The 111208-nt window shown below is 73.1% G+C and carries 108 protein-coding genes, 4 tRNA genes and 2 riboswitches (1 of these 114 cut by a window edge); of the genes, 51 read left to right on the top strand and 61 right to left on the bottom strand.

Annotation, left to right across the window (positions count from 1 at the left end; translation table 11 throughout):
- Positions 1–755 carry the 3' portion of an ABC transporter ATP-binding protein gene (locus tag AC1DWH_RS16155; RefSeq protein ID WP_477094530.1) on the top strand. 46 nt of this gene lie to the left of the window's left edge, so the window shows 755 of its 801 coding nt (coding positions 47–801); the start codon falls outside the window, past its left edge; it ends in the stop codon at positions 753–755.
- Here AC1DWH_RS16155 and AC1DWH_RS16150 read toward each other — a convergent pair.
- The gene (locus tag AC1DWH_RS16150; RefSeq protein ID WP_477094529.1) at positions 752–1555 is read right to left on the bottom strand and encodes a DNA/RNA non-specific endonuclease; all 804 of its coding nucleotides are present in this window, start codon (positions 1553–1555) and stop codon (positions 752–754) included. The genes AC1DWH_RS16155 and AC1DWH_RS16150 overlap by 4 nt on opposite strands.
- On the opposite strand from AC1DWH_RS16150, the gene AC1DWH_RS16145 reads away from it, so the two are divergent.
- Positions 1556–3013 carry an amidohydrolase gene (locus AC1DWH_RS16145; protein ID WP_477094528.1) on the top strand — a complete coding sequence of 486 codons (1458 nt, stop codon included), beginning with the start codon at positions 1556–1558 and terminating at the stop codon, positions 3011–3013.
- Positions 3014–3070: 57 nt separating this feature from the next.
- On the top strand, positions 3071–4105 hold the full coding sequence (locus AC1DWH_RS16140; RefSeq protein ID WP_477094527.1) for a zinc-binding dehydrogenase: 1035 nt from the start codon (positions 3071–3073) through the stop codon (positions 4103–4105).
- 181 nt (positions 4106–4286) lie between these two features.
- Here AC1DWH_RS16140 and AC1DWH_RS16135 read toward each other — a convergent pair whose 3' ends face one another.
- Positions 4287–5333 (bottom strand): DMT family transporter, encoded by a 1047-nt coding sequence (locus tag AC1DWH_RS16135; RefSeq protein WP_477094526.1) that lies wholly within the window; start codon positions 5331–5333, stop codon positions 4287–4289.
- Between the two features lie 283 nt (positions 5334–5616).
- Positions 5617–6981, bottom strand: coding sequence for an HNH endonuclease signature motif containing protein (locus tag AC1DWH_RS16130; RefSeq protein ID WP_477094525.1), 1365 nt, complete (start codon positions 6979–6981; stop codon positions 5617–5619).
- Between the two features lie 770 nt (positions 6982–7751).
- Between AC1DWH_RS16130 and purS the strand changes: the two genes are divergently transcribed.
- The 6 genes from purS to AC1DWH_RS16100 all read left to right on the top strand — a co-directional run bounded on the left by purS (position 7752) and on the right by AC1DWH_RS16100 (position 13140).
- The gene (gene purS, locus AC1DWH_RS16125; protein ID WP_477094524.1) at positions 7752–8015 is read left to right on the top strand and encodes a phosphoribosylformylglycinamidine synthase subunit PurS; all 264 of its coding nucleotides are present in this window, start codon (positions 7752–7754) and stop codon (positions 8013–8015) included.
- Complete coding sequence (purQ, locus tag AC1DWH_RS16120) at positions 8012–8707, top strand: phosphoribosylformylglycinamidine synthase subunit PurQ (protein WP_477094523.1); 696 nt, start codon at positions 8012–8014, stop codon at positions 8705–8707. The genes purS and purQ overlap by 4 nt, the downstream gene beginning before the upstream one ends.
- Positions 8707–9684, top strand: a complete 978-nt coding sequence (locus AC1DWH_RS16115) for a GNAT family N-acetyltransferase (protein ID WP_477094522.1) — start codon at positions 8707–8709, stop codon at positions 9682–9684. The genes purQ and AC1DWH_RS16115 overlap by 1 nt, the downstream gene beginning before the upstream one ends.
- Before the next feature lie 181 nt (positions 9685–9865).
- On the top strand, positions 9866–10957 hold the full coding sequence (locus AC1DWH_RS16110; protein WP_477094521.1) for an LLM class flavin-dependent oxidoreductase: 1092 nt from the start codon (positions 9866–9868) through the stop codon (positions 10955–10957).
- Between the two features lie 9 nt (positions 10958–10966).
- A complete protein-coding gene (locus tag AC1DWH_RS16105) occupies positions 10967–12343 on the top strand; it encodes an NtaA/DmoA family FMN-dependent monooxygenase (RefSeq protein WP_477094520.1) in 1377 nt (458 codons plus the stop codon).
- Positions 12343–13140: a DUF1684 domain-containing protein gene (locus AC1DWH_RS16100; protein ID WP_477094519.1), complete on the top strand. Its 798-nt coding sequence runs from the start codon at positions 12343–12345 to the stop codon at positions 13138–13140. Before AC1DWH_RS16105 ends, AC1DWH_RS16100 begins: the two co-directional genes overlap by 1 nt.
- On the opposite strand, the gene AC1DWH_RS16095 is transcribed toward AC1DWH_RS16100, so the two are convergent.
- On the bottom strand, positions 13137–13454 hold the full coding sequence (locus tag AC1DWH_RS16095) for a hypothetical protein (RefSeq protein ID WP_456844602.1): 318 nt from the start codon (positions 13452–13454) through the stop codon (positions 13137–13139). The genes AC1DWH_RS16100 and AC1DWH_RS16095 overlap by 4 nt on opposite strands.
- A gap of 111 nt (positions 13455–13565) precedes the next feature.
- On the opposite strand from AC1DWH_RS16095, the gene AC1DWH_RS16090 reads away from it, so the two are divergent.
- Entirely contained in the window at positions 13566–14048 is a 483-nt protein-coding gene (locus AC1DWH_RS16090) for a pyridoxamine 5'-phosphate oxidase family protein (RefSeq protein WP_477094518.1), read from the top strand.
- Positions 14049–14052: 4 nt separating this feature from the next.
- On the opposite strand, the gene AC1DWH_RS16085 is transcribed toward AC1DWH_RS16090, so the two are convergent.
- From AC1DWH_RS16085 to AC1DWH_RS16075, 3 genes are read right to left on the bottom strand one after another with little or no spacing between them, the layout of a single operon-like run.
- Positions 14053–14664 carry a DUF1345 domain-containing protein gene (locus AC1DWH_RS16085; RefSeq protein ID WP_477094517.1) on the bottom strand — a complete coding sequence of 204 codons (612 nt, stop codon included), beginning with the start codon at positions 14662–14664 and terminating at the stop codon, positions 14053–14055.
- A gap of 42 nt (positions 14665–14706) precedes the next feature.
- Entirely contained in the window at positions 14707–15903 is a 1197-nt protein-coding gene (locus tag AC1DWH_RS16080; RefSeq protein ID WP_477094609.1) for an O-succinylhomoserine sulfhydrylase, read from the bottom strand.
- Positions 15904–15962: 59 nt separating this feature from the next.
- Entirely contained in the window at positions 15963–16376 is a 414-nt protein-coding gene (locus AC1DWH_RS16075; RefSeq protein ID WP_477094516.1) for a rhodanese-like domain-containing protein, read from the bottom strand.
- A 10-nt stretch (positions 16377–16386) separates the two neighbouring features.
- Positions 16387–16487: riboswitch (SAM riboswitch) on the bottom strand.
- Positions 16488–16605: 118 nt separating this feature from the next.
- Positions 16606–16720: riboswitch (SAM riboswitch) on the top strand.
- 42 nt (positions 16721–16762) lie between these two features.
- On the opposite strand from AC1DWH_RS16075, the gene AC1DWH_RS16070 reads away from it, so the two are divergent.
- The 3 genes from AC1DWH_RS16070 to AC1DWH_RS16060 all read left to right on the top strand — a co-directional run bounded on the left by AC1DWH_RS16070 (position 16763) and on the right by AC1DWH_RS16060 (position 19569).
- Positions 16763–18157 carry an aminotransferase class V-fold PLP-dependent enzyme gene (locus tag AC1DWH_RS16070; RefSeq protein ID WP_477094515.1) on the top strand — a complete coding sequence of 465 codons (1395 nt, stop codon included), beginning with the start codon at positions 16763–16765 and terminating at the stop codon, positions 18155–18157.
- Between the two features lie 160 nt (positions 18158–18317).
- Complete coding sequence (locus tag AC1DWH_RS16065) at positions 18318–18692, top strand: YrdB family protein (RefSeq protein WP_477094514.1); 375 nt, start codon at positions 18318–18320, stop codon at positions 18690–18692.
- Positions 18693–18921: 229 nt separating this feature from the next.
- Complete coding sequence (locus AC1DWH_RS16060; protein ID WP_477094513.1) at positions 18922–19569, top strand: fasciclin domain-containing protein; 648 nt, start codon at positions 18922–18924, stop codon at positions 19567–19569.
- A gap of 8 nt (positions 19570–19577) precedes the next feature.
- Here the strand turns inward: AC1DWH_RS16060 and AC1DWH_RS16055 are convergent, their stop codons facing one another.
- Genes AC1DWH_RS16055 through AC1DWH_RS16045 form a run of 3 tightly spaced genes read right to left on the bottom strand, consistent with a single transcriptional unit; the run spans position 19578 to position 23124 of the window.
- Positions 19578–20456: a MaoC family dehydratase gene (locus AC1DWH_RS16055; protein ID WP_477094512.1), complete on the bottom strand. Its 879-nt coding sequence runs from the start codon at positions 20454–20456 to the stop codon at positions 19578–19580.
- On the bottom strand, positions 20453–21796 hold the full coding sequence (locus AC1DWH_RS16050; RefSeq protein WP_477094511.1) for a 3-oxoacyl-ACP reductase: 1344 nt from the start codon (positions 21794–21796) through the stop codon (positions 20453–20455). The genes AC1DWH_RS16055 and AC1DWH_RS16050 overlap by 4 nt, the downstream gene beginning before the upstream one ends.
- 2 nt (positions 21797–21798) lie before the next feature.
- Complete coding sequence (locus AC1DWH_RS16045; protein WP_477094510.1) at positions 21799–23124, bottom strand: acetyl-CoA C-acetyltransferase; 1326 nt, start codon at positions 23122–23124, stop codon at positions 21799–21801.
- Between the two features lie 98 nt (positions 23125–23222).
- Here AC1DWH_RS16045 and AC1DWH_RS16040 point away from each other — a divergent pair, with 98 nt between their 5' ends.
- Both AC1DWH_RS16040 and AC1DWH_RS16035 read left to right on the top strand, forming a co-directional pair.
- On the top strand, positions 23223–24080 hold the full coding sequence (locus tag AC1DWH_RS16040; protein ID WP_477094509.1) for a TetR/AcrR family transcriptional regulator: 858 nt from the start codon (positions 23223–23225) through the stop codon (positions 24078–24080).
- The gene (locus AC1DWH_RS16035; RefSeq protein ID WP_477094508.1) at positions 24077–26149 is read left to right on the top strand and encodes an acyl-CoA dehydrogenase family protein; all 2073 of its coding nucleotides are present in this window, start codon (positions 24077–24079) and stop codon (positions 26147–26149) included. Before AC1DWH_RS16040 ends, AC1DWH_RS16035 begins: the two co-directional genes overlap by 4 nt.
- Positions 26150–26168: 19 nt before the next feature.
- On the opposite strand, the gene AC1DWH_RS16030 is transcribed toward AC1DWH_RS16035, so the two are convergent.
- From AC1DWH_RS16030 to AC1DWH_RS15990, 9 genes are read right to left on the bottom strand one after another with little or no spacing between them, the layout of a single operon-like run.
- The gene (locus AC1DWH_RS16030) at positions 26169–27197 is read right to left on the bottom strand and encodes a hypothetical protein (RefSeq protein WP_477094507.1); all 1029 of its coding nucleotides are present in this window, start codon (positions 27195–27197) and stop codon (positions 26169–26171) included.
- Positions 27198–27232: 35 nt separating this feature from the next.
- Positions 27233–27976, bottom strand: a complete 744-nt coding sequence (locus tag AC1DWH_RS16025) for a DUF2599 domain-containing protein (RefSeq protein ID WP_477094506.1) — start codon at positions 27974–27976, stop codon at positions 27233–27235.
- Positions 27973–29451, bottom strand: a complete 1479-nt coding sequence (locus AC1DWH_RS16020) for an alpha-amylase family glycosyl hydrolase (RefSeq protein ID WP_477094505.1) — start codon at positions 29449–29451, stop codon at positions 27973–27975. Before AC1DWH_RS16020 ends, AC1DWH_RS16025 begins: the two co-directional genes overlap by 4 nt.
- Positions 29448–31247, bottom strand: coding sequence for a GH39 family glycosyl hydrolase (locus AC1DWH_RS16015; RefSeq protein ID WP_477094504.1), 1800 nt, complete (start codon positions 31245–31247; stop codon positions 29448–29450). Before AC1DWH_RS16015 ends, AC1DWH_RS16020 begins: the two co-directional genes overlap by 4 nt.
- Positions 31244–32797, bottom strand: coding sequence for a glucoamylase family protein (locus tag AC1DWH_RS16010; protein WP_477094503.1), 1554 nt, complete (start codon positions 32795–32797; stop codon positions 31244–31246). Before AC1DWH_RS16010 ends, AC1DWH_RS16015 begins: the two co-directional genes overlap by 4 nt.
- 11 nt (positions 32798–32808) lie before the next feature.
- A complete protein-coding gene (locus AC1DWH_RS16005; RefSeq protein ID WP_456844214.1) occupies positions 32809–33693 on the bottom strand; it encodes a carbohydrate ABC transporter permease in 885 nt (294 codons plus the stop codon).
- Complete coding sequence (locus AC1DWH_RS16000) at positions 33690–34706, bottom strand: carbohydrate ABC transporter permease (protein ID WP_477094502.1); 1017 nt, start codon at positions 34704–34706, stop codon at positions 33690–33692. The genes AC1DWH_RS16005 and AC1DWH_RS16000 overlap by 4 nt, the downstream gene beginning before the upstream one ends.
- Before the next feature lie 4 nt (positions 34707–34710).
- Complete coding sequence (locus AC1DWH_RS15995; protein ID WP_477094501.1) at positions 34711–35985, bottom strand: sugar ABC transporter substrate-binding protein; 1275 nt, start codon at positions 35983–35985, stop codon at positions 34711–34713.
- A gap of 42 nt (positions 35986–36027) precedes the next feature.
- Entirely contained in the window at positions 36028–37059 is a 1032-nt protein-coding gene (locus AC1DWH_RS15990) for a LacI family DNA-binding transcriptional regulator (RefSeq protein WP_477094500.1), read from the bottom strand.
- A 298-nt stretch (positions 37060–37357) separates the two neighbouring features.
- Between AC1DWH_RS15990 and purL the strand changes: the two genes are divergently transcribed.
- Both purL and rsgA read left to right on the top strand, forming a co-directional pair.
- Positions 37358–39721 carry a phosphoribosylformylglycinamidine synthase subunit PurL gene (purL, locus tag AC1DWH_RS15985; protein ID WP_477094499.1) on the top strand — a complete coding sequence of 788 codons (2364 nt, stop codon included), beginning with the start codon at positions 37358–37360 and terminating at the stop codon, positions 39719–39721.
- A gap of 155 nt (positions 39722–39876) precedes the next feature.
- The gene (rsgA, locus tag AC1DWH_RS15980) at positions 39877–40914 is read left to right on the top strand and encodes a ribosome small subunit-dependent GTPase A (protein ID WP_477094498.1); all 1038 of its coding nucleotides are present in this window, start codon (positions 39877–39879) and stop codon (positions 40912–40914) included.
- Here rsgA and AC1DWH_RS15975 read toward each other — a convergent pair whose 3' ends face one another.
- Positions 40915–41817: a hypothetical protein gene (locus AC1DWH_RS15975; RefSeq protein WP_456844220.1), complete on the bottom strand. Its 903-nt coding sequence runs from the start codon at positions 41815–41817 to the stop codon at positions 40915–40917. It lies immediately after the preceding gene.
- Between the two features lies 1 nt (position 41818).
- The gene (locus AC1DWH_RS15970; RefSeq protein ID WP_456844221.1) at positions 41819–42430 is read right to left on the bottom strand and encodes a hypothetical protein; all 612 of its coding nucleotides are present in this window, start codon (positions 42428–42430) and stop codon (positions 41819–41821) included.
- A gap of 215 nt (positions 42431–42645) precedes the next feature.
- Between AC1DWH_RS15970 and AC1DWH_RS15965 the strand changes: the two genes are divergently transcribed.
- On the top strand, positions 42646–44013 hold the full coding sequence (locus AC1DWH_RS15965) for a glycoside hydrolase family 6 protein (protein WP_477094497.1): 1368 nt from the start codon (positions 42646–42648) through the stop codon (positions 44011–44013).
- A gap of 1 nt (position 44014) precedes the next feature.
- Here the strand turns inward: AC1DWH_RS15965 and trpS are convergent, their stop codons facing one another.
- Positions 44015–44989 (bottom strand): tryptophan--tRNA ligase, encoded by a 975-nt coding sequence (gene trpS, locus AC1DWH_RS15960; RefSeq protein WP_477094496.1) that lies wholly within the window; start codon positions 44987–44989, stop codon positions 44015–44017.
- Positions 44990–45194: 205 nt separating this feature from the next.
- On the opposite strand from trpS, the gene AC1DWH_RS15955 reads away from it, so the two are divergent.
- The 4 genes from AC1DWH_RS15955 to purM are packed head-to-tail and all read left to right on the top strand — an operon-like array spanning position 45195 to position 48763.
- The gene (locus AC1DWH_RS15955; protein ID WP_477094495.1) at positions 45195–45575 is read left to right on the top strand and encodes a sterol carrier family protein; all 381 of its coding nucleotides are present in this window, start codon (positions 45195–45197) and stop codon (positions 45573–45575) included.
- 25 nt (positions 45576–45600) lie between these two features.
- Positions 45601–46038 (top strand): histidine kinase, encoded by a 438-nt coding sequence (locus AC1DWH_RS15950; RefSeq protein ID WP_477094494.1) that lies wholly within the window; start codon positions 45601–45603, stop codon positions 46036–46038.
- A gap of 50 nt (positions 46039–46088) precedes the next feature.
- Positions 46089–47636 (top strand): amidophosphoribosyltransferase, encoded by a 1548-nt coding sequence (purF, locus tag AC1DWH_RS15945; protein WP_456844226.1) that lies wholly within the window; start codon positions 46089–46091, stop codon positions 47634–47636.
- Positions 47633–48763: a phosphoribosylformylglycinamidine cyclo-ligase gene (gene purM / locus AC1DWH_RS15940; RefSeq protein WP_456844227.1), complete on the top strand. Its 1131-nt coding sequence runs from the start codon at positions 47633–47635 to the stop codon at positions 48761–48763. The genes purF and purM overlap by 4 nt, the downstream gene beginning before the upstream one ends.
- Here purM and AC1DWH_RS15935 read toward each other — a convergent pair.
- Positions 48760–48897, bottom strand: coding sequence for a hypothetical protein (locus tag AC1DWH_RS15935; RefSeq protein ID WP_477094493.1), 138 nt, complete (start codon positions 48895–48897; stop codon positions 48760–48762). The genes purM and AC1DWH_RS15935 overlap by 4 nt on opposite strands.
- A gap of 8 nt (positions 48898–48905) precedes the next feature.
- Positions 48906–49118, bottom strand: a complete 213-nt coding sequence (locus tag AC1DWH_RS15930) for a DUF3073 domain-containing protein (protein ID WP_370502777.1) — start codon at positions 49116–49118, stop codon at positions 48906–48908.
- A gap of 511 nt (positions 49119–49629) precedes the next feature.
- On the opposite strand from AC1DWH_RS15930, the gene AC1DWH_RS15925 reads away from it, so the two are divergent.
- Entirely contained in the window at positions 49630–49839 is a 210-nt protein-coding gene (locus AC1DWH_RS15925; protein ID WP_477094492.1) for a BldC family transcriptional regulator, read from the top strand.
- Between the two features lie 152 nt (positions 49840–49991).
- Here the strand turns inward: AC1DWH_RS15925 and AC1DWH_RS15920 are convergent, their stop codons facing one another.
- The 4 genes from AC1DWH_RS15920 to AC1DWH_RS15905 all read right to left on the bottom strand — a co-directional run bounded on the left by AC1DWH_RS15920 (position 49992) and on the right by AC1DWH_RS15905 (position 52340).
- Entirely contained in the window at positions 49992–50321 is a 330-nt protein-coding gene (locus AC1DWH_RS15920; protein WP_477094491.1) for a DUF3618 domain-containing protein, read from the bottom strand.
- Positions 50318–50728, bottom strand: coding sequence for a phage holin family protein (locus AC1DWH_RS15915; protein WP_477094490.1), 411 nt, complete (start codon positions 50726–50728; stop codon positions 50318–50320). Before AC1DWH_RS15915 ends, AC1DWH_RS15920 begins: the two co-directional genes overlap by 4 nt.
- A 95-nt stretch (positions 50729–50823) precedes the next feature.
- Positions 50824–51264: a phage holin family protein gene (locus AC1DWH_RS15910; RefSeq protein WP_456844232.1), complete on the bottom strand. Its 441-nt coding sequence runs from the start codon at positions 51262–51264 to the stop codon at positions 50824–50826.
- Positions 51265–51314: 50 nt separating this feature from the next.
- The gene (locus tag AC1DWH_RS15905; protein WP_477094489.1) at positions 51315–52340 is read right to left on the bottom strand and encodes a DUF389 domain-containing protein; all 1026 of its coding nucleotides are present in this window, start codon (positions 52338–52340) and stop codon (positions 51315–51317) included.
- Between the two features lie 166 nt (positions 52341–52506).
- Here AC1DWH_RS15905 and AC1DWH_RS15900 point away from each other — a divergent pair, with 166 nt between their 5' ends.
- Both AC1DWH_RS15900 and AC1DWH_RS15895 read left to right on the top strand, forming a co-directional pair.
- On the top strand, positions 52507–52953 hold the full coding sequence (locus tag AC1DWH_RS15900; protein WP_456844234.1) for a DUF6325 family protein: 447 nt from the start codon (positions 52507–52509) through the stop codon (positions 52951–52953).
- Entirely contained in the window at positions 52953–53318 is a 366-nt protein-coding gene (locus tag AC1DWH_RS15895) for an SHOCT domain-containing protein (RefSeq protein ID WP_477094488.1), read from the top strand. The genes AC1DWH_RS15900 and AC1DWH_RS15895 overlap by 1 nt, the downstream gene beginning before the upstream one ends.
- A 52-nt stretch (positions 53319–53370) precedes the next feature.
- Here AC1DWH_RS15895 and AC1DWH_RS15890 read toward each other — a convergent pair.
- The 3 genes from AC1DWH_RS15890 to AC1DWH_RS15880 form a co-directional block, all read right to left on the bottom strand.
- Positions 53371–53443, bottom strand: a tRNA-Phe gene (locus AC1DWH_RS15890).
- 12 nt (positions 53444–53455) lie between these two features.
- Positions 53456–53529: transfer RNA gene (locus AC1DWH_RS15885), tRNA-Asp, on the bottom strand.
- Positions 53530–53568: 39 nt separating this feature from the next.
- Positions 53569–53641: transfer RNA gene (locus tag AC1DWH_RS15880), tRNA-Glu, on the bottom strand.
- Between the two features lie 138 nt (positions 53642–53779).
- On the opposite strand from AC1DWH_RS15880, the gene AC1DWH_RS15875 reads away from it, so the two are divergent.
- From AC1DWH_RS15875 to AC1DWH_RS15865, 3 genes are read left to right on the top strand one after another with little or no spacing between them, the layout of a single operon-like run.
- Positions 53780–54133: a metallopeptidase family protein gene (locus AC1DWH_RS15875; RefSeq protein ID WP_477094608.1), complete on the top strand. Its 354-nt coding sequence runs from the start codon at positions 53780–53782 to the stop codon at positions 54131–54133.
- Between the two features lie 2 nt (positions 54134–54135).
- Positions 54136–55047, top strand: a complete 912-nt coding sequence (locus AC1DWH_RS15870; RefSeq protein WP_456847672.1) for a cation diffusion facilitator family transporter — start codon at positions 54136–54138, stop codon at positions 55045–55047.
- A gap of 20 nt (positions 55048–55067) precedes the next feature.
- Positions 55068–55979: an LLM class flavin-dependent oxidoreductase gene (locus AC1DWH_RS15865; protein ID WP_477094487.1), complete on the top strand. Its 912-nt coding sequence runs from the start codon at positions 55068–55070 to the stop codon at positions 55977–55979.
- Positions 55980–56031: 52 nt separating this feature from the next.
- On the opposite strand, the gene galE is transcribed toward AC1DWH_RS15865, so the two are convergent.
- The gene (gene galE / locus AC1DWH_RS15860; RefSeq protein WP_477094486.1) at positions 56032–56991 is read right to left on the bottom strand and encodes a UDP-glucose 4-epimerase GalE; all 960 of its coding nucleotides are present in this window, start codon (positions 56989–56991) and stop codon (positions 56032–56034) included.
- A 217-nt stretch (positions 56992–57208) separates the two neighbouring features.
- On the opposite strand from galE, the gene AC1DWH_RS15855 reads away from it, so the two are divergent.
- From AC1DWH_RS15855 to AC1DWH_RS15825, 7 genes are read left to right on the top strand one after another with little or no spacing between them, the layout of a single operon-like run.
- Positions 57209–58330, top strand: a complete 1122-nt coding sequence (locus AC1DWH_RS15855) for a polyprenyl synthetase family protein (RefSeq protein WP_477094485.1) — start codon at positions 57209–57211, stop codon at positions 58328–58330.
- A gap of 15 nt (positions 58331–58345) precedes the next feature.
- On the top strand, positions 58346–59245 hold the full coding sequence (locus tag AC1DWH_RS15850) for a phytoene/squalene synthase family protein (RefSeq protein ID WP_477094484.1): 900 nt from the start codon (positions 58346–58348) through the stop codon (positions 59243–59245).
- Complete coding sequence (crtI, locus tag AC1DWH_RS15845) at positions 59242–60873, top strand: phytoene desaturase family protein (protein WP_477094483.1); 1632 nt, start codon at positions 59242–59244, stop codon at positions 60871–60873. The genes AC1DWH_RS15850 and crtI overlap by 4 nt, the downstream gene beginning before the upstream one ends.
- Entirely contained in the window at positions 60870–61235 is a 366-nt protein-coding gene (locus AC1DWH_RS15840) for a lycopene cyclase domain-containing protein (protein ID WP_477094482.1), read from the top strand. The genes crtI and AC1DWH_RS15840 overlap by 4 nt, the downstream gene beginning before the upstream one ends.
- Complete coding sequence (locus tag AC1DWH_RS15835) at positions 61232–61534, top strand: lycopene cyclase domain-containing protein (RefSeq protein WP_456845783.1); 303 nt, start codon at positions 61232–61234, stop codon at positions 61532–61534. Before AC1DWH_RS15840 ends, AC1DWH_RS15835 begins: the two co-directional genes overlap by 4 nt.
- The gene (locus AC1DWH_RS15830; protein ID WP_477094481.1) at positions 61531–62403 is read left to right on the top strand and encodes a prenyltransferase; all 873 of its coding nucleotides are present in this window, start codon (positions 61531–61533) and stop codon (positions 62401–62403) included. Before AC1DWH_RS15835 ends, AC1DWH_RS15830 begins: the two co-directional genes overlap by 4 nt.
- Positions 62404–62461: 58 nt before the next feature.
- Complete coding sequence (locus tag AC1DWH_RS15825) at positions 62462–63520, top strand: hypothetical protein (protein ID WP_477094480.1); 1059 nt, start codon at positions 62462–62464, stop codon at positions 63518–63520.
- Here AC1DWH_RS15825 and AC1DWH_RS15820 read toward each other — a convergent pair.
- The 6 genes from AC1DWH_RS15820 to AC1DWH_RS15795 form a co-directional block, all read right to left on the bottom strand.
- Positions 63490–63960 (bottom strand): hypothetical protein, encoded by a 471-nt coding sequence (locus AC1DWH_RS15820; protein WP_477094479.1) that lies wholly within the window; start codon positions 63958–63960, stop codon positions 63490–63492. The genes AC1DWH_RS15825 and AC1DWH_RS15820 overlap by 31 nt on opposite strands.
- 109 nt (positions 63961–64069) lie before the next feature.
- Positions 64070–65767 (bottom strand): ABC transporter ATP-binding protein, encoded by a 1698-nt coding sequence (locus AC1DWH_RS15815; RefSeq protein ID WP_456845779.1) that lies wholly within the window; start codon positions 65765–65767, stop codon positions 64070–64072.
- Entirely contained in the window at positions 65764–66852 is a 1089-nt protein-coding gene (locus tag AC1DWH_RS15810; protein WP_477094478.1) for an ABC transporter permease, read from the bottom strand. The genes AC1DWH_RS15815 and AC1DWH_RS15810 overlap by 4 nt, the downstream gene beginning before the upstream one ends.
- Positions 66852–67967 carry an ABC transporter permease gene (locus AC1DWH_RS15805; RefSeq protein ID WP_477094477.1) on the bottom strand — a complete coding sequence of 372 codons (1116 nt, stop codon included), beginning with the start codon at positions 67965–67967 and terminating at the stop codon, positions 66852–66854. Before AC1DWH_RS15805 ends, AC1DWH_RS15810 begins: the two co-directional genes overlap by 1 nt.
- Positions 67968–68055: 88 nt before the next feature.
- Positions 68056–69708, bottom strand: coding sequence for an ABC transporter substrate-binding protein (locus AC1DWH_RS15800; protein ID WP_456845776.1), 1653 nt, complete (start codon positions 69706–69708; stop codon positions 68056–68058).
- A 140-nt stretch (positions 69709–69848) separates the two neighbouring features.
- Positions 69849–71072, bottom strand: a complete 1224-nt coding sequence (locus AC1DWH_RS15795; RefSeq protein ID WP_477094476.1) for a cation:proton antiporter — start codon at positions 71070–71072, stop codon at positions 69849–69851.
- 76 nt (positions 71073–71148) lie between these two features.
- Here AC1DWH_RS15795 and AC1DWH_RS15790 point away from each other — a divergent pair, with 76 nt between their 5' ends.
- Both AC1DWH_RS15790 and AC1DWH_RS15785 read left to right on the top strand, forming a co-directional pair.
- Entirely contained in the window at positions 71149–71313 is a 165-nt protein-coding gene (locus tag AC1DWH_RS15790) for a hypothetical protein (RefSeq protein WP_456845774.1), read from the top strand.
- Entirely contained in the window at positions 71310–72323 is a 1014-nt protein-coding gene (locus AC1DWH_RS15785) for a UbiA prenyltransferase family protein (RefSeq protein ID WP_477094475.1), read from the top strand. The genes AC1DWH_RS15790 and AC1DWH_RS15785 overlap by 4 nt, the downstream gene beginning before the upstream one ends.
- A gap of 3 nt (positions 72324–72326) precedes the next feature.
- Here the strand turns inward: AC1DWH_RS15785 and AC1DWH_RS15780 are convergent, their stop codons facing one another.
- A complete protein-coding gene (locus tag AC1DWH_RS15780) occupies positions 72327–72890 on the bottom strand; it encodes an N-acetyltransferase family protein (RefSeq protein ID WP_477094474.1) in 564 nt (187 codons plus the stop codon).
- Between the two features lie 79 nt (positions 72891–72969).
- Between AC1DWH_RS15780 and AC1DWH_RS15775 the strand changes: the two genes are divergently transcribed.
- Both AC1DWH_RS15775 and AC1DWH_RS15770 read left to right on the top strand, forming a co-directional pair.
- Entirely contained in the window at positions 72970–73899 is a 930-nt protein-coding gene (locus AC1DWH_RS15775; protein ID WP_477094607.1) for an SDR family oxidoreductase, read from the top strand.
- A 111-nt stretch (positions 73900–74010) separates the two neighbouring features.
- On the top strand, positions 74011–76086 hold the full coding sequence (locus tag AC1DWH_RS15770; RefSeq protein ID WP_477094473.1) for an RCC1 domain-containing protein: 2076 nt from the start codon (positions 74011–74013) through the stop codon (positions 76084–76086).
- 21 nt (positions 76087–76107) lie between these two features.
- On the opposite strand, the gene AC1DWH_RS15765 is transcribed toward AC1DWH_RS15770, so the two are convergent.
- From AC1DWH_RS15765 to AC1DWH_RS15745, 5 genes are all read right to left on the bottom strand, one after another.
- The gene (locus AC1DWH_RS15765) at positions 76108–76344 is read right to left on the bottom strand and encodes a DUF7455 domain-containing protein (RefSeq protein WP_477094472.1); all 237 of its coding nucleotides are present in this window, start codon (positions 76342–76344) and stop codon (positions 76108–76110) included.
- Between the two features lie 150 nt (positions 76345–76494).
- A tRNA-Lys gene (locus AC1DWH_RS15760) sits at positions 76495–76567 on the bottom strand.
- A gap of 143 nt (positions 76568–76710) precedes the next feature.
- Complete coding sequence (locus tag AC1DWH_RS15755) at positions 76711–78216, bottom strand: outer membrane protein assembly factor BamB family protein (protein WP_477094471.1); 1506 nt, start codon at positions 78214–78216, stop codon at positions 76711–76713.
- A gap of 139 nt (positions 78217–78355) precedes the next feature.
- Positions 78356–79555 carry an MFS transporter gene (locus AC1DWH_RS15750; protein ID WP_477094470.1) on the bottom strand — a complete coding sequence of 400 codons (1200 nt, stop codon included), beginning with the start codon at positions 79553–79555 and terminating at the stop codon, positions 78356–78358.
- A 29-nt stretch (positions 79556–79584) separates the two neighbouring features.
- Positions 79585–80607, bottom strand: coding sequence for a zinc-dependent alcohol dehydrogenase family protein (locus AC1DWH_RS15745; protein WP_477094469.1), 1023 nt, complete (start codon positions 80605–80607; stop codon positions 79585–79587).
- Between the two features lie 131 nt (positions 80608–80738).
- On the opposite strand from AC1DWH_RS15745, the gene AC1DWH_RS15740 reads away from it, so the two are divergent.
- Positions 80739–81620, top strand: coding sequence for a helix-turn-helix transcriptional regulator (locus tag AC1DWH_RS15740; protein ID WP_477094468.1), 882 nt, complete (start codon positions 80739–80741; stop codon positions 81618–81620).
- Positions 81621–81681: 61 nt separating this feature from the next.
- On the opposite strand, the gene AC1DWH_RS15735 is transcribed toward AC1DWH_RS15740, so the two are convergent.
- The 9 genes from AC1DWH_RS15735 to AC1DWH_RS15695 form a co-directional block, all read right to left on the bottom strand.
- Positions 81682–82182: a DUF2231 domain-containing protein gene (locus AC1DWH_RS15735; RefSeq protein ID WP_456846398.1), complete on the bottom strand. Its 501-nt coding sequence runs from the start codon at positions 82180–82182 to the stop codon at positions 81682–81684.
- A 99-nt stretch (positions 82183–82281) separates the two neighbouring features.
- The gene (locus AC1DWH_RS15730; RefSeq protein ID WP_477094467.1) at positions 82282–83601 is read right to left on the bottom strand and encodes a glycosyltransferase; all 1320 of its coding nucleotides are present in this window, start codon (positions 83599–83601) and stop codon (positions 82282–82284) included.
- A 118-nt stretch (positions 83602–83719) separates the two neighbouring features.
- The gene (locus AC1DWH_RS15725; protein ID WP_477094466.1) at positions 83720–84313 is read right to left on the bottom strand and encodes a histone deacetylase; all 594 of its coding nucleotides are present in this window, start codon (positions 84311–84313) and stop codon (positions 83720–83722) included.
- Positions 84310–85851 (bottom strand): peptide ligase PGM1-related protein, encoded by a 1542-nt coding sequence (locus AC1DWH_RS15720; protein WP_477094465.1) that lies wholly within the window; start codon positions 85849–85851, stop codon positions 84310–84312. Before AC1DWH_RS15720 ends, AC1DWH_RS15725 begins: the two co-directional genes overlap by 4 nt.
- On the bottom strand, positions 85848–86975 hold the full coding sequence (locus AC1DWH_RS15715; RefSeq protein WP_477094464.1) for an adenylate/guanylate cyclase domain-containing protein: 1128 nt from the start codon (positions 86973–86975) through the stop codon (positions 85848–85850). Before AC1DWH_RS15715 ends, AC1DWH_RS15720 begins: the two co-directional genes overlap by 4 nt.
- The gene (locus tag AC1DWH_RS15710) at positions 86968–87354 is read right to left on the bottom strand and encodes a response regulator (RefSeq protein WP_477094463.1); all 387 of its coding nucleotides are present in this window, start codon (positions 87352–87354) and stop codon (positions 86968–86970) included. The genes AC1DWH_RS15715 and AC1DWH_RS15710 overlap by 8 nt, the downstream gene beginning before the upstream one ends.
- A complete protein-coding gene (locus AC1DWH_RS15705) occupies positions 87351–89603 on the bottom strand; it encodes a GAF domain-containing protein (protein ID WP_477094462.1) in 2253 nt (750 codons plus the stop codon). Before AC1DWH_RS15705 ends, AC1DWH_RS15710 begins: the two co-directional genes overlap by 4 nt.
- Positions 89604–89706: 103 nt before the next feature.
- The gene (locus tag AC1DWH_RS15700; RefSeq protein ID WP_477094461.1) at positions 89707–90723 is read right to left on the bottom strand and encodes an aldo/keto reductase; all 1017 of its coding nucleotides are present in this window, start codon (positions 90721–90723) and stop codon (positions 89707–89709) included.
- A gap of 27 nt (positions 90724–90750) precedes the next feature.
- Positions 90751–91638 carry an aldo/keto reductase gene (locus AC1DWH_RS15695; RefSeq protein WP_477094460.1) on the bottom strand — a complete coding sequence of 296 codons (888 nt, stop codon included), beginning with the start codon at positions 91636–91638 and terminating at the stop codon, positions 90751–90753.
- 103 nt (positions 91639–91741) lie between these two features.
- On the opposite strand from AC1DWH_RS15695, the gene AC1DWH_RS15690 reads away from it, so the two are divergent.
- The 4 genes from AC1DWH_RS15690 to AC1DWH_RS15675 all read left to right on the top strand — a co-directional run bounded on the left by AC1DWH_RS15690 (position 91742) and on the right by AC1DWH_RS15675 (position 94157).
- Entirely contained in the window at positions 91742–92668 is a 927-nt protein-coding gene (locus tag AC1DWH_RS15690; RefSeq protein WP_477094459.1) for a helix-turn-helix transcriptional regulator, read from the top strand.
- A gap of 51 nt (positions 92669–92719) precedes the next feature.
- Positions 92720–92920, top strand: coding sequence for a DUF2510 domain-containing protein (locus tag AC1DWH_RS15685; protein ID WP_456845811.1), 201 nt, complete (start codon positions 92720–92722; stop codon positions 92918–92920).
- Positions 92921–92943: 23 nt separating this feature from the next.
- Positions 92944–93417, top strand: a complete 474-nt coding sequence (locus AC1DWH_RS15680; RefSeq protein ID WP_477094458.1) for a hypothetical protein — start codon at positions 92944–92946, stop codon at positions 93415–93417.
- A gap of 104 nt (positions 93418–93521) precedes the next feature.
- Positions 93522–94157: a cysteine hydrolase family protein gene (locus AC1DWH_RS15675; RefSeq protein ID WP_477094457.1), complete on the top strand. Its 636-nt coding sequence runs from the start codon at positions 93522–93524 to the stop codon at positions 94155–94157.
- 45 nt (positions 94158–94202) lie between these two features.
- Here the strand turns inward: AC1DWH_RS15675 and AC1DWH_RS15670 are convergent, their stop codons facing one another.
- From AC1DWH_RS15670 to AC1DWH_RS15660, 3 genes are all read right to left on the bottom strand, one after another.
- Entirely contained in the window at positions 94203–94808 is a 606-nt protein-coding gene (locus AC1DWH_RS15670; protein WP_477094456.1) for a DUF2510 domain-containing protein, read from the bottom strand.
- A gap of 69 nt (positions 94809–94877) precedes the next feature.
- Complete coding sequence (locus tag AC1DWH_RS15665; protein WP_477094455.1) at positions 94878–95774, bottom strand: GNAT family N-acetyltransferase; 897 nt, start codon at positions 95772–95774, stop codon at positions 94878–94880.
- Complete coding sequence (locus AC1DWH_RS15660) at positions 95771–97042, bottom strand: alpha-hydroxy-acid oxidizing protein (RefSeq protein WP_477094454.1); 1272 nt, start codon at positions 97040–97042, stop codon at positions 95771–95773. The genes AC1DWH_RS15665 and AC1DWH_RS15660 overlap by 4 nt, the downstream gene beginning before the upstream one ends.
- A gap of 74 nt (positions 97043–97116) precedes the next feature.
- On the opposite strand from AC1DWH_RS15660, the gene AC1DWH_RS15655 reads away from it, so the two are divergent.
- Positions 97117–98106 carry an aldo/keto reductase gene (locus AC1DWH_RS15655; protein WP_477094453.1) on the top strand — a complete coding sequence of 330 codons (990 nt, stop codon included), beginning with the start codon at positions 97117–97119 and terminating at the stop codon, positions 98104–98106.
- 1 nt (position 98107) lies between these two features.
- Here AC1DWH_RS15655 and AC1DWH_RS15650 read toward each other — a convergent pair whose 3' ends face one another.
- Complete coding sequence (locus AC1DWH_RS15650; RefSeq protein WP_477094452.1) at positions 98108–99208, bottom strand: DNA glycosylase AlkZ-like family protein; 1101 nt, start codon at positions 99206–99208, stop codon at positions 98108–98110.
- 53 nt (positions 99209–99261) lie between these two features.
- Between AC1DWH_RS15650 and AC1DWH_RS15645 the strand changes: the two genes are divergently transcribed.
- Both AC1DWH_RS15645 and AC1DWH_RS15640 read left to right on the top strand, forming a co-directional pair.
- Complete coding sequence (locus AC1DWH_RS15645; protein WP_477094451.1) at positions 99262–100368, top strand: AAA family ATPase; 1107 nt, start codon at positions 99262–99264, stop codon at positions 100366–100368.
- Positions 100369–100545: 177 nt separating this feature from the next.
- Complete coding sequence (locus AC1DWH_RS15640) at positions 100546–102285, top strand: APC family permease (RefSeq protein WP_477094450.1); 1740 nt, start codon at positions 100546–100548, stop codon at positions 102283–102285.
- Here the strand turns inward: AC1DWH_RS15640 and AC1DWH_RS15635 are convergent.
- From AC1DWH_RS15635 to AC1DWH_RS15620, 4 genes are all read right to left on the bottom strand, one after another.
- Positions 102282–102677: an SHOCT domain-containing protein gene (locus AC1DWH_RS15635; protein WP_477094449.1), complete on the bottom strand. Its 396-nt coding sequence runs from the start codon at positions 102675–102677 to the stop codon at positions 102282–102284. The genes AC1DWH_RS15640 and AC1DWH_RS15635 overlap by 4 nt on opposite strands.
- A gap of 14 nt (positions 102678–102691) precedes the next feature.
- Positions 102692–104314 (bottom strand): hypothetical protein, encoded by a 1623-nt coding sequence (locus AC1DWH_RS15630; RefSeq protein WP_477094448.1) that lies wholly within the window; start codon positions 104312–104314, stop codon positions 102692–102694.
- Between the two features lie 94 nt (positions 104315–104408).
- Complete coding sequence (locus tag AC1DWH_RS15625; RefSeq protein WP_477094447.1) at positions 104409–105878, bottom strand: hypothetical protein; 1470 nt, start codon at positions 105876–105878, stop codon at positions 104409–104411.
- Positions 105875–106441, bottom strand: a complete 567-nt coding sequence (locus AC1DWH_RS15620) for a sigma-70 family RNA polymerase sigma factor (RefSeq protein WP_477094446.1) — start codon at positions 106439–106441, stop codon at positions 105875–105877. The genes AC1DWH_RS15625 and AC1DWH_RS15620 overlap by 4 nt, the downstream gene beginning before the upstream one ends.
- A 220-nt stretch (positions 106442–106661) precedes the next feature.
- On the opposite strand from AC1DWH_RS15620, the gene AC1DWH_RS15615 reads away from it, so the two are divergent.
- Genes AC1DWH_RS15615 through AC1DWH_RS15600 form a run of 4 tightly spaced genes read left to right on the top strand, consistent with a single transcriptional unit; the run spans position 106662 to position 111091 of the window.
- Positions 106662–107879 carry a toxic anion resistance protein gene (locus AC1DWH_RS15615; RefSeq protein WP_477094445.1) on the top strand — a complete coding sequence of 406 codons (1218 nt, stop codon included), beginning with the start codon at positions 106662–106664 and terminating at the stop codon, positions 107877–107879.
- Positions 107880–107907: 28 nt separating this feature from the next.
- A complete protein-coding gene (locus AC1DWH_RS15610; RefSeq protein WP_477094444.1) occupies positions 107908–108432 on the top strand; it encodes a hypothetical protein in 525 nt (174 codons plus the stop codon).
- Positions 108429–109808: an AAA family ATPase gene (locus AC1DWH_RS15605; protein ID WP_477094443.1), complete on the top strand. Its 1380-nt coding sequence runs from the start codon at positions 108429–108431 to the stop codon at positions 109806–109808. The genes AC1DWH_RS15610 and AC1DWH_RS15605 overlap by 4 nt, the downstream gene beginning before the upstream one ends.
- On the top strand, positions 109805–111091 hold the full coding sequence (locus tag AC1DWH_RS15600) for a hypothetical protein (RefSeq protein WP_477094442.1): 1287 nt from the start codon (positions 109805–109807) through the stop codon (positions 111089–111091). Before AC1DWH_RS15605 ends, AC1DWH_RS15600 begins: the two co-directional genes overlap by 4 nt.
- The last annotated feature ends 117 nt before the right edge of the window (positions 111092–111208 follow it).

Genomic DNA, 111208 nt, shown 5'->3' with positions numbered 1-111208 from the left:
ACCAGCTCGTCGTCGCCACCGACCTGTCGGTGCAGATCCCGCCGTCCTCGTTCACGGTGATCATCGGCCCGAACGGCTGCGGCAAGTCCACGCTCCTGCGCGCCCTCGGCCGCACCCTCAAGCCGCGCGCGGGTCAGGTCCTGCTCGACGGCGTGCCGATCGCGTCGCTGAAGAGCAAGGACGTGGCCCGCCGGCTGGCCCTGCTCCCGCAGAGCCCGATCGCGCCGGAGGCGATCACGGTCGGCGACCTGGTGGCCCGCGGCCGGTACCCGCACCAGGGGCTCCTCCGGCAGTGGTCCGCGGCCGACGCGGTCGCCGTCGCCGACGCGCTCGCCGCCACCGAGGTGGCCGACCTGCGTGACCGGTTCGTCTCCGACCTCTCCGGGGGCCAGCGGCAGCGCGTGTGGCTGGCCATGGCCCTCGCGCAGCAGACCGACCTGCTGCTGCTCGACGAGCCGACGACGTTCCTCGACATCGCCCACCAGTTCGAGGTCATGGACCTCTGCGCGCGGCTGCACGAGCAGGGGCGGACGCTCGTCGCGGTGCTGCACGACCTCAACCAGGCGGCCCGGTACGCCACCCACCTCATCGCGATGAAGGCCGGTGTGGTCGTCGCCGAGGGGCCGCCGGCGTCGGTCGTCACCGAGCCGCTGGTCCGCGAGGTCTTCGGGCTCGCCTGCCGCGTGGTGCCCGACCCGGAGACCGGGACGCCGATGGTGGTGCCGGCCCGCCGCGACGCGCACGTGCGTCACTAGAGCGTCAGCTGCTCCAGGGCGGTCAGCTCGACCCAGCGCGCGCGCTCGCCCTGGGCGCCCACGGGTTCCAGGACGTCCGCGGCGGCGAGCGGCCCGAGGTCGAGTCCCGTGAGCTCCTCGACGTCGGTGACGGGCACCTGGAACGTGCGGAACGGCCCGAGCGGCGGCACCTCGTCGGCGGACTGGATCCCCGCCACCAGCGACGTCTGGTCGAGCACGAACGCCGTCGAGCGCAGCTGCCCGGCCGCGGTCGACCACGCGGCGACCTTCCAGAACAGCCGCGGGATGCCGACGCCGCGGTAGACGGGGTCGTCGTCGGCGAGCACCGGTCCCGTGAACACCGACAGCCGGCTCCGGTGGGTCTTCGCGTACGTCAGCACGTGGTCCTCGAGGCCCACCCAGAGCAGCTCGCCCTGGTTGAACGCCGACGCCTGCGGGGCGGCGTTGGGGTAGGCGAACGTGTCGAAGTTCGCCTGGCGCGCGACGGCGAGGTCGCCCCAGACGGGATCCCTGCGCCGCACCAGGTGGCCGCGGTCGAGGTCGTTGCGCACGTAGAGCTCGGGACCGGCCTGCTCGTTCGCGGGCACGCGCGGGTCGAGGTGCCAGTCGTCGCCGCGCTCGAGGTCCACCAGCTGGGCCCCGTCGATGTTCACCGCGGTCGCCGCCGCGAGTCGGCGCGCCGGGTCGAGCAGAACGGTGAAGTGCGTCGACGGGAGGACGCGCACGATCTGCGACGGCACCGGGAGCGGCACGCGTGGACCAAGGAACGTCGGGTCGTATCCCACCTCTACCGTGCTCACATGGGGACCGTACCGACGTCGTGGCTCCTCCGCTCCGCGCGGCTGGTGGGTGCGGCCGAGCCCGTCGACGTCCTCCTTCGCGACGGGCGCGTCGCCGCGGTCGGCCCGGCACTGTCCGTCCCCGACGTCGCGCACGTGTCGCTCGACGGTCGGTGGCTCATGACCGGCCTCTGGGACGCGCACGTGCACCTCACGCAGTGGGCGCTGGCCCGGCGCCGGCTGGACGTCTCGTCGGCGACCTCGGCGGCGCACGCCGCGGCGCTCGCGGCCGCCGCGCCCCCACCGGCCCCGGGTACGGCGCTCGTCGGCTTCGGCTTCCGCGACGGGCTCTGGCCCGACGTACCGACCGCCGCCCTGCTGGACGCCGCCGTGGGCGACGTGCCCGTCGTGCTCGTCTCCGGCGACCTGCACTGCGCGTGGGCCTCGACCGCCGGGCTGCGGTTCCTCGGCGTGCAGTCCCACCCCACCGGCCTGCTCCGCGAGTCCGAGTGGCTCCCCCTGTCGGGTGCCGTGGACCACGTTCCCGACGACGTCGCCGACGCCCTGGTCGACGACGCGTCCGTCGCGGCCGCGGCCCGCGGGGTGGTCGGCGTCGTCGACCTCGAGATCGCCGACAACGTCTCCGTCTGGCGTCGGCGCGCCGCGGCCCGGCCCGGTCGGCACCAGGTGCGGGCGGGGGTCTGGGAGGAGTTCCTCGACCGCGTCGTGCGCGAGGACCTGCACTCGGGGGACACCATCGCCGGCCTGGTCACGCAGGGGCCGCTCAAGGTCATCACCGACGGCTCGCTGAACACCCGCACCGCCTACTGCCACGACCCGTACCCGGGGCTGACCGGCCCGAACGCCCGCGGGATCCTCGCCGTCCCGCCCTCCCGGCTCGCACCCCTGATGGGTCACGCGCACCGGCACGGGCTGCGCTGCGCGATCCACGCGATCGGCGACGCCGCCAACGAGCTGGCCCTGGATGCGTTCGCCTCCTCCGGCGCCGCCGGGTCGATCGAGCACGCCCAGCTGGTGTCGTGGTCCGACGTCGAGCGGTTCGCCTCGCTCGGCGTCGTCGCCAGCATCCAGCCCGAGCACGCGATGGACGACCGCGACGTCGCCGACCGGCACTGGGCGGGCCGCACCGACCGGGCCTTCGCGTTCGGCTCGCTGCACCGGGCCGGCGTCCGGCTGGCACTCGGCTCGGACGCGCCGGTCGCGCCCCTGGATCCGTGGATCGCGCTGGACGCCGCGGTCACCCGGTCCCGCGACGGGCGCGACCCGTGGCACCCCGAGCAGGCGCTGGAGCGGTGGGTCGCGTTGGAGTCGTCGGTCGACGGGCGCGGGCTGGTGCCCGTCGTCGGAGCGCCCGCGGACCTCGTCGTGCTCGACGCCGACCCGTTGTCCGCGCCGCTGCGGGACATGCCGGTGTCGGGCACGCTCGTCGCGGGAGGCTGGACGCACCTCGCGTTCTGAGGTGGCCTTTCGCGTTGCTGTCTAGGCCTCGGTCCCACGTCCGCGAGGATGGGCGCCATGCGTGCCGTGGTGATCGACGAGTTCGGCGTCCCTCCGACCCTGCGCGAGGTCCCGGCGCCGACGTGCCCCGCGGACGGCGTCGTCCTGCGGGTCACGGCCACCGGGGTGTGCCGGTCGGACTGGCACGGCTGGCAGGGTCACGACGACGACATCACGCTCCCGCACGTCCCGGGCCACGAGCTGGCCGGCGTCGTCGTCGCGGCGGGGCCCTATGTGTCGTCGTGGGCCCCTGGGGACGAGGTCACCGTGCCGTTCGTGTGCGCCTGCGGCGCGTGCGCGGCGTGCCTCGCCGGCGAGCACCAGGTGTGCGAGAGGCAGCGGCAGCCGGGGTTCACCGACGACGGCTCGTTCGCCGAGCTCGTCGCCCTCCACCACGCCGACGTGAACCTCGTGCGGCTCCCGGCCGGCATGTCACCCGTCACGGCCGCGGGGCTCGGCTGCCGGTTCGCGACCGCCTATCGCGCCGTCACGGTCCACGGCCGGCCCGGTCCCGGCGACTGGGTGGCGGTGCACGGCTGCGGCGGCGTCGGGCTGTCCGCGGTGATGATCGCGGCCGCCGCCGGGGCGAAGGTGATCGCCGTCGACGTCTCTCCCGCCGCCCGCTCGGCGGCCCTCGACATGGGCGCGTCCGTGGTCCTCGACGGGTCCGGTGACGTCGGTGCGCAGATCCATGCCGTCACCGGCGGGGGAGCGGCCGTGTCGATCGACGCCCTCGGCAGCCGCGAGACCGCCGCCGCCTCGATCCTGTCCCTGCGCCGCCGCGGCCGGCACGTGCAGGTCGGCCTCCTGCTGGGCGCGGACGCCGCCCCGCCCCTCCCGATCGGCCGCGTCATCGGGTGGGAGCTCGAGCTCTACGGCAGCCACGGCATGGCGGCGCACGAGTACCCCGCGATGCTCGCCCGGATCGCCTCCGGCGAGCTCGACCCGTCCCGACTGGTGGGCCGCACGATCGGCCTCGCCGACGCCCCGACGGCCCTCGCCGCGCTTGGCTCCGGCACTGGCGGCCCGGGCATGACGGTCATCGTGCCCTGACGCCGCCGTCTTGGCCGGGCGCCGACGGCGGTCGCCGCCGGTGCGAATCGCGGCGCGGCTCGCGCGTGCCGACGGTCCCCCGGCGCCCAGGGGAGTGACGCCCAGGGCGGCGCCCAGCCGCGATCACCGAGGCCAGCCGTCGCGCCCGGAGGCCCGGACGCAGACGACGACCACGGAGCCGTTACCGCCGCGGTGGCCCGCTGGCGCTCGGCTCGCTCGACCTCAGGTCAGCAGGGACCTCGTCGCCGATCGGCTCCTCGATGCTCGCCGCGGCGGGCATTCCGGCCGCGTCCAGCGTGTCCGGTGTGGGTTCTGTCGTCGCGGCCGCCGCCGCTGAACGACGCCGGGCCGCCCCCCACTGCGTCAGCGCGACACCGGCGAGAACCACGGCCCCACCGACCGGCTCGTACCAGTGAAGGCCCTCGTGCAGGACGAGCACGCCGAGCGTCGTGGAGACGAGCGGGATCACGTAGGTGACGCTCGCCGTCACGGTGGCGCCGGCGATGGCGAGAACCCGCCAGAACAGCACGTACGCCAACCCGGTCCCGCCGAGCCCGAGAGCCAGCAGCGCCAGAGCCGGTGCGGGCGCGAGCGGACCGGCCAGCGGCGTCGAGACCGCGAACGGCAGGATCACCAGGGCTCCGACGGCCAGCTGGATCGCCGGGAGCGCCACGTTCGACAGGCCGGTGCTCGTCAGCCGTCGCCGGCTCCACGCGTTGCCCAGCCCGTAGCAGAACGTGGCCCCGAGCAGCATCAACCCGCCGGCCAGGTCGATGGCCCCCGAGTCCCACACCCCCAGCAGAACCGCGATGCCGCCGAACCCGATGATCAGCCCGCCGACCTGCACCCGGTCCGGCCGCTCCGCCGGAAGCAGCAGCGCGACGAACACCGCCGTGAACAGGGGAGTCGTCGCATTCACGAGCCCGGCGAGCACGGAGCTGACCCGCTGCTCCGCCAGCGCGAACAGCACGAAGGGGATCGCCGTCATGACCGCGCCCACCACGACGAAGTCGCCGATCCGTCGCCGCTCGACCCTGACCCTCTCCCGCCTGACCAGGAGGATCAGCCCGAGCATGGCGAAGCCGACGACGATGCGCCCGAAGGCGACCTGGGTCGGCGCGAACGTCTGCAATGCCGTCGCGATGAACAAGAAGCTGCAACCCCACAGGGCGGCGAGCAGCAGGTACGGGCCGATCCAGCCGCGTGTTGAGGGGGCCGGAGAACTCATGCGCGCATCATCCCCCGCGCCACCGACATCCACGTCCACCAGCGTCGGCGGCGACGTGAGCGGAGCGCCAACCGCGGCATCGGGGATAGCCGGCGCGCGGCTAGGCGTGTTCGCTGGGTGATTGGCCGAATTCGGACCACCAGTCCGGGCGCGCTGATCGCCGAGCCCGTCTGGCGGGTTTGCCCATGCGATCGGTGGGCGTCGCGCTCCGGTCCGACGGGCGGGTCGCTGATGTCGAGTGCGCGGGCGGGAAGGGCGGGGGTCCCTGGGTCGGGCGGGCCGGTCAGAAGGGTGGGTCGCCGAGGTCGACGGGTGGCGGTGGTGGTGGTCGGTGGGTGAAGAGGTCGGGGGTGGTGTAGATGCGGGCGGGGTGGCGGGCGTAGGTCAGCCCGTGCCGGTCGGTCCAGGTCGAGACCCCGGTGGCCCGGTCGTAGGTCACCTGCCACCAGCCCTCGGTCTTGGCCTGGTGGTGGTGCTTGCACAGGGCGTCCAGGTTCGCCTCGCACGTCTGCGGCTCGGCCCCGGGCGGGTGGTCGTGGTTGTCGGGGCTGCGGTCGTGGTCGTCGGGGGTGCGGTGGTCGATTTCGCAGCGGGTGGCGGGTTGTCGGCAGCCGGGGAAGGTGCAGGTCACGTCCCGGGCTTGCACGGTGCGGGTCAGGTCCGCCCCCGGCCGATACGCCTGGGTGCCGACCGCGCAGACCTGCCCGGTGTCCGGGTCGGTCAGGACGCGGCGCCAGGTGCCGTCCTGGGCCAGCTCGCGGGCCACCTGCGCGGGGACCGGCCCGTAGGAGCCCAGGAACCCGGGCGCGTCGTCCAGCCCGAGCAACGTGGTGGCGGCCACGGAGAGCTGCACGGCGACGCGTTGCCCGTGCTTGCGGGGCAGCGGGGTGCCGTCCGGGGTGGCTTGCCGGTCCAGGATGCCGGCGAACACGTCCGCGAACGCGTCCGCCCGCCGCTGATCGATGCTCCGGGTGTCCCCGTCCACCGCGGCGTGGCCGGCCAGGGCGTCGATCGCGGTGAACGCCGCCGTCGCCTCCGCCGCCGGCAGGTACGCGATCAACCGCGCCATCGCATCCGGAGCCAGCACCAGCTCCACGCCGCGGCGCTCCCGTTCGGCGACCCGCCGTTGTTCGACCTGGTCGGGGTTCAGCGCGATCAGGGTGGCGCGCACGTGCCGGGTCAGCTGCGGTGCGGTCAGCTCCCCAGCGCGCTGCACGGCGTCGTCGACCACCGCGCGCACCGCCTCCGGGTCCAGACCGACCCCGCCCTTGGCGACCTCGTCCAGGATCACGTCGACCTTGCGCGCCTCGATCGCCCCCGCCGCCCACGCGTCCGCCAAAGCCGGGTGCTGGGCGGTGCCCCACGCGCGTAGGAACAGCATCTCCGCGGACCGCCGCGTGCACACCAGGGCGCAGGCCAGCTCGTCGGGGACGCGCCGCAACGCGTGCACAGTGCGCGCCTCGATCTCCCGCACCACGACCGCTTGGGCGGCCTGCAACATCGCCATCGCCTGCTGCATCCCGGTCACCGTGTTCACCAGGGCCACATCGGAGACCTCCGCGACCGGCACCGAAGTCAGCATCGCCACCAGCTCACCGAGATCGACCCCAGGCAGGGGGAACTCCTCGATGGCCCCCAGATCGATCACCCGTGCACCCAGCGCCGGCGCCGCACCCGGGCGTGCACCATGACCCGAGTCCGCCCACACCAACCCGGCGACCGCGGGCGCGGCCGACAAGAACGCAGACCCAAGCTCAGGTGCCGTGGCGGTGGTGGTGGACGAGGAGGTGGACGCAGCCGCGGTGGTGGGTGACGTGGCGGGCGCGGACGGGGTGGTGGCGGTGGGCGAATCGGCGGGCGCGGTGGTGGAGTGCGGATCTGCGCAGAAGTCCGGCCAAGCGTCGGCGGCGTCGGGTCGCCCGGCCGTGTGCGCAGCCGGGCCAGCAACCTCGACTCGCTCCATCACCGCCGTCACCGCGCCACCTCCAGCTGCCCGGAACCGCCCGATGCGGGGATAGAACAAGTGTACGACTGACCACTGACATTCACCTCTGACCTGCACAAACGCGACATCGCAGCGCGTCGGTGCGGTCCGCCGATCGCATGGAGCCGCCTCGGACCGTCATCGGATGGAGGCGACGATGCACCTCACCGGCGCTTCCCCAGTGGAACTCCGCTAGTCACGCAGGACAAGCGCGCGGCCGCGCGCTCTCCCGGAGCGAGGCTCGTCGGCGGAAGCGTCGCCCGGGGAACACCAACGGTCCAGCCCATCGCCGAACCCGAAGCGGCCCGCGCGCCGATCGCAAGAGAGCCCAGCCGCCCTCCCGGCCACCGACTGAACGCCTGCGCCGACCCGCCCCGCGCACTCGCTAGAATCGCCGCGACCCCCACCGCCGCGTGAACACCTGGAGCCCCCCTGTGGGACGAGTCGTCGTCGATGTCATGCCGAAGCCGGAGATCCTGGACCCGCAGGGCAAGGCCGTGGCCGGTGCGCTGCCGCGACTCGGCTTCGGCCAGTTCGCGTCCGTCCGTCAGGGCAAGCGGTTCGAGCTCGAGGTCGACGGGCCGGTGACGGAGGAGATCCTCGCGGCGGCCCGCGCGGCCGGCGAGCACGTGCTCTCCAACCCGGTGATCGAAGACGTGGTCGCGGTCTACGAAGACACGCAGGACTCACACGCATGACCCGCATCGGCGTCGTCACCTTCCCGGGGACGCTGGACGACCGGGACGCCGCGCGCGCGGTCCGCCTCGCGGGCGCCGAGGCCGTGAGCCTCTGGCACGGCGACGCGGACCTGCACGGGGTCGACGCGGTGGTGCTCCCGGGCGGCTTCTCCTACGGCGACTACCTGCGCGCGGGTGCCATCAGCCGGTTCGCGCCGGTCATGGGCGAGATCGTCGCCGCGGCGCACAAGGGTCTACCGGTCCTCGGCATCTGCAACGGCTTCCAGGTCCTCACCGAGGCGCACCTGCTGCCGGGGTCGATGATCAAGAACGACCACCTGCACTTCGTGTGCCGCGAGCAGGTCCTCTCGGTCGACAACGTCGACACCGCCTGGACCCGCGACTACACGGCGGGAGAGCACATCACGATCCCGCTGAAGAACCAGGACGGCCAGTACGTCGCCGACGAGCACACGCTGGACGAGCTCGAGGGCGAGGGTCGCGTGGTCTTCCGGTACCAGGGCTGGAACCCGAACGGCTCGCGCCGGGGCATCGCGGGCATCAGCAACGCGGCCGGCAACGTGGTCGGCCTCATGCCGCACCCCGAGCACGCCGTCGAGGAGGGCTTCGGCCCGGACGGCGCCAAGGGCCCCCGCACGGGCACCGACGGCCTGCGGTTCTTCACGTCCGTCCTCAAGGCCCTCGTCGGCTGATGGTGCTGGAGCTCGTCGACTGGGACCACCCTGACGCCGCACGGCTGCGTGACGCGCAGCAGGCCGAGCTCAAGAGCCTCTACGGCGAGGACGACATCGGCCACACGATGACCGGCGACGGCATCGCCGCGATGGTGGTGCTGCGGGTCGACGACGAACCCGTGGCCTGCGGCGCCATCCGTGACGCCTCCGACGACGACGGGCTGGGCCCCGGCGACGGCGAGCTCAAGCGCATGTACGTGGTCCCGGAGCAGCGCGGTCGGGGCCACGCGCGCGTGATCCTCGCGGAGCTCGAGCGGCTGGCGACCGAGCGGGGTTGGCGACGGCTGGTGCTGGAGACCGGGGTGCTCCAGGTCGAGGCGATCGGCATGTACCTGTCGTCGGGCTACCGGTCGATCCCGGGCTTCGGCCCGTACGCCGCCGAGACGAGCTCCCGGTGCTTCGCGAAGGACCTCGGCCCGCGCCCGGAGCGCACCAGGAGCGTCCGGACGGACCGCACCCTGACCCTGCGGCACGTGGACTGGAACCATCCCGACGCGGTCGCGCTGCGGTACGCGATGTGGCAGGACATCGAGGTGCGCTACCCCGAGATCGTCGCCGTCACCCCTGGTGGCTTCGAGGCCGACGACCCGCGGCAAGGGATCGGCGACCTGGGCACGGTGATCGCGGACCTCGACGGCGTCCCCGTCGGCTGCGCGTCGCTGCGTGCCGCCCGGGAGGGGTACCCCGAGGGCTCCGGCGAGCTGAAGAAGGTCTGGGTCGACCCGGTGGCCCGCGGGAGCGGCGCGGCCCGCGCACTTCTCCGGGCGATCGAGGACGGCGCCCGCGCGGCCGGCCTGCGCAGCGTGGTCCTGCAGACCGGGATCCGGCAGCCCGAGGCGGTCACGCTGTACCTGTCCACCGGCTACCGCCCGGTCGCGCCCTTCGGCCCGTACCGCGACGACGTCCTGTCGCTCCTGTTCGCCAAGGACCTCTAGAGAGTCTCGTATCGCGAGATTATCCGCTCGAACCCTGGTCAGGTCGTCGACCCCTTCCTACCTTGTGCGCGCCATCCCGAGCGACCGAGAGACCTGGCTCGTCGACGTCGCAGCAACCCCCCGGCCATCCGGGTGCGGGTGCTCCTGCCAGGACCGATGCGCCCGACGACCGGAAGACACGATGACCCTCCCTGACAAGCGCCCGTTCCCCGTCGCGATCGAGCTCACGGCGGCGGGCCGCCATCCGGCCGCCTGGCGGCTGAGCCCGACCGACCCCTTCTCCGCGCAGCACTGGGTCCGGCTCGCGCGCGCCGCCGAGGACGCCGGCGCGACCCTCGTGATCCTCGACGACAGCGCGGCCCCACCCGTCGAGCGGCCCGGCGTCCTCGTCGGCAGCCTGGACGCCGTCGGCGTCGCCGCCCTGCTGGGTCCGCTGACCGAGAGCGTCGGCCTCGCTCCCGTCGTCCCGGTCACGTACCGCGAGCCGTTCCACGTGGGCAAGGAGATCCAGACCGTCGACCACGTGAGCCTGGGCCGCGCCGCGGTGCAGGTCGACGTGGCCGCGCCGGCGGGGGACAGCCGGGCCGGCGCCGAGGCGCTGCGGTACGACGAGCGCGTGCCGCGGGACCTCGCCGCCCTGTGGCGGGAGGCCGACGACGTGCTCGAGGTGCTGGGCCGGCTCTGGGACAGCTGGGAGGACGACGCGATCGTCCTCGACGCGGAGAGCGACCGGTACATCGACCGTGACCGCATCCACGCCATCGAGTTCGAGGGGGAGTTCTTCTCGGTGCAGGGCGCCTCGATCACGCCCCGCTCGCCGCAGGGCCGCCCGGTCGTGATCGTCCGCGGCGACGAGCCCCACGCCCGCCGGGTCGCCGCGCGCCGCGCGGACGTCGTGCGGGTTGCCGACGAAGCCACCGTGCCGCTCGTGCGGGCGGCCGCCGCCGAGGCCGGCCGCGAGGTCATCGTCCTGCTCGACGTGGACGTCCTCCTCGGTGCGTCCGACGACGACGCGCGTGCCCGCCACGAGGCCCTCGACGCACTCGAGCCCTGGGCGACCGACGCGGTCGTCGCGGGCGTCGGGACGGCGGCGGCAGCCCTGCGCGACCTGGTCGACCGTTCGGGCGCCGACGGCCTCACGATCCGCCCGCTCGCGCTGACGAGCGACCTCCCGTTCCTGGCGGCCGCCCTCGACACCGGCGACCGAGGACAGACCCTCCGCGACTCCCTCGGTCTGCCCCGCCCCGCCAGCCGCTACGCGACCGCTCGCTAAGGACCCCCGATGACCAAGCAGATCCACCTCGCCGCGCACTTCCCGGGCGTCAACCACCACACGGTCTGGACGGACCCGAGCCACCACGCCGACACCCAGTCGTCGTTCGCGTCGTTCCAGCACCTCGCCGCCACCGCCGAGCGCGGGCTGTTCGACTTCGTCTTCCTGGCCGAGGGCCTGCGCCTGCGCGAGCACCGCGGGCAGCTGGTCGACCAGGACGTCGTCGGCCGACCGGACACCTACGCGGTCCTGGCCGCGCTGGCCGGCGTGACCACCCACGTCGGCCTCGCCGGCACCATCAACGCCACCTTCAACGACCCGTACGAGCTCGCCCGGCAGTTCGCCACGCTCGACCACCTCTCGGGCGGGCGGGCCGCGTGGAACGTCGTGACGTCGTCGGACGCGTTCCACGGCGCGAACTTCCGCCGCGGCGGCTACCTCGCCTACCCGGACCGGTACGAGCGGGCCCGCGAGGTCGTCGAGGCCGCCCGCGCGCTCTGGGACGCGTGGGCGCCGGACGCGGTCGTCGCCGACGCGGCCTCGGGCGAGTTCGTCCGGCCAGGCTCGCTGGGCACCGTCCGCACGGGCGGCCGCCTGGTCGACATCGAGGCGACACCGACCCTGCCCCGACCCCCGCAGGGCCACCCGGTGATCCTGCAGGCCGGCGACTCCGACGGCGGTCGCGAGCTCGCCGCGCAGGTGGCGGACGCGGTCTTCTCACGGCACTCCGAGCTCGCCGACGGCCAGGCGTTCTACGCCGACGTCAAGGGCCGCCTGGCCGCGTACGGCCGACGCCCCGAGGACCTGCTGATCCTGCCCGGAGCGTCGTTCGTGCTGGGCGACACCGAGGCCGAGGCCGAGGAGAAGCTGCGCGCGATCCAGCACCAGCAGGTCCGGCCCAGCGTGGCGCGGTCGTTCGTCGAGCAGGTGTGGAACCGGGACCTGTCCGAGTACGACGTCGACGGCCCGCTGCCCGCGGTCGACCCGCTGGTCGACGCCCCGTCGATCACGCAGGGCCGCGCCTCGCACTTCCGCGACCCGCTGGCGATCGCCCGTCAGTGGCGCGAGCTCTCCGAGGCGAAGGGCCTGTCCATCCGCGAGCTGGTCATCCAGGTCATCGGCCGCCACTCGTTCGTCGGCACCCCGCAGCACGTCGCCGCCGAGATCGACCGCTACGTGCAGCAGGACGCCTCCGACGGCTTCATCCTCGTGCCGCACCTGACCCCGCACGGGCTCGACGAGTTCGTCGACAAGGTGGTCCCGCTGCTGCAGGAGCGGGGCTCGTTCCGCACGTCCTACGAGGGCTCGACCCTGCGCGAGCACCTCGGACTCCCGCCGGCCGACGCCTTCGGCCGCACTCTCGACGCCGATGTGAGGGCCAGCTGATGACAACCACGACCGAGCGTTCCGCCTTCGTCGCCGACTGGGAGGACTGGCACGCGACCCGCGAGGCCTACTTCCGGCAGCCGCACGGCTGGGTGGCGATCACGGCCCTGCACTGGCTCTCGGCCGAGCCGCGACCGCTCGCGGACGTCCCCGGGCTCTGGTCGGCGGACGGCGTCGTGCGCATCGAGGCGGTTGCCGACGACGGTCTCGTCCTCCCGGACGGCACGATCGTCGACGGCGTCGCCACCCTCGACCCGGTCGAGGGAGCCCCCGGCCTGCAGGTCCGCGCCGGCGACCTCCTCCTCGAGGTGGCCCGCCGCACCGGTCACGCGATCGTCCGGGTGCACGACCCGGCGGCCCCGCAGCTCGCCGCGTTCGACGGCATCCCGGCCTACGTGCCGTCGCCGGAGTGGGTGCTGACCGGCCGGTTCGAGCCGTACGACGAGGCCCGCACGGTCACCACGGGCGCGGTCGTCGACGGCCTCGAGCACCACCACACCGCCGTCGGCACCGTGCGCTTCGAGGTGGCCGGGATCCCGCAGTCGCTGATCGTCTTCGACGGCGGCGCCCGCGGGCTCAGCGTGCTGTTCCGGGACGCGACCAGCGGCGTCACCACCTACCCCGCCTCGCGCACGCTCGCGCTCGGCCCGGTGGCCGACGACGGCACGGTGACGCTCGACCTCAACCGCGCCAGCAACCTGCCGTGCGGCCTGACGCAGTTCGCCACCTGCCCGATCCCACCGCCGGAGAACGTCCTGACGGTCGCGGTCGAGGCCGGGGAGCAGTGGGTCCGCTAGCGCTTCGAGGCTCGCACGCGCGCGATCTCCGCGAACCGCATCCACTCGTCCTCGAGCGCGGCGGGCAGCGCGACCCAGTCGTAGAACAGCCGTCCGCTGTCGCCCGGTGACCAGACCGTGACGCCGGGCAGCGCCAGCGCCTCCGCGTGCTCGGCGCTGTCCCGGCCGAGCTTGACCACCAGCCGGTCGCCGCCGACGTGCCCGGCGAACATGGTCGAGCCGACCTTGAGGATCGGGCGGCCCATCATCTGCGCGCGGGTGGCGCCGCGGGCGACCAGGTCGTCGGCGATCGCCTCGTAGTCGCTGTCCGTCATGGACCGAGCATCCCGCGCCCCTCCGACATGCGACAGCCGCGCGGCGTGCCTACGGTGGCCCGGCCGCCGCGGTCAGCAGCCCCGCGGGTGCGCGCCGCTCGAGGAGGACGCATGACGCACGACGACGACGAGGCCACGGTGGCCGGGCTGATCAAGGACGCCAAGATCGCGATGCTGACGACGGTCGGCGCCGACGGCTCGCTGGTGAGCCGGCCGATGGGTGTGCAGGACGTGGACTTCGACGGGGACCTCTGGTTCTTCGCCGACGCCGACAGCCACAAGGTGCACGAGATCGAGGCCGGCAGCCCCGCCAACGCGGCCTTCGCCGACTCCACCGCGTGGGTCTCGGTGTCCGGCCCGGCCGAGGTGGTCCGTGACGTGGCCAAGAACCGCGAGCTGTGGGGCGTGACGGCCGAGGCCTGGTTCCCCGACGGCCCGGAGACGCCCGGACTGGTCCTGGTGGTGCTTCGCGGCGAGACCGCGGAGTACTGGCACGCCAAGGGAGGCCGCCTGACCACGGCGTTCAGCCTGGTCAAGGCCAAGGTGACCGGCGAGCGCTACGACGGCGGCGAGAACGAGACGGTCCGGCTCTGAGCGGTCACATCGACGCGACCAGGTTCACCAGCAGCGCGATGATCACGGTGCCGAACAGGTAGCTGAGCAGCGCGTGCCCGAGCGCGGTCCGCCGCATCGGGGACGAGCCGAGGTCGGTGTCGGAGATCGCGAAGCTCATCCCGACGGTCACGGCGACGTACGCGAAGTCGGTGTACCGCGGCGCCTGCTTCATGTGGAAGTCGATGCCGCCGGCGCCGTCGGTCAGGTACATCCGCGCGTACCGCAGCGCGAACACCGTGTGGATGGCGGCCCACGACGCCAGCACGCTGGCCAGCACCGCGATCGTGGGCAGCAGCTGGCCGATGTTCTTGTCCACCAGCACGACGACGACGCCGACCAGGGTGACGAGCGCCGCGAAGAGGACGACGGCGTGAGCGCCCCACCGGGTCGGCTCCTCGCGCGTCGCGTGAGACGCCGTCTCGTCGGGGTCCATCGGGGCGACCGCCGCCCACGTCCAGACGACGAAGACGGCCGCGACGGTCGCCCACCCGGCCAGCACCGCCGCGACCACGGACGTCCAGCCGACGATGATGCCGACGAGGACGCCGGCCAGCGCACCGACGATCAGCCTGACCAGCGACGACGACGCCTTCATGGCGCCAGTGTTCCGCGCGAGGTCCCCCAGGTCGGGGAGGTGTCAGCCCGCGAGTGTGTCGAGCGCCTGCGTGAGGTCGTCGATGAGGTCCGCGGGGTCCTCGAGGCCCACCGACAGCCGCACGGTCGACTCGGCGATGCCGACCGCCGCGCGACCCTCGGGGCCGAGCTTGCGGTGCGTCGTCGTCGCCGGGTGCGTGACCATCGACTTGGCGTCGCCGAGGTTGTTCGAGATGTCCACGATCCGCAGGGCGTCGAGCACGCCGAACGTGACCTTCTTGGCGACGTCGGGCTGCGCGCCGTCCGGCACCGCGAGGTTGAACGTCACGACGGTGCCGCCGCCGGACTGCTGGGCGAGTGCGAGCTCGTGCTGCGGGTGCGACGGCAGGTACGGGTAGCGGACCAGCGACACGCCCGGCTGCTGCTCGAGCCACGTGGCCACCTGCAGGGCCGACGCCGTCTGGTGCCGCACGCGCAGCGACAGCGTCTCGAGGCCCTTGAGCAGCACCCACGCGTTGAACGCCGACAGCGACGGCCCGGTGTTCCGGATGAGCGTCTGCACCGGACCGTGGATGTACTCGTCCGTGCCCAGGATCGCGCCGCCGAGCACGCGCCCCTGCCCGTCGATGTGCTTGGTCGCCGAGTACACGATCACGTCCGCGCCCAGCTCGAGCGGCCGGGACAGCACGGGTGTCGCGAAGACGTTGTCGACGATGACGGTCGCGCCGGCGGCGTGCGCGAGCCTGCTCACCGCCGCGATGTCGACCAGGTCCTGCATGGGGTTGGACGGCGTCTCGAAGAACACGACGTCCGCCGGCGTCGAGAGCGCCTCCTCCCACTGCGCGAGCTCGTGCCCGTCGACGTAGTCGGTGCGCACGCCCCACTTGGCCAGGATCTCCTCGAAGATCACGACCGTGGACCCGAACAGCGCCCGCGCGGACACGATTCGCGACCCCGACTGCACGATCGCGGCGAGGGACGTGAAGACGGCGGACATGCCGGACGCGGTGGCGTAGGCGGCCTCGGCGCCCTCGAGCAGGCGCAGGCGCTCCTCGAACGTGGACACGGTCGGGTTGCCGTAGCGCGAGTAGAGGAAGCGGTCGGCCTCGCCGGCGAACGCGGCCTCGGCCTCGGCGGCGGCGTCGTAGACGTAGCCCTGCGTGAGGAACAGCGCCTCGGAGGTCTCCTGGAACTGCGAGCGGACCAGCCCGCCGCGGACGGCGAGGGTGTCGGGCCGCAGGTCGGAGCGCGGTGTGCGGCGGTCGTCCCAGTCGGCGGGGCCGGGGACGCGCCGGGGGCTCACGCCTGCCGCCACGGCAGGCCGGCGGCGCGCCAGCCGGAGTGGCCGCGGTGGCCGTCCGGGCCGACGTCGCCCTCGAAGCCCTCGAGCACGTTGTACGCCGGGCCGAGACCCGCCGCGGTGGCGGCCTGCGCGGCGGCGATCGAGCGGACCCCGGATCGGCACAGGAACACGACGGGACGCCCCGCCGCGACGCCGGCGTCGGCCAGCTGCTTGAGGAACTGCGGGTTCGGCCGTCCCGACGGGTACGACACCCACTCGACCAGCGCCGCGCGCCCGTCGATCGGCGCGGAGTCGGGGATGCCGACATAGCGCCACTCGGCGTCGGTGCGGACGTCGACGAGCACGGCGGTCTCGTCGGAGGTCAGGAGGTCCCAGGCCTGCTGGGGGGTCAGGTCGCCGGCGTAGCTCATGCAGTTCCTCGTCTCATCGGTCCTGGCGGTAGCACCCTCGGCCGGGCACAAGGTGCCCGCGGGTTGCTGCGGCGTCGTCGAGCCAGATCTCTCGGCCGCTCTGGATGGTGCCGGTGATGCTACGCGCGGCGGTACCGTCGCTCCAACTGGTGGACAAGGCGTCCCGACATCCGAGACGAACCCCGAGGTGCGTTGACAGGCGCCCGGGCCTGCCGGGACCCTCGTTGCAGGTCATGAGCGCCAGCGACAAGCCCCGGCTCGCTGGCCGGCAACCCTCCTCCGCGGTGGGGTGCCCCGGGTGACGACCTGGCCGCGTCCCGTCCGGGACTCGGCAAGCGCGGGGTTCCACCTCCCAGGGGTCCCCCGGATCGTGTCGGAGGACCACCATGACTGCCATCGCCGAGCGCCTCTCGTGTGCCTCCGTCGACGACGTGAGCGCCCTGCTCCCCGTCGTCGGCGGCACCACCACCGTGCCGCTCGTGGACGGGTCCCAGCGGGTCTACGCGAACCTGGACTACGCCGCGAGCGCCCCCGCGCTGGAGTCGGTCGCAGCCCGGGTGACCGAGGTGCTCCCGCTCTACGCCTCCGTGCACCGCGGCGCCGGGTACCTCTCCCAGGTGTCCACCGCGCTGTACGAGTCCGCGCGTCAGACCATCGCGCGGTTCGTCGAGGCCCGTCCCGACGACGTCGCGATCATCACGCGCAACACCACGGACTCGCTCAACCTGCTGGCCGGTGTGGTGCCGGAGGGCGGCCGGGTCCTCGTGCTGGACGTCGAGCACCACGCCAACCTGCTCCCGTGGGTGCAGTCGACGGGGCGTCACGGCAACCGCACGACGATCCTGCCGATCAAGGACACGGTCGCCGCGACCCTCGATGCGCTGCGCGACGAGCTGGCCCGCCAGCCGTACGCGCTGGTCACCATCACGGGCGCGTCCAACGTGACGGGGGAGGCGCTGCCGATCGAGGAGGTCGTCGCGCTCGCCCACGCCGAGGGTGCGCGCGTGGCCGTCGACGGCGCCCAGCTGGTGCCGCACCGCGGCTTCTCGCTGGCGGCGACCGACGCCGACTACATCGCGTTCTCGGGGCACAAGACGTACGCACCGTTCGGCGCGGGGGCCCTCGTCGGCCGCCGCGACTGGCTCGACACAGGCACGCCGTACCTCGCAGGGGGAGGTGCGGTGCGCGACGTGCGGGCCGATCGGACGGTCTGGCAGCCGGCACCGGCGCGGCACGAGGCGGGCTCGCCCAACGTGCTCGGCGCGATCGCGCTGGCGGAGGCGTGCGACCAGCTGGCGGCACTCCCCGCCGGCGCCCTCGCCGCGCACGAGGAGGCTCTGCGGGCCCGCCTCGTCGAGGGGCTGTCCGGCATCGACGGCGTCGAGATCGCGCGCATCTGGCCCGACTCCGCGCCGCCGGTCGGCGTGATCACGTTCACGGTCCCGGACCACGACCCGGGCCTGGTGGCCGCGTACCTCGCCGCCGAGCACGGCATCGGCGTCCGCGACGGCCGGTTCTGCGCCCACCCGCTCCTCGCGCACCTCGGTGCGTCCGGCGGGGCCATCCGGGCGTCGGTGGGCGTGGGCACGACGAGCGAGGCGGTCGACCGCCTGGTCGTGGCGCTGACCCAGTACCTGGCCGACGGCCCGGCCGTCCGCTACGAGGTGGTCGACGGCTGCTGGGCGGTCGTCGACGACACCCGCCCGCTCCTCGCGGTCCACGGCCTGGACCACCTGGCGGCGACGGCGGCGGCAGCCTGCGGCCCGGCCCTGGACGACTGAGCACGCTCGCCGCACCCGCGATCCCCGCAGTCCGGCAGCAGATCCGCCAGCCCGAGTACGTCACTTCGCCCCCGAGAACGTCACAGTGAACTGCCGTTCTCGCGGCGACATGACGTTCTCGGCCGGACGCCGGACGCGTGACGTCGCCCATGATGGCTCCGTGAGCGAGCCCCAGCAGCCACCCGTCGTCCCTCGCGTCGGCGTGCTCGGCGTGCTCGCGTTCCTGTGCGAGCTCGTCATGGTCGCTCTGCTGGCGGTGTCCGGGTGGCGCCTCGGGACCGCCACGGCGGCGTCGGTCGCGCTCGCGGTCGGGCTTCCCCTCGTCGCGATCGCGATCTGGGCCCGCTGGATGGCTCCGGCCTCCGGTCACCGGCTCCGGCGCGGGCCGCGGGTCGCGGCGCAGACCGGACTGTTCGTCGCGGTCGGCACCGTCTGCATCGTCGCGGGTCTGACGGCCTGGGGCGTGGCCTTTGCCCTCGTCGCGTCGGCAGTGTTCGCCCTCGCGAGGGACGCCGACCCGGCACGGCGACCCTGACCGGGCCTAGACGCCACGGCCTCGACCGGCCCGATAGCAGCGCGAGGTCGTGAGTTCGCCACGAAGTCGTGAGTTGCAACTCACGACTTCATCGCAAACTCACGACCTCACGACCACGAGGTGCATCCGGCCGACGGGTACCGGGCGAAGAGGACACAGGGCGCCCACCGGTGCCCGCGCGGTGCGGCGCAGGGGCGTCGGCCGCGACCCTCGTCCGTAGGAGCCCACCATGAGGATCCGTCGCACGCTGTCCGTCCTGCTCGTCGCCGGGGTCGTCGCCGGCGGGGGGCTGGCCCTCGCGCCGGCCGCCACCGCCGCCGCCCCGCCGACGGGCACGGCGAGCCTCGCCGCCCTGCTCGCCTCGGACGGGGACACGTTCGACCACAGCTGGCGGGACTTCGACATCCTCGACCAGGCCGTCGGCGCGGTGCTGGCCGCGAAGCCGTCGAGCCCGGTCGCGGTCCTCGCGGACGGCACGGTCCCGCTGACGGCGTTCCTGCCGACGGACCGCGCGTTCCAGTACCTGGCCAAGGACCTGACGCACCGGTGGTACTTCACCGAGGAGCAGGTGTTCACGGCGCTCGCCGGCGCCGTCGGCATCGACGCCCTCGAGCAGGTGCTGCTCTACCACGTGGTCCCGGGCGCGACGATCGACTCCGGCACCGCGCTGGCCAGCGACAACGCGGTCCTGACCACCGCGCAGGGCGGCACGTTCACGGTCGACGTCATCTCGAAGCGCTTCGGCATCGTGCAGCTGCGCGACCAGGACCGCAACGACCTCAACCCGTTCCTCATCCCCGGCAGGCTGGACCTCAACGCCGGCAACGTGCAGATCGCGCACGCGATCACGTTCGTCCTGCGCCCCGCGGACCTCTGAGCCGATCCTCAGGCGAGCGGGCGGACCGTGCCCGTCAGGTGCGGTCTGCCCGAGCGGGCGTCCCAGCCGGCGAACGTGAACCCGTCGGACCGTGACCCTGCGACCCGCACGGTCACGGTCCCGGGCAGGAGCACGGGCTTCACGAACTCGACCGACCAGTCGAACGCGTCCCCCCGGCCGGCGCCGACGTCGGCCAGCGCCCGGGAGGCCGTGTACATCCCGTGCGCGATGGCCCGGGGGAACCCGAGGGCCTTCGCGGACAGGGCCGACAGGTGGATCGGGTTGCGGTCGCCGGACACCGCCGCGTACCGCCGGCCGACGTCGCCGGAGAGCGTCCAGCGGCCGGTCGGGGTCGGCGGGACGAAGGGTGTCGGCTCGTCGGCAGGCGACGCGGCGGCCTCGGCGAGGGACACCCCGCGTGCCAGGTAGGTGGACACCCCGCGCCAGGCGAGCGTGCCGTCGACGGAGACCTCGGTGACCAGGTCCACCTGCGTGCCGGAGCGGTGCGGGCGCAGGTCGGCGGCGGACGCGCGGACGTCGAGCGCGTCGGACAGCGAGAGGGGCCGCAGCTGCGTGACCCGGTTGGCCAGGTGCACCAGCCCGACGAGCGACAGCGGGAAGTCGGACCGGGCCATGAGGGCGGTCGCCACGGGGAACGCGAGCACGTGCACGAAGCCGGCGGGGAGCTGGTCCGAGGCCGACTCGCCCAGCAGGTGCTGGTAGTCGGTCAGGTGCGACGACGAGGCCCGGACTCCCCTGACCGCGTAGTCCACGGAGGGGAGCGCCGACGGCGCGGACCGGACCTTGTGCGCCACGGCGAGCCCGGCGCCGCGCGCGTACAGCCGGCCGAGCCCGGGAACCTCGGGCAGGACGACCGTCGTCGTCACTGGCCCACCATGTTCTGCCCGCACACGCGCAGCACGCGGCCCGTGATCCCGCCGGCGGCGGGGGAGGCCAGGAACGCGACGGTCTCGGCGACGTCGACGGGCTGCCCGCCCTGCTGCAGCGAGTTGAGCCGACGGGCCACCTGCCGAGTGACGGCGGGGATCCGCGCGGTCATCTCGGTCTCGATGAAACCCGGGGCGACGGCGTTGGCGGTGCCGCCGAAGGCCGCGAGCAGCGGCGCGGTCGCGCGGACCATGCCGATGACGCCGCCCTTGGACGCCGCGTAGTTGGTCTGCCCACGGTTGCCGGCGATGCCCGACGTCGACGCCAGCGACACGATGCGCGGGGCGTCCGTGAAGTCGCCGGACGTCAGCAGCGCCTCGTTGATCCGCAGCTGCGACGCGATGTTCACCGCGAGCACCGGGTCCCACGTGTCCGCGGACATGTTGGCCAGCAGCTTGTCGCGCGTGATGCCGGCGTTGTGCACCACGATGTCGAGCCGCCCGTGCCGCTGCAGCGCGTGCTCGAGGATGCGCGCACCGGCGTCGTCGGCCGTGACGTCGAGCTGCAGGGCGGTCCCGCGCACCCGGTTGGCGACGGCGACGAGCTGCTCCCCGGCGGTGGGCACGTCGACGGCCACGACCGTCGCCCCGTCGCGGGCGAGGGTGTCGGCGATCGAGGCGCCGATGCCGCGGGCCGCGCCCGTGACCACCGCGACGCGACCCGCCAGCGGCTTCTCCCAGTCCTGCGGCAGCGCGCCGGCCGACGAGTCCACGGCCAGCAGCTGCCCGTCGACGAACGCGGACCTCGTCGACAGGAAGAACCGCAGCGCGCCGAGCACGGACACGGCGGTGACGGCCACGTCGTCGGCCAGCACGACGCCGTTCCCCGTCGAGCCGCCGCGCAGCTCCTTGGCCAGCGACCGCAGGAACCCGTCGACCCCCTGGCGCGCGGCGGCGACCGCGGGAGCGTCGTCGGGTCCCGCGGCACGCGAGACGGTGACCACGCGCGCGCCGCGCGGGAGCGACTTGAGCAGCGCACCGACGGCCAGCACCGGCTCGGCCAGCTGGTCGGGGTGCGTGAGCTCGGTGAGCGCCAGGACGACTGCGCAGTAGCGCGTGCCGGGCGTCGCGTCGCGGTGCACGTCGAGGTCCCAGTCGGCGGCGAGCACCCGCGACAGGGCGTCGGCCTCGCCGCCGCGGCCCAGGAGCAGAACGGCGCCGGCGACCAGCGGCTGACCCGGCTCGTAGCGGCGCAGGGGAGCCGGCTGGGGGAGGCCGAGCTGCTTGGCCAGCTTCTTGGTGAACCCGCTGTTGACCAGGTTGAGGTAGGTGTCGGTCATGGTCAGGCCGCCTCGAGGATCGCGGTCAGGCCCAGCCCGCCGGCTGCGCAGACGGACACGAGCGCGCGCACCGGGGCGTCGGACCCGGACGCCGCCTTGCGACGGTGCAGCTCCTTGCTCACGGTCGCGATGATCCGCCCGCCGGTCGCGGCGAACGGGTGCCCCGCGGCCAGCGACGAGCCGTGCACGTTGAGCTTGGCGCGGTCGACGGTGCCGAACGCCCCGTCGAGCCCGAGCCGGGTGCGCCCGAACTCCGCCGACTCCCAGGCCGCCAGCGTGGTCAGCACGGTGGCCGCGAAGGCCTCGTGGATCTCGACGAGGTCGAAGTCCTCGAGGGTCAGGCCGTTGCGGGCGAGGAGGCGCGGCACGGCGAACGCGGGGGCCATGAGCAGCCCGTCGTCGCCGTGCACGAAGTCGACCGCGCCGGCCTCGGCGTCGACCAGCGACGCGAGCGGCACGAGGTCGTGCGCGGCGGCCCAGTCGGCGGACCCGAGCAGCACCACGGAGGCGCCGTCGGACAGCGGCGTGGAGTTGCCCGCCGTCATGGTCGGGGGCGTGTCCAGCGTGAGCCCGAAGGCGGGCTTGAGCTTCGCCAGCTTCTCCAGCGAGGAGTCGGCGCGCAGGTTGGCGTCGCGCGTCAGCCCGCGGAACGGGGTGACCAGGTCGTCGAAGAACCCGTCGTCGTAGGCGGCGGCGAGCCGCTGGTGGCTGGCCAGCGCGACCTCGTCCTGCGCGGCCTGCGTGATGCCCCACTGCGCCGTCGTGAGCGCCTGGTGCTCGCCCATCGACAGGTGCGTGCGCGGCTCGGACGTGCTGGGGGCGGACGGTGCGAGGTCCTTGGGGCGGATCTGGGCGAGCGCTGCCAGCTTCTGCTTCGTGCTGCGGGCGCGGGAGAGGTCGAGCAGCGCGCGACGCAGGCGGTTGCTCACGGCGATCGGGGCGTCCGACGTGGAGTCGACGCCGCCGGCGATCGCGGACTCGAGCTGGCCCAGCCGGATCTTGTTGCTCAGCGACACGATGGTCTCGAGCCCGGTCGCGCAGGCCTGCTGCACGTCGTACGCGGGCGTCTCGGCCGAGAGCGCGGACCCGAGGACCGACTCGCGCGTGAGGTTGAAGTCCTTGCTGTGCTTGAGCACGGCGCCCGCGGCGACCTCGCCGATGCGCTCGCCCTGCAGCCCGAAGCGGGCGACGAGACCGTCGATCGCGGCGGTCAGCATGTCCTGGTTGCTCGCACGGACGTACGGGCCGCCGGCGCGGGCGAAGGGGATCCGGTTGCCGCCCAGCACGTAGGCGGGCCTCACGGTCGGGGTGGGGGTGCGACGGGCCATGGGGGCGCGTTCCTCTCGCAGTCGGCACTGAGCGCAGGGAAGTCGAGCGAGTGCGCTCGTGGTGTCCGAAACCCACAGTACCTGATACCTTCGGTCTCGTGAGCCCTGTCACACCGGGCCCGTCGAAGGCGACGGCCCTCACCCTGTTGACCACCGAGGCCGGTCGTGCGCGACCGGCCCTTCCCGTGCCCCCCACCAACCGGCGACCGCCCGAGGACGCGTTCGCGGCCGACGGCCGGTCCACCCGGTGGGCCGACCACCGCGAGGCCCGTCGCGCCGAGCTGGTGCGCATCGCGCGCCGCACCGTGCACCACAAAGGCCCCGACGTGTCGATGGAGGAGATCGCGGCCGCCGCGGGCACCTCCAAGTCGATTGTCTACCGCTACTTCGCCGACAAGACGGGCCTGCAGATCGCCGTCGCCGAGGCCGTCGTGCTGCAGATCCAGGGGGCGCTCGAGGGCGTCCTGCGGATCGCGCCGACCCCGCGCGACGGCCTGCGGGCGATGGTCGCGGTCTACCTCGAGATGATCGAGTCGTCGCCCAACGTCTACGCGTTCGTGACCCGCAACGGCTCGGTCGAGTCCGGCGGCCCGCTGGGGCACTTCCTCGACTCGGTCACCGCGCTGGTCGCCGCGCCGTTCGCGCGGGGGCTGACCGAGGAGCACGCCGACGGCCGGCGAACGGCCCGGCGCCCCGAGGGCGGCGAGGCGGCGGACACCGACGCGCTGGCCGCCCGCGTCGCCCTGGCCGAGTCCTGGGCCGCCGGCGCCGTCGGCTTCGTCCGCGGTTCGGGCGAGTGGTGGCTGGCCCACCGCGACGACCCGGCCAGCGCGGACCGCGAAGAGATCACCGCCCAGGTCGCCGCCTGGCTCTGGGCCGGACCCGTCGGGCTGCTCGCCCGTGACCGTCACCGCACCACCCCTGACCACACGATCGCCCCGGAGGACTCTCGATGACCACCACCGCCCCCCGCCCCACGGTCGAGGCGCCCGACTCCGGCGACCCGCGCCTCGACGCCGACGTCACCAACATCGACATCGAGCACCTGCACCAGGTGCTCCTGGGGCACTACCCGGAGCTGCGCCTGGCGGCCCGCACGCTGATGCGTGACGAGCGTTTCCACCGCATCGAGGGCCAGTCGCTGGCCGACCACCGCGAGCGGGTCATCGGCCAGCTGCGGCTGCTGGCGGCCGAGGGCGACGTGCACCGCTCGTTCCCCGAGCGGTTCGGCGGCGCCGAGGACCACGGCGGCTTCCTGGCCCGGTTCGAGGAGCTCACGCACGCCGACCCGTCGCTGCAGATCAAGTCGGGCGTGCAGTGGGGCCTGTTCGCGTCGGCGATCTACCACCTGGGCACCGAGCGCAACCACGACCAGTTCCTCGCGGACGCCCTCTCGGTCAAGGTGCCGGGCGCCTTCGCGATGACGGAGACGGGCCACGGCTCGGACGTCGCGGCCATCGGCACCACGGCCACGTACGACCCCGCCACGCAGGAGTTCGTCGTCCACACGCCGTTCCGCGCGGCCTGGAAGGACTACCTCGGCAACGCCGGCCAGCACGGCACGGCCGCGACGGTGTTCGCCCGGCTGGTCACCGAGGGCGTGGACCACGGCGTGCACGCGTTCTACGTCCCGATCCGCGACGCGGACACGATGGAGTTCCTGCCGGGCGTCGGCGGCGAGGACGACGGGCTCAAGGGCGGCCTCAACGGCATCGACAACGGCCGGCTCTGGTTCGACCACGTGCGGGTCCCGCGCACCAACCTGCTCAACCGGTACGGCGACGTGGCCGAGGACGGCACCTACTCGTCGCCGATCGCCAGCCCCGGCCGCCGGTTCTTCACGATGCTGGGCACGCTGGTGCAGGGCCGCGTCTCGCTGGACGGCGCCGCGGTCACGGCCGCCCGCGTGGGCCTCACCATCGCGATCACGTACGGCAACCAGCGCCGGCAGTTCAACGCCGCGTCGCCGACGGACGAGGTCGTCATCCTCGACTATGCCGAGCACCAGCGCCGCCTGCTCCCGCTGCTCGCGGAGACGTACGCCGCCGGGTTCGCGCACGAGGACCTGCTCGCCGCGTTCGACGACGTGTTCTCGGGCCGCAACGACACCCCCGAGACCCGCGAGGACCTCGAGACGCTCGCCGCCGCGCTCAAGCCGGCGTCGACGTGGCACGCCCTGAACACCCTGCAGGTCGCCCGCGAGGCCTGCGGCGGCGCGGGCTTCCTGGCCGAGAACCGGCTCACCGGGCTGCGCGCCGACATGGACGTCTACGCGACGTTCGAGGGCGACAACACGGTCCTGCTGCAGCTCGTCGGCAAGCGCCTGCTCGCCGACTACGCGAAGGGCTTCAAGCACCTCGACGCGACCAAGGTCGCCCGGATGGTGGCCGAGCGCGCGTCCGACGCCGCCCGGTACCGCACGCCGCTGCACCGGGCCGTGCAGACGATCGCCGATGTGGGCGACCCCCGACGCTCGGCGGGTCAGCTGCGCGAGACGTCGACCCAGCGCGAGCTGCTGGTGGACCGGGTCGAGACGATGGTGGCCGAGGTCGCCCAGGCCCTGCGCCCAGCCCAGAAGGCCGACGCGGCGACGGCTGCGGCGCTGTTCAACGCCCACCAGCACGAGCTGATCGCGGCCGCGCGTGCGCACGCCGAGCTGGTCCAGTGGGAGTCGTTCACGGCGGCCCTCGAGCGCGTGACCGACCCGGGCACGAAGCAGATCCTCACGTGGGTGCGTGACCTGTTCGGGCTGACGGTGGTCGAGCGGAACCTCACCTGGTACCTGCTCAACGGCCGGCTCTCGGCAGGTCGCGCCCGCACAGTCACGTCGTACATCGACCGCCTGCTGGCCCGGCTGCGCCCGCACGCGCAGAGCCTGGTCGACGCGTTCGGCTACGAGCAGGCGCACCTGCGCGCGCCGATCGCGTCAGGTGCCGAGCAGGAGCGGCAGGACGAGGCCCGCGCCTACTACCGGGCGCAGCGTGCGTCCGGCGAGGCTCCCCGCCCGGAGAAGCACACGCGCTGACGCGCCCCGAGCCCCACCTCTACGGCGCGCGATGCGCCGGGAGGTGGGGCTCGGTCGTCGCGGCGGCGGACGGGTTGGTGCGGAGCAGCACCGCGAGTGCGGCGAGCGCGACGAGCCAGCCGTACAGCAGGCCCCACAGCGCGTTGGTCGGCAGGGTCGCGGCGAGCACGTTGAGCACGACGCCGAGCGACCAGTCGTCGCCCGTGCCGACGACGTAGCCCAGGGCGGTCACGACGGGGCCGACGGAGGCGGCGAGCACCGACCCGAGCCACACGGCCAGCACGAAGGGCGTCCGCGCCGAGGCCACGTCGACGGACCGCGCCGCCACCCGCGCGACGACGCCGGCGACGACGCCGACCGTCACGGTGGCCACCACGAACGCCACGACCGGCGCGGCACCCGGGGCGTCGAGGTAGTCGGTCGAGGTGTTGGACAGCAGGATCGACAGGGGCCGGGTCTGGGCCGCGCCCCGGTGCAGCAGGCCGGTGAACGCCCAGCCGAGTCCCGCGACGAAGCCGGCTGTCAGGGCCGCGTCACCTGCGCGGACGCCCGCGGGCGAGGGCAGGGTGACGCCGGCCCGACGCAGGACCGCCACGGCGACCAGGCCCACCGACCACCCGTAGAGCACCCCCCAGTACGGGCCGCCCCACAGGGCCGAGGGCAGGTCGTACCCGACGACTGGCCAGCCGCTGCCCTGCACGAGCAGCCCGGCGACCAGTTGGCCGAGCACGCTGCCGGCCACCGCGGCGAACCAGCAGGCGAGCACGGCGGTCGGCCTACCGGCGCCGCCGGTGCGCAGCGCGACGAGGGTCACCAGCCCGGTCACGGCGCCGACGACGAGCGCGCCGACCAGGCCGGCGAGCACCAGCGGCGGCACGGTGCTGTGCACGAGGGAGCCGCCCGTCGTCGGCACCAGGAGCTCGACCAGCGCGCCCGAGCTCCAGGTCGACCCGGCCAAGGAGGCGCGGACGGCACCACTGAGCAGCCACCCGATCGCGGCGACCAGGGCCGCCGCACCGGATGCGCGGTTCGTCGGGTTCCGGCGCATGCGCGCGACCGTAGCAGCGGCCGGGCCCGGGCCGCTCACTCCGGGTTGCAGCGGTCCTTGATCATCTCGAGCGAGTCCACCACCGGCCGCCACGGCTCGAGGTTCCAGGTCTCCTTGTCGGGTGCGCCGAGCTCGTGGCACTCGAGCTGCGCCTGCATGCCGGGGGTGTCGGCGTCCGGGGCGTGGCTCACCACCTGCGCCCACAACCCCTCCTGCGCGGCCAGGCTGCCGACGCGCGCCCACCCGCTCGGGGAGACCGCCAGCGACCGACCGCCCTCGGCCTGGCCCCAGACTGCGCTGTCCACGGCGACGGACGTGAACCAGGCCCCGGTCGGACTGGTGGTGTCGTCGGCGGACGTCAGCCGGACGACCTCGGGGCCCACCTGCACCAGCCGGGCGCCCCACGGTTCGATGGTCAGCCCGGCCACGAAGGTGCCGCTGCCGTCGCGGACCACGCCCGAGCCGTCCGGCAGCGCCGTGACGGTCATGCCCTCGGGCGCCGCGAGCCGGGCGTCGCCACCGGGGACGGCGAGGTGGGTCGAGCCGTCGGGGTCGGGGGTCACCACCATGGCGGGCGTGGCGACGGTCATGGTCACCGTCCCCGAGGTCAGGGGGGCGCCGGTCGCGCGCACCACCACCGGGTCGTCCGGGTTCGTGGCGACGGTCGGTGCCGGGGTCGCGACCGGGCTCGCGGGTGCGGGCGGCTCGGCGTGGCCCGGGGTGCAGGCCGCGAGCGCGAGGACGAGGAGAGTCGTCGCCAGAGCCCCCCGTGCAGTCACCCTCGGAAACGTACCGGTCCGACGCGCAGCCAGACACACTCCGATGGGGTGACGATCGACGCATCGGCGGACGGGTTGCTCCGCGCGACCACGACTCCCGGGGTCAGCCGCTCCAGCGGCCACGGTCGCGACGACGCGTTGAGCACCACGACGGCGTCGCCGCGACGGGCGACGAGCACCCCGCGCGGGGCGTCCTGCCAGCGGAGGTCCTCCGACTCCCACAGGTCCGACCGGACCACGAGGGCGCCGTGCAGGACGGACCACGACGACGTGGGGTCGGCCTCCTGGCGGTCGCGCGCGTAGTCCGCCCACCCGGCGGGGATCGGGAGCCAGGGCTCGCCCGTGGTGAACCCGACGCCGGCGCCGGAGGTCCAGGGCAGGGGGACGCGGGCGCCGTCGCGGTTGGGCAGCCGGCCGCCGGACCGCAGCGACTGCGGGTCCTGCCACGCCTCGGGCGGCACGTCGGCGTCGGGCAGCCCGAGCTCGTCACCGGCGTAGAGGTAGAACGCCCCCGGCAGCGCGAGCAGGAACAGGTGCAGCGCGAGAGCACGCTCAGGTCCGAGGCGGGTGGCGACGCGGGCGATGTCGTGGTTGCCCGCCACCCACGCGGGCAGCGCGCCGACCGCGCGGTGGGCCGCCAGCTGGGCGTCGACGGTCCGGCGCAGCGCGGCCGCCGACCAGGGCGTGCGCAGGACGTCGAACGCGAACGCCTGGCCCAGCTCGTCGGGCCGGGCGAACGCGGCGGTGCGCTCGGGCGGCCCCCACGCCTCGGCGACCGCGAGGACGCCGGGCCCCAGCACCTCGCGCCACGAGCGGTAGATCTCGTGCACCTCGGCCCGGTCCCAGTGCGGGTGGTCGGCACCGCGCCGGACCTCGTCGTAGGACGGGTCCTTGGCCAGCCCACCCGCGACGTCCACGCGGAACCCGTCCACCCCGCGCGCCAGCCAGAACCGCAGCGTCTGCGCGAAGTCCTCCTGCACCCGCGGGTGGGACCAGTTGAGGTCCGGCTGCTCGGGCGCGAACAGGTGCAGGTACCAGGCGCCGTCGGGCAGCGGGGACCAGGCGGAGCCGCCGAACATCGACCGCCACCCGGTGGGCTCCGGGCGCACGTGGAAGAGGGCGCGCTCGGGGCCGCCGGCGCGGGCGGCGACGAACCAGGGGTGCTGGTCGGACACGTGGTTGGGCACCAGGTCCATCACCACGCCGAGCCCCCGCTCGTGGGCCGCGGCGACGAGGGCGTCGAAGTCGGCGAGGTCCCCGAACAGCGGGTCGATGTCGCGGTGGTCCGCCACGTCGTACCCGTGGTCGGCCTGTGGCGAGCGGTAGACGGGCGTCAGCCACACGGCGTCGACCCCCAGGCGCGCGACGGCGTCGAGACCCGCGGTCAGTCCCGCGAGGTCACCGACGCCGTCGCCGTCCGCGTCCCGGAAGGAGCGGACGTAGACCTGGTAGACGACGGCCGTGCGAGAGATCAAGCCGGCCGCACCAGCTCGACCAGCACGATCGAGGGGTTCGGCAGCTCGACGGTCACGTCGGTGCCGTCCCACGGCCGCTCGGTCACCGACAGCACGTCCGCGGCGCGCAGGGCGGACCACTGCTCGTCGGTGGGCCAGTCGGCACCGCCCGACATCGACGCCCAGACGGCGGCGATGTTCGAGTGGTCCGCGTCGACCCGCGACTCGCGCACGACCCAGGAGCCGTCCGGCACCCCGTCGAGCACGACGCGCGCGGTGCGGGCGAGCTCGGCCGACCCGTCGACCTTGGTCTGGTCGAGCGTGCCGTTCCAGAGCGCGACCGCCACGCGGTCGTCGTCCCGCGACGCCCACGCCTCGACCAGGCTGTCCGCGCCGTCACCGGTGACGGTCGCCGCGACCTCGTCCACGCCGAGCTGCTCGAGCAGCCACAGCGCCCACCAGCGGGGCTTGCGTAGCTCACCCACGGTCCGCAGGCCGAACCCGCCGTGCAGCAGCCGCGGCGGACGGCCCAGCTCCTCGAACTGGTCCGAGACCACCCAGTAGGACAGGGCGTGGATCCGCCCCGCCGCCGAGCGCATCCCGCGCGCCAGGAACGCCGCGGAGAACACGCCGTCGTTGGCGTTGCCGAAGTGCGTCGGGCTGACGCCCCACTCGGTCCACCAGATCTGGGCGTCCTGGCGGTCGTGGCGCGCGAGCGTCGCCCGCAGGTCCAGGGGCGCGTTGCCGTAGGTGTGCGTCGAGACGAAGTCGACGGGCGCACCCGAGCCGGCGACGTGCTCGAGCAGGCCGTCGACCCACCCCGCGGCGGCCGTGGAGGGACCGCCCACGACGAGCTCGTCGTCGACCGCCCGGACCGCGCGGACCGTCACGTCGTAGAGCCGCCAGAACTCCTCGCGCGTGCCGGACCAGAACACCTCGAGGTTGGGCTCGTTCCACACCTCGAACGACCACTGCGAGCGGACCTCCTCGAGCCCGTAGCGGTCGACCAGGTGCTGGGTGAGCGCCGTGATCAAGGACGCCCAGCGGTCCCAGTCCTTCGGCGGCGACACGATCGCGGCGTAGTCGAACACCGTCACGGACGGGTCCGCGGCCAGGTCCCGCGGCATGTACGACAGCTCGACGACCGGCCGCAGGCCGAGCGCGAGCAGCGCGTCGTACGTGGCGTCGATGCCGGAGAAGTCGTGCACCGGCTCGCCGTCGATCTCGCGGTACACGCCGAGGTCGTCGCAGAGGATCGCGTGCGCCCGGACCGTGGAGACCCCGAGCTCGTCGTGCGCCGCGCGCAGCGCGCCGGTGAGGTCGGCGGCGATGCTCTGACCGCCCACCGTCTCGTCGCTGAGCAGCAGGCTCAGGTGCTCCGAGCCGATCATCGGCCGCCACGGGCGCGGCAGGTCGCGCACGACCGACTGCAGGTCCACCAGCACCTCGACCTCGGCCGGGGCGTCGGCCGGCAGCGAGGCCGCGACGACCTCGCTCCCGGCCGGCCCGGTCACATCGACGTCGGTGACCGTGGCCACCGCGTACCGGTGGGGCACGCCGGGCTCGCCCGTCGTGTCGGCGTACGGCCCGTGCGGCACGGCGAGCACGTCGCCGCCGTGGTGGTCCAGCGGGACGCCGTCCCGGAGCACCTGGTAGCCGACCGCGCCGTCGACCGGGTCCCAGTGCAGGGTGACCTGGCCGACGCCCGGCGCCGCGTAGACGCCCGAGGGCGGGGCGAGCACCGGGATCTCCCCGGCGGCCACCGTGTCCGACCGACGCCCGATCCGGGCCTCCCAGTCCGTGCGGGCCCCGGTCACTTGGTCACCAGCCCGGCAGAGAACTCCTCCTGGCCGATGAGCGGGCGCAGGACCTTCTCCACGTCCTTGGTGCCGAACGAGCGGTGCAGCACGTCGTTGCCCAGCAGGTTGCCGACGGCGCCCAGGACCATGCCCTGGTCGAGCGACAGGTACCGCTTGGCCTGCGTGTTCGACCGCACCGCGACCGAGTCGTAGAAGCCGCCGTCCCCGTAGGCGCCGAGCGTGGTCTCGATGTTGCGCAGGTTGTCGACGGCCTCCCGGGGCGCGTACGGCAGTGCGAGGAACGAGGCGTGCGGGGTGACGACGCCGTCGCCGAACGTCGGCGTCGGGTTCGTCGCCGGGCGGCAGCCGTCGTAGCCCGCGTCGACGTTGGTCGCCTCGTGGTCGGACGGGTAGCCCTCGGGGCTCATGCCGATGGCGTCGACGCCGTACACGTTGTACTCGGCGAACGGGTCGCTGGCGGGCGAGAAGCCCCAGTAGCCGTAGCCGGCCTCGTCGAGGCCGTGCTCGATCTGCGCGCGGACGGCCAGCGGGTGGTTGACGCCCCAGCTCTTCGGGGCCCAGGTGGACTCGGGCACCAGCAGGTCGGGCATGAGCTCCTCGAACATGTCGCCGCCCCACGTCGGGACGATGTGCATGCCGCGGTAGGTGAAGGCGCCCTCGAACACGTCGATGCCCTCGTACGTCCGCGTGACGCCGACCGGCCGCTGCTCGAGCCACGACCAGTCACAGCTGGCCGGGAACGTGCGGTTGGTCGCGAAGTAGTGCGCGGGCGGGATCTGGCCGCGCGCGATGCCGATGTAGCTGGCGATCCGCGGCTCGGAGTTGGTGATGTCGTAGTGGTTCTTGGTGAAGTACACGGGCGACCCCGCGACCTTGCCCGGGTCGGTCTCGACGTTGGGCGCGTCGGCCCAGAAGCCGCCGCGCATCATGCCGGGCCTGGTGCCGCCGAACTGGTTCGCGTCGTAGAACGCCGCGAAGTTCATCGGGTCCAGCAGCACGTCGACCTGCTTGCGCAGCGACGGCTCGGCGGTGCGGACCACCATGAGCGCGGCCGCGAACCAGCCGTTGTCCACGGTCGAGAGGAACGGGTACACCGTGTCGCCGCTGGGGAACGCGGTGAGCTTGGCGCCCGTGTGCTCGTCGTACCAGTTGTAGAACATGCCGCTCGGCTCGTGGCGCTCCATCGTCGCGAGCGTGGTCAGCGTCTGCGTGAGGCGCTGCCGGGCCTCGCGCTTGCCGATGATCCCGAGCTCCTCGGCGGAGACGGTGGACCACATGTAGGCGCCGATGTTCGTCGGCGACGTGTAGCCCGAGCGGGTGGCGGGGTCGAGCGAGGCCTCGATGTTGTCGGCGGGCAGCCCGGTGGTCTCGTCCGTCATGGCGACGAACGAGGTCCAGGTGTCGGTGGCCCAGCGGCGCAGGTCGGCGCGGTCCTGGCGGGTCAGCGTGCCGTCGTCGTGGTGGTGGCCGCCCGCGGAGGCGGTCGTCGCCCCGGTGACGAGGAGTGCGGCGGCCGCTGCTGCAGCCGCGAGGGGTCGGAGTCTCATCGTTGAGCCCTTCATGATTTGAGGCCAGTGGTCGCCAGACCCTGGACGAAGTGCTTCTGCAGGGCGAAGAACACGATCAGGATCGGGACGACGATGACCATGGCTCCGGCCAGCAGCAGCCCGTACTGCGTCGAGTTCTGCCCGACGCTGACCAGCGCCAGCGCGACCGGCAGGGTGTACATGTGCTCGGTGCTGGACACGACCAGCGGCCACAGGAAGTTGTTCCAGGACCCGAGGAACGTGAGGATCGCGAGCGTCGCCAGGGCGGGCTTGCACAGCGGCATGACCACCCGCGCGAAGATCCGCAGCTCGCCGGCGCCGTCGACGCGCGCGGCGTCGATCAGCTCGTCGGGGATGCCCTGCATGAACTGCCGCATGAGGAACACCCCGAACGGCCCGGCCAGGAACGGCAGGATCAGCCCGAAGTAGGTGTTCACCATGCCCAGGTTGCTGACCAGCACGAACAGCGGGACCAGCGTGACCATCCCGGGGACCATCAGCGTGGCCAGCACGAGCCGGAACAGCCAGGTGCGCCCCCAGAAGTCGATCTTGGCGAACGCGTACCCGAGCATCGAGCAGAACACCAGGTTGCCGAGCGTCACCGCGATCGCGACGAACGTCGAGTTGGCGAAGAACTGCGGGAAGTCGAGCTGCGTGAACAGCTCGCGGAAGTTGTCGAGCGACGGGTTGTGCGGGAACCACGTGGGCGGGTTGGCGCGCAGCTCGCCCTCGGTCATCAGCGAGCCGAGCAGCATCCACACGAAGGGCGTGACCACGAGCACCAGGCCGATGCCCAGCACCACGTAGAGCCAGGGCCTGGCCTGCGGCTCGCCGATGTGCGACCCCTCGGTGCCCCGGGGCTTGGTCACTGTGGGTCGATCAGCAACGGTCGTCATGCGGACGCACCTCCCGAGCGACGGAACCAGCGGCGGGTCGGGCCGGCCGCGTCGTCGCGCTCACCCAGCACCTTGAACTGCACGATCGTCAGGAGGACGACCGCGGCGAACAGCACGTAGCTCATGGCCGCGGCGACGCCGTAGTTGCCGAACCCGAACGTGTTGTAGACGAGGTAGGCGACCGAGAGCGTGCTGTTCAGCGGTCCGCCCTGGGTCATCACGAACGGCTCCTCGAAGAACTGCAGGAAGCCGATGCCGGTGATCACGCCGGCGAAGAGCATGGTCGGGCGGATCGTGGGGATGGTGATCCGGCGGAGTCGCTGCCACGCGTTGGCGCCGTCGAGCGCGGCCGCCTCGTGCAGGGCCTTGGGCACCGACTGCAGGCCGGCCAGGAAGATCACGACGAGCGTGCCCAGCGAGCGCCAGACGGACATGGCGATCAGGGACGGCATCGCCCACGTCGTGCTGCCCAGCCAGTCGGGACCGGTGATGCCGACCCAGCTGAGCACCTCGTTGATGAGGCCGTTCTCGGGCCGCAGCAGGAACCGCCAGACGACGGCGACGGCCACGATCGAGGTGACGACCGGCATGTAGTAGCCGATCCGGAAGAACCCGGACAGCTTGGTGATGCCGGTGTTCAGCGCGATCGCGATGGCGAGCGCCACGAGCATGGTCAGCGGGACGCCGACGACGACGAAGTACAGCGTGTTGAACGCCGCCTTCTGGAACGTCGGGTCCGTGAGCACGGTCGCGAAGTTGTCGAGCCCGACGAAGTTGACCGCGAACGGGTTCTGCAGGTCGCGGCTCTTGATGTCGGTGACGCTCATGAAGAGCGACGAGATCACCGGCCACGCCATGAACACGAGGAACAGCAGGACGAACGGTGCTGCCATGCCCCACGCGGCGATGCTGCGCCGGCGGCGCAGGGGCGACGAGCGTCGTACCCGGGGGGCGGCCTGGTCGGCCGCCCCCACGGGCACCACGCCCGGCCCTGAGGTCAGGGTCGCGGCCATGACGTCAGAGCCCCGTGCCGATCGCTTCGGCCTGCTGCTGGATGGCCTTCGCAGCCTCCGCCGGGTCCTCGCCGGTCTTGCAGACCTTCTCCAGCTCGGTGTCGATGACGTTGGCGACCTGCTCCCACGTCGGGATGCTGGGCGGCGCCATCGCCGTCTTCATCTGCTCGCCGAACACCGCGAGGTTCGCGTCGGAGGCCAGGTCGCCCTGGTCCCAGGCCGACTGCACGGCGGGCAGGTCGCTGGTCGTGGCGTACCACTTCGCCTGCACGTCGGGCTGGCTCAGCCACTGAACGAACTTCCAGGCGGCGTCGCGGTTCTTCGCGTTCTTGAACACGGCGAGGTTGGACCCGCCGATGAACGACGCCTGCTTGACGTCCTTGGGCATCGGCGCCAGGGTCACGCCGTTCATGAAGTCCTCGCCGCCGGTGTCCTTGAGGATCCCGATGTGCCACGGCCCGGACGAGAACGCGCCGATCTTGCCGGCCACGAAGTCGGGTTCGAGCGTGCCGTCGGGGAGCTCCTCGGGGGCGACGCCGTCGGTGAAGAACGACTGGTAGTACGTGAGCGCCTTGACGAACTCGGGGCTGTCGAACGTGAACTTCGTGTTGTCGGAGTTCATGATCTCGGCGCCGGCCTGCCACGCGAACGGCAGGAACGTCTGCCACGCGCCCGTCTGGCCCGGCTGCAGGTTGATGCCCCACTGCGCCCCGGCGGACTGCATGCCCTTCGAGGTGGCCATGAGGTCGTCCCAGGTGGCGGGCGTCGGCGAGACGCCGGCCTTCTCGGCGAGCGCGGTGTCGACGTAGATCACGCGGGTCTCGACGTACCACGGCACGCCGTACGACGTCCCGCCGACCTCGGTGGAGCCCCAGGCGCCGGGGAAGAAGGTGGACTTGTCGACGACGTCCGGCGTCGCGTCGAGGCCGCCCGTGGAGGCGAACTCGCCCATCCAGGTGGTCCCGATCATCGAGACGTCGGGGGTCTCGTCGGCCGCGATGGCGGTCGCGATTTTGTCGTGGGCCGCATCCCAGGGGATCGCCGTGACGTCGATCGTGACGTCGGGGTTCTCCTCGGTGAACGCCTTGGCGAACTCGCCGAGCGCCTGCCCCTCGGTGCCCATGGCCCAGACGCTGACCGTGCCGCTGACGTCGCCGGTGGCGACGGGTGCGGCGCTGGTGTCCTGGGCGGCCGTGTCGTTGCTCCGACCGCACGCGGCGGTCAGGGCGAACGTCGTGATGGCCAACGCGGCGACGCTGGCGCGCGTGGATCTCCTCATGGCGGTTCCTCCTCGAACCTGGACAGCCCCTCGTGGGGTCTGTCAGGGGTGCAGGCCGCAGCTGTCGCGGACCACCAGGTCGGTGGCGAGCGACTCGTGCCGCGGGGTCGTGCGGTTTCCGGTGATGCGCTGGTCCAGCACCTCGGCGGCGAGTGCCCCGAGCGTGCGCATCGGCTGTCGGACTGTGGTGAGGGCGGGGCGGGCGTGGCGCGCGGCCATCACGTCGTCCCAGCCGGTGATGGCGATGTCGCGCCCGACCCGCAGGCCGACCTCCTCGGCGGCGACGATCGCGCCGAGCGCGATCTCGTCGTTGGCGCACACGAGGGCGTCGGGGCGGTCGCGGACCGCGAGCAGGCCGGCCGCGACGCGGGCGCCGGACGCCTCGTCGAAGTGGCACGGCGTGACGGTCGGTTCGATGCCGTGCTTGCCGAGGCCCTCGCGGACCCCGCGCCAGCGCTCGGCGACGTCGGGGGACTCCTCGGGCGAGCCGAGGAACGCGACCCGGCGGACGCCGTGCGAGGCGAGGTGCTCGCCGAGAGCGCGGGCGGCGTCGAGCCCGTCGGCGCGGATCGAGTCGACGCCGGCGACCTCGGGACGGGCGACGACGACGATCGGCAGGCCGAACGCGCTGAGCTCCTCGACGACGTGGTCGGGGATCGTGCGACCGAGCACGACGAGCCCGTCGACCCGGCCGGCGAGGTCGCGCACGGCGGTGGCCGGGTCCGGGCGTCCGTGGGTGGCCAGGACGAGGACGCTGCGGCCCAGCCGCGAGGCGGTCTCCTCGTACCCGAGCAGCACCTCGGCGTAGTACGGGCCGGACAGGTCGGGGAAGACGATGCCGTTCGCGGCGTGCTTGCGCTCGGCCAGCGACGTGCCGGCGTGGCTGGGGCGGAAGCCCAGGTCCGCCACCGCTTCGAGCACGCGGGCGCGGGTCGCCTCGGCCACCGGGGCCGAGCCGCGCAGGGCGCGGGAGACGGTCGCGATGCCGACGCCGGCACGCTCGGCCACGTCGTAGATCGTCACCGGGGCAGCGCTCGGACGGCCGTCGCCGGTGTCCATAGGAAGCGCTTTCATGGCTTGACCGTCACACGGCCGGACGAACCGCGCAACTCGGAGGAACACGACATCGGCCCGATCGTGGTCGCGGCGGCACGTGCTCGACGGCACGTCCGTCCTGGTCAGTCCCGGTGGTTGCCCGGGGCGCACGACCGCCGGAAACTGGTCCGGATTGCTCGTGGGCACAGGGCCTCGGCGGGTCCTGGACGCTGCGCCGGGCGGCCTCCGCGCCCCGGTATCCTGAGCCACGTCTGCCGACGTCGGCCGCGCTGCCGCACGGCGGCGAGAGAGCCACGGGTCTCCACCGAGGGAATCGATGACCACCGCACCTGCGCGCGCCCCCCAGACCGACACCGTCGACGTCGCCGCCGCGACGCCGGACCAGGAGCAGCCGTTCGCGGAGCTGGGCCTGAAGCCGGACGAGTACCAGCGCATCCGCGACATCCTCGGCCGCCGCCCCACGGCCGCCGAGCTCGCCATGTACTCGGTCATGTGGTCGGAGCACTGCTCGTACAAGTCGAGCAAGAACCACCTGCGCCAGTTCGGCGACAAGACGACCGACGCCATGAAGGAGCACCTGCTCGTCGGCATCGGCGAGAACGCGGGCGTCGTGGACATCGGCGACGGCTGGGCGGTGACGTTCAAGGTCGAGTCGCACAACCACCCGTCCTACGTCGAGCCGTACCAGGGCGCGGCCACGGGCGTCGGCGGCATCGTGCGCGACATCATCTCGATGGGTGCCCGGCCGGTCGCGGTCATGGACCAGCTGCGGTTCGGCGCGGTCGACCACCCCGACACGGCCCGCGTCGTGCACGGCGTCGTGGCCGGCGTCGGCGGCTACGGCAACTCCCTCGGCCTGCCGAACATCGGCGGCGAGCTGGTCTTCGACGCGTCCTACCAGGGGAACCCGCTGGTCAACGCGCTGTGCCTCGGCGTGCTGCGGCACGAGGACATCCACCTGGCCAACGCGTCCGGCGCGGGCAACAAGGTCGTCCTGTTCGGCGCGCGCACGGGCGGCGACGGCATCGGCGGCGCCTCGATCCTGGCCAGCGAGACGTTCGACGACACCAAGCCGTCCAAGCGTCCGTCGGTGCAGGTGGGCGACCCGTTCATGGAGAAGGTGCTCATCGAGTGCTGCCTCGAGCTCTACGCCGCGCGCGTGGTCGAGGGCATCCAGGACCTGGGCGCCGCGGGCATCTCCTGCGCGACCAGCGAGCTGGCCTCCAACGGCGACGGCGGCATGCACGTCGACCTCGAGAACGTGCTGCTGCGCGACCCCACGCTGACCGCCGGCGAGATCCTCATGTCGGAGTCGCAGGAGCGCATGATGGCCGTGGTCCGGCCCGACCAGCTCGACGAGTTCCTGGCCATCACCGGCAAGTGGGACGTCGAGACCGCCGTGATCGGTGAGGTCACCGGCACGGGCCGCCTCACCATCGACCACCACGGCGAGCGCATCGTCGACGTCGAGCCCCGCTCGGTCGCGCACGACGGTCCGGTCTACGACCGCCCGTACGCGCGTCCGGCCTGGCAGGACGGGCTGAACGCCGACACCACGGCCGCCCTGGCCAAGCCGTCGACGAACGCCGAGCTCCGCGCGACCGCGCTGCAGCTGCTGGCCAGCCCGAACCTCGCGTCGAAGGCGTGGGTGACCAACCAGTACGACCGGTTCGTGCAGGGCAACACCGCGCTCGCGCAGCCCGACGACTCGGGCGTGATCCGCGTCGACGAGTCGACCGGTCTGGGCGTCGCCCTGGCCACCGACGCCAACGGCCGGTACGCCAAGCTCGACCCGTACACGGGCGCGCAGCTGGCCCTCGCGGAGGCGTACCGCAACGTCGCGACGACGGGCGCCCGCCCCCTGGCCGTGACCGACTGCCTCAACTTCGGCAGCCCCGAGCACCCCGACTCCATGTGGCAGCTGGTCGAGGCCATCCGCGGTCTGGCCGACGCGTGCCAGGTGCTCGAGGTGCCGGTGACCGGCGGCAACGTGTCGCTCTACAACGGCACGGGCGAGCCGGGCCTCATCGACTCGGCCATCCACCCGACCCCGGTGGTCGGCGTGCTGGGCGTCCTCGACGACGTCGCGGACGCCACCCCGTCCGGCTGGACCGCCCCCGGCCAGGCCGTGTACCTGCTGGGCCCCACGCGACCCGAGCTGGACGGCTCCGCCTGGGCCGACGTCGTGCACGGCCACCTCGGCGGGCTCCCGCCGGCCGTGGACCTGGCGGCCGAGCGCCGGCTGGCCGAGGTCCTCGTCCGCGCCAGCCGCGACGAGCTGGTCGACGCCGCGCACGACCTCTCCGAGGGCGGCCTGGTCCAGGCGCTCATCGAGTCGAGCCTGCGCTACGGCGTCGGCGTGCAGGTCGCCCTGGAGGCGCTGTGCGCCCGCGACGGCGTGACGCCGTTCGAGGCCCTGTTCTCCGAGTCCACGGGCCGGGTGCTCGTCGCCGTCCCGCGCTCGGAGGAGGTCCGCCTGGTCGACCTCTGCACCGCGCGCGGCGTCCCCGCGCTGCGGCTGGGGGAGACGGCCGAGTCGTGCTCGCCGGGCGCCGGCACGCCGGTCGACGAGTCCGACCACGTGCACGGCCCGGCGGTCGAGGTGCAGGGCGTGTTCACCCTGCCGCTCGACGAGGCCCGCGCCGCCCACGAGGCGACCCTTCCCCGCTGGTTCGGCTAGAGCCCCCGACAACCCATCAGGCCAGGTGAGGCTCGAGAACAACATGGGACGCGTTCTGGCCATCGACAACGCGTGCCATGTTGTTCTCGCGCGCCGGATCCCCCGCCGCGCTATTTCCGTGGCCCCGTCGCCGGCACGTACCTACCGTCGAGGTCGTGCCACTCGATCCCTCTCCCGACCACGTCCGCGTGGTGCGTGCCGACAAGGGCGCGGTCCTCGTGCTGCCCGCGGGCGCGCTCGACGAGGGGGATCCCCGCCGCGTGACGCTCGACCGCGACGGGCTGGTGGCCACCGAGGACGGTGAGCGCCTCGCGCCGACGGTCGGGGACTGGCTGCTCATCGACGAGGTCGACGGCGGCGCGCACGCCCGCACGCTCGGCGCCCGTCGCACCGCCCTGGTCCGCGACACGGCCGGGGAGACGTCCCGCGTGCAGGCGCTGGCCGCGAACATCGACGTCGTGCTGGTCGTCGAGCACCTCGACCCGGACCCGGACCTCGGCCGGGTCGAGCGGTTGCTCACGCTGGCGTGGCGCTCGGGCGCCCGGCCCGTGGTCGTGCTCACCAAGGCGGACCTGGTCCCGGACCCGGCGGGCATGGCCGACGAGGTCGCCGCGGTCGCTCTGGCGGTCGACGTGCACGCGGTCTGCGTCCCCACGGGCCAGGGTCTCGACCCCGTCCGGGCCTTGCTCGTGCCGGGCACCACGCTGGTCGCCGTCGGGCCCTCCGGCGCGGGCAAGTCCACGCTGGTCAACGCGCTGGCCGGCCGCGAGGTCATGGCGACCGGCGGGCGGCGTGCGGACGGCCGCGGCCGGCACACCACGACCCACCGCGAGCTCGTCCCGCTGGCCGGTGGGGCGGTGCTCATCGACACGCCCGGCATCCGCGGCGTCGGGCTGGTGGCGGACGCCGACGCGCTGGACACCACGTTCGCCGACGTCGCGGAGCTCGCCGCGCAGTGCCGGTTCGCCGACTGCCACCACGCCGGCGAGCCGGGGTGCGCGATCGAGGCGGCCGTCGACAGCGGGGAGCTGCCCGAGCGCCGGTTCGAGAGCTGGCGCCGCCTGGCGCGGGAGGCGGCCTACCAGGCGCGTCGGTCCGACGCCCGGCTGGCCGCCGAGGAGAAGCACCGCTGGAAGCAGAGGACTCGCGAGTACCAGCGGGGCATGCGGGGACCCGGTCGGCCCCGCGACTAGCTAGCCCGGTGGCACGTTGACGAACTGGAACTGCAGCCGCACGTCCGCGGTCCTCGGGACCATCAGGGTCGTCGCGCTCGCGGACCAGGCGGAGGGCACCAGGAACATCGCGGTGGGCCCCTGCACCAGCAGCCGTAGCCCCCGGTAGCGGTAGCGCGGCTGCTCGGTGAGCAGGGCGCAGGCGGGGTCGGGAGCGTCGCCGGTGGTCCAGCAGAGGTCCTCGGGCGCGCCGACCGTGTTGCGCAGGTGCAGGTCGGAGGGGCTGTCGAGGATGACGGCGGGCAGGTCGTCGAGGTTGCGGGCCGTCTGCTGCGCCTGCCCGCGGCCGGACCAGTCGGCGGTGATGGACACGGCCCAGAACGCGGCCGCGAGGACGAGCACCCACATCCCGGCGACGATCCCGGGGGCCCGGGTCGTCGCGTACCCGAGCGTCAGCGCGCAGACCGCGGCGCCGACCCCGATCAGCGCCGCCGACACCAGCGACAGGTACGGCCACGCCCCCCACCACGCGTACGCCACGAGGAGCACGAGGCCTGCCCCCAGCACCACGCAGCCGGCGGTCACCCACACGCGGGCGGTGCGCTGGACCCGGGCCTCCCCGCCGTCGACCGCTCGTGCCTCCCGCGCGCGGACGTCGATCCGGCCGTGCAGAGCGACCACGGCCACCGAGACGACGGTGAGCACCAACAGGGGGACCAGCAGCGGCTGCGGGCTGCGCATCACGTAGTCGCGCGGCGTGAGCCCGATGGTGTCGACGTCCACCCCGAAGTAGGCGTACTCCGACCGCGTGAACACGTACCCGAAGTAGAAGAGCAGCGTGGTCACCAGCGTGATCGGCGCGGCGATCTGCGTCGCCAGCGTGAGCCACCCGGGCAGCGCGCGGCCGCTCGGGGTGGTCGCCACGTCAGCCGTCCCCGTTGGTGACCGCGAAGCTCTCCAGGTCGAGGTCCGGCGAGACGTCCGGGGCGGCGCCGAGGGCCGTGGCCGCGTCGTCGCAGTCGGCGGTCGTCGCGGGCTCGGCGCAGGCGAACGTGCCCTGCATCCCGACGAGCGCCTTCGCGCCGGCCTCGGCGGTCGGCCCGCTGTCCCGGGCGAACCCGACCAGGCAGCCCGAGTTGTCGACCGTGATCGTCGCGCCGATGCAGGCGGGGCCGGACTGGCCGGTGCAGGCGTCGGCGTAGACCGACCACGTGGCCGGCTGGACCTCGGCGTGCACGATGGCGAACGACATCCCCTCGGTCAGCTGTGGCGTCCCCTCGCCGCCCCAGTTCCAGAACAGGCAGACCACGCCGGCCTCCACCGAAGCGGGGGAGCCGGACCCGGCGACGGCGGTCGTGAGCACGGGCAGCGCGTCGCCCTGCTCCTGGGGCTGCTCGACGTCGCCCGAGCCCTTGGTGGGTGCGACGTCCGCGGCTGCGGCCGACGACGGCGCGGGTGCGGGCGTGGTGGGCGGCCCGGTGCAGGCGCCGAGGGTGACGACGAGGACGAGCGCGGTGAGCAGGCGTCGACGCAGCATGGCCAGACCTCCCACGCGGCGGCCGGGTGCATCACCGCGCCACCTCCCAGGATGGCCGCGATCGGTCCACGTGACGAGCCCCGGCGCGCGGAAGCGCATCGACGACCCGGTTCGGATGGCTAAACGATTCGGATCCGGCCGATCGCTCGCCAGACCGTCGGGGCGTCGGGTTTCCTCGTCGAGACCTGGTGCCCGCAGCCGTCCCGAGGAGTCCCATGCCCACCCGCAGAAGCATCACCGCGCTGCTCGCCGCCGCGGCCGTCGCGGTGGCCGGCCTGACCGCCGTCACCGCCAGCGCCGCGCAGGCTGCCCCCGGCTGCAAGGTCGACTACCAGGTGACCAACCAGTGGCAGGGCGGCTTCGGCGCCAACGTGGTGGTCACCAACCTGGGCGACCCGGTGAGCGCGTGGACCGTCGGGTGGACGTTCGGGGCCGGCCAGAAGATCACCTCGCTGTGGAACGGCAGCGTCACCACCTCGGGCTCGTCGGTCTCCGTCGCCAGCCTGGCGTGGAACGGCTCCTTGGCGACGAACGCGCAGACGAGCTTCGGCTTCAACGGCTCCTGGAGCGGCACCAACCCGGTGCCCACCGCGTTCACCGTGAACGGGACCGCGTGCACGGGCACCACCCCGACGACGACGCCTACCGTGACACCCACACCCACGACGACCCCGAAGCCCACCCCGACCCCCACCCCGACGGTGACCGTGACCCCGACCCCCACACCGACCACGCCCCCCACGGCGAGCGGCTTCTACGTCGACCCGACCACGCAGGGCTACCGCGCGTGGCAGGTGGCCACCGGCACGGACAAGGCGCTGCTGGAGAAGATCGCGCTGACCCCGCAGGCGTACTGGGTGGGCAACTGGGCCGACGCCGCGCACTCCAGGGCCGAGGTCGCCGACTACACGGGCCGCGCGGTCGCCGCCGGCAAGACCCCGATGCTCGTCATCTACGCGATCCCGGGCCGCGACTGCGGCTCCTACTCGGGCGGTGGCGTCGCCGAGAGCGCGTACGCGGCGTGGATCGACGCGGTCGCCGCGGGGATCCAGGGCAAGCCGTACGTCGTCCTCGAGCCGGACGCCCTCGCCCAGCTGGGCGACTGCGCCGGGCAGGGCGACCGGGTGGGCTACCTCAAGTACGCGGCCAAGTCCCTGACCCTCAAGGGCGCCCGCGTCTACATCGACGCCGGCCACTCGTCGTGGCTGCCCGTGAGCACCGCCGTGAGCCGGCTCAACCAGGTCGGCTTCGAGTACGCGGTCGGCTTCGCCCTCAACACGTCGAACTACCAGACCACGGCGTCGTCGAAGGCGTACGGCCAGCAGATCTCCCAGCAGCTGGGCGGCAGGAAGTTCGTCATCGACACCTCGCGCAACGGCAACGGCTCCAACGGCGATTGGTGCAACCCGAGCGGTCGCGCACTCGGCGAGAGGCCGACGCTGGTGAACGACGGCTCAGGACTCGACGCCCTCCTGTGGGTCAAGCTCCCCGGCGAGTCGGACGGCACGTGCAACGGCGGCCCGACCGCCGGCGCCTGGTTCCCGAGCATGGCCCTCGAGCTGGCTCGCAACGCCACGTGGTGAGTCAGTCGTAGACCATTCCCATGAGCTCGCGGACGTCACGGATCGTGGCGTCCGCGAGCTCGTTCGCGTGCGCGTTCCCGCGGGCGAGGATGTCGGGCACCAGGCCGCGGTCCGCGGCGAACAGGGCGCGGCGAGCGCGCAGCGGCGCGAGGTGCTCGACGAGCGCGTCGGCGGTCACGGCCTTGAGCCGGGCCGAGCCGCCCGACCCGATCTCGTCGGCGATCGTCGACGGGTCGACGCCCGTGCACAGCGACGCCAGGAGCAGCAGGTTCGCGACCTCGGGCCGCGCGTCCGGGTCGTACGTGATGGTCCGGTCGGAGTCTGTCTTGGCGGACCGGATCGCGGCGACCGTCTGGTCGGCGGTCGCGCGCAGCTCGATGGCGTTGCCGCGGCTCTTGCTCATCTTGCGGCCGTCGGTCCCCAGCACCACCGGCGCCGCCGACAGCAGCGCCTCCGGCTCGGCGAAGCACGGGCCGTACCGCTGCGTGAACCGCCGCGCGACGGTCCGGGTCAGCTCCAGGTGCGGCAGCTGGTCCTTGCCCACGGGCACGACGTCGGCGTGGCAGAACAGGATGTCCGCGGCCTGGTGCACCGGGTAGGTCAGCAGCAGCCCCGACAGCGACCGGCCCGAGTCGGCCAGCTCCTGCTTGACGGTGGGGTTGCGCTCCAGCTCCGCCACGGACACCAGCGACAGGAACGGCAGCATCAGCTGGTGCAGGGCCGGGACCGCGCTGTGCGTGAAGATCGTCGCCGCGTCCGGGTCGATGCCCGCGGCGAGGTAGTCCAGCACGATCTCGTGCACGTTCCCGGCGACGTCGCCCACCACCTCCCGGTCGGTGATGACCTGGTAGTCGGCTAGCACCAGGAACGTCTCGACGCCGGACTGCTGCAGGTGGACCCGGTTGGCAACCGTGCCGAACAGGTGGCCGATGTGCAGGGGACCGGTGGGGCGCTCACCGGTGAGCATGCGTGCCATGAGGACTCCTTCGTGGAGCAGGCTGCGCACGTGCCTCGAGACAGCGATGCCCCCGTAGCCGCGTGAGCAGCTCGGGGGGCAGGACGACCGCGGGCTGCGTCTAGTGCAGCCAGCGCCAGGTCGTGGAGGACATGGCGACGAGGCTAGCCCGCGCCGTGCCACCCGCGGAAGCCCCGGGCGCGGTGGGCCGAGGCAGAATCGCCCCATGCCCCCGCGCCGCCGCACCGACCCCGCCGACGGCCGCGCCGCGCTCGCGGTGTGGCGCGCGGACCCGGCGGGGGTGCCGACGACGGCCCGGCGCACCGCGGTCCGGTTCACGCTCGAGGAGCTCGCCGAGGTGGCGCCGGGCAACGCGGTCGAGGTCCGGGTCCCGCCGGACGGTGCCGTGCAGGCGGTGGAGGGTCCTCGTCACACCCGGGGCACCCCGCCCAACGTCGTCGAGACCGATGCCCAGACCTGGCTGGCGCTGGCGACGGGCGTCCTGACCTGGGAGGACGCGGCAGCCGACGGGCGGATCCGGGCCTCCGGCGAGCGCGCCGACCTGCGCGACTGGCTCCCGCTCCAGGCCGCCCGCGACCGTGGCTGACGCGCGGCTGACCTACGATCACGGGGTGCCGAACGACCCCCAGCCGCAGGACGCCGCCGACGAGACCCCGGTCCCGACGAGCGAGCCCGCAGCCGCCGAGCCCGCAGAGCCCGCAGCCGCCGAGCCCGCGCTGGATGCCCGCGGGGTGCCGATCCCGTCCGAGCAGGAGCTGGCCGCCGTCGCGCAGCCCGCCACGGTGCGGCACGCCCCGAAGTTCGGCGCGTTCATCATGGCGGGCGCGCTCGTGGGTGCGGTCGTCGGCCTCCTCCTCACTGTGGTGGTCGAGCCCGCCCTGCCGCGCGCCGCCGACGGCTCCGGCTTCATCTCCTTCCTCGACGGCGAGGGTGCGGTCCGCACGTGGATGGCCGTCGCCGGTGCGGTGCTCGGCGGCTTCGTCGGCGGGCTGGTCGCCGTGGTGGCGGACCGGCGCAGCGTGCGCCGCGCCACCTCCGCCGACGTCTGACCCGTGGTGCGCATGGCCGCCGACGCCGGGGCGTGTGCGACCATAGGGTCGTGGCCCCCCGCGCAGACGGACGTCTGAACCACGACCTCCTCCCCAACGAAAAAGGCCCCCAGGACGCTTGTGGCGTCTTCGGCGTCTGGGCTCCAGGCGAGGAAGTCGCCAAGCTCACCTACTTCGGCCTGTACGCGCTGCAGCACCGCGGCCAGGAGTCGGCGGGCATCGCCACCTCCAACGGCCAGCAGCTGCTCGTCTACAAGGACATGGGCCTCGTGTCCCAGGTCTTCGACGAGACCGCGCTGAACGCCCTGCAGGGGCACATCGCCATCGGGCACGCGCGGTACTCGACCACCGGTGGCAGCACCTGGGAGAACGCGCAGCCGACGCTCGGACCCACGTCCGCGGGCACCGTCGCCCTGGGCCACAACGGCAACCTCACCAACACGGCCGAGCTGGTCGACCTCGTCGCGGAGCGCTACGGCAGCCAGCGGCGCGGCGAGCTGGCCCGCGGCAACACCACCGACACGGCGCTGATCACCGCGCTGCTGGCGGGGGACCCGGACCACACCCTCGAGGCCACCGCCCTCGAGGTGCTCCCGCGTCTGCGCGGCGCGTTCAGCCTCGTGTTCATGGACGAGCACACCCTCTACGCCGCGCGGGACCCGCAGGGCGTCCGCCCGCTGGTGCTCGGCCGGCTGGAGCGCGGCTGGGTCGTGGCCAGCGAGACCCCGGCCCTCGACATCGTCGGCGCCTCGTTCGTCCGGGAGATCGAGCCCGGCGAGTTCATCGCGATCGACGCCGACGGCCTGCGCAGCAGCCGCTTCGCGGCCGCGGACCGCGCCGGCTGCGTCTTCGAGTACGTGTACCTGGCCCGCCCGGACACCTCGATCGCGGGCCGGTCGGTGCACGCCGCGCGCGTCGCCATGGGCCGACGCCTGGCCGTCGAGCACCCCGTCGAGGCCGACCTCGTCATCCCGGTGCCCGAGTCGGGCACCCCGGCGGCCGTCGGGTACGCCGCCGAGTCGGGGATCACGTTCGGGCAGGGGCTCACCAAGAACGCGTACGTCGGGCGCACGTTCATCCAGCCGTCGCAGACCCTGCGCCAGCTGGGCATCCGGCTCAAGCTCAACCCGCTCAAGGAAGTCATCCGCGGCAAGCGGCTGGTGGTCGTCGACGACTCGATCGTCCGCGGCAACACGCAGCGGGCGCTCATCCGCATGCTGCGCGAGGCCGGCGCGGCCGAGGTGCACGTGCGGATCAGCTCGCCGCCGGTGAAGTGGCCGTGCTTCTACGGCATCGACTTCGCGTCCCGCGCCGAGCTCATCGCCAACGGCCTCGCGGTCGACGAGATCGCCGCGTCGCTGGGCGCCGACTCCCTCGGCTACATCTCCCCGGAGGGCATGATCGCCGCCACCGAGCAGCCCGCGTCGCAGCTGTGCGCCGCCTGCTTCACGGGTCAGTACCCGATCGAGCTGCCGCCGGACGACCGGCTGGGCAAGTTCCTGCTCGAGCAGAACGAGCTGCCGCTGGGTGCGCCCGAGGACGGTCTGCTCTCGATTGTCCCGGGCGCCGGCGGCGCGACCGCGCTGGACCACCCGTGAGCGGGGCGCAGGGCACGCAGGTCACCTATGCCACGGCCGGGGTCGACACCGAGGCCGGGGACAAGGCCGTCGAGCTGATGAAGGACGCCGTGCGCGCGACGCACGGCCCGCAGGTGCTCGGCGGCGTCGGCGGTTTCGCGGGGCTCTACGACGCGAGCGCGCTGCTGACCTACCGCAAGCCGCTCCTGGCCACCTCGACGGACGGCGTCGGCACCAAGGTCGCCATCGCGCAGGCCCTCGACATCCACGACACCATCGGGTTCGACCTGGTCGGCATGGTCGTCGACGACATCGTCGTGGTCGGCGCGAAGCCGCTGTTCATGACCGACTACATCGCCTGCGGCCGCGTGGTGCCCGAGCGGATCGCGGGCATCGTGCGCGGCATCGCGGCGGCGTGCTCGGTGGCCGGGACCGCGCTCGTCGGCGGCGAGACCGCGGAGCACCCGGGGCTGCTGGGTCCCGACGAGTACGACGTGGCCGGTGCCGCGACGGGCGTCGTCGAGGCCGACCAGCTGCTGGGTCCGGAGCGGGTCCGCGCCGGCGACGTGCTGCTGGCGCTGGGCTCGAGCGGCCTGCACTCCAACGGCTACTCGCTGGTGCGCAAGGTCGTCTCGGTGGCCGGCTGGTCCCTGGACCGGCACGTCGACGAGCTGGGCCGCACGCTGGGCGAGGAGCTCCTGGAACCCACCCGCGTCTACGCGAGCGACTGCCTCGCGCTGGTCGAGCGCGCCGGGGTCGCCGGGCTGCACGCGTACAGCCACGTCACCGGCGGTGGGCTCGCGTCGAACGTCGCGCGCGTGCTGCCGCAGGGTCTGGTGGCGGACATCGACCGCGGCGGCTGGACGCTGCCGCCGGTGTTCTCGCTGGTCCAGCGCCTCGGACAGGTCCCGTGGACCGACCTCGAGGGCACGCTGAACCTGGGCGTGGGCATGGTCGCGATCGTCGCCCCCGACGCCGTCGCCGGGGTGCTCGCGCACGCCGCGGAGCTGGGCCTTCCGGCGTGGGAGCTGGGCACCGTGCGCGACGCGGACCCGACCACCGACGTGGTCGGCGCCCCCGGGTTCGTCGCCGGCACCAAGGGCGTGCACGGCGGAGCGGTCCAGCTGACCGGTGCGTACCGGGTCTAGCCCGTCGACAGCACGACCACCGGCAGCACGACCACCGACGCCGCCCTGGGCCCGAACGTGACGAGCGAGACGGGCGGCAGGAGTCCTGCCGCCGTCTCGCTCGACGATCCCGCGACGTGCGCCGGATCAGCCACGTACCGCGTCAGCGGTCGTCGTCGGACCAGCGCCGGTAGTCGTCGCTGTCGTCGTCAGTGTCCGTGTCCACAGCCGCGCGAGGGCGGTTGTCGGTCACGACATCGTTGTGGCCGTGCGACGTGAGCTCCTGCTCGAGAGCTCGGTAGTTGGTCTCCGGGCTGAAGTACTTCAGCTCCCGGGCCACCTTCGTCTGCTTAGCCTTCTGACGGCCGCGCCCCATGGCATCGACCCCCTCTTACGTGGATGCGGGGCGGCTCCGTGCTGACACGTGCGGCCCCGGGGTGCTGAATCGTCTCTTCGTGGGGCAACGGTACATGCTCGTTCGGTATTCCGACCACTCGCCGGGGGCGACACGCATCACGTCGGGCCGGCGGGTGCGACGATGGACTCGGACCCATGTCCAGGTTCGTGTCGACTCGCCCCGCGCGTCGGCGCGTATGACCGTTTGGTCGGGTTTATGGTGGTGCCACGACTCGCGGGTCGCGCTACATGAGAAGTGTATGAGGGTCGTGTGAAGATCCGTTACGGGACCGTGTCCCGGAATGCGGTATCTGCGGCTTTCGTTCATGCTAGGTAGGCGTCGTCCGATTTGCCTGTCCGTGGGTCAACGGCGACGCTGGATGGATAACGTTTCACCCGCACGAGATGCACCCGCACGACCCGCACCCTGTACTGGCCCGGGCGCCGACGCCGTCGGTGCAGCAGGCCGCACGCTTGCCAGGAGGCAGCTGATGAACGCACATCCCGCAGAATCCGAAGCACTGCTCACGCCCTCCGAGGTCGCGACGCTGTTCCGGGTCGATCCGAAGACCGTCACCCGTTGGGCGAAGGCCGGGAAGCTGTCGTCGATCCGCACCCTGGGTGGTCACCGTCGTTACCGCGAGTCCGAGGTGCGCGATCTGCTGAGCGGCATCCCGCAGCAGCGCCTGTCGGAAGGCTGAACGACCGTCCCACCCGGCCGAGGCCGTCGACCCTCCTCGACGCGCCCCGGCCGTCTCGTGCCCGGATGACGTCCGTCCACCACGCATGACGAGGACCCCCGCAGGCGCAAGGGCGCGCCCGCGGGGGTCCTCGTGCGTCGGACGTGCGGCGATCAGCCCTTGTTGCGGCCCGCCGCGATGATCAGGGCCAGCAGGGCGGCCACCCCGAGCACGGCGCCGCCCAGCACGGAGATCGCCTTCTTGCGGGCAGCGGGCTCGGTGCCCGAGCTCGTGGCGTCGACCCACAGCTGACGTCCCGACTCGACGGCACGGCCGGCCTGCGCGCGCGGGTCCAGCCGGGCCACGAGCTCGTCGACGGTCGACGCCAGCTGGGCGCGGGTCACGGCCAGCTCGGACTCGAGGGCCACGATCTCGGGCGTGGTGAACGGCTTGGGCGCCTTCTCCGTCGAGGGCTTGTCCGTCTGGGGCTTGTCGTCGCTCATGCCGTGAACCCCGTCTTGACCGCGTCGATGTCCTTCTGCACGTTCTCGATGGCCTTGGCCGGCGTGGGCGGCGAGCCGGCCTTGATCCGGTTGATGCCGATGAGGACCAGCACCGCGATGACCAGCAGCAGCACCACGCAGACGATCAGCGCCGCCAGCCAGAGGTCCAACCAGATGTCGAGCACGATGATGGCCGTCGCGATCCCCGCGCCGAGCAGGTAGAGCGCGAGCACGGCACCGACGGCGACCAGCGCCGCACCGATGCCCAGCTGCTGCACGCGGCCCGTGACCTCGGCCTTGGCCAGGTCGATCTCGGCGCGGACGAGTCGGGCGGCCTGCTCACTGAGATCCGACACCAGCTGTCCGAGCGACTTCTCGTCACCCGGCGGTCCCGACTGCGTGCTCATGGGTACGACCTCTCGTGTGCACGTCCGTAGTGCCCTCAGTCTGGTGGTCGGCGATGCGGCGCGCGAGGGGTGAGCTGCGGATCACCCGCTGGGGTTCAGTCCTCCCAGGGGTGGACCTGCTCCTCGGCGGGGTGCACGGGCTCGTGGATGCGGACCACGGAGACGGCCGGGGGCGGCGGGAGGCGGCGCTTGGCCCAGGCCGCGACCCCGGCGCCGATCAGCAGGAGGGCGACGCCGATGATGAGCGCGGACAGCCACGGGTCGACGGCGTACGCGAGGCCGAGCACCCCGGCGGTGATGAGCAGGGCCAGCCCGAAGAACGTCAGGAGGGCCGCGGCGGCGAACCCGAGGGCGGACGGGCGGACCTCGACGGCGCGGGCCTTGACGCTGCGCGCGACCGCGTCGATCTCCGACTGGATGGCCTCCCGGACGTGGTCCTCGACCTCGGCGAACTTCTCGCGGGCGCGCCCGGCCAGCGGCTCGGTGATCCGGTCGAAGAAGCTGCGGGGTCGTTCGGCTCCGGGGGTGCCGGCCATGGGGTCCTCCTCGTGGGGCGTGCGGTGCGCCCAGACTAGGAGCAGACGGGCTAGGTGCCCGGGACCGGCGCGGTGCACACCGTGGTGTGCGCGGGGCACAGCCGGGTGCCGCCGACGACGAGCCGCAACCGGACGTCGGTGTTCGCCAGCCCCTGCTCGTCGAACGCCTCGCGCAGGGTCTCCGGGTCCACCGACGGGGGAGGCCCGAGCGCGTTGACGGTGACGACGGCGTTCCGCGCGTCGACGGTCGTGATCTCCCAGCCCGCGTCGCGAGCCCACTGCTCGGCGATCGGCCGCGCCTGTGCCTCGAGCGACTGGTCCCGCACGACCGAAAGCGAACCGGCGGTCAGCGGGATCGCCACGAGGACGACCAGGGCGGCGACGAGGACGAACGTCGTCCCTCGGACGCGGCCGACGGGGTGGCCGGCGGCGACGGCCGCGGGTCTCACGCCGGCGAGCACGAGGACCAGCGTCCCCGTGGCGATGATGGCGGCGACGTTGGTGGCGAAGAGGAGGGCCGACTGCGCCGCGTCGGCGGTCCGGCCGACCTGCAGGAGCAGGCCGGTCACCGAGAGCGGCGGGACGAGAGAGATGGCGATCGCCACGCCGGGCAGCGTGTCGGAGATGTCGGACCGGATCAGGGCGAACGCCCCGACCGTCCCCGTCGCCAGAGCGGCGAGCAGGTCGATGAGCTTGGGGCTGATCCGTCCGGCCACCTGGGAGTTGCCGACGAAGTCGTCGGACGGATGGGCCAGCAGCCCCACCAGGTACCCGATGGCGACCACGACGAGCGCGCCGAGCAGGACGTGGACCAGGCTGCGCACCAGGTGGGGGCGGTCGGCGAGCACGAGCGAGAACGCCACGCCGAGGATGGGCGTCATCAGCGGCGCCACGATCATCGCGCCGATGACGGTGGCGGTGGAGTCGGCGATCACGCCCGCCGTGGCGATGATCGACGCCAGCACGAGCAGCACCCAGAACCGCGTCGACGACCTGCTGGTGATCGGCGGCTCGATGAACACGGCGCCGGCGATGCGCTCCACGTCGGCCGGCACGACGCTGCTCAGGCTGTTCATGACACCTCTTCCGCGCGGGTGCTGCTCGGGCCATCGTCGCCGAGCCGCCGACCCCGACGAGGGCGGCGCGCCGCCGGGTTCGACCGTTCCGGCCGGTATCCGCGAAGTCGTCCTGGTTGGTGGTAGAACAGCCAAGGCAGACCGCCTGAGCACAGAGGAGCTCGTGATGGCAGCAGTGGATGTAGACCAGCTGGGACACGTCGACGTGGCGATCGTCCTGTTCGACGGCCTCGACGTGGGTGACGAGGTGGCGCAGGCGCTCAGCGAGCTGCACGCCTCCGGCACCGTGCGCATCATCGACCTGGCCGAGGTGAGCAAGGACGCTGCCGGTGCGGTCACGGTGATCGAGCCGTCGGAGGGCGAGACGGGCACGGCGCTGGACTCGGTGGGGGACGACCCGCTGGACCTGCTGAGCGAGGCGGACCTGTTCGAGATCGGCGAGGGGCTCGAGCCGGGGCAGACCGCGCTCGTCGTCGTGTGGGACAACGCGTGGGCCGTCAAGCTTGCCACGGCGGTGCGGAGCTCGGGCGGCGAGGTCGTCGCGTTCGAGCGGATACCGCGGGAGATCGTGCAGATCGCCATCGAGGCGCTGAGTGAAGGAGCTGGTGAGTGATGCGTGGACGACGGATCGGACGCCCCGGGCTGGTCGGGACCATGGCGCGGACCGCCGTGATCGCGGGGACTGCCACGGCGGTGAGCGGCAACGTGCAGCGGCGGCAGATGGGCCGGGCCCAGGACGCCCAGGACCAGCAGTACGCGGAGCAGCAGGCGGCGGCCCAGCAGCAGCAGGAGATGGTCGACCAGGCGGCGGCGCAGGCAGCGGCCCAGGTGCAGGCTCAGCAGGCGGCGGCAGCGCCTGCCGCGGCACCCCAGACCGATGTCATCGCCCAGCTCAAGCAGCTCGCCGACCTCAAGGCGGCCGGCGTGCTCGACGACGCCGAGTTCGCCGCGGCGAAGGCCAAGGTCCTCGCCGGCTGACCCCATCATGACGAAGCCCCGCTCCGGAGAGATCCGGGCGGGGCTTCTGATGTGGCCACTGGCAGGGTCGAACTGCCGACCTTTCGATTTTCAGTCGAACGCTCTACCAACTGAGCTAAGTGGCCATACGTACCGAGCGACCCCGACGGGACTTGAACCCGCGACCTCCGCCGTGACAGGGCGGCGCGCTAACCAACTGCGCTACGGGGCCTTGGATGAAGCTGCAAGGCCTGTACTGCTGAACTGCTCGTACCCCCAACGGGATTCGAACCCGTGCTACCGCCGTGAAAGGGCGGGGTCCTAGGCCGCTAGACGATGGGGGCTTGTCCAACGCGAACATCCAACCCCCAACGCCGAGGCGCCGGATGACCGGTGACGAGCATACGGGTTGTTCGGCCCGAACTCCAAAGCGGCGGGATGTGGCTGCGATCACCCCACCCTGAGCAGGCAGGATGGACCCCATGGTCGACATGTCGCGTGAGGAGTTCGAGGACGCCGTCCGCGATGCGCTCGACGAGATCCCGGACGAGCTGGCCGCCCTGATGGACAACGTCGTGGTGCTGGTGGAGGACGAGTCGCCCGAGGGTGAGGTCGAGCTGCTCGGCCTGTACGAGGGGACGCCGCTGACCGAGCGCGGCGAGTTCTGGGCCACCGGGTCGCTGCCGGACCGGATCACGATCTTCCGGCTGCCGACGCTGGCCATCTGCGACGAGCGCGCCGACGTGGTCGAGGAGGTCGCCGTCACCGTCGTGCACGAGATCGCGCACCACTTCGGCATCGACGACGACCGGCTGCACGAGCTGGGCTGGGACTGACCGTGGGCCACGACCACGACCACTCGACCGCCGCGCAGGCGCACCGCGGGCGGCTGCTCGCCGTGCTCGTCCTCACGCTGGTCGTGCTGGTGGTCGAGGTGGTCGGCGGGCTGGTGTCGGGGTCCTTCGCGCTGATCGCCGACGCCGGGCACATGCTCACCGACGCCGCGGGGGTCGGGCTCGCCCTGGGCGCCACGGCGCTGGCCGCCCGGCCCGCCACGGCGGCCCGCACGTTCGGGTGGCAGCGGGCGGAGATCCTCGCCGCGCTGGTGAACGGGCTGGTGATCGCGGTCGTCGGCGTGGGCGTGCTCGTCGGCGGCATCGCGCGGCTGGTGAGGCCGGGCGAGGTCGAGGCGGGCCTCATGCTCGCGGTCGCCGTCCTCGGGCTGGCCGCCAACGGCGTCGGGCTGGCCCTCCTGCGACGCGGGCAGAGCGAGTCGCTCACGGTCCGCGGCGCCTACCTCGAGGTGCTCGGCGACCTGCTGGGCTCGGCGGCGGTCGTCGTGGCCGCGGTCGTGGTGCTGACCACCGGGTTCGAGCGGGCCGACGGCGTCGCGTCCGTCGTCATCGGCCTGATGATCGTGCCGCGCGCCGTCGCCCTGCTGCGCGAGGTCGGGACCGTGCTGCTGGAGGCGACGCCGCGCGGGGTCGACCTCGACGCGATCCGGTCGCACATCTGCCACGTCCCCGGGGTGCTCGGCGTCCACGACCTGCACGCCTGGACCATCACCTCGGGCGTCCCGGTGCTGTCCGCGCACATCGAGGTGCCGGACGAGCTGCTGTCCGGGGGCGAGGCGGGTCGCGTGCTCGACGACCTGCGCCGCTGCCTGGCCGGCCACTTCGACGTCGACCACTGCACCTTCCAGCTCGAGCCGCCGTCGACCACCGGCACCGAGCAGCACGCCCACGCCTGACCTGCGCATAGGGTCGGGGCATGGTTGCTGTGGGGATCGCGTTGCTGCCGCAGGAGCGCTGGGTGTCGGCCCGTCGCCGGTGGGAGCAGGCCGAGGAGTGGGGCTTCGACCACGCGTGGACGTACGACCACCTGGCCTGGCGCGCGCTGGTCGACGAGCCGTGGTTCGCGACCGTGCCGCTGCTGGCCGCGGCGGCCGCCGTCACCGAGCGGATCGGGCTGGGGACCTGGGTGGCGTCGCCGAACTTCCGGCACCCGGTGCCGTTCGCCAAGGACGTCATGGGGCTCGACGACGTCAGCGGCGGCCGGTTCGTGCTCGGGGTCGGCGCGGGCGGCGAGGGGTTCGACGCCTCGGTCACCGGTGACCCGCCCTCGCGCGGGGAGCGGACGCGTCGGTTCGAGGAGTTCATCGGGCTGCTGGACCAGCTGCTGACCCACCCCGTCACGTCGCACCAGGGCGAGTTCTACCGCGCCGACCAGGCCCGGATGATCCCCGGCACCGTCGCGCGTCCGCGCACCCCGTTCGTCGTGGCCGCCAACGGCCCGCGGACCATGACGCTGGCCGCGCGGTACGGGCAGGGATGGGCCACCTACGGGCCCGCGTACGCCACCGAGGACGCGCCGACCGACCCCGGGGCCGCGCAGGAGCAGTGGTGGGCGGGGCTCGCGACGATGCTCGAGCAGCTCGACACCATCGAGGCGACCACCCGGCCCGCGGGGGAGCCGGCCCTGCGCCGGTACCTCAGCCTGGACGGCGCGCCGATCTTCTCCATGAGCTCGCTGGCACTGGTGACCGAGGGGATCGAGCGGGCCGCGGGCCTGGGGTTCACCGACGTGGTGGTCCACTGGCCCCGCGCCGAGGGCGTCTACGCGGGCAGCGAGAGGGTGCTCGAGGGCCTGGTGGGGCACCTGCCGAGGCTGCAGGCGCTCTGAGCCGTCGCCGCTCCGGCGCGTGCGTGCTCGGACGTCGGCGACGCCGTCGCGGCTAGTGGGCCTGGCGGGCCTGCCAGGCGCTGGTGACCATGTCGAGCAGGGTGTGGCGCATCTGCCAGTCGAGGTCGCGGCCCGCCAGCTCGCCGGAGGCGACGATCCGCGCGGGGTCGCCCGGACGGCGGGGGGCGGTCTCGGGCTCGAAGGGGATGCCGGTGCCCTCGGCCATCGCGGTCATGATCTCCCGGACCGAGACGCCGTCGCCGGAGCCGAGGTTGTAGACCCGCTCGAGGGTGCGGCCGGCGGCGAGGGCCTGGGCGGCGGCGACGTGCGAGTCCGCCAGGTCCGCCACGTGGATGTAGTCGCGGACGCAGGTGCCGTCGGGCGTCGCGTAGTCGGTGCCGTTGATGCGCGGGGTCCGGCCCTCGGCCAGCGCGTCGAGCACCAGCGGGAAGAGGTTGTGCGGGCTGGTGTCGTAGAGGTCCGGGGTGGCCGAGCCGACGACGTTGAAGTAGCGCAGCGACGTGTGCCGCAGGCCGACGGCCGTGCCCTGGTCGCGCAGCAGCCACTCGCCGATGAGCTTGGACTCGCCGTACGGCGACTCCGGGGTGGTCACGGTGGTCTCCGTGACCAGGTCGACGTCCGGGGTGCCGTAGACGGCGGCCGACGACGAGAACACGATCGCGTCGACGCCCTGGGACGCCATGGCCTCGAGCAGGTGCGCGGTGCCGGTGACGTTCTGGTCGTACGTGTGCAGCGGGCGGTCGACCGAGACGCCGGCGTACTTGAACCCCGCCAGGTGGACCACGCCGACCACGCCGTGCTGCGACAGCGTGTCCGCCACCAGGTCGGTGTCGAGGATCGAGCCCTCGACCAGCGGGACGTCGTCGGGGACGAAGCCGCGGTGCCCGCTGGAGAGGTCGTCGAGGACCACCGTCTCCAGGCCGACCTGCCCGAACGCCCGCACCACGTGCGACCCGATGTACCCGGCACCCCCGGTGACCAGCCATGTCATGCGCCCGAGCGTACCGATCGCGCCGGGTGGGGGCCGACCGCGTCCGCCGCGGACGAGATCGGCGCGAGGTGCATCCACGGAGGGCACTCGGACCGAAGGGTGCGCGACGGGTGTGCGACGTGCGTGCGCGGGGCCCGCGGATGCGTTCTACGGAATGCTCAGTACGCTGAGCATTCCCTGCGAGCGACAGGTTTCCAGGCGAGCGACAGGAGGGCTCATGCAGGGAGAGTCGCCGGTCACGGTCCGGCACGAGCCGGCCGAGGTCCTGGCCGCCGAGCAGGCCGACCTCGCGCAGGCGGTCGAGCGCGCGATGGCCACGACGGCCGAGGTGCTGCAGGAGTTCGTCGACGCCCGGGTCCGTGTGGCGGCGGGTCGCTCCGACGTCGCGGCGCGGCTCTGGACCGACCTGGCGGGCGTCGTCGGCGGCAAGCTCCTGCGTCCCCGGCTGGCGGTCGCGGCCTACCTCGGGCTGGGCGGCTCCGAGCCGGCGGCGATCGCGCCCGTCGCGGCGGCGATCGAGGTGCTGCACACCGCGATGCTCGTGCACGACGACCTGCTGGACCACGACGAGGTCCGGCGGGGGCGGCCGAACGTCGCCGGCGCCGCCCGGGCGAGGCTGGCCGGGCGGGGTCTCGACGAGCGCTCCGTGGCCGACCAGGTGCTCGCCGCCGGGCTGCTGGCGGGCGACCTGGCCATCGCGTCCGCGTTCTCGCTGGTGGTCGCCGCCCCGGCGGACCCGGCCGCGCTGCTGCGCGTGATGGGGCTGCTGGCCGAGGGGATCGAGACGACCGTCGTCGGCGAGCTGCTGGACGTCACCGCATCGCTGCGCCCGCCCCGCGAGGTCGACGCGCTCGCGGTGGCCGAGCTGAAGACGGCGGCGTACTCGGGCCGCCTGCCCCTGATGGCCGGCGCGGTCATGGCGGGCGTGGACGACGGGCGGACCGTGCGCCTCGGCGCGGTCGGCTCGGCGCTCGGGGTCGCGTTCCAGCTGATCGACGACGAGCTCGGGGTGTTCGGGGACCCGGTGCTGACCGGCAAGTCGGTGCTGTCGGACCTGCGCGAGGGCAAGCGCACCGAGCTGCTTCGCCGGGCGTACGCGTCCGCCGACGCGGCGGGGTGCGCCGTGCTCGACGCGCACGTGGGCCGGCCGGACCTCGACGAGGACGGCGCCGCGGCGGTACGCGCGGTGATGGTCTCGTCCGGCGCGCTCGACCAGGTGCGCGAGCTCACGCGCCGGAGGGGGCTGCGGGCGCGCGACCTGGCGCTCACCGGGCTGCCGGAACCCCTGGGGGGCTACCTTGTGGGCGTGGTCGACGATCTGGTCGGACGGGGCCACTGAGTGCTGGGGGAACGGATGTCGGACGTGCGATCGGCCCGCGACAGGGCGCTCCGCCTCTACGACGACACCGCGGCGCGCACGAGCGCCGGCGTGCTCGCCGCGTACTCCACGTCGTTCGGGCTGGGCACACGCCTGCTCGGACGCCAGGCGCAGCGGGACATCCGTGCGATCTACGCGCTCGTGCGGCTGGCCGACGAGGTGGTGGACACCTACCGCGGCGACGACGCCGGCGCCGAGCTGGACGACCTGGAGGAGCAGACGGCGCGCGCGCTGCGCTCCGGCTACTCGACCAACCTGGTGGTGCACGCGTTCGCCCGGACCGCGCGGCGCGTGGGGATCGGCGCCTCCGAGACGGCGCCGTTCTTCTCCTCGATGCGCACCGACCTCACGGTGCACGAGCACGACCGCGCCAGCTACGAGGCCTACGTCTTCGGGTCCGCCGAGGTGGTGGGGCTCATGTGCGTCCGGGCCTTCCTCAACGAGGACCGGCGACCCGACGAGCCCATCCGCGAGCCCGACGAGACGCAGGTGGCCGGCGCGCGGGCGCTCGGGGCGGCGTTCCAGAAGATCAACTTCCTGCGCGACCTCGGCGCCGACACCGAGGAGCTGGGTCGCACGTACTTCCCGGGCACCACACCGGGCCGGCTCGACGAGGCGCACCTGCACACGATCCTCGGCGAGATCAACGCCGACGTGGCGGTGGCACGGGCGTCGGTCCCGAGCCTGCCGCGGCGGGCCAGGTACGCGGTCGCGGCGACCCTGGCGCTCTACCAGCGGCTGCTCGACGAGATCGCGAGCCGGCCCCCGGAGTCGCTGCTGGTCGGGCGCGTGCGGCTGCCCACCCCGGTCAAGCTGCTGGTGGTGGGCGGGTCCGTGCTGGCGGAGGCTCGGGCGGGCCGCGCGGTCGACGCATGAACCGGCCGGGTCCCGGGCGCGTCGTCGTCATCGGCGGCGGCATCGCCGGCCTGACCACGGCCGCCCTGCTGGCCCGCGGCGGAGCGCTGGTCACGCTGCTCGAGCGGCACGACCAGGTGGGCGGGCGGGCCGGGACGCTGAGCATCGACGGGTTCCGGTTCGACACCGGGCCGTCGTGGTACTTCATGCCCGAGGTGTTCGAGCACGCGTTCGCGCTGCTGGGCGAGCGGGTCGAGGACCACGTCGAGCTCGAGCGCCTGGACCCGGCCTACCGGCTCTTCCCCGAGGGCGGCGACCCGTTCGACGTCGTGGCGGACCTTGAGACCAACTGGGCCACGTTCGACGCGCGCGAACCCGGCGCTGGTGAGGCGATCCGGCAGTACGCCGCGGCATCGACCCAGGCCTACCGCACGGCGCTCGACTCGTTCCTCTACACGACCTTCGCGCGCCCGGACCGGCTGCTGTCGGCGGACATCGTCCGGCAGACCGGCACCCTGGCGGGGCTGCTCACGGGGACGCTCGCCGACAAGGTCGCGTCGACGGTCACCGACCCCGTGCTCCGGCAGGTGCTCGGGTACCACGCGGTGTTCCTCGGGTCGTCGCCGTACCGGGTTCCCGCGCTGTACTCGCTGATGAGCCACCTCGACCTGGTCGACGGCGTACGTTTCCCGCGCGGGGGGATGTACACGGTGATCGAGGCGCTCGAGCGGCTCGCCCGCAAGGAGGGCGTCGAGATCCGGACGGGGGCCGACGTGGCCTCGATCGAGGTCGTCGACGCGTCGCCGTCGCTGCGGCATCCGCGCAGGTCAGGAGCGGCCCGCGGGGTCCGGTTGGCTGACGGGACGCTGGTGCCCGCCGACGTCGTGGTGTCCGCGGCGGACCGGCAGCACACGGAGTCGGCGCTGCTGGGCCGGCACCGCGACCTGCCCGACGAGTGGTGGGACCGGCGGGGGCCGGGGATCTCCGCGCTCCTGGTCATGGCGGGCGTCCGCGGCGAGCTGCCGGAGCTGGCGCACCACTCGCTGTTCTTCACGCGCGACTGGCCGGCGAACTTCGAGGACATCCTCGGCACCGGCCGGTCGACCCCGCCGGACGGCCTGCGGGTGCCCGAGGTCGCGTCGATGTACGTCTCGCGGACCACGGCGAGCGACCCCACGGCGGCGCCGGCCGGGCACGAGAACCTGTTCGTCCTCGTCCCCTTCCCCGCCGACCCGTCGCTGGCGGGCGACGACCTCGAGCGGCACGCCGACAGGTACCTGGACCAGGTGGGCGCCTGGGCCGGCATCCCCGGCCTGCGCGACCGCGTGGTGACCCGGCGGGTCGTCGGCCCGGCGGACTTCGCGCGCGACTTCTCGGCGTGGCGGGGCTCGGCGCTCGGCATGGAGCACACGCTGCGGCAGAGCGCGATGTTCCGCCCGGGCGACGTGTCCGCGCGCGTCCCCAACGTCCTGCACGCCGGGGGTGGCACCATCCCGGGTGTGGGACTGCCGATGTGCCTGATCAGCGCCGAGCTGGTGGTGAAGCGGATGCTGGGGGAGACGTCGTCGCACCCCCTCCCCGCGCCGCTGCGCCCCGGGTTCCTGGCGGCCGCGCGGCCTCGCGGGGTGTGGGGCGAAGCCGTCGGATGAGCGTCCTGTACCTCGGCGCCCTGCTGCTGTCCCTGGGCGGGCTGGCCCTGCTGGACCGGCGGTTCCACCTCGCGTTCTGGGCCGACGCCCGCCGGGCCGCCCTGACCGTCGGGATCGGCGTGGTCGGGTTCCTGGCGTGGGACGGCCTCGGGCTGGTGCTCGGCATCTTCGCGCGCGGTGACTCCCCGCACATGACCGGCCTGCTGCTGGCCCCCGAGCTGCCGGCGGAGGAGGCGTTCTTCCTCGCGCTGCTCTGCTACACGGCCCTGCTGGCGTGGCGGTGGTTCGACAGGAGCGCCGCGCTGCGCGAGGAGGGCCGTCGGGCGATCGCGGCCCGGGGCGACGACGGGGGCGAGCAGTGACCAACATCGTGTTGAACGTGATCGTGCTGGCGCTGCTCGGCGCGGTGTCGTGGCCCGTGCTGCGCACCATGCGGCCGTCGCCGCTGCTGGTCACGACCCTGATCCTGTGCGTGCTCACCACCGTGTTCGACACCCTGATGATCCGCGTGGGCCTCTACGTGTTCGACCCCGACAAGATCCTCGGCTGGTACATCTGGGGCGCCCCGCTCGAGGACTTCGCCTACGCGATCGCTGCCGCGGTGGGGATGCCGGTGCTGTGGGTCGCGCTCGGCCGCCGGTCCCGGAAGGCCGACGCGTGAGGGAGGTCCTCGCGGCCTCGCGCCCGTTCAGCTGGATCAACACCGCGTACCCGTTCGCCGCGGGCTACCTGCTGGCCACCGGCGGGCGGATCGATGCGACGTTCGTCGTCGGCACCCTGTTCTTCCTGGTTCCCTACAACCTGCTGATGTACGGCATCAACGACGTGTTCGACTACGCCTCCGACCTGCGCAACCCCCGCAAGGGCGGGATCGAGGGTGGTCTGGTGGAGCCGGCGCGGGCCGCGCAGGTGCACCGGCGGATCCTGTGGGCGTGCGTCGTCTCGACGGTGCCGTTCGTCGTGTACCTGCTGCTCGTGGGCGACGTGGCCGCCGACCTGACGCTCGCGCTGGTCCTCTTCCTCGTCGTCGCGTACTCGGCGCCCGTGCTCCGGTTCAAGGAGCGCCCGGTGCTGGACTCGCTGACCTCGGCGATGCACTTCGTCGGGCCCCTGCTCTACGCGCTGGTGCTCGTGGGGGCGGACCTGGGCGCGTCGACCACCTGGCCGGTGCTCGTCGCGTTCGTGCTCTGGGGCATGGCGTCGCACGCGTTCGGTGCCGTGCAGGACGTGCGCGCCGACCGGGAGGGTGGCATCGCGTCGGTGGCCACCGCGCTCGGGGCGCACCCGACGGTCGTCGCGTCCACCGTCCTGTACGTGCTGGCGGCGGCCGTGCTGCTCGTGGTCCCGTGGCCCGGGTCGCTCGCGGCCGTGCTGCCTGTGCCCTACGCGATCAGCACCGCCCAGTTCTGGTCCGTGCGCGACGAGGACTGCGAGCGCGCCAACGCCGGCTGGCGACGGTTCCTGTGGCTCAACCTGGTGACCGGCTTCCTGGTGACGATGCTGCTGATCGTCATCGCTCGGAACGGCTGACCGGTCCGGGGGTGAGCGGTGCCGCCGCGGGGGTGTCGGCATCGTTACAGTCCCCACCATGGCGAACGCGAGCACCCTCGACTGGACCGTGTTCGTGCTGGTGGTGGGCCTGCGCCTGGTGGTCCCGCTGTTCATCCCGAGGTTCCCGCTGCCCGCGATCCTGGCCGCGCTGGTCATCGACGGCGTGGACAAGTCGATCTTCGCGGCGTTCACGGGCCTGTCGCTCGACAACTACCAGTCGTACGACAAGGCGCTCGACATCTACTACCTGACGATCGCCTACCTCGCGGTGCTGCGGAACTGGCGCAACCCGTTCTCCGTGGGCGTCGCCGCGTTCCTCTGGTACTACCGGCTCGTGGGGGTGCTCGCGTTCGAGATCACCGGCGCGCGCTGGCTGCTCATGGTCTTCCCCAACACCTTCGAGTACTTCGTGATCGCCCTCGAGGTGGTCCGCACCCGGTGGGACGCCGGCCGGCTGACCAAGGCGGCGGTGCTGTGGACCGCGGGGCTCATCTGGGTGGTGATCAAGCTGCCGCAGGAGTGGTGGATCCACGTCGCGCAGCTGGACTTCACCGACGAGTTCAGCAAGCTCGTCGACGAGCGGCCGTGGGTGTGGGGCGTGCTGGCGGTCGTCGCCGTCGTGCTCGTCGTGGTCGGCCGGCGCCTCGCCCCGCGACTGCCGCCGGCGCAGTGGCCGTTCACGGTGGACGCCGACGTGGTCGCGGCCCACCTCGGCTGGGTCCCGCGGCGGCCCGTCGCCGCGGCGCCGAGGGATGCGCGGCACCTCGTCGAGAAGGTCGTCCTGGCCGGGCTGGTCACGCTGATCATGTTCGAGTCGTACCCCCGCGTCGAGGGCCGGCTCTGGGTGGTGGCGCTCGTCGTCACGGCGACCGTGCTGGTGCACGCGGCGCTGGCCCTGCCGCGACGGCGTTCGCTGGGCGTGCAGGTCGTGGTCAACACGCTGATCAGCGTGGTCGCGATGCTCGTGTTCGCCGCCTTCGCGACCGGGCAGCGCGCGGCGGTCTCGGTGGGCGACGTGCTGCTGTTCGCGTACCTGGTGGCCCTGATCGTGACCCTGTACGACCGCTACGCGGCGAGACGCGAGGCCTGCGTCTGACCACGACGTCGCGCCGCGGCCCCGAGCGCCGCCAGCGCGATCGTCAGCGCCAGCAGCGCCTCCAGGGAGATCGCCACCGCGAACCACGGGGACTGGTACGCGTGCGGCGCCCGTTGGCCGAGCGACCCCTGCATCGCGACCGTGTAGCTGCCGCCGCCCTCCCAGCGCCACCAGACCCAGCCCAGCAGCGCCGCCGGCACGACGGACAGCACCGCGAACCGCGGGCCGCGCCACACCACCAGGACCGCGACCGCGACGACGAGCACGACGGCGGTCAGGCGGACGACGGCGACCCCGGGCGGGACCTTCGCCGCCACCATGAAGAGGCCGGTGGAGCTCGTCATGTGCTGCGGCGGGGCCCACAGCGGGATCGTCGCGACCACCGAGAGCACGGCGAGCGTGCGGACGAGGCGCGCGCGAACGGGCTGGTCAGGGGGCATGCCGACCACGCTAGGCCGGTCCGTCGACCCCCGGGGAGGGCCGACGGCCGCTGTCACCCGTGCGTGCGCCGGGTACCCACGTCTGCCGCAGCGGCGAACCGTGTCGACGTCACCCGTGCGCGCGCAGGTTGCGCCACTCCTCCCGGCGGGCGGCCTGCTCGACAGGGTTGGGCACCGGCAGCGAGGCCAGCAGGCGCTGGGTGTAGGGGTGCTTCGGCGCTCCGAGCACCTCGTCGCCCGTGCCCTCCTCGACCAGCACGCCGCGGTGCAGGACCGCGATGCGGTGGGCCAGCAGGTCGACGACGGCCAGGTCGTGGCTGATGAACAGGCACGCGAAGCCCAGCTCGGCCTGCAGGCGGGCGAACAGGTCGAGCACCCGGGCCTGCACGGACACGTCGAGGGCGGAGGTCGGCTCGTCGGCGATGAGCAGCTCCGGTCCCAGGATGAGCGCGCGGGCGAGGCTGGCGCGCTGCCGCTGGCCGCCGGAGAGCTCGTGCGGGAACCGGTCGCCGAACGCCTTGGGCAGCTGCACGGCCTCCATGAGCTCGTCGACCCGCGGCCGCGCCTCCTGCGGGTTGGGCGCGAGGCCGTGCACCACCATCGGCTCGGCGACGCACTGGGCGATGGTCAGCAGCGGGTTGAAGCTCGTGGCCGGGTCCTGGAAGACGAACCCGATGCGCTTGCGGACCGGCTTGAAGGTCTTCTCCTTGACGCCCAGCATCTCGACGCCGTGGACCTTGAGCGATCCGCTGCTGACCGGGGTCAGACCCGCGATCGCGCGGCCGATGGTCGTCTTGCCGCTGCCCGACTCGCCCACCAGCCCCAGCACCTCGCCGGGCCGGATGACCAGGTCGACGCCGTCGACGGCCGTGAACGCGGGCTGCCGCAGCCGGCCCGGGTAGACGATCCGCAGGTCCGTCGCCTCGACCACCGGGGTGGCCGACTCGTCGACGGTCATGGCCTCGAGCTCGTCGGCCACGCGCACCCGGTCGCGCAGCCGCCGGCCGCCGACCCGCGGGACCGCGTCGAGCAGCTTGCGCGTGTAGGGGTGCTGCGGCGACGTGAACAGCGTGTGCACGTCCGCCTGCTCGACGATCTCGCCGTTGTACATGACCGCGACCCGGTCGGCGAGGTCGGCCACGACGCCCATGTTGTGCGTGATGAGCACGATCGCCGAGCCGAACTCCTGGGGGAGCCGGCGCAGCAGGTCGAGGATCTCCGCCTGCACCGTGACGTCGAGGGCGGTGGTCGGCTCGTCGGCGATGATCAGGCCCGGGTCGAGCACCAGCGCCTGCGCGATGACGATGCGCTGCTTCTGGCCGCCCGAGAACTGGTGCGGGTAGTGGTCGACGCGGTGCTCGGGGTCCGGGATGCCGACCAGGCGCAGCACCTCGATGGCCTGCTCGCGGGCGTCGGCCTTGGACAGGCGCCGGTGGGCGCGGATGCCCTCGGCGATCTGCCAGCCCACCGGGAACACCGGGTTCAGCGCGGTGGACGGCTCCTGGAACACCATCGCGGCGTCGCGTCCCCGGACCTGGCGCAGGTCGTCGGGGTTCATCGTGATGACGTCGTGCGTGGCCGAGCCGTCCTTGCGCGTGAGCAGGACGGCGCCGCTGGTCAGCGCGGTCTCCGGGAGCAGGCCCAGGATCGAGCGCGCGGTGACGGTCTTGCCGGAGCCCGACTCGCCGACGATCGCGAGCACCTCCCCGGCCGCGATCTGCAGCGAGACGCCCTCGACCGCGCGGACCGTGCCGGAGTCGGTCGCGAAGGAGACGTGCAGGTCCTTGATGTCGACGACGTTGGTCATCCCCGCTCCTTCGGCTCGTCGTACAGGTCGGACGGTGCCTCGAGCTCGTCGATGGTCCCGAAGTCGTCGTCGGCAGCCCCACCGGGGACGGCGACGACGGGGCTGACGGCGCCCGCGGCCTTGGCCCGACGGCGGGTGCGCAGACGCGGGTCCGCGAGGTCGTTCAGCGACTCGCCGACGAGCGTCACGCCGAGCACCGTGAGCACGATCGCGACGCCCGGGGGCACCGCGGTCCACCAGATGCCGCTGGTCACGTCGGAGAGCGACTTGGACAGGTCGTAGCCCCAGTCGGCCGCCGCCGTGGGCTCGATGCCGAAGCCGAGGAAGCCCAGGCCCGCCAGCGTGAGCACCGCCTCGGAGCAGTTGAGCGTGAGGATCAGCGGCAGGGTCCGCGTGGAGTTGCGCAGCACGTGGCGACCCATGATCCGCACGTGCCCGGAGCCGATCACGCGGGCGGACTCGACGAACGCCTCGGCCTTGACCCGCACCACCTCGGCGCGGATGACGCGGAAGTACTGCGGGATCATCACGACGCTCAGCGAGATGGCGGCCGCCATCACACCGCCCCACATCGACGACTGGCCGCCGCTGATGACGATGGCGACGACGATGGCGAGCAGCAGGGAGGGGAACGCGAACAGCGCGTCGGCGATCACGACGAGCACACGGTCGATCCAGCCGCCGAAGTATCCCGACGTCAGGCCGAGGAGGACCCCGGCGAAGATCGAGAGCAGCACGGCCATGATGATGACGAGGAAGGCCGGGCGGGCACCCCAGATGGTCCGCGAGAGCACGTCGTACCCGCCGACCGTGGTGCCCAGCAGGTGCTCGGCGGACGGCGGCTGCTGCGAGCCGAAGTTCACGCCGTCGGCGGACAGCTGCGAGTAGCCGTAGGGCGCCAGCAGCGGGGCGAACGCGGCGGTGAAGACGAAGATCGCGACGAGCACGAGCCCGACCAGCAGCATGGTGCGCTGCAGGCCGACGCTCGTGCGGACCTGGTGCACCACGGGCAGGCGCTTCCAGAGGGACACGTGCTCAGGAGCCGCCGGAGCGGCGAGCACGGCTTCGGGGTCGATGACGGTCATCAGTACTTGATCCTCGGGTCGACGAGTGCGGCGATGACGTCGACGATGAAGTTCGTCAGCGCCACCACGACGGCGAGCAGCACCACCAGGCCCTGGACGGCGACGAAGTCGCGCGCCAGCAGGAACTGGACCAGCTGGAAGCCGAGGCCCTTCCACTCGAACGTGGTCTCGGTGAGCACCGCGCCGCTGAGCAGCAGCGCGATCTGCAGGCCGATCACCGTGATGATCGGGACGAGCGCGGGCCGCCACGCGTGCTGGCGCAGCAGCCGGCGCTCGTTGACGCCGCGCGACCGGGCCGCCTCGACGTAGCCGGTGGACAGGGTGCCGATGACGTTGGTGCGCACGAGGCGCAGGAAGATCCCGCCGGTCAGCAGGCCGAGCGTCAGGGCGGGCAGGATCGCGTGCTGCAGCACGTCCCACACCGCCGACGGGTCGCCGGTGCTGATCGCGTCGACGATGTACAGGCCGGTCCCCGCGCCGTTGCGCTGGATCGCGATCTGCGCGTCCGTCGAGGCGCGGCCGGCGACGGGAAGCCAGCCCAGCCAGACGGAGAAGATGAGCTTGAGCAGGATGCCGGCGAAGAACACGGGCGTCGCGTACGCGATGATCCCGGAGACCCGCAGCGAGGCGTCGACGCCGCGGTCGCGGCGCGCGGCTGCGATCCGGCCCAGCGGGATCCCGACCAGCAGGGCGACGATGAGCGCGTAGAACGCGAGCTCGAGGGTCGCGGCGCCGTAGGTGAGGACCACCTCGGTGACCGGCTTGTTGGTCGAGATCGTGGTGCCGAAGTCGCCGCGGAACAGGTGGCTCAGGTAGTCCCAGTACTGCACGAGGATCGGCCGGTCGTACCCGGCGGCGTGGATCCGCTCCTGCAGCTGGTCGTGCGTGAGCCGCCCGCCCAGGGACGCGGTGATCGGGTCACCGGTCGACCGCATGAGGATGAAGACGGTGGTCACGAGGATGAAGATCGTCGGGAAGATCAGCAGGAACCGGATCAGCAGGTAGCTGCCGAGGTGCCCGCCCCCCGATCGCTTGCTCGTCGCCGCCGGGGTCGCCGGCGCTGCGGGATCGCCGGGCGCGACGCCGGTGGGCGCTCCGGTGGTGGTGGAGGTCATGGTTCCTGCCTGTTGTGGTGCGGACGAGCCGGACGGCCCCGTCCCCGATTGTGCTCGGGAACGGGACCGTCGGCTGGTGGTGCGGGTGTCAGCTCTTCGAGAAGGCCGCGTAGCGGACCTTGAACGACGCGTCGAGCGTGTCCTCGGCACCGGAGACGTCCTTGCCGACGACGGCCACCTGCGAACCCTGGAGCAGTGGGACCGTGGACAGGTCCTTCGCCTCGAGGTCCTGGATCTGCTCGATGAGCTTGGTGCGGGCGGCCGGGTCGGTCGTGGTCGCCTGCTGCAGGATCATGTCGTTGACCGTGGGGTTGTCGTAGTGGTTGGCCAGGAAGTTGTCCTTGAGGAAGAACGGCGTGAGGTAGTTGTCCGCGTCCGAGTAGTCGGGGAACCAGCCGAGCTGGTACGCCGGGTACACGTCGGCGGTGCGGTCCTTGGAGTACTGGACCCACTCCGTCGTCTGCAGGTCGACCTTGAACAGGCCGGTCTTCTCCAGCTGCTCCTTGATGAGCGCGTACTCGTCACCCGACGACGGGCCGTAGTGCTCCGTCGCGTACTGCAGGCTGAGCGCGACCGGCGTGGTGACGCCGGCGTCCTCGAGGGTCTTCTTGGCCTTGTCGGCGTCGGGGCCGCCCTGACCGTCGCCGTAGAGGCTCTTGAGGGAGTCGGTGGCGCCCGTCAGACCGTCCGGGACCTGCGAGTACAGAGGCGTGTAGGTGCCCTTGTAGACCTGCTCCGACAGCGGCTTGCGGTCGACCAGGTCGGCCACCGCCTGGCGGACCGCGAGGGCCTTCGCCGGGTCGGCGTCGTCCGTCTTGGTGCCGTACGGCTGCGTGTCGAAGTTGAAGACGATGTAGCGGATCTCGCCGCCGGGTCCGTCGACGACCTTGACCTTGTCATCCGTGCGGAGGTCCGCGATGTCCGTCGCCGAGAGGCTGCGGAGCGCCACGTCGATGTTGCCCTCCTGGATGTCCAGCTTCAGGTTCGACGCGTCGGCGTAGTACTTGAGGTTGACCTCGTCGGTCTTGGCCGGCGGCAGGATGCCCTTGTAGTCGGGGTTCGCCTTGAACGAGACCAGCGAGTTGAAGTCGTAGCCGGTGATCGTGTACTGCCCGGCGAAGGCGTCGGCGTCGACGATGTCGCTGTCGGGCGTCACCGCGTCGGGGGAGAAGGACTCCTCGTCGACGATCGGGCCCGCGGGGCTGGACAGGATCTGCGGGAAGATCTGGTCGTCCGCCGCCTTGAGGTGGAAGACCACCGTGGTGTCGTCGACGGCCTCGGTGCTGTCCAGGTTGTAGAGCAGCGACGACGGGCCGTTCTCGTCCGCGATCTTCAGCTGGCGGTCGAACGTGAACTTCACGTCGGACGACGTCAGGTCGTGCCCGTTGGCCCACTTGAGGCCCGGCTTGAGCTTGACGGTGTACTCCGTCGGCGCCGTGAACTCGGCCGAGACGGCGATGTCCGGCTCCACGTCGGGGCTGCCGTACGGCGAGTTCAGGAGGAACGGGAAGACCTGGTTCTGCACGGCGAACGAGCCGTTGTCGTACGAGCCTGCCGGGTCGAGGGTGGTGACCTTGTCGGTGGTGCCGATGGTCAGCGAGCCCCCGGCGGCCGAGGTGCTGCCGCCGTCGCCCCCGTCGTCGTTGTTGTTGCCCGAGCACGCGGTCAGCACGAAGGCCGTCGCTGCGATTCCCGCGGTCGCCGCGATGATGCGGCGACGAGATGGTGCGAGGGAGGACATGCGCTACCTCTTCTGTCAGGGCCGCGGGCGCGCAGGTAAGCGCCCGCCGGCTGGGATTCTCAGTGGGCTATGGGTAGCACACAGATGTTGCAAGCATCACGAGGGTCTTACCAGTAAGTAACATCCACATCTCGGGATGGTCACGATCGGTCGGAGATTTCCCGCGGGACGCCGTCCTCGTCGAGGTTCTCGGGCTCCGGCGACCGCACGCCGAGCAGCCGCGCGGCCGCCGGGCCGGTGGAGCCATAGACGACCGCGGTGGCCAGCACCACGCCGAACACGACCGGCACCAGCTGCGGGAACGGCTTGCCCGCCTGCTCGAACTGGAGCGTGAACACGCTCGCGGTCGACACGGCCACGATGCCGCGCGGCGCCATCCAGCCGACCATCAGCCGCTCGTTGCGGGTGAGCACCGAGCGCGCCGTCGCCAGGCCCGCCGCGAGCGGGCGCAGCGCGACGACGAGGAGCGCGACGAGGACGAGCGTCAGCGGGAGGTAGTGCAGCAGCGCGTCCAGGTCGACCCGGGCGGCGAGCACGATGAACAGCGAGCCGATGAGCAGCAGCCCGACGTGGCTGCCGAACTCGTGGAGCGCGTCCAGGCGGACCCACGGCTGGTTGGCGAGCGTGATGCCGAGCATCGTCGTCGCCCAGAGCCCGGACTCCTCGTGCACGGCCTCCGCGGCGGCGAACGCGGTCAGCGCCATCGCGACGCCGAGCGCGACGTGGGTGGCCGCCGGCGCCCGGCCGAACCGGATGATCAGCAGGAAGAGCACCGCGGCGGCCAGCCCGGTGACGATGCCGGTGAGCGCCGTCCGGCCCAGGCCGGCGCCGTCGTTGTGCAGCGCCAGGTGCATCATGCTGAGCGCCACGGTCGCGCCGACGGGGTCGATGAAGATGCCCTCGAACGCCAGCACGGACTCGAGCGGCTGCTTCGGCCGGATAACGGCCAGCAGGGGGCCGACGACGGTGGGGCCGGAGACGATGAGGATCGCGCCGATGACGGCCGCCCTGCCGAACGGCAGGCCGAACACCCAGTGCGTGAGCAGGGTGGCGCCGACGCCGGTGGTGATCGCGCCGACGGTGACCAGCCCGAGCACCGGCCGGCGCGCGCCGCCGTGCAGCCGCGAGAGGTCGAGCTTGAGCGACTCCTCGAACAGCAGCAGGCCGACCGCCATCGACACCAGCGGGAACAGCGCGTCGCCCAGGATCGCGTCCGGGTCGACCCAGCCCAGCACCGGTCCCACCAGCAGGCCGAGCCCCAGCAGCAGGATGATCGACGGGATGCGCGTGGCCTTGCCCAGGATCTGGCCGAGGACGCCGAACAGGACGATCGCCGCGATGCCGGCGGTGAACCCGAGCTCCATGCGAGCCATTGTGTCGGTCTGCCGGCCCGTCCGGCCGTCGGGATACGCTCCCGCCACCCGACCGGGAGGAGCGCCCGTGCCCACCGACGACCAGCCACCGCCTCGACCGCGGCGCGCCATGACGGTCTGGCAGGGGGCGGGGCTCGTGCTCGCCGTCGTCCTCGGGATCAGCGGCCTGGCCGTGGTGGCCGTCGGCGTCCTGTTCGTGGTGGGCATGAACCAGTGGGCGAGCAACAAGTGAGGGGCGACCTGCGAGCGCACGTCCGACTCGTGGTGCTGATGGCGCGCCCGGCGCTGGTGCTGCTGGCCGGCAGCTACGCGGCCATCGGTCTGGCGCAGCACGGCGCGGCCGACGACGCGTGGCGCACGCTCGGCGTCCTGGTCGTCGTGATCGGCTACCTGCTCGCGTCCGTCGTCCTGAACGACCTCGCCGACGTCGCCGTCGACCGGATCAACTTGGCGGGCGACCGGTCCCGGCCGCTCACCACCGGGAGCACGCCGCGCGAGCTGATGCTCGTCGCCGTCACCGGCGGCGTCCTGGCGCTGGCGTGCGCGGTGGCGTTGGGCTGGCCGGTCGTCCTCGTGCTGGTCGCCGGGCTGCTGGTGGCGGCCGCGTACTCGGTGCCGCCGCTGAGCTTCTCCAAGCGCGGGGTGGTGGCGTCCCTGGTGCTGCCTCTGTGCATCGTCGGTGTGCCGTACCTGGTGGGGCTGCTCGCGGCGGACGCGCGGCTGCGCCCCGCGGACTTCGCGCTGCTCGGTGGCCTCTACGTCGCGATCATCGGCCGCCTGCTCCTCAAGGACTTCCGCGACGTGCGCGGCGACACCCTGCTGGGCAAGCGCACGTTCCTGGTCCGGTACGGCCGACGGGTCACCTGCTGGACCAGCGCCGTGCTGTGCGTGCTCGGCGGCGCGGTGCTGATGCTCGCGGTGCCGGACCGGAGCGCGGCGCTCGTCGCGGTCTACGCCGGCGGGCTGGCCGTGGTCGTCTGGTTGCTGGCGCGGCTGGCGTCGAGCACCGGACCCCGCCAGGACACGGTGCTCGTGGCGGCCGTCGCGATCATCGGCCGCGGGCTCCTCATGGTGCTGCTCGCGCACCTGGCGATGCGGCCGCTCGGCTGGACGCTGCTGCAGCAGGCCCTGGTCGTGCTCGCCCTCGGGGTGCTCACGGTCGGGCTCGCCTCGGACATGCTGCGGTACGGACCCCGGGTGCGCGGCACGGCTCCCGTGCTGGACCACTCCCGCGTGGGCTGAACCTCAGAGCTCGCGGCGCATGACCACCCGCGGGCGGCCGCCGCTGTGCCCGGTGGTCGGCGCGGCGCGGGCGAACCCCGCGGACTCGAAGAGGCGGCTGGTGCCGACGTAGCCCGAGATGACGTCCACCCGGTCGCTGGTGCCGATCTCGATCGGGTAGCCCTCGACGACCTCCGCACCGCTCGCTCGGGCGTGGGCGACCGCACCCTCCAGCAGCTCGTGCATGAGGCCCTGGCGGCGGAACCGGGGCCGGACCACGAAGCAGACGACGCTCCACGCGTCGCGCTCGTCGACGAACGGGATCGTGCGCGAGCGCATGAGCCGCCGGTAGGTGCTGCGCGGCGCGACGGAGCACCAGCCGGCCACCTCGCCGTCGACGTACGCCAGCACGCCCGGGCCCGGCTCCTGCGCGCACTCGTCGCGCATGTACTGCCCGCGCTCCTCGGAGGGCACCCGGCTGTCGCGGTACGCCATGCACCAGCACCCGCCGCCGCCCGGCTTCTTCACGCCGACGACCTCGAAGAAGTCGTCGTAGCGCCCGAACGCGGGCAGCACCTCCACGGCCATCGGGCCAGGCTACGGACCGCCGCCGACAGCCGCCGCGCGGCTCGTGATGACAGCGGCTGACATGAAGCGTATCGTCGTGATGACAGTCCATGACATCACCAAGGAGCTCTTCATGCGCGTCTTCGTCACCGGTGCCTCCGGCTGGATCGGTTCCGCCGTCACCGCCGAGCTGCTCGACGCCGGTCACCAGGTCGTCGGCCTCGCCCGCTCGGACCGGTCCGCCGGGGCGGTCGCCGCCGCCGGCGCGTCGGTCCACCGCGGTTCCCTCGACGACGCCGAGGGCCTGCGCGCCCCCGCGTCCGCGGCCGACGCCGTTATCCACCTGGGCTTCAACCACGACTTCTCCGACATGGCCGGCGCCTGGCGCACCGAGCGCACGGTGGTCCAGACGTTCCTCGACGTCCTCGAGGGGTCCGACCGCCCGTTCCTGCTGGCGTCGGGCGTCGCCGGGCTCACCCCGGGCCGGGTCGCGACGGAGCGCGACCCCAGCACCCAGCGCGGGCCGGAGAGCATGCGCGGCGGGGCGGAGAACCTCGCCCTCGACTACGCCGACCGGGGCGTCCGCTCCGTCGGCCTGCGCTTCGCACCGACCGTGCACGGCCAGGGCGACCACGGGTTCGTCGCCGCCCTCGCCGGGATCGCGCGCGCCACGGGCGTGTCGGGCTACGTCGGGGACGGGTCGGCCCGGTGGCCCGCAGTCCACCGCCTCGACGCCGCGCACCTGGTGCGGCTCGCGCTCGAGGGTGCGCAGGGCGGGACCGTGGTGCACGCCGTCGGTGAGGAGGGCGTGGCGACCCGCGAGATCGCCGAGGCCATCGGCCACGGGCTCGGGCTGTCCGCGACCTCGATCGACCCGACGGCCGCGGCCGAGCACTTCGGCTGGATCGGCCGGTTCTTCGCCCTGGACACCCCGGCGTCGAGCACCCTCACCCAGGAGTGGCTGGGCTGGGAGCCGACGCATCCTGGTCTGCTCGAGGACCTCGAGGCGGGGTTCTACACCTCGGTGTGACAGGTCGGGACCTCTGGCCCTGGGGAGGCGGTCGTCGGTGGACGACCGTGGAGCCCGAAGTCCCAGCGACGGGGCGGGCCCCCGCTGCGGGCGCTGGCGCGGAGGCGCGTGATGTCTCGTCGGGTTCTGGTGGCGTTCTTCGTCGGCGTGCTCGCCGTCGTCCTGGCTCCGGCGGCGGTCGCCGTGGAGCCCGGGGTCGCCGTCTCCTTGCTGGTGACCACCTCGGCGACGGCGGTGGCCGGTACGCCGCTGACGGTCACGGTGACCGCGGTCGACGCCACGGGCGCGACGGCCACCGGGTACGGGGGCACGGTGGCGCTGACCACCGACGACCCCCGAGGGCCGGTCCTGCCCGCCGCGTACAGCTTCACCGCTGCCGACGCGGGCGTCCACGCCTTCGTCGGGCTCGTCCTGCACACCGCCGGTACGCGGCTCGTGACGGCGACGGACCAGGCGGGCCTCGCGGGCTCGGCGTCGCTCCGGGTGGCAACCGGCCCGGCGACCGTGCTGCAGCTCGAGGCCCCCTCGCGGGTGTCGGCCGGTGTGCCGTTCACCGTCCGGGTCGCCGCCAAGGACGCGTGGACCAACCTGGTCACGTCGTACCGCGGCACCGTCGGGCTGACCAGCACCGACCCGAAGGCCGTCCTGCCGGCGGCGTGGACCTTCACGGCCTCGGACGCGGGCAGCCGCGACCTGCCGGTCACCCTGGTGACTGCTCCGAGCGCGCTGATCACCGCGACGGACCCGGCGCTCACGAGCAGGTCGATCGTCGGCGTCGCGGTTCAACCGGGCCCTGTGGTGACGCTCGCGGTGCAGGCGCCGGCCGAGGTCACGACGGGCGTCCGCTTCCCGCTCACCGTCACGGCGAGGGACGTCTTCGGCAACGCGGTGCCGACGTACGCCGGCACGATCGCACTGGCCAGCACCGACACCGGTGCGGGCGGCTGGTTCACGCCGAGCCAGTACCGGTTCGTCGCCGCCGACGCGGGGACCGTCACGTTCTCGGGCCTGCGGGGTGTCGTTCTCGCGAACCCCGGGACCCGCACGATCACCGTGCGTGACCTCGCGGCCCCGGCGCTCGTCGGCACGGCCACGCTGACCGCCCGGCTGCCCGCCGGGCACGCCCTCTACACATGGGGCGCGAACGACTTCGGTGAGCTGGGCACCGGATCGACCACCGCGAGCCACAGCCCGGTGCGGGTCGGCACCGAGGCCACCTGGGCGCGAGTCTCGGTCGGCGGCCACCACACCGTCGCCATCAAGTCCGACGGGACCCTGTGGGCCTGGGGTCTCAACACCGACGGGGAGCTCGGCGACGGCACGCGGAACCCGCACACCACGCCGGTCCGCATCGGGTCCACCAACCAGTGGGCGTGGGTCTCCGCAGGCCCGTCGCACACGCTCGCCCTCAAGCGGGACGGGACGCTGTGGGGCTGGGGCCGCAACTGGACCGGGCAGCTGGGCAACGGCACCACCACGAGCCGGCTCAGCCCCGTGCGGATCGGCACCGGGACGCACTGGGTCATGGTCTCCGCCGGGGCCCAGTACACGCTGGGGCTGCAGAGCGACGGCACCCTGTGGGCGTGGGGCGACAACACGCACGGTGTTCTCGGCGACGGGACCTTCACGCGGCACCTGTCCCCCGTCCGGGTCGGCACTGAGGCTCGGTGGGTGTCGATGTCTGCCGGTGGCCTGCACAACGTGGCGATCCGCAGCGACTCCACCCTGTGGGCCTGGGGCTCCAACGCGTACGGGCAGCTGGGTGACGGTACGCAGACCGACCGGTCGCGTCCGCTCCAGATCGCGCCCACGCGGCTGTGGTTCGCTGCGTCGGCGGGTGGCGTGTCCTCGCTGGGACTCGGTGGCTACCACCCGGCGGCGCGCTCGGTCTTCGCGTGGGGTCGCAACGACGTCGGCCAGCTCGGCGACGGCACGACGACCAACCGCCTGACCCCGACCTACCTCCCGCGCAACGCGTGGTGGCAGGCCTCGGTGCTGGTGGCGGGCGACCAGGACGGCTTTGTCGTGACGACCGGCGGCGCGCTCGTCGGGTGGGGCAAGAACTACTTCGGCGAGGTCGGCGACGGCACCACGACGATGGCGCCGACGCCGGTGCGCATCGGCACCTCGAACCGCTGGGTGGACGTGACGACCGACTTCAGCCACTCGGCCGGGCTGCGCGACTGACCCGGCTCGGGCGTCGTCCGGTCAGACCCGCTCGGCCGGCTGCTCGTCGATCCGGTGCCGCTCGTCCTGGATGGTGGCGCCGGCGGCGACCAGCTTGAGCTCGTGGGCCCGGAAGTGGTGGCCGCAGAACAGCAGCTCCATGCCGTCGGCCGACGGCAGGGTCGCCCGGACGTACGCCTGGGCGCCGCAGCGGTCGCAGCGGTCCTGCCGCGTGAGCTGGGCGGTGGTCGTGCGCTGGTCGGCAGTCGCGGTGGTCATGGACGGACACCTCGTCTCGCTGGGGGAGCGGTGCTCGTCGGGAGGACGGGCAACGCCTGTGCTGCCCATTCGAACTGTCCGCGACCGGTCACCATTCCGGATCGGTGTTCGCTCAGCGGGGAACGCACCGGGGTGGGTGGTCCGGGTCGGTGGGCCCCGTGGGGATCGAACCCACAACCCGCGGATTAAAAGTCCGCTGCTCTGCCAATTGAGCTAGAGGCCCGGTGGATGGGGAGCGTAGCCGGGAGAACCCTCGGGACAACTCCCGTTCGGTTCAGGCGCTCCCGGACGGCCCGTCACCTTCGCCTGAGACCCTACGACACGTCGTGTGGGGCCCGTGATCGTGGCGTCGCCCCGAGGGCGGAGTCAGTTCAGGAGCGTGAATGTCGTGTAGTCGTGGTCGTAGCCGACGAGCTTGCCGGCCTGGGCCACGACGTGATCGATCCCGTTGGGGTAGGCCATGTGCCAGGCCGGTGCACCGTCGTCGAAGGGGTACGCAACGAGCTGTGCGTCGCCGGCCTGGTCGGTGCGTTCGTACCCGATGAACACGTGGTGGGCGTCCGTCAGAAGGGTCGTCGCGACCTGCCCCTTGTCGGGCTTGATCCGCCACAGGGGCTCGCCGGTGGGCCCGTCCAGTGCGAGGACACCGGTCGAGGTCAGGACATACACCCGGCTGCGGATGACGAGGATGGACGGCCGAGTGGGGCCTTCCACGAGGTCGAACAGGCCCGGCGAGGTCCAGCGTGGGGCGCCGGTGTCGGCGTCCCACGCGTGCAGTGCCGTGTCCGCGGTCATGAGAAGCCCCGGGACGCTGCCGTCATCCACTCCGGGCTGGGCGAGCCCGCCGGTGAGGGTCCGGTCGGCGTCCGGGTTCGCGTCTGGTGCCAGGAGCGTCGCGGAGAGGGTTCCCGCCTCGTCCCAGGATTCCAGGACGAGCCGGCCGGTCGGGCCGGGCTGCCAGCCCCAGAGGGCGTTCGAGTCGGCGCCGATGTCGTCGCGGATGACGTGACCGTCCGGGGACAGCAGCTGGATCCGACCGGCCGATGTCTGCAGGATGAGCATGTCCTTGAAGCGGGAGACGCTCACACCGCCGCGCGGTGGGTCGGCGGCCAGAGGGACCTCATGGGTCCAGGTCACGGCACCGGACAGCACGTCGCGGCTGGTGACGATGTCGGTGGTGCCGTGCGTGGTCCCGACGACGATCTGCCCGTCCAGCAGCGTGAACGTCGTTGTCGCAGGTGCGGGCCATCGCGCCAGCGGAGCGCCAGAGGCGGTGTCGAGAACCTCGACGAACGTCGCGGTCGCGGGCACGTCTGTGCTCTGGCCCTGGTCGTCGAGGACCGCCGTGCCGCCGTCGGTGATCAGGCAGACGACCCGTGTGGCGTCGGCTGCATCGGCGTCCGGTGTCACGTCGGGCGCGCACAGGCTCGGGCTGCTCACGGACAGCGCACCGGCCAGTGCGGGAACGGGTCCGAGCACTTGCGTTGTCCAGGTCGGGTGGTCGGCGGGACCCCAGCGGTAGGTCAGGGAGCCATCAGCGCCACGGACCAGCCGGCCATCGCCCGGCGACCCGACCAGGACGCTGGTCTCCATCGCGGAGTAGCTCGTTCCGGCGTCGAGGTGCCCGTCGAGCTCGGGTACGACTCCTTGGACAGCGGCGAGCCGTGCGATGGCTGCGTTCTGGCGCCAGCTGATGGTGCCCTGGGTTGCCGCGAGCGCCGCGACCAGCAGCGCGGCGCCACCGGCGAGCGCCCATCGCCGCTTCTTCGTCGACCTGGTGGCGCTCGGGCTCGCGTCGGCGGCGTTGTTCTGGGACTCCTGCGCGGGCGCGCCGTCAGCCAGTTCGACGGCCTGGGTGTCGCGTCCCCTCATGGCGCGACGGTACCGACGACGGGCCGCGGTGGTGCCGGAATGCCTGGGACGTGGGCCGTTCGCTTCGCGAGCAGAACCCGTTCCGACCTGGCAGTGAGTCATCGTGCGAGGTCAGGGGCAAGATTCCAGGCCGGAACGGTCATCGTCCGCCTGGGTAGACGGAGCGGCGATACGTCACGATGACGAGGAGGGCAACGAGACCGAAGACGGTCATGGTCAGTGGAACGGCAACGCCACCCGCCGTGCCGAGCAGGATTGCGCCGAGGATGCCCGCGGCGAAGATGGCGAGGTTGAACGCGACCGGCAGGAACGAGTTCGCCACGTCGGCGTTGTGCCCGCTGACGGCGCTGAGCGGTCGCTGCAGCTGCGGCGAGGCGCCGCCGAAGGTCAGCCCCCACAGGACGACGGCGGCGTAGATCGCGACCGGCGATGCGTGGCCGACGACGAGGATCACGCCAGCCACCGCGAAGACCGCGATGGACGGGATGACCAGGGCCTGGGGGTGGCGGTCGACGAGCACGGCGGTCAGGATGAGCCCGCCGATCGAGGCGATGCCGAAGACGAGCAGGACGAGCTCGATGGACACCCCCGCACCGGCGTCGTGCAGGTAGGGCGCGATGTACGTGTACGCAGTGCTGTTGCCGAGCATCCAGGTGAAGATCACGGCGAGGATCGCGGCGACGCCGGGGATGCGGAAGACGCGGGCGAGCGGGAGCCGGTTGGCAGCGGCCTGCCCCGAGGCGTCCGGGACGAGCAGCACCGTCAGAGCCAGGACCACGACCGTCAGGACCGCCAGGCCACCGAACGACCAGCGCCAGTCGAACGTAGTGCCGAGCCAGGTGCCCAGCGGTGTCCCGAACGCGATGCCGACGGGTGCACCGGCGGCGACGAGCGACAGCGCGCGTCCGGTGAGCGCCGGCGGGCTGATCCGGACCGCGTAGCCGGCGAACAGACCCCAGAGCATCCCGGAGAACCCACCCGCGACGAACCGCGCCACGAGCGCGAGCGGGACGTCCGAGGCGATCGCCGTGAGGAGGTTGGCCAGCAGGAAGCCGACGATCCCCAGCAGGAACAGCGGCTTGCGCCGGAACCTGCGGGTCAGCGCGATCGCCGGGATGGTCACCACGATGGTGCCGAGCGCGTAGGCACTGACGTACTGGCCGACGACCCCCTCGGAGGTTCCCATCCCGTCGGCGATCTGCGGCAGGAGCCCGGCTGGCATCGTCTCGGTGGAGATGAGCAGGAACCCCAGCAGCGCGAACACCGACAGGGCTCGCCAGGGCAGCCGGTCAGGGGGTGTCTCAACCGGAGCGGCTGGTGCGGCGTAACTGAGGCTCACGGGTGGTCCTTCCTGTGGATCGGATCGGGTCAGGGCCGAAGCAGGACCTTGATCGCGCGGCGCTCGTCCATCGCGCGGTACCCGTCGGCGGCCTGCTCGAGGGGCAGCTCGAGGTCGAAGACCTTGCCCGGGTCGATCTGCCGGGTCCAGATCAGGTCGATCAGCTCGGGCAGGAAGCGGCGCACGGGTGCGGGTCCGCCGTGCAGGTGCACGTGGGAGAAGAACAGCTCCTCACCGGGCAGCGACACGTCGTGCAGGACGCCGACGTAACCGACGTGCCCACCGGGCCGGGTGGCGCGGATCGCCTGCATCATCGACTCCTGGGTGCCGACGGCCTCGACGACACTGTGGGCGCCGAGCCCGTCAGTGAGCTCCTTGACGCGCTCGACGCCCTCGTCGCCGCGCTCGGTGACGATGTCGGTCGCGCCGAACTCGATCGCCAGCCTCTGCCGGTCGGCGTGCCGGCTCATCGCGATGATCCGCTCGGCACCCAGCTGTCTGGCCGCCAGGATCGCGAGCAGACCGACGGCGCCGTCGCCGACGACGGCGACGGTCTTGCCCGGTCCGACCTCCGCGGCGACGGCGCCGAACCAGCCGGTGCCGAGCACGTCGGACGCTGCGAGCAGGGACGGGATCAGGTCGGCCGGCGGGATCCCGGGAGTCGCCACGAGGGTGCCGTCGGCGAGCGGGACGCGCAGCAGCTCGGACTGCCCGCCGGTCGCGGCACCAGGCTGCCGGTGGATGCACGACGTCTGGTAGCCGGCCCGACAGATCGCGCAGGTGTTGTCCGAGGCGAAGAACGACCCCACCACGAACTGACCCGGCGTGATCGTCGTGACGTCGGCGCCGACCTGCTCGACGATCCCGACGTACTCGTGGCCGATCGCCACCGGCTCGTCGACTGCGTCGACGCCCCGGTACGGCCACAGGTCCGATCCGCAGATGCAGGTGGCGACCAGGCGCAGGATCGCATCCGTCGCTTCGACGATCTGGGGGTCGGGTCGGTCCTCCACCCGCACGTCACCGGCTCCGTACAGCACTGCACCACGCATCGAGCTCTCCATCCAGACGGTTTTCGGGGCTCCCGCAAGGAAAGCCGCCCGGCGTGCGGACAGGGAGTCTCTGCTCTGAGGTGCCCTGGCAGGGCACCCCACGGCCGGCGACCCGCAGATACCGTCGAGGGATGGACACCACCGGAGAGGCACGCGCCTTCCTGGTCTCGCGCCGCGGAAGGCTCACCCCCGAACAGGTCGGCCTGCCCTCCGGGTCCGCCCGACGCGTGGCCGGGCTGCGTCGCGGCGAGGTCGCATCCCTGGCGAACCTGAGCATCGAGTACTACACGCGCCTCGAGCGCGGGAACCTCGCCGGCGCGTCCGATGCCGTGCTGCACGCGATCGCCGACGCGCTGCGCCTCGACGACGCCGAACGTCAGTACCTGCTCGACCTGGCCAACGCCGCGAGCAGCACCGGGCGGCCCCGGACGCGTCGCCGGGAGAGGGTCTGGACCGCGACGCCCGCGCAGCAGGCGATGCTCGACGCGATCACCGGAGCGGCCGCGTTCATCCGCAACGGGCGCATGGACATCGTCGCGACGAACGCTCTGGCCCGCGCCTTCTACGACGACATCTACGACGTCACAGGCACGCCACCGAACTTCGCGCGGTTCACCTACCTGCACCGGGACCGCTCCGAACGCTTCTACGGCGACTGGGACCGCATCGCCGACAACGACGTCGCGATCCTTCGTGCCGAGGCCGGGCGGGACCCCTACGACAAGGGACTGCAGGACCTGATCGGTGAGCTGTCGACCCGGAGCGAGGAGTTCCGCCGGCGTTGGGCCGCCCAGGACGTCCGGCAGCACTCCACCGGGACCAAGGACTTCCACCACCCGGTCGTCGGCGATCTTGAGGTCCACTACCAGGCCATGGAGCTCGTCGCCGAGCACGCCATCACCCTGACGATCTACACCGCCGAGCCCAACAGCCCGACGGCCGAACGCCTCCAGCTGCTCGCCAGCTGGGCCGCGACCCACGAACCGCTGGGCTCGGACGCGCGCTCACGCTGACTCGACCCCGGATTTCGGTCGTCACGGTGATCGCGGTTCTCGCCGTTCCGTCGACCCGACGTCAGTCGTCGCCGTCCCCGGACTGCTGCGTGGAGACCTTGCCGTCCCACGTGGCCTGCGCGCCCGAGTCGCCGGCCTTCACCACGGCGACGACGGTGCCCGCGGCGACCACCACGGCCAGCACCCCACCGACGATGCCGATCCACCGGTCCCGGGCGGTCCGCGCCCCGTCCTGGTGGTCGACGTACCGACCCCAGAGCCAGATCGCGACGGACAGCGCGGACAGGGCGAGGGCCCACGGCAGGACCCCGTCGCCCAGGCCGGCGTGCTTCTCGACCAGGTCCGAGTGCGGCACCCGGCCCTCGAGCCACTCCCCGTAGTGCGTCGTGAGCGGGACCAGGAGCGTGGAGCCGACCGTGAGGATCGGGGTGATGACGCCGAGCCTGCGGCGCAGCACCGGCCACCACGCGGTCACCGCCACGAGCACGGCGGCGAGGGGCAGCAGCACGACGACCGCGTGCACGAGCAGGATGTGGGTGGGAAGACCGTTGACCTCGTTCACGCCGACCTCCGTCGATGGGGATGCCTGCGTGACGCTAGGGGCGCATTCTCAGCGGATTCTCGGAGCACGCACAGCCTTGGGTGCGCGCTCCGAGACCACTCAGGCGCCGACCGTCGCGCGCTCCCGCGCCGTCTCCTCGACGACCTCGACCGTGCGGGCGACCGCGTCGTAGCGCGCGTACTCCGCAGCGAGCTCGGTCGCACGCCGCCGGTAGGACGGGTCGGCCAGCACCTCCAGCACGCCGGAGCGGACGGCGGCGGCCGAGGCCACGTCCTGTGCGTCGGTGCGGACCCCGACCCCGGTGCCCGACCAGACGACCCGGGCGGTGACCTCGGCCTTGTCCTCGGTCCGTCCGGCGACGACGAGCGGGACGCCGTGCGCGAGCGCCTGCTGGACCCCGCCGAAGCCGCCGTTGGTCACCATCACGTCGACCAGGGGCAGCAGGTGCTCGAACGGCACGAACCGCGCGGCGCGCACGTTCGCCGGCCGGTCGGGCACGACCTCGTCGGGCTCCCCGATCGCGGTCGTCGCGACCACGAGCACGTCCTGGTCCGCCAGCCCCTCGAGGGTCGGGCGCAGCAGCCGGTCGGGGTCGGTGGCGATCGTCCCCTGCGTCACCAGGACGACGGGCCGCCCGGCCTCGCGGGCCGCCAGGACGTCCGACCACCAGGCGGGCTCGTCGAACGCGTCGACGCCGCGCGGCGTGATCTGGCCGACGAACTCGAGCTCGGGGTGCGGCTCCAGGCGCGGGTACTCGAACCCGGGCACCGACGCCTGCAGCAGCCGGTCGGCGATCGTCCCGACCCAGTCGAAGAAGAAGACGTCGAGGTCGCCGGCGCCCACCTGCTGGGCGACGAGCTGCGCCTCGCGCTGCGCGTCGCGGAAGACGACCTTCTGGATCAGCAGGGTCAGCGCCCGCTGCTTGAGGCGGTCGAGCGCGTGGCGCGGCGGCTGCAGGCCGGGCCCGAAGGGCGGGACGTCGCGGCCGGAGAGCTGCAGGGGCAGGACGGACAGCTGGACCGACGGCACGCCGTGCCGCCGGGCGGCGAGCGCCCCGGCGACGAACGCGCTCTCCACGACGGCGACGTCGGGCTGCTCGGCGGCCAGGTAGGCGGAGACGTCGTCGACGTAGGCGGGCACGGTCCGCACGAAGAGGTGCACGACCTCCCAGCGCAGCCGGCGCAGGCCGGGCCCGGGGGCGCCGTTCGCGTCGGACCAGGCGCTGACGTCGGAGTCGTCCTCGTCGCGGCCGAGGGTCATGGGGACGTACCGCGCGCCGGTGGCCTCGACGGCGCCGGCGAACTTGCTGCCGGTGTAGACGTCGACGTCGTGACCGGCGTCGACCAGGGCCCGCACGATCGGCAGCGCGGGTCGCACGTGCCCGGTGATCGGCGTGAGGGTGAACAGGACCTTGCTCATGACGGTGCTCTCCAGTGTCGGCACGGTAGAGGGGGGTGGCGGGTTTGCCGCGCTGTCAGGAACCGGGCGGGACCGGCCTGATACATCCGGTCCGTCCGGGTTCCCCTGACGCGTCCCCTCAGAGCGACGCGCTCATGCCCGGGATCGCGGCGAGGTACGCACGCACCTCGGCGGGACCCCACCCGTGCGTCTCGCGCAGGCCGGTCTCCATCGTTCGCAGGTAGGCCTGGGTCGGCGTCGCCAGCGGCGCGTCGTCGAACGGCTCGGACGTCAGGGTGACCAGCGGGATCCCGTCGCGTGCCCCCAGGTGCACGATCGTCTCGTAGCGCCCGGGCCCGTAGCGGTGCCGTCCCTCGCGACGGAGCATCTGCAGGTCCAGGTCCTCGCCGGGGTCGCGGCGCATCTCCTGGGCCAGGACGTCCGCCAGCTGCCCGGTGCGCAGCAGGTAGGCGACCGCGGCGACGCGGCCGTCCCCGTCCGGGTCGAAGACCGCGGTGCCCCCGCCCCAGGCCTTCGACGCCCCCGTGAACGACAGGCTCCCGCGGACGACGAGGCGGACGGTACGCGCGGGCTCGGTCCGGTCGCGGCACCCGGGGTAGGTCCGCAGGCTCCCCGGCGGGCGCCCGCCGTGCAGGTAGAAACCGAACCGGTCCGCGCTCAGGTTCGAGCCGTAGGCGACGTACCAGACGTGGTCGACGGCGTCCGTCGTCATCCCGGCAGCGCCCGCGCGCGCCCGGCCGCCGCGGCCTCGGCGAGGAGGACCTCCTCGGCTCGCGCGTACAGGTCCATCGCCTGCTCCGGCGTGTCCCCGACGGCGGTCAGGCCCACGCGGCCCAGCTCCGTCAGGCAGCTGATCATGTGGAACACGACGCCCGTCTGCCGGGACTGGTCGAAGTGGAGGCCGTGCCGCGCCACGACGTCGAACAGGTCGACCACCCGCAGGGCGCGCAGCTCGGGTGCCTCGAGGTGGTCGGTCGCGACGAGGTGCTTCTCGTCGCCGGTGGACGTGAGGTAACGGCCGGAGGGTCCGTCGTAGCGGCCGTCGGTGAGGAACTGCAGGGTGAGGAACGGGTGCGTGGTCCCGCCCTTGCGCAGGTTCAGCTCGATGGCGTGCGCGGTCCAGGCGCCCGACGCGTCGCGGACGACGACGAAGTCGACGGCGAACCGGCCCAGGACACCTTCCCGCGCCAGGCGGCGGCCGATGACCTCGGCGGGCTCGCTGATCAGGCGCGAGTACGCCGGGTCGGCGGGGAACGTGCAGCCCAGGTAGCGCTGCCCGCTGGGCCCGCCGAGCAGCTGGTCGTGGGTGGAGAGCAGCTCGACCGTGCCGTCGGGCAGGACGCGCAGCTGCACGCTCGGGCTGCGCAGCTCGGTGCCGGTGACGCGTTCCTCGACGATGCCGCCGCCGGTGAACCGTTCCCAGTACTGGGCGCGGCTCAGGGTCGGCGACTCCAGCTCGAGGGCCTCGACCCGCGCGCGCACGTCCGCCGGGTCGGCCGGCGACGTGAGGCCCGCCAGGTCGACGACGGCGTTGCCGCTCCCGGAGACGCCGTCGTTCAGCTTCACGATCACCTGCCCGCTGCCCGGCCCGGCGGCGAGCATGCGCACGATCGCGTCGACGACGTCCTCGCGGCTGTGCAGGTCCTCGGCGCCGAAGGGGTGCAGCACGCCCTCCTCGGCGAACAGGCGACGGCAGCCCGTCTTGCTGCCGAGGTCGGCCAGCCCCGGGTCCGAGCCGTACATCGGGATCCCGAGGTGGAGCGCCAGGTCGCGCTCCCGCTCCGTGGTGCTGTACGCGATGAGGTGGCAGCGCTCGCGGTTCGGGATCGCCGCCACGATGGAGGCGATCAGCCGGGGCCGGTCGAGGAGCTTCTCGTTGAGCGGGCGCAGCGTGGCGTCGTCGACCGAGACAAGCGTGAGCCGTGCGCGGGCGTGGCTGGGGATCACGCCGGGGAGCAGGGCGAGGTAGTACTCGATGATGCTGTCCTTGATCGGCGTCGAGGTCACGTACGTCATCCGCAGCAGCGGTTGCCGCAGCAGGAGCAGCAGGAACAGGAAGCGCTCCTCGTACGCCTGCACCAGTCCGGCGCTCCCGACGGACAGCCCGTCGACCGCCACCGACGGGACGACCACGACCGACTCGTCCTCGTGGTCGCGCCGCATGACGTCCCACACCGAGCGCATCCGCTGCTGGAGCACCTCGAACCGCGCCTGGCGCCCGACCTCGTCCAGCTCCTCCAGCGTGGTCACGGCTGCCTCACCCCTGCGCTCTCGACGGCGAACGTCCCCACCGGCCGGCTGAAGCCCCGCAGGTCGAGCTCACCCATCGGCCGACCGTCCACCCGGTCCTCGACGGCGGAGAAGACGCGCTGGCTGACCAGCACCTGGCCGGCCGCGGCCGCGGCGCACAGCCGGGCCGCCAGGTTGGTGACGCTCCCGATCGCCGCGTAGTCGGACCGTCCCTCGAAGCCGATCCGGCCGAGCGTCGCGTAGCCCTGCGCGACGCCGACGCCGAAGCCGAGCTCGTGACCCCGGCGGGACCAGCCGACGGCGAGGCCGGCCACCCGGTCCTGCATCGCCATCCCCATCGCGACTGCCCGCCAGGCCGGGTCCTCGCAGGTCACCGGGTCGTTGAAGAAGACCATCAGCCCGTCGCCCGTGAACCGCTCGAGGGTCCCCTCGTACTCGTCGATGAGCTCGCCCAGCGCCCGGTGGTACTCCCGCAGCACCGACATCACCTCCTCGGGCTCCGACTGCTCCGCGAACGGCGTGAACCCGCGCAGGTCGCAGAACACGACGACGATCTCCCGGCGGTGGCTGTCCAGCAGCGACTCGTCGCCGGAGTCGATCACCAGGTCGGCCAGCTGTGGGGGGAGGAACCGCCGGAGCCGGCTCAGCCGCTGCAGCTCGTCGACCTGGGCGCGGACGCGTGCCTCGAGGTCCCGGTTCCACTCCGCCAGCTCGGCCGCCTGCCGCGCGATCGTGTCCTGGTACTTCTTCACGCGGGCCAGTGACGCCACGCGGGCCACAAGCTCGCCCTGGTTGAAGGGCTTCGTGACGAAGTCGTCGGCGCCGGCCTCGATGGCGCGCAGCTTCTCCTGGTCGCCGCTCGCCGTGATCATCACCACCGGCAGGTACGCGGTGGCCGGGTCCGCCCGGACCCGGCGGCAGACCTCGTAGCCGTCGATCCCGGTCATGACGATGTCGAGCAGGACCAGGTCGACGGGCTGGGTCGGGTCCTCCAGGACGCGCAGGGCCTCCTCGCCCGACCCCGCGAGGACCAGCCGGTAGCCCCGCGGCTCCAGCACCGCCTGCAGCAGCCGCAGGTTCTGCGGCACGTCGTCGACGGCGAGGACGGACACCGGATCAGGCATGGGCGTGGCCGCTGACGAGGAACGCGTCGACCTGGGCGGGCAGCGCGCGGACGCTGATCGGCTTCGACAGGTAGCCGTCGAAGCCGTCGGCGAGCGCCCGGTCGCGGTCCGCCTGCATCGCGAACGCGGTGACGGCGACCACGGGGACGTCGGCGACCACGGGGTCCAGACGGATCCGGTGCAGTGCCTCCACCCCGTCGATGCCCGGGAGCTGGAGGTCCATGAGGACGAGGTCCGGGCAGCACTCGTGCGCCCGGTCGACGCCCTCCTCGCCCGACCTGGCCTCGACGACGTCGTAGCCGCGGACCTGGAGCACGTCGCGGATCAGCTTGAGGTTCAACGCGTTGTCCTCGACCACGAGGATGCGACCGGTCGTCATCCCCGCCCCCTTCCGGTGGTGACGTCGGCGTCGGCGGGCAGGCACCCGCAGCTGCGCAGTGCGGCGACCAGGTCGTCGCGGCCGACGGGCTTGATCAGGTACTCCGTCGCGCCCATGGCGAGGCCGCGGGAGCGCTCGTCGACGATCGACGCGATGACGACCGGGATGTCGCGCGTGGCCTCGTCCGCCTTCAGGCGCTCGAGGACCTGCCAGCCGTCCAGGCCCGGGAGACGCAGGTCCAGCACGACCGCGGCGGGCAGCGACGAACGGATCTCGTGGAGCCCCGACCGGCCGTCGCGCGCCCGGACCACCCGGACGCCGAGGCCGTCGAGGTAGGCCGCGAGCAGGTCGAGCGAGGCGCGGTCGTCGTCGACCACCACGACGACGGGCGCATCGTCGCGTGCCCCGTCCGCGCCGGCGCGCGGCGCGGTGTCGACGGGGACGACGAAGCCGAACGTGCTGCCGACGCCGACGTCGGTCTCCAGCCACATCCGACCGCCGAGCAGCGCGACGAGGCGTCGGCAGAGGGTCAGGCCGAGCCCCGTGCCCTCCTCCTTCGGCGCGCCCCGCCGCCCCTGCTGGAACGCCTCGAAGATGTGCTCCCGCTCCTCCGGCGCGATCCCCGGACCGTCGTCGGCGACGGTGACCTCGAGGTCCGGCCCGACGCGGCGCACGTCGACGACGACATGGCCGCCGTCGGGCGTGAACTTCACGGCGTTGCTCAGCAGGTTGACCAGGACCTGCTTGAACTTCAGCTCGTCGGACTCGATCACGTCGACCGCCGGGTCGACGGTGCACGCGAGCGTGATGCCGTGGTCGTTCGCGCGCCCGCGGACCGTCGCGACGCCGTAGTCGACGGCGGCGGACACCGAGAAGGTGGACGGCTCGAGCTCCATGCGCCCCGCCTCCACCTTCGAGAGGTCGAGGATCTCGTTCAGCAGCTCGAGCAGGTGCTGCCCCGAGCTGAGGATGTCGCGCAGGTACTCCTCCTGGCGCTCGTTGATGTCGCCGAAGAGCCTCTCGAGGAGGACCTCGGAGAACCCGATCACGGCGTTGAGGGGCGTCCGGAGCTCGTGGGACATGCTCGCCAGGAAGTCCGACTTGTGCTGGCTCACCACCTCGAGCTCGGCCGTCTTGACCTCGAGCTCGCGGAACAGCCGGGCGTTGGTCACGGCGAGGGCCGACTGGCTGGCGAACGTCTCCAGGAAGTCGATGGTCTCCTGCGCGAACGCCCCGGGCGAGCGGCGGCGCACGACGAGCGCGCCGACGATCCGTTCCCCGCGCAGCACGGGGACCGCGAGCACCGAGCGCCAGCCGTCGGCGTGCAGCACCGCCAGGTGGGGGTCGAGGTCGACCTCGTCCAGGTCGGGTACGGCCACCGGGTGGCGCTCGAGCGCGGCACGCCCGACCAGCGTGGCGTGGAGCTCGATCGGCACCGAGCGGAGCGCGGCCAGGAGCTCGGGGCTGCTCGCGTACGCGCTGCGGACGGAGAACAGCTGGTCCTCCTCGAGGTACTCCATCATCGAGCCGCCGTCGCAGCCCGAGAAGCGCACGGCGTTCTTGATGATGGTGGCCAGGACCTCGTCGAGGACGAGGCTGGAGCTGACGATCCCGCCGACCGAGCTCAGCGCCTCGAGCTGGTCGACGCGCCGCGCGAGCTCGGCCCCGCGGGCGTCGAGCGCCGCGAGCAGGTCCACGTGCCGCACGACGATCGCGGCCTGCGCGGCGAACGCCTCGAGGAGGGTGACCGCACCCGGGTCGAACGGCTCCACCTCGCTGCGCAGGAGCGACAGGGCGCCCACCACCTCGTCGTCCAGCATCATCGGGGCCGCCACCACGGTGCGGAACCCGACCATCTCCTGGAGATCGCGCCGGCGATAGGCGGGGTCGACGAGGACGTCGGAGATCTGCTGGACCTTCCGGCCCGTCGCGGCTCGCCCCACGATCGTGTCGCCGTCCACCCGGATCGGGTGCTCGCGCCAGTAGTGCCGCAGCTCGTCGGTCAGGCCCACGGACGACGCGAGCGTGAACCGGTCGCCGTCGATGAGGTAGACCAGCACGGTCTGGGCCCGGCACAGGCGCCGCGCGGTGTGCACGATCGTGTCGAGGACGGCGTCGGGGTCGGCGGCCGATCCCAGCGCGGTGAGGACGGCGTTCGCGGCCGCGAACTGGTCGGTGGCGTCGTCGTAGGCGCGCCGCAGGAGATCGTGCTCCGCCTGGCTGACGGTTCCGCTCTGCAGATCGGCCATCCTCGGCCGCCCTTCCCCGGGTCTCGACGTCCCGGGCGCACCTCAGTCTGCTCGCGGGCCTACGACTGGTGCAATGACGTCGCAGCGTCGAGAGCGGCAGCGATCAGCGGCGCCGGGCGGCGGCGGTGAGCTCGTGGGCACCGTAGCTGTTGTCGTCCGGGTTCATCGTCACGCCCGGCGCGACGATCTGGTCGATGCGGTCGAGCACATCGGGGCTCAGGGTGAGCTCGGCGGCGGGCAGGTAGGACTCGAGCTGCTCGATGGTGCGCGGGCCCACGATCGCCGAGGTCACGCCGGGGTGGTTGACGACGAACGCGATCGCCAGCTCGATCAGGCTGAGCCCGGCCTCCTCGGCGAGCAGGGCGAGGTCCTCGACGGCGTCGAGCTTGCGCTGGTTGGCGGGGCTGGTCATGTCGAACCGCGCGCTCGGGCGGGCCGACGAGGTCGGCGCACCTGCGGAGTCCTTGCGCCAGCGGCCCGAGAGCCAGCCGCCCGCCAGCGGGCTGTAGGTGAGCGTGCCCATGCCGTGGCGCCGGGTGGTGGGCAGGACGTCCTCCTCGACGCCGCGCACGAGGATCGAGTACGGGGGCTGCTCGGTGACGAACCGCTCCAGGTGCCGCTCGCGCGAGACGGCCTGGGCCTCGACGATCTGCGACCCGGAGTACGACGAGGACCCGATGTAGCGGACCTTGCCCTGGTGGACCAGGTCGCTCAAGGCCCCGAGCGTCTCGGAGACGTCGGTGTCCGGGCTGGGTCGGTGCACCTGGTAGAGGTCGATGTGGTCGGTGCCCAGGCGTCGGAGCGAGTCCTCGACGGCGCGGATGATCCACCGGCGTGACCCCCCGCCCTGGTTCGGGCCGTCGCCCATGGGCATGAAGAACTTGGTCGCCAGGAACACGTCGTCGCGGCGGCCGGTCAGCGCCTGGCCGACGATCTGCTCGGACACCCCGGCGGAGTACACGTCGGCCGTGTCCACGACGTTGATCCCGGCGTCGAGCGCGCGATGGATGATCCGCGTCGTGTCGGTGCGGTCGTCGTTGCCCCAGGGGCCGAACATCATCGCGCCGAGGCACAGCGGGCTGACCTGGACGCCGGTGCGTCCGAGCGGGCGGTACTGCATGGGGGAGCTCCTTGCTGTGGCTGGGGGTCAGGCCTCGGGGATGTCGCGACCGAAGGCCTCGAGGGTCACGGCCTCCGGCGCGGGTCCTCCGCGACGCCCCGTGTCCAGCGCGTCGATGGACGCGAGCTCGTCGACCGTGAGCGCGATGTCGGCGACGGCGAAGTTCTCGGCGATGCGGGCGGGGGTCACCGACTTCGGGATGGCGGAGCGGCCCTGCTGCAGGTGCCAGGCGAGCATCACCTGCGCCAGGGTCCTGCCGTGGGCCGCCGCGATCCCGGCGATGGCCGGGTCCTCGAGCGTGGAGGTGTGGCCGGCGTCGCGGTAGAACGTGATGCCGCCGATGGGCGACCAGGCCTGCGTCACGATCCCGTGCTCGGCGTCGGCGGCCAGGACGCCGGGCTGACGGAAGTACGGGTGGACCTCGACCTGGTTCACGGCCGGGACCACCGTGGTGGCCTCGAGCAGCCCGGCGAGGTGGTCGGGCATGAAGTTGGAGACCCCGATGGCCGCGACCTTGCCGTCGGCCAGCAGCGTCTCCAGCGCGCGATAGGCGTCGATGGTGAGCTCGAACCGGCCGGGCAGAGCCTGGTGCAGGATCAGCAGGTCGATCGTGTCCACGCCGAGCTTGGCGGCGGACTTGTCGAACGCGTGCAGCGTGGCGTCGTACCCGTAGTCGCTGATCCAGACCTTGGTCTCGACGAACACCTCGTCGCGGGCCACGCCGGACTCGCGGATCGCCTGGCCGACCTCGCGCTCGTTCCCGTACGCGGCGGCGGTGTCGATGTGCCGGTAGCCGACCTCCAGGGCGGTGCGGACGGCCGCGACGGTCTCGGCGGGCGGGGTCTGGAACACCCCGAAGCCGAGGGCGGGCATCGTCACGCCGTTGTTCAAGGTCAGGGTCGGGATGGTCGTCATGACGTTCACCGTACGAACGGGTCGAGCCCCCTGGGAGGGTCTGTCGTTACCCGGTAACGCCAGGACCTCCCCGCAGCGGGCACCGGAACGTACGGTCGACGGTATGGACCTGAGCGCCGAGACCCGCGAGTTCCTCATGACGCGCCGCGGCCGCATCACGCCGGATCGTGCCGGTCTGGCGGCGTACGGCGGCAACCGGCGCGTGCCGGGCCTGCGTCGTGAGGAGGTCGCGATGCTGGCCGGGGTGAGCATCGACTACTACACGCGCATGGAGCGGGGGAACCTCTCGGGGGTCTCCGAGGAGGTCCTCGAGGCCCTGGCGGAGGCGCTGCAGCTCGACGAGGCCGAGCGCGGGCACCTGTTCGACCTGTCCCGCGCCGCCAACGCCTCGGGGGTGGCCCGGTCCCGGGCCCGCAACGCGTCGACTCCCGTGCTGCGTCCCGTCGTCCAGCGCATCATCGACGCCCTCGACGGCGCGCCCGCGTTCGTGCGCAACGGCCGCCTCGACGTGCTCGGCGCCAACCTGCTGGGCCGCGCGCTCTACTCGCCGCTCTACGACTCGCTGCAGCGGGGGAGCGGCAGGCCGGTCAACACGGCCCGTTTCCAGTTCCTCGACCCCGCCGCCGCGCGAGCGTTCTGGGGCGAGAAGGCCGACCGCATGGCGCACGACGCCGTCGCGATCCTGCGCGCCGAGGCCGGTCGCAACCCGTACGACAGGCGCCTGACCGACCTGGTCGGGGAGCTGTCCACCCGCAGCGAGGACTTCCGCCGGCTGTGGGCCTCGCACGACGTCCGCTACCACCGCTCCGGGACCAAGACGTTCCACCACCCGGCGGTCGGCCTGCTCGAGCTCGACTACGAGGCCCTCGTCCTGCCCGCCGACCCCGGGCTGCAGCTCAACGTGTACTCGGCCGTCCCGGGCTCACCGTCGGCGGACGGCCTGAAGCTCCTCGCGTCCTGGGCCGCGACGACCCTGGCCGAGCCGCCGTCGATCGGCTCGGCTCCCCCCTCCCGCGCGGCGACGGACTGACGCATCGGGGCGCCGCTGCCGTCGCCCTGCCCGGCGCTGTACGTTGGGCTCGTGCCCACCACACCGGCCAGCTGGTACCCGGACCCGATCCAGCCCTCGCGCCTGCGGTACTGGGACGGCGCCACGTGGACCGGCTACCTGGTCGATCCCGAGCGGCCCACCGTCGTCCGGTACGAGCAGCCGCCGTGGGCGCCGCTGCCTCCGGGTGGGATCAACGTGCCGCTCTCGGTGGTGCTGTCCGCGGGGTTCTGAGAACGGACCGCTACCTTCTCCCCGTGACCCTGCCGCAGACCCCGCCGCCCGTCTCCGACGACGAGCTGGTCAGATCCCTCACGCCGATCACGTACGCGTACTGCGGTGCGCTGCTGCTGGTCGGCCTGCTCGGCGTCCTCGTCCTCGTCCCGAACCCGACCGTGACGCCGACGGGGCTGCTCATCGGCGCCGGGCTCGGGCTCGCGGCCTGGTTCGTCCCCGCTCTGATGATCCCCAACCGGCTCCGGTTCGCGGCGCGGCAGGGCCTGGCGCCGGAGCTCGTCCCCGGGGTCGTCCGGACCGTGGTGTGGATCGGCATCTCGTTCGCCACGCTGCCTGCGATGCTCGGACTCGTCGTCGCCGTGTCGAGCGGCCACGACGTCGGCGCGCTCGTGTTCAGCGTCCCGCTGGCCATGGCGTCGCTGGTGCTGAACGTGTCGGGCCCCCGAGCGGTCCGCCGTCACCTCGAGCGGGCGCGGTCGACCGTCGCGTCCTGATCTCGAGGTTGTCCGGCTCGGCGCGCAGGCGCAGGCTAGCCCCGACCGCACCCGCGAGCCTCGGGTGCGTGCCCGTTCCGCACACATCGAGCAATGGAGCAGAGATGAACCCGGAGACCACGGCACTCGTGCTGATCGAGTTCCAGAACGACTTCACCAGCGAGGGTGGGGTCCTGCACGGCGCGGTGCAGCCCGTGATGGAGAGCACCGGCATGCTGGCCAACGCCCAGAAGGCCCTCGAGGCGACGCGAGCCGCCGGCGCCACCGTGATCCACAGCCCGATCGCGTTCCAGGCCGGGTACGGCGAGATCACCGCGCACCCCTACGGGATCCTCAAGGGCGTCGTGGACTCGAACGCCTTCGTCAAGGGCTCCTGGGGCGCGGCGATCGTCGAGGACGTGGCCCCCGTCGAGGGCGACATCGTCATCGAGGGCAAGCGTGGCCTGGACGCCTTCGGGTCGACGAACCTCGACTTCATCCTGCGGTCCAAGGGCATCACGACCGTGGTGCTGGCCGGCTTCCTCACCAACTGCTGCGTCGAGTCGACCATGCGCTCGGCGTACGAGAAGGGCTTCGAGGTCATCACGCTCACCGACGCCGTCGGCGCGACGTCCCAGGCCGAGCACGACAACGCGATCACCTACGACTACCCGATGTTCTCCAAGCCGATGACGGCCGACGAGTACATCGGCACCCTGCAGGGCACGACGGTCGCGGCGAACACCTCGCGCGGCTACTGAGCGGCGCGGCTCGGCGGCCGGGTCACGCCACCCGGCCGCCGGCCGCTACCCACCGACACCACCGAGGCCGCCGAGACCACCGAGGCCGTCGAGGCCGCTGAGCCCACCGAGACCGCCCAGGCCGTCGAGCCCCGTCGACGCCTGCCCGGCGGCCTCGACCGGGACCGCGATGAACAGGGCGAGGGCCGCGACGAGCCCGACGCCGGCGAGCAGCCAGCCCACCACGGAGAGCGGGGGCGCGCCGCGGAAGACCGCGCGGTGGTAGTTGCGCAGGGCCCGGCCGACCAGGAACACGGCGCCGATCCCCCCGAGGACCCAGATGTCGCCGGGGCCGCCCAGGCCGAGGCTGACGGCGCCCGTCAGCACGAGGAGCCCGAGGGCGGCGCAGAACGCGCCGATCGCGCCGCGCCGGACCCGGCACGCCTCCCCGATGCGGTGCTTGAGGAACGCGGCCTCCCGGTCGGCGTCGTCCTCGGGGCTGAGCGACAGGCCCAGCCGGGACGGCACCGCGGCGCCGATGAACCGGCTCTCCATCGCCTCGGGTTCCGGCGAGGTGTACTCGGTCCAGCCCACGCCGTCGAACCACCGGCGCACCCCGACGGTCGTCCCGTCGGCGTACCAGCCGGCGGCCGGGAGCGCGTCGTCGGCCATGGCGCGATGGTCGCAGCGGGACCTGAGGATCAGGCTCCCGCGGCGTCCGATTCACTCGACCGCCGCGTCTCAGCCGCTCGGTCGGCCCGGCAGTGCCAGCTCGAGCAGCGTGCAGGAGAAGTCGGCGAAGTCGCGCTGCCCGACGGCCGTGAACCCGTAGGCCTCGTAGTAGGCGCGCACCGTCGGGTTGGTGGTCCGGCAGTCGAGCCGGAACAGGCCGACCCCGGCGTCCCTCCCACGGGCCGCGGCCCAGTCGAGCAGGGCCCTGCCGGTGCCGCGGCCGGCGTGCCGTCGATCGACCATGAGGCCGTGCACGTAGACCGCGGGTGTGTCGTCGGCACCCCAGAAGTCCGGGTCCGACCACAGCAGCCGGACGGTGCCGACGAGGCCGGAGCCGTCGCGGACCAGGTGCCACTCGCCGGCGTCGACCTGTGCGGCGATGCGCTCCCGCGGCAGCGAGCCCTGCGGCCACTGGACCGTGCCGTTCTCGGCCATCCAGTCCTCGAGCGACCGGCGCAGGGCGTGGATCGCGTCGACGTCCGCGGGAGTGGCGGGGGTGGGCATCACGTGCGCGCGCAGCGGCGAGCGGTCGCCGACGAGCCACAGGTGGCCGAACGGGTCGACGAAGCTGCCCTGCCGATGGGGGCCCCACGGCATCTCGTGGTCGCGGACCTGGTCGAACGTGCCGTCCGCCCCGGCCGCGACGGCGCGGGCGACGAACGCGTCCGGGTCGTCGACGAAGACCTCGACGCGGACCGTCCGGCTGCCCAGCGTCTCGGGGGTGTCCCAGCGGTTGCCCTGCGGCTCGCCGAGGAAGAACGGCGCCCCGGCGAGGTCGAGCCCGACCACGGACCCGAGGTCCCACAGGATCGTCGCGCCCAGCGCGCTGCCGTACCAGCGGGCCGCGGCCGCCGCGTCGGGGACCGCCAGCATCATCGAGAGCACAGGCGCCCCGTCGGCCGTCACGGCGCGCTCACGAGGAGGTCGGGGCCGATCTGGTCGATCGACCGCACGCCGCACAGCGCCATCGTCAGGTCGAGCTCGGCCCACACGTGCTCCATCACGGCCCGCGCACCGTCGGCGCCGGCGAGCGCGAGCCCGTAGACCCACGGTCTGCCGACGAGCACGGCGCGGGCGCCGAGCGCGAGCGCCTTGAGCACGTCGGCGCCGCTGCGGACGCCGCTGTCGAACAGCACCGGGACCCGTCCGTCGACCACCTCGACGACGCCGGGCAGCGCGTCCAGCGACCCGACCGCGCCGTCGACCTGGCGGCCGCCGTGGTTGGACACGACGATGCCGTCGACCCCGTGGTCGAGGGCGAGCCGTGCGTCGTCGGCGTGCTGGATCCCCTTGAGCACGATCGGAAGCGCGGTGCGCTCCCGCAGCCGGGCCAGGTCGTCCCAGGTCAGAGACGAGCGGGAGAACACGTCGAGGAACGTCTCGACGGCCGCGCGCGGCACGGGGGAGCGCAGGTTGGCGCGCAGGTCGCCGGGGTAGTGCCGGGCCATCGACAGCAGGGCGCGGACGGCGGCCGGGGTGGGGCGGTCCGTCGACGGCGTCGCCACCGCGGCCCGGGCGTGCACGAGCCGGCGGAAGGCCGGGTCGCTGGTGTACTGCGCGATGCCCTCGCCGCGCGCGAAGGGCAGGTAGCCGAGGTCGAGGTCCTTGGTCCGCCAGCCGAGCACGTGGGTGTCGAGCGCGACGACGATCGCGTCGCTGCCGACGGCCGCGGCGCGGTCGACGAACGAGTCGACGACGTCGTCGTCCTTGCTCCAGTAGAGCTGGAACCAGCGGGGCGAGTCGCCGAGCGCCGCGGCGGTGTCCTCCATCGGGACCGAGCCCTGCGACGAGATGACCATCGGCAGGCCCAGCGCCTTGGCCGCCCGGGCGGCCCCGAGGTCGGCGTCGCGGTGCGCCATCTCCAGCACGCCGATCGGCGCGAAGAGCAGCGGCGCGGGGAGCCGACGGCCGAACAGCTCGACCGAGGTGTCCCGTGTCTCGACGTCGACCAGCATCCGCGGCACCAGGCGGTGGCGGTCGAACGCCTCCCGGTTGGCGCGGGCGGTCTGCTGCTGGCCGGCGCTGCCCGCCAGGTACGCCCACGCCTCGGTGCTCAGCCTCCGCCGGGCGGCCGCGGCGAGCCGCGCGGGCTCGGTGGGGACGACGGGCCGGCGGCCGAACACCCCGGCCCGGTAGATCGCCGACTGCACGTCGCGGCCCGTGAATGCGCTCACGCCGCGAGTCTGGCACGCGAACCCGGTACTGACAGGGCCTCCTTCGTCGGCGGACCCGCACGTAGCGTCGAGGCATGGACACGCGCACTCTCGGACAGGGACTCGAGGTCTCCGCGATCGGCCTCGGCTGCATGGGCATGAGCCAGAGCTACGGGCCGAACCCGGGCGACCGGCAGGAGATGATCGGCGTCCTGCGGGGCGCGGTCGACCGCGGGGTCACGTTCTTCGACACCGCCGAGGTGTACGGCCCGTTCGTCAACGAGGAGCTCGTCGGCGAGGCCCTGAAGCCCGTCCGGGACCGGGTGGTCATCGCGACGAAGTTCGGGTTCGACCTGCACGCGGACGGCTCGCACCACGGGCTGTCGAGCCGGCCGGAGCACATCAAGCAGGTAGCCGACGCCTCGCTGCAGCGCCTCGGCACCGACGTGATCGACCTCTTCTACCAGCACCGCGTCAACCCCGACGTGCCCATCGAGGACGTCGCCGGGGCCGTCAAGGAGCTGATCGCCGCCGGGAAGGTCCGCCACTTCGGGCTGTCGGAGGCGGGCGTCGGCACGATCCGTCGAGCCCACGCCGTGCAGCCCGTCACCGCCCTGCAGAGCGAGTACTCGCTGTGGACCCGCGACCCCGAGGCCGAGGTGCTGCCGGTGCTCGCGGAGCTCGGCATCGGCTTCGTGCCGTTCAGCCCGCTGGGCAAGGGGTTCCTCACGGGCACTGTCGACGTGTCGACCTCGTTCACCGAGAAGGACATCCGCGCGACGATCCCGCGGTTCAGCGAGGAGAACCGGCAGGCCAACCAGGCCCTCGTCGAGCTGGTCACGCAGGTCGCCGGCCGGAAGGGCGCGACGCCGGCGCAGGTCGCCATCGCCTGGCTGCTCGCGCAGCGGCCGTGGATCGTGCCGATCCCCGGCACCCGGCGGCTCAGCCGGCTCGAGGAGAACCTCGGCGCCGCCGACCTCGAGCTGACGGCCGACGACCTCGCCGAGATCACGTCCGCCGCCGACCGGATCGGCGTGCACGGCAACCGCTACAACGAGGCCGGGATGCGGATGGTCGGGCTCTGACTCAGTCGGGCAGCACCAGGTCCAGCTCCAGCCACCGCGCCAGGTCCTCGATCTCGCCGTCGACCGCTGCGCTCTCGTCGGCGGTCCACTCCCCGTCCCGGTGGATCGCGTGCACGCGCAGCACGCCGGTCTTCGGGTCCGCGGCCGCGTCGAGCTTCCCGACCAGCCGGTCGCCCACCAGGATCGGGAGCGCGTAGTACCCCCACCGGCGGCCGCCGACCGGCTTGAACATCTCGAGCGCGTACTCGAACTCGAAGATCTCGGCCATCCGCTTGCGGTCGCTCAGCAGCCGGTCGAAGGGCGACAGCAGCGCCGCGCGGCCCTCGAACGGGCCGCCCAGGAGCTCCGGGTCGACCCGCCAGGTGCCCCGGACGCCCTCGACGGCCGCCGGCACGCCCGCCTCGCCGACGGCCACCGGCTCGACGGGTTGCTCGGTGCCGGTCGGGCGCGCGATGCCGAGGGCCCGCAGGCGCCGCTCGTCCCGGATGCGGAGGGCCTCCTGCACCGGCGGGCCCGGGTCGTCCGGGTAGATGCGCTCGGCCAGGTCCCAGAGCCGGTCGCGGCCGCGGCGCCCGGCGACCGCCACGTCGCCGTTGTGCACCATGACCTCGAGCATCATCACGACGTTGCGGTTGTTGTTCCAGCCGCTCGACTGCCACGGCCGCACGCAGGTGTCGGGGAGCTCGCGCGCGGTCAGCGGGCCGTCGGAGCGCAGCAGCGCGAGGATCTCCTGGCGGCAGCCCTCGTTGTCGTGCAGCCACCTGCTGTTGGCCAGCTGCCAGCCCTTGACGTCCGGCCCCGTGCCCGGCCACGCGTCCATCTCCGCGCGGAACAGCGCGATGTCCTCCGGGACCCGGACGGTCCCGCGGTAGTCGAGCAGGGTCAGCTCGTCGAGGGCGTCCGCCAGCTCGGCCGGGTCGTACGCGGAGCCCAGGCGGCTCCAGAGGACCAGGTCCGCGCTGGGCGCGATCGCGCTGGTGGGCTCCAGCTGGACCATGGTCAGCCGGCGGACGGTGTCGTGGACGTCCGTCGGGCGTTCCGCGGTCAGCAGCTGCGCGCGCACCGCGAGCCTGCGGGCGTCGGCGCGCGAGAGGACCTCCATGCCCGGCGACCCTACGGCCAGCGTCCGACACACGCTCTCGCTAGGGTCGCCGCATGATCCGGACGCTGGCCGTCGAGCGCTACCGGAGCCTGGACCGGCTCGTCCTCGAGCTCGACCGGCTCACGGTGGTGACCGGCGCGAACGGCAGCGGCAAGACCAGCGTGTACCGGGTGCTCCGCCTGCTGGCGGACATCGTGCGCGACGGCGCGATCAGCTCCCTGGCCCGCGAGGGAGGCATGCGCTCGGCCATCCACGCAGGCCCGCGCCCGAAGGGACCGGTGGCCGTGCGGCTCGGCGTCGCCACCGAGGACCTGTCCTACGCGATCGACCTCGGCCTGCCCCAGATGGGTGCGTTCCGGCTCGACCCGGAGATCAAGTCCGAGGTGGTCTGGGCGGGGCCGGTGCTGCGGCCGTCCACCGTCCTCACCGAGCGCATCGGCACGCGGGTGCGCAGCCGCGACGACGACGGGTCCTGGCGCGACGCGCCCCTGTCGGTCGCCCAGCACGAGTCGGTGATGGCCGTGCTGGCCGACCCGACCGCGACCCCCGACCTGTTCGCGCTGCGCGAGCAGGCCCGGCGCTGGCGGTTCTACGACCACCTGCGCACCGACGTCGACGCACCCGCCCGCCGCCCCGGCGTCGCGACGTTCACGCCCGTGCTGTCGCCCGCCGGCGACGACCTCGCCGCCGCCCTGCTGACCATCGGCCTGATGGGCGACGACGACGCGCTGCAGGCATCTGTCGACGCGGCGTTCCCGGGCGCCCGGGTGATGGTCGACGAGGACGACGACGGTGCGTGCCGGGTCGCCATGACCCAGCCCGGCCTGCGACGACCGTTGTCCGCCGCGGAGCTCTCCGACGGGACCCTGACCTACCTGCTGCTCGCCGCGGCGTGCCTGGCCACCCGCGCGCCGGACCTCCTGGTGCTGAACGAGCCCGAGTCCAGCCTGCACCCGAGCCTCATGGCGGCCGTCGGCGCGCTGGTCGCGTCGGCCTCCGAGCGCTCGCAGGTGCTCGTGGTGACCCACTCGGGCGACCTCGTGCGTGCCCTACGGGCGGCGGGTGCGACGACCGTCGGGCTGACCAAGACCGGCGCGGCCACCACCGTCGAGGGCCGCGGACCGCTGGAGGAACCGCCGTGGACGTGGCCCAGGCGCTGACCCGACGGAAACGACCCGGGACCCTTCCCGCGCGGCGACGGCAGGTCTACGGTTTCGATTGCTGTACGCGCAACTGACGAGCGAGATCTGCTCCCCAACGCCATGCCGCAACGAATCCGGTAGGTAGTCACTGCCCGATGCAACGGGGGCTCGGGCCTCATCCGCTGCGAGGTTCCGTTGACTGCTCCCTCCACCGACGCCGCGCCCCTCGGGTTCCCCGAGAGCGGCAAGGGACTCAAGGGCGGTGCGCTCGGCCTGGTGTCGAGCGTCGTCGTCGGCACCGCGTCCACCGCCCCCGCGTACAGCCTGGCCGCGAGCCTCGGCTTCGTCGTCGCGGGCGGCGGGGCGATCCTCGCGGGCGTCAAGGCGCCGGCGATCATCCTGCTCGCGTTCGTCCCGATGTACCTGATCGCGGTCGCCTACCAGGAGCTGAACCGCGCCGAGCCGGACTGCGGCACCACTTTCACGTGGGCCGCGCGGGCCTTCGGGCCGGTCACGGGCTGGCTCGGCGGGTGGGGGATCATCGCCGCCGACGTCATCGTCATGGCGAACCTCGCGCAGATCGCGGGCGCGTACTCGTTCACGTTCGTCGGTGACCTGGGCTGGGAGTCCGTCGGCGACCTCGCGTCGAGCACGCTGTGGACCACGGTCGCCGGCCTGCTGTGGATCGCGATCATGACCTACATCTGCTACCGCGGCATCGAGGTCTCGGCGCGCATCCAGTACGTCCTGCTGGCCATCGAGGTCGTCGTCCTGATCATGTTCTCGGTGGTCGCGCTGGGCAAGGTCTACTCCGGCAACGGGGAGTCGTACTCCCTGATCCCGACCTGGGACTGGTTCTGGCCCGGCGGGCTGAGCATCGCCGACGTCATCGCGCCCGCGCTGCTCACGGCCGTCTTCATCTACTGGGGCTGGGACACGGCGGTCTCGGTCAACGAGGAGTCCGACGACCCGTCGAGGACGCCGGGGCGTGCGGCGATCCTGTCGACCCTGCTCCTGCTGGTCACGTACGTCCTCGTCTCGACGGCCGCCGTCGCGTTCGCCGGTGTGGGAACCACGGGCATCGGCCTGGGCAACCCCGACAACGCCGACGACGTGTTCGCGGCGATCGGGCCGGCGCTGTTCGGCGACTCCGCCCTCGGCCACATCGGACTCCTGCTGCTGTCGGCGTCGATCCTCACCTCGGCGTCCGCGTCGACCCAGACGACGATCCTGCCGACGGCCCGCACCACCCTGTCGATGGCGGCGTACAAGGCGGTCCCCGCGGCGTTCGCGAAGATCCACCCCAAGTACCTGACCCCGGGCGTCTCGACGATCGCGATGGGCCTGGCGTCCATGCTCTTCTACGCGATCTTCACGCTGATCAGCCCGAGCCTGCTGTCCGCGCTGATCGGGTCCGTCGGCCTGATGATCGCCTTCTACTACGGGCTCACCGGGTTCGCGTGCTCCTGGTTCTACCGGCGGACGCTGCACCACAAGCCGCGCGACTTCTTCATGCAGGGCGTCCTGCCGTCGCTGGGCGGCCTGATCCTGCTGGTCGCGTTCGTGTACGCGCTGCAGTCGTTCGCGGCGGTCGACTGGCTGCAGGACGACAAGGGCGACAACGTCACCATCTTCGGGATCGGGGCCGTCGCGGTGGTCGGCGTCGTCGCGATCCTCATCGGCGCGGTGCTCATGGTGGTCTGGCGGCTGCGCGCGCCCGCCTTCTTCAAGGGCGAGACGCTGCCGCGCGCCGGCTCGCACGACCTCGTTCTCGTCGGGGCCAACGCCGCCGACGAGCCCATGTTCCGCCTCCCCGACTCCGGTCTGCCCGGCATCGTCATCGCCCCCGACCTGTCGAACCTCCCGCGGGGGGCGACGGCCGTGGACCCGCTGACGGGCGCCGAGGTGCGGCCCGAGGACGAGGAGCCCCGCTAGCTCCCCGCGATGACCTTGGCCTTGGCGTCGCGGTACTCGTCGTCGTCCAGGTGACCGTCGGCGTGCAGCCGGCTGAGTCGCTCGAGCCGCGTCGTCACGTCGTCGACTGGCGGGACCGGGTGCCCGGACACGTGCTCCTGCTTGCTGCGCTGGAACGCGTCGGCGCCGGCCGTCGCCGCGCCCTTGCCGGCCTCGACGGCACCCTTGGTGAGCGCGACGCCCGTCTCGCCGACGACGACGACCGCGGTGGCGCTCCGGGAGGTCAGCGAGTCCTTCGTCGTGTCCTTGACGGGCAGCTTGCCGATGCCGGCGGCCATGAGCCGCTGCACGTCCTGGGCGATCCCCAGGCGCTGCAGTCGTTCCTCGAGGGAGGCCCTCTCGTCGCTGTTCATGTGCCGATCCTCTCCTAGGCCGCGGCGAGCGTGGTCACCGTGCCGGCCGACCCGCGGTACTTGAGGGCGCCGTCCGCGACGAAGAGCACGCCGCCCGTGGGCGCGGTGTCGGGCGTGCCGCTGCTGCGCAGGAACATCCCGCCGTCGGTGCCCAGCTGGTTGGGGGCCCGGCGGTAGAGGAGCGTGTCGCGGTCCGCCGCGCCGGTGCCCCACTGCAGGGTGCCGTCGACCAGGGCGACGAACCGCCGCTGGGCGTCGCCGGTGACCTCGCCCTGGATCACCCGGGCGGTCGGGTCCGTGCCGGCGACGAGGATGCCCTGCCCGCCAGGGGCCAGCGGCGTCACGGTGATCCCGACGCCGCCGGACTGCGTGACCTTGAGGCCGGCGGACGTGCCCGCCGCGCCGCCGACCGAGACCAGCCCGGTCTGCCGGTCGAGGGCGAGCGGGGAGTCCTGGTAGGCGTTGCCGGCCTTGTAGCGGCGGAGCTCGAGGTTGGCGTCGGTCTTGGTCGCCCGCAGGGTCCACCGGGGCTGCTTGGCGCCCACCTCCGTGGCGAACACCAGGTCCTTGGGGTGGCTGTCCGACCCGACGATGCGCAGCTGCTCGTCCGCCGTGCCGACCTGGAGCTCGAAGTCGGCCATGTTGGTGCGGACGGCCGAGCGGTCGGTGCCGATCTTGCCGGTCACCGGGTCCACCAGCTTGATCTCGAACCGGGTGCGCAGGGCGCCCTTGGCGTCGGGGACCTCGAAGTTGATGTGCCCGTGCCAGAGGTTCTTCTCCAGGGAGCTCGGGTCGTCGTTGTTGAGGAAGTGCGCGCCGATCCACGCGATGGTCACCGGCTTGGTCGGGTGCGTCGCCAGCCACGTGTAGTCGCCGCCCGGGTAGTGCGGCGTCGTCCAGTTCCCCTGGTACGTGAGCATCCCCTTGGCTCGGGCGTCCTTGAGCTGCACCCGGACGGACTCCCCGAACGAGCCGAAGTGCGGCTGGTACGTCTCCAGCACGATCCGGCCGGTCGAGTCGAAGATGGTCGGGCCGCCACTGACGCCGCCGGCCGGCGACGACTTCACCAGCAGGGTCGACGGGTTCGCGGTGGTGCCCACCTGCAGGTCGTCGTCGAACACTGTGGTCGCCGCCGGCAGCACGAGGCCGCCCCGCAGGTTCGGGGCGGCGGCCGCGGCGGGCTGGGCGGACGCCGCGACCGCACCGCCCGTGACCAGCGCGACGGCGCCGGCGCGGAAGGCGTCGCGACGGGTCAGGCCGCGGGGCCGCGCAGGAGCGGGCGCGTTCGTCGGCAGCGTGACCCTGACGTCCGGGCCGCTGCTCGCCGGCAGGTCGAAGGTCCGGCTCACGCGTGACGCGCCGGCGAGCTCGAGCGTCAGCGTGTACGTCCAGCCCGTGACCGGGCTTCCGGCGCCGTCGCTGAACCCGGGCTGGTCGGTGGTGGCCAGGGGGATCGCGGCGCGGCCGTCCGCGTCGAGCGCGACGACGGCGGGCCGGGGCGTGATCATCGCGGCGGTGGCGTCCCAGACGCGCGGCGTCGACGACTCGACGGTGACGGTGCCGGACCAGGGCGCCCCGACGTCGTCGAGGAACGGGCCGACGTGGACGGTGCTGGTGCGGATCTCGGACGGCAGCATGGGTCCTCCAGGGGGCGGGACGGAGCGCTCGTCCGTCGATGATCGCCCGACCGCCCCGGCGCCCGGAAGGACCGGGTGCGTCCGACATGTCACATCACCGACCCACGACAACACCGCCCAGACTGTGCTCCCATCCGTCGTCGGTCGGCTCGCCCTCGAGCGTGAAGAGCTCGGTGACCGCGCCCGTCGTGAGGTCCGTGCTGACCGTGCGCTGGCGCCCCGCCTTGCCTTGACCGACGTAGCAGTCGTTGAGGTCGGTGACCACCGTGCCGCCGCCGAACTGCAGCCAGTACGAGTGGTCGTCGGGACCCCACTGGGTGGTGAGCGGCGAGACCACGCCGTCGGCGAGCACGCCGGGGTCCGCGCCGCCGTCGCACGGCGGCCCCTGGACCACCAGGCCCAGCCCGACGCGGCCGTCCGGCAGCGGCGTCGCGTCGATGACCGGGTGGTCCGACGTCGCGAGCAGGCGCGGGGTCGCCGAGGGGCGGGTGGCGTCGAGCGCGAGCAGCTCGGCCGGGGTGCCGCAGGAGAGCAGGAGCTCGTGCGGGCCGGACCAGCCGCCGATCGCGCAGGGCCGGTCGGTGGGGACGGTCGAGACCGGGGTGGGCGTGCCGGACCGGAGGTCGACCAGCAGCAGCCGGCCGTCCGGACCGGTGGCCGTGACCCAGCCGCCGTCCGGGCTCAGTGACGTCTCGTACAGGGAGTCGTCGATGGTGCCGAGGTCGCGCTGCGTCCCGTCGGCGTCGCGGACGAGCAGGTGGAACATCGTGTCGGGGTAGCCGGCCATGCGGTTCTGGGCCGACAGGACGTTCCGGGGCATCGGGACCGCCCCCGCGGGGAGGTCCGTGAAGTCCCACTGCGGTGCCGCCCACACGGTCGTCCCGTCGTCCGTGCCGCCGATCCACAGGGCGCTCGGTGGGAGGTCCGGCCACGGCTCGAGGTCGCCCGTGCGCAGGTCGAGCAGGCCGGCGACGTCGGTCGGCTTCTCCGTGGTGTAGTCCGTGGTGCTGGCGACGACGAGTGTCTGGCCCGCGGTCCACCGGAACACGAAGAGCCCCCGGCGGACGCTGGTCTCGAGCAGCGGGCTCCGCTCGCCGGCGGGGGAGATCAGCAGGAGCCGGTTCCGATAGGCGTCGGCGGGGGCGTCGTACGGGTCCGTCCCGACGCGGGTCTGGTTGTCGGGGACGAGCATCCACCCGGCGGAGCTGCCCTCGACCAGGCCGGCCGGCAGTGGGAGCGGCTCGCCGACGTGCACGGGCGGGATCGCGGCCGACGTCGGGGCGGACGACGCCGTCGGTGTCGGGCTCGGGGCCGGCTGGCTCTCGGTCGGGCTGGACGCCGGGACCGGCGCCTGGTCGGCCCGGTGCGCGCCGAACCAGGCCGTCGCGCCCAGCACGCCGACCAGCGCGACGCCGGCGACGCTCTGCGCGGAGTGCCGGACAGCCCGCCGGCGCCGCACGCGCCGCACCGTCCCGGCCAGCGAGGAGGCGGTCGGGACGGCACCGGACCGTCCGCGCTCGACGGCGGCCTCCGTGTCGGCCAGCAGGTGTCCGAGGTCGCTCACGACCGGTCTCCTCTCGACGTGCCGGTGCCGTCGACCAGCCGGACCGTCGGGCGCTCGTCGGCCTCGGGGTCGGTGGTGGCACCGAGCCAGCGCTGCATCGCCGTGGCGGCGTCGGACGTGTACCGCTTGACCGCGCCCTGGCTCAGGCCGAGCTGCTCGGCCGTCTGGGCGACGGACAGGTCCTCCAGGTGCCGGAGCACGACGCAGGCGCGCTGGCGGGGGGTGAGCCGGGCGAGCGCCGCGAGGACGTCCCTCTCGAGCCCGGGGAGCACGGTCTCGACCGGAGCCTCCGGCTGGCCGGCCACCCGGTCGGCGGCGCGGCGCTCGCTGGCGGCCGTCCGCGCCCGGTCGATGGAGCGGGTGGCGATGGCCCGCCGCACGTACGTCTCGGCCTGGGCCAGGGTGGTGAACCGCGCGCGGCTCGAGAACGTGGCCACGAGCGCGTCCTGCACCAGGTCCTCCGCCTCGCCCGGGGTCGCCGCGAGCAGCGTCGCGCGGGCGAGCAGCGCCGACCACCGTTCCTGGACCAGCTGGGCCAGCAAGCCCTCCCACCGCGCGCTCATCGGCCCCCCGCCTGATCTGGTCGGGCGCCGGCGCGTCCGCTCTCACCTGAAGAACGGAGCGTGGCAGAGATCGGTTGGTCCCCGGGTCGGAACGGCCCCCCGTGCTACTGTCCGCAACAGGACGCTTGACCATTCGCTTGACCATTCATTGACCGTTCGCAGCCCATTGCACGGCGCCGGTTGCAGGGCCGCTGCGACGACCTGGACGTGAAGGACGACGATGACCGAGGCAGCCCCGCTCCAGCCCCCTGCGCCGCAGTCCGTGTTCGCGCTGGAGGCGCCCGCGCCGGTGTCCCCGGTGGCCACGACGGCCGCCTCCGCGATGGCTCCGCAGATCCCGGAGGCCGCCCTGCCGGGGCTCGACGCGAAGGTCTCGGCGTACGTCGACGGGCTCATGGCCGCGCAGCTCGGGTCCCCGGAGCTGGCGCGCAAGGCCGACGACATCCGGCTGATGGGCGACTCGGACATCCGCGCCGCCGCCGAGACGTCGAACCGCCTGCTCCAGGCGCCGGTGAAAGAGCTGCGCGAGGGCGGGGTCTCGGGCACGTCGCAGGTCAGCAAGTCCCTGCTGGACCTGCGCAAGACGGTCGAGGGTCTGGACCCCAGCGAGGCCACCATCGGCAAGAAGCTGCTCGGGCTGATCCCGTTCGGCGACTCGATGACCGACTACTTCCGCAAGTACGAGAGCTCGCAGAAGCAGATCGACGCGATCGTGCGCGCGCTCTACAACGGGCAGGACGAGCTGCGGAAGGACAACGCGGCGCTCAACCTGGAGAAGCAGCACCTCTGGGACACCATGGCCCGCCTCCACCAGTACATCTACGTCGCGGAGTCGCTGGACACGCGCTTGTCGACGACGATCGCCGAGTTGGACGCGACCGACCGCGCGCGCGCCAAGGCCCTGCGCGAGGACGTGCTGTTCTACGTCCGCCAGAAGCACCAGGACCTGCTCACGCAGCTGGCCGTCTCGATCCAGGGCTACCTGGCGATCGACATCATCATCAAGAACAACCTCGAGCTCATCAAGGGCGTGGACCGCGCGACGACCACCACGGTCTCGGCCCTGCGCACGGCCGTCACGGTGGCCCAGGCGCTGAACAACCAGAAGCTCGTGCTGGACCAGATCACGGCGCTGAACACCACGACGTCCGGGCTCATCGCGTCGACCGCCAAGATGCTCAAGGAGCAGTCGGTGGGCATCCAGGAGCAGGCGGCCAGCGCCACGGTCGGGCTGCCCCAGCTGCAGCAGGCGTTCGCGGACATCTACGCGACGATGGACTCGATCGACACGTTCAAGGTCAAGGCGCTCGACTCGATGGCGACGACGATCGGCGTGCTCGAGACGGAGACCACCAAGGCCAAGAGCTACCTCGACCGCGTGAAGCGCGCGGAGACCACGGAGGTCGCCGGCGGCTCGCTGGACCTCGGCACGAGCTGAGCGACGAGGGCCGGGTAGGCGCGACACGATGAGCTGGTTCGCTCGCCTGAGGGGGCGGCGTCAGGAGCCCGAGCTCCCCGCGCCGCCGCCTGCCCCGACGACGGCCGACATCCTCGCGTCCGCCCACCAGGTGGAGCAGCAGATCGTCGGCAAGGTCCCGGGCGCGGTGACGGCCCGGGTGAACCGGATCACCCGCACGGTGGAGGAGATGGCGCCGCGGCTGGACCGGCTGGGCGCCGGCAGCAGGCAGGCGCACACGGTCGTCGCGACCGCCACGAGCTACCTGCCCGAGGCCGTCGGCGGCTACCTGCGCCTGCCCCGGGACTTCGCGGACCGGCGGGTGGTGTCGAAGGGCAAGACGTCGCTCATGGTGCTCTGCGACCAGCTCGACCTGCTCGGCGTGACCCTGGACAAGATCTCCGACGCGGTCTCGCGCGAGGACGCCAACGCGCTCGTGGCGCACGGGCAGTTCCTCGCCGAGAAGTTCGGCGAGTCCTCCCTCGCCCTCGCCCCCGAGGTCGGCCTCGACACCCCGCAGAGGGAGCTCCCGTGACCCCGTCCTCCGCGCTGCCCTCCGCACTCGACGCCCTCGCGCGGGCCGGCGCCGCGGCCGGCCTGGAGGACGCCGCGGTCCGCGACGAGGGCGCCCGGCTCGCCGCCGCCGTCGCCGAGTCCGTCCCCGGCGCGGCAGCCGCGTGGCTGACCGTCGTCGGCTCGCCCGGCGCGACCTACGGCGCGTTCTTCTCGGCCGCGTCCAGCGCGCGGCGGTGGCGGTCCGCGCCGACGGACCTGCTCGCGCAGCTGGTGGCGACCGGGTCGCCGGCCGCCGGGGCCTACGCCGCCGCGCTCGCCGGCGTCGTGTCGGCGGCCTGCGACCTGGGTCCCGCGGAGATCGACGTGATCGCACGGGCGTCCTCGACCGCCGCGGTGCAGCTCGCCGCGGTCGGCGGCCCGAGGAGCGCGGTGCCCGTGCCCGACGTCGAGCTGCCGGACCTCGCCCTTCCCGTGACGCCGCCGGGCGACGGCGCGCCACCGAAGGACGCAACGCCCCCCGGGCCGCGATCCTGGAAGCCCGACGGGGTCCCGGAGCCGGTCCCCGCGAAGTCCCTCGACGAGCTGCTCGCCGAGCTCGACGCGCTGGTCGGCCTCGCGCGCGTCAAGAGCGAGATCCGCCAGCAGACCCAGCTGCTCCGCGTGGAACGGCTCCGGACCGAGGCGGGTCTCACGACGCCGACGCTCACGCGCCACCTGGTCTTCCTCGGCAACCCCGGCACGGGCAAGACGACGGTCGCGCGGCTGGTCGCCGCCATCTACAAGGCCCTCGGCCTGCTGAGCACGGGACACCTGGTCGAGGTGGACCGCTCCGAGCTGGTCGCCGGGTACCTCGGGCAGACCGCCGTGAAGACGTCCGAGGTCGTCGCCACCGCGCTGGGCGGCGTGCTGTTCGTCGACGAGGCGTACGGGCTGGCCGAGGACCAGTACGGCGCCGAGGCCGTGAACACGCTGGTCAAGGACATGGAGGACCACCGCGACGACCTCGTGGTGATCGTCGCGGGCTACCCCGGACCGATGGCGACCTTCCTGGAAACGAACCCGGGGCTGGAGAGCCGCTTCTCCACGACCGTCGAGTTCGACGACTACACCGACGCCGAGCTGCGCGAGATCTTCGCCCGCACGGCCGCCAAGGCCGACTTCGAACCGACCCCCGAGTGCCTGGCGCGGTTCGAGGAGCTGGCGTCCCTGCAGATCCGCGACGAGGGGTTCGGGAACGGCCGCTACGCCCGCAACGTGCTGGACCAGGCGATCACCCGGCACGCGTGGCGCCTGCGGGACGTTGAGCATCCGACGGTGGACGAGCTCCGGCTGCTCCTCCCGCAGGACCTGGTGCCCGAGCCCGAACCGGCTGATCAGATCGAGGAGTCCGCGTGACGCAGACCATCGCCCCGCCGTCGGTCCCTCCCGCCCCGGCGCCCGCCCCCGCCCCGGCCCGCCGGACGGGCGTGCGGGCCGCGCTGAGCCGCACGCCGGGCAGGATGCGCGTCGCGGGCGTGATCGCGGTCGTCGCCTCCCTGGCCGTCGGGGTGCTCGGCCTGCGCGCCGGGCTGGCGCAGTCCGACGCGCTCGCCGCCGCGGACGCCGACACCACGCAGCTGGTCGGCATCCAGGACGTCCGCAACGACCTGGTCGTCGCCGACGCCACCGCGACGAACGCGTTCCTCGTCGGCGGCCTGGAGCCGCCCGAGCAGCGCGCCCGGTACGACGCCGCGATCGCCTCCGCCGCGCACGGGCTGGCGCAGCTGGCCGGCTCGAACGAGGCGGACGCCGAGCTGCTGGGCAAGGCGACCGCGGGGCTCACCACGTACACCGGGCTGGTCGAGCAGGCTCGGGCCAACAACCGGCAGGGCTTCCCGGTCGGCGCCGCGTACCTGGACCAGGCGTCCACGGTCCTGCGCACGGACGTCCTGCCGAACCTCGACGACCTCGTCGACGCCAACAGCGACCGGGTGGACGCCTCGTTCGACTCGGTCGGCGAGGTGCCGTGGCTGCTGGCGCTCGGCATCCTGGCGCTGGCGGCGCTCGTCGTCGTGCAGGTCTGGATGGCCCGGCGCACGCACCGACGCCTCAACGCCGGCCTGTTCTGGTCCACCGTCCTCGCGCTCGCCGCGAGCATCGGGGGAGCGTTCGTCCTCGGGTCGACCGCCGCACGGGCGGGCGACGCCCGGCACGGGCCGTACGACGCCACGGTGTCGGTGTCCCGCGCGTACTCGCTGGCCAACGACGCCAAGTCCATGGAGTCGTTCACGCTGATCAAGCGGGGGTCCGGGCAGGCCTACGAGGAGCAGTTCGTCGCCGAGACGGACCAGGCCCGCACCCTGCTCTCGCGGCCGACGGTCGACACCACCCTGGTGCCGCTGCTCGACGACTGGGTCGCCGCGCACCAGAAGATCCGGGCGCTCGACGACGGCGGCAACTGGGACGGCGCGGTGGCGCTCGCGATCAGCCCGGCCCCCGGAGACCCGAACGACGTGTTCGAGACGTTCTCGACCGCCGCGTCCTCCAGCCTCGAGGCGAGCGCGACGCAGACCCACGACGCCCTGTCCGGCTCGGGCGGGTCCGCGGTCCTGGTCGGCTGGCTCATGCTGGTCGCCGGGCTGCTCGCCGCGGTGCTGTCCTGGCGAGGCGTCTCGACCCGAGTGGAGGAGTACCGGTGACCCGCACTCTTCGCCGCACCGCGGCCCTGGCCTCCCTGCTCCTGCTCGCCGGCTGCGCGGGCGCCCCCGCCGTCACGCCCGCCGCGCCCGCGCCGGCCGCCGCCACGGCCACGGCGC

The sequence above is a fragment of the Cellulomonas sp. P2_F12 genome, from assembly GCF_056403775.1.
The sequence above is the reverse complement of the archived record's forward strand: the minus strand, read 5'-3'. Positions and strand labels throughout refer to the sequence as shown.

Excerpts from the sequence above, each read along its gene's own strand:
- AC1DWH_RS16045 (WP_477094510.1), bottom strand. The coding sequence starts at position 23,124 with ATGGCCCGTCGCACCCCCACCCCGACCGTGAGGCCCGCCTACGTGCTG.
- purQ (WP_477094523.1), top strand. The coding sequence starts at position 8,012 with ATGACCCGCATCGGCGTCGTCACCTTCCCGGGGACGCTGGACGACCGG.
- AC1DWH_RS16085 (WP_477094517.1), bottom strand. The coding sequence starts at position 14,664 with ATGAAGGCGTCGTCGTCGCTGGTCAGGCTGATCGTCGGTGCGCTGGCC.
- AC1DWH_RS15770 (WP_477094473.1), top strand. The coding sequence starts at position 74,011 with ATGTCTCGTCGGGTTCTGGTGGCGTTCTTCGTCGGCGTGCTCGCCGTC.
- AC1DWH_RS15955 (WP_477094495.1), top strand. The coding sequence starts at position 45,195 with ATGCCCCCGCGCCGCCGCACCGACCCCGCCGACGGCCGCGCCGCGCTC.
- AC1DWH_RS15725 (WP_477094466.1), bottom strand. The coding sequence starts at position 84,313 with ATGACGACGGACGCCGTCGACCACGTCTGGTACGTCGCCTACGGCTCG.
- galE (WP_477094486.1), bottom strand. The coding sequence starts at position 56,991 with ATGACATGGCTGGTCACCGGGGGTGCCGGGTACATCGGGTCGCACGTG.
- AC1DWH_RS15865 (WP_477094487.1), top strand. The coding sequence starts at position 55,068 with ATGGTTGCTGTGGGGATCGCGTTGCTGCCGCAGGAGCGCTGGGTGTCG.
- crtI (WP_477094483.1), top strand. The coding sequence starts at position 59,242 with ATGAACCGGCCGGGTCCCGGGCGCGTCGTCGTCATCGGCGGCGGCATC.
- AC1DWH_RS15630 (WP_477094448.1), bottom strand. The coding sequence starts at position 104,314 with ATGCTGCCGTCCGAGATCCGCACCAGCACCGTCCACGTCGGCCCGTTC.
- AC1DWH_RS16135 (WP_477094526.1), bottom strand. The coding sequence starts at position 5,333 with ATGAGTTCTCCGGCCCCCTCAACACGCGGCTGGATCGGCCCGTACCTG.
- AC1DWH_RS15900 (WP_456844234.1), top strand. The coding sequence starts at position 52,507 with ATGGCAGCAGTGGATGTAGACCAGCTGGGACACGTCGACGTGGCGATC.
- AC1DWH_RS16090 (WP_477094518.1), top strand. The coding sequence starts at position 13,566 with ATGACGCACGACGACGACGAGGCCACGGTGGCCGGGCTGATCAAGGAC.
- AC1DWH_RS15820 (WP_477094479.1), bottom strand. The coding sequence starts at position 63,960 with ATGCCCCCTGACCAGCCCGTTCGCGCGCGCCTCGTCCGCACGCTCGCC.
- AC1DWH_RS15850 (WP_477094484.1), top strand. The coding sequence starts at position 58,346 with ATGTCGGACGTGCGATCGGCCCGCGACAGGGCGCTCCGCCTCTACGAC.
- AC1DWH_RS15695 (WP_477094460.1), bottom strand. The coding sequence starts at position 91,638 with ATGACGACCATCCCGACCCTGACCTTGAACAACGGCGTGACGATGCCC.
- AC1DWH_RS15710 (WP_477094463.1), bottom strand. The coding sequence starts at position 87,354 with ATGACGACCGGTCGCATCCTCGTGGTCGAGGACAACGCGTTGAACCTC.
- AC1DWH_RS16070 (WP_477094515.1), top strand. The coding sequence starts at position 16,763 with ATGACTGCCATCGCCGAGCGCCTCTCGTGTGCCTCCGTCGACGACGTG.
- AC1DWH_RS15670 (WP_477094456.1), bottom strand. The coding sequence starts at position 94,808 with ATGGCCGACGACGCGCTCCCGGCCGCCGGCTGGTACGCCGACGGGACG.
- AC1DWH_RS15650 (WP_477094452.1), bottom strand. The coding sequence starts at position 99,208 with ATGGAGGTCCTCTCGCGCGCCGACGCCCGCAGGCTCGCGGTGCGCGCG.
- AC1DWH_RS15675 (WP_477094457.1), top strand. The coding sequence starts at position 93,522 with ATGAACCCGGAGACCACGGCACTCGTGCTGATCGAGTTCCAGAACGAC.
- AC1DWH_RS16110 (WP_477094521.1), top strand. The coding sequence starts at position 9,866 with ATGACCCTCCCTGACAAGCGCCCGTTCCCCGTCGCGATCGAGCTCACG.
- AC1DWH_RS16060 (WP_477094513.1), top strand. The coding sequence starts at position 18,922 with ATGAGGATCCGTCGCACGCTGTCCGTCCTGCTCGTCGCCGGGGTCGTC.
- AC1DWH_RS15805 (WP_477094477.1), bottom strand. The coding sequence starts at position 67,967 with ATGACCTCCACCACCACCGGAGCGCCCACCGGCGTCGCGCCCGGCGAT.
- AC1DWH_RS15740 (WP_477094468.1), top strand. The coding sequence starts at position 80,739 with ATGGACACCACCGGAGAGGCACGCGCCTTCCTGGTCTCGCGCCGCGGA.
- AC1DWH_RS15620 (WP_477094446.1), bottom strand. The coding sequence starts at position 106,441 with ATGAGCGCGCGGTGGGAGGGCTTGCTGGCCCAGCTGGTCCAGGAACGG.
- AC1DWH_RS15840 (WP_477094482.1), top strand. The coding sequence starts at position 60,870 with ATGAGCGTCCTGTACCTCGGCGCCCTGCTGCTGTCCCTGGGCGGGCTG.
- AC1DWH_RS15615 (WP_477094445.1), top strand. The coding sequence starts at position 106,662 with ATGACCGAGGCAGCCCCGCTCCAGCCCCCTGCGCCGCAGTCCGTGTTC.
- AC1DWH_RS16000 (WP_477094502.1), bottom strand. The coding sequence starts at position 34,706 with ATGGCCGCGACCCTGACCTCAGGGCCGGGCGTGGTGCCCGTGGGGGCG.
- AC1DWH_RS15745 (WP_477094469.1), bottom strand. The coding sequence starts at position 80,607 with ATGCGTGGTGCAGTGCTGTACGGAGCCGGTGACGTGCGGGTGGAGGAC.
- AC1DWH_RS15730 (WP_477094467.1), bottom strand. The coding sequence starts at position 83,601 with ATGAGCAAGGTCCTGTTCACCCTCACGCCGATCACCGGGCACGTGCGA.
- AC1DWH_RS15970 (WP_456844221.1), bottom strand. The coding sequence starts at position 42,430 with ATGCTGCGTCGACGCCTGCTCACCGCGCTCGTCCTCGTCGTCACCCTC.
- AC1DWH_RS16050 (WP_477094511.1), bottom strand. The coding sequence starts at position 21,796 with ATGACCGACACCTACCTCAACCTGGTCAACAGCGGGTTCACCAAGAAG.
- AC1DWH_RS15645 (WP_477094451.1), top strand. The coding sequence starts at position 99,262 with ATGATCCGGACGCTGGCCGTCGAGCGCTACCGGAGCCTGGACCGGCTC.
- AC1DWH_RS15700 (WP_477094461.1), bottom strand. The coding sequence starts at position 90,723 with ATGCAGTACCGCCCGCTCGGACGCACCGGCGTCCAGGTCAGCCCGCTG.
- AC1DWH_RS16075 (WP_477094516.1), bottom strand. The coding sequence starts at position 16,376 with ATGAGCTACGCCGGCGACCTGACCCCCCAGCAGGCCTGGGACCTCCTG.
- AC1DWH_RS15610 (WP_477094444.1), top strand. The coding sequence starts at position 107,908 with ATGAGCTGGTTCGCTCGCCTGAGGGGGCGGCGTCAGGAGCCCGAGCTC.
- AC1DWH_RS15715 (WP_477094464.1), bottom strand. The coding sequence starts at position 86,975 with ATGCCTGATCCGGTGTCCGTCCTCGCCGTCGACGACGTGCCGCAGAAC.
- AC1DWH_RS15815 (WP_456845779.1), bottom strand. The coding sequence starts at position 65,767 with ATGACCAACGTCGTCGACATCAAGGACCTGCACGTCTCCTTCGCGACC.
- AC1DWH_RS16140 (WP_477094527.1), top strand. The coding sequence starts at position 3,071 with ATGCGTGCCGTGGTGATCGACGAGTTCGGCGTCCCTCCGACCCTGCGC.
- AC1DWH_RS15915 (WP_477094490.1), bottom strand. The coding sequence starts at position 50,728 with ATGAGCACGCAGTCGGGACCGCCGGGTGACGAGAAGTCGCTCGGACAG.
- AC1DWH_RS16035 (WP_477094508.1), top strand. The coding sequence starts at position 24,077 with ATGACCACCACCGCCCCCCGCCCCACGGTCGAGGCGCCCGACTCCGGC.
- trpS (WP_477094496.1), bottom strand. The coding sequence starts at position 44,989 with ATGGCACGCATGCTCACCGGTGAGCGCCCCACCGGTCCCCTGCACATC.
- purL (WP_477094499.1), top strand. The coding sequence starts at position 37,358 with ATGACCACCGCACCTGCGCGCGCCCCCCAGACCGACACCGTCGACGTC.
- AC1DWH_RS15920 (WP_477094491.1), bottom strand. The coding sequence starts at position 50,321 with ATGAGCGACGACAAGCCCCAGACGGACAAGCCCTCGACGGAGAAGGCG.
- AC1DWH_RS15795 (WP_477094476.1), bottom strand. The coding sequence starts at position 71,072 with ATGGAGCTCGGGTTCACCGCCGGCATCGCGGCGATCGTCCTGTTCGGC.
- AC1DWH_RS15925 (WP_477094492.1), top strand. The coding sequence starts at position 49,630 with ATGAACGCACATCCCGCAGAATCCGAAGCACTGCTCACGCCCTCCGAG.
- AC1DWH_RS15995 (WP_477094501.1), bottom strand. The coding sequence starts at position 35,985 with ATGAGGAGATCCACGCGCGCCAGCGTCGCCGCGTTGGCCATCACGACG.
- AC1DWH_RS15895 (WP_477094488.1), top strand. The coding sequence starts at position 52,953 with ATGCGTGGACGACGGATCGGACGCCCCGGGCTGGTCGGGACCATGGCG.
- AC1DWH_RS16095 (WP_456844602.1), bottom strand. The coding sequence starts at position 13,454 with ATGACGGACAGCGACTACGAGGCGATCGCCGACGACCTGGTCGCCCGC.
- AC1DWH_RS15965 (WP_477094497.1), top strand. The coding sequence starts at position 42,646 with ATGCCCACCCGCAGAAGCATCACCGCGCTGCTCGCCGCCGCGGCCGTC.
- AC1DWH_RS15905 (WP_477094489.1), bottom strand. The coding sequence starts at position 52,340 with ATGAACAGCCTGAGCAGCGTCGTGCCGGCCGACGTGGAGCGCATCGCC.
- AC1DWH_RS15780 (WP_477094474.1), bottom strand. The coding sequence starts at position 72,890 with ATGGCCGTGGAGGTGCTGCCCGCGTTCGGGCGCTACGACGACTTCTTC.
- AC1DWH_RS15855 (WP_477094485.1), top strand. The coding sequence starts at position 57,209 with ATGCAGGGAGAGTCGCCGGTCACGGTCCGGCACGAGCCGGCCGAGGTC.
- AC1DWH_RS16030 (WP_477094507.1), bottom strand. The coding sequence starts at position 27,197 with ATGCGCCGGAACCCGACGAACCGCGCATCCGGTGCGGCGGCCCTGGTC.
- AC1DWH_RS15825 (WP_477094480.1), top strand. The coding sequence starts at position 62,462 with ATGGCGAACGCGAGCACCCTCGACTGGACCGTGTTCGTGCTGGTGGTG.
- AC1DWH_RS15635 (WP_477094449.1), bottom strand. The coding sequence starts at position 102,677 with ATGAACAGCGACGAGAGGGCCTCCCTCGAGGAACGACTGCAGCGCCTG.
- AC1DWH_RS16145 (WP_477094528.1), top strand. The coding sequence starts at position 1,556 with ATGGGGACCGTACCGACGTCGTGGCTCCTCCGCTCCGCGCGGCTGGTG.
- AC1DWH_RS16100 (WP_477094519.1), top strand. The coding sequence starts at position 12,343 with ATGACAACCACGACCGAGCGTTCCGCCTTCGTCGCCGACTGGGAGGAC.
- AC1DWH_RS15765 (WP_477094472.1), bottom strand. The coding sequence starts at position 76,344 with ATGACCACCGCGACTGCCGACCAGCGCACGACCACCGCCCAGCTCACG.
- AC1DWH_RS15875 (WP_477094608.1), top strand. The coding sequence starts at position 53,780 with ATGGTCGACATGTCGCGTGAGGAGTTCGAGGACGCCGTCCGCGATGCG.
- AC1DWH_RS16005 (WP_456844214.1), bottom strand. The coding sequence starts at position 33,693 with ATGACGACCGTTGCTGATCGACCCACAGTGACCAAGCCCCGGGGCACC.
- AC1DWH_RS15910 (WP_456844232.1), bottom strand. The coding sequence starts at position 51,264 with ATGGCCGGCACCCCCGGAGCCGAACGACCCCGCAGCTTCTTCGACCGG.
- AC1DWH_RS15755 (WP_477094471.1), bottom strand. The coding sequence starts at position 78,216 with ATGAGGGGACGCGACACCCAGGCCGTCGAACTGGCTGACGGCGCGCCC.
- AC1DWH_RS15810 (WP_477094478.1), bottom strand. The coding sequence starts at position 66,852 with ATGACCGTCATCGACCCCGAAGCCGTGCTCGCCGCTCCGGCGGCTCCT.
- AC1DWH_RS15655 (WP_477094453.1), top strand. The coding sequence starts at position 97,117 with ATGGACACGCGCACTCTCGGACAGGGACTCGAGGTCTCCGCGATCGGC.
- AC1DWH_RS15775 (WP_477094607.1), top strand. The coding sequence starts at position 72,970 with ATGACAGTCCATGACATCACCAAGGAGCTCTTCATGCGCGTCTTCGTC.
- AC1DWH_RS16010 (WP_477094503.1), bottom strand. The coding sequence starts at position 32,797 with ATGAGACTCCGACCCCTCGCGGCTGCAGCAGCGGCCGCCGCACTCCTC.
- AC1DWH_RS15990 (WP_477094500.1), bottom strand. The coding sequence starts at position 37,059 with ATGAAAGCGCTTCCTATGGACACCGGCGACGGCCGTCCGAGCGCTGCC.
- AC1DWH_RS15930 (WP_370502777.1), bottom strand. The coding sequence starts at position 49,118 with ATGGGGCGCGGCCGTCAGAAGGCTAAGCAGACGAAGGTGGCCCGGGAG.
- AC1DWH_RS16115 (WP_477094522.1), top strand. The coding sequence starts at position 8,707 with ATGGTGCTGGAGCTCGTCGACTGGGACCACCCTGACGCCGCACGGCTG.
- AC1DWH_RS15705 (WP_477094462.1), bottom strand. The coding sequence starts at position 89,603 with ATGGCCGATCTGCAGAGCGGAACCGTCAGCCAGGCGGAGCACGATCTC.
- AC1DWH_RS15690 (WP_477094459.1), top strand. The coding sequence starts at position 91,742 with ATGGACCTGAGCGCCGAGACCCGCGAGTTCCTCATGACGCGCCGCGGC.
- AC1DWH_RS15800 (WP_456845776.1), bottom strand. The coding sequence starts at position 69,708 with ATGTCCTCCCTCGCACCATCTCGTCGCCGCATCATCGCGGCGACCGCG.
- AC1DWH_RS16105 (WP_477094520.1), top strand. The coding sequence starts at position 10,967 with ATGACCAAGCAGATCCACCTCGCCGCGCACTTCCCGGGCGTCAACCAC.